A 114183-nucleotide genomic window follows, 5' to 3' on the forward strand; every position below is an offset into this window, starting at 1 on the left:
CGAAGCTGACCGCGGCCGACGTGAACGCGGCGATCCGCAAGCACCTGTCGGCGAAGAATTTGTCGGTGGTGGTGATCACCAAGGACGCGGCCGGGCTGAAGCAGGCGCTGGTGTCGGATGCCTTCTCGCCGATCAAGTACGATGCGGCCAAGCCGCAGGCCGTACTGGACGAAGACCAGGTGATCGGCAACATGAAGCTGGGGATTTCCACGGACAAGGTGAAGATCACGCCGGCGGCGCAGGCGTTTGCCGAGTGAACGTAAGCGCAGCTTAACCAACCCTGGTTGGATTAGCTGCGCTTAAGCGGGCAGGTTCCGGAAAAAAGAAGGGCGCCATGGGCGCCCTTCGTGCTTAACGCCGGGCCGACGGCATGGCCGCCGGCCGCTGCGCAGGGTATTACGAGGTCATGCGGTCCCAGCCGTGGCGGACGGCGGCCTTCATCTTGTCCCAGGTCGACACGCCGTTGTTCGGGTAGCGTGCGTCCCAGCTGCTGCGCAGGTCGGGCTCGACTTCGTCCCATGGACGGTTGCGGTACATGTCGCTCTTGCGCATTTCCGAACCGTAGCTGTAGGCCGGCTTGTAGCTGTCGAAGTCGTCACCGGTGCCGGCGCTGCTGTAGGTGGCGTTGTAGTGGTTGCGGTAGTAGGAATCGTCGTCGTCGTTCGTCATGCGATCCCAGCCATGCTTGACGGCGTTCTTCATCTTGGCCCAGGTCGAACCGGCCTTGTTGCCGGCACGGGTCGACCAGTCGCTCGACAGGTCGGTCTCGACGTCGTCCCACTGGCGGCCGCTGTACTTCTGGTTGCGCGCCATTTCCGAGCCATAGCTGTAGGCCGGGGCGTAGTCGTCGTACGAATCGCCGGTGCTGCCGTAGTTGCTGGTGAAGTGGTTGCGGTAGTAATCGTCGTCGCTCATCATGCTCGAGCGGGCCGAACCGGCGCCCAGTTGCTCGACCTCGACTTCGGTGTGGCGCACCGTGTCGTTGATCTGCTGTTCGCGCTGGGTGACTTCCTTGTTGATCGTCACTTCCTCGACCACGCGCGCCGATTTCTCGACCACGGCTTCCTCGGCCGTTTCGCGCATCTCGATCGACTGCTCCTTGAAGGCCGAGCTGTCGGCGGTGCTGATCGGCTCGTCGACGGCGCGGCGCTGCACGTTCACGTGCTCTTCGCGCAGGCCGATCGATTCGTTGACCGGGGTTTCGACGACACGCGAGAACACGCGCACGCCGCCGCGCTGGACTTCACGCTTGCCGACCTTCAGCTGCTCCTGCACCACGGGAATCGCGGCGGTGCTGGTGTCGCGCTGCTGCGAACCGGTCAGCGAGGAGCCGCTCAAGGACGACGACGAAGAGCCGCTCAGCGAGGAGCCGGTCAGCGAGGAATCCTGCATGCTGCCGGTCGACTTGGCCGAGCCTTCCAGCGAGGAGCCTTGCAGCGACGAGGACGAACCCGACAGCGACGCGCCTTTCAGTGCGTCGGAACCGGTCGACGGATTGCTCGAACCCATGCTGGTCTGCAGGTTGCCGCTGCCGGTGCCGTAGGTGCCGGCGCTCAGCTGGTCATGCGAGGACATCGGTTCCTGGTAGGTGGTGCCCATCGGGTTCGGGTCGTTCAGCGATTGCTGGTTCAGCGGCAGGCGGTCGTTATCCGACTGCAGCGACATCGACTGCGACTGCTGCAGGCCACCCGCGCCCACGCCCATCACGCCGGCGCCCGGCGAGTTCATGCTGCCGCCCATGCCGGCGCCGCTGGCCCATTTCTCCGACTGTTCGTCGATGTCGACCGGGCCGTAGCGCTCGACGATGTCGGCGGCGCGCTCGACTTCCGGCTCGCTGTCGGTGTTCACGGTCAGCACGTGGTTGCCCTGGGCCACCGCGTTCGAGTACTTGGTATGGTGCTCGTCGTTATCGGCGCCAAAGATGTCGCTGAAGAAGTTCTTGATACTGGTACCGATGCCCGGCTCGTCGTCGGTGCGGGTGACGCTCGTGTCGGTCGTCGAGCCGGCCGGGGTCACGCCCGAGGAGGCCAGGGATGGGTCCTCGTTGCCGTGCGAGAGACGCACGTCGGCGCTCGAGAAGCCCGAGGACAGCAGTTCGTTCTTGGCGCTTACCGCGTCGTTGTGATTGTCGAAGACAGCAATCAGGGTATGTTGCATGATCATTCCTCCAGTAATATGGTCACTTCGTTGGCGGGGGCCCGGATTCGTCGAAGCGTTCGATGCTGACCTGTTCGGTCTTCAGCACGACTGCCTCGCGATGCGTTTCTTCACGCTGAATGCGGGTGATGTGGAGCTCTTCCTTGATGCGCACGCGGCGCTCGACCACCAGCACTTCCTCGAGAATCGGCACGATCATCGTGTCGCCTTCGTGGCGGGTGGTGGGCGCCTCTTCCAGCGCGACGATGCGGTCGACCGCGACGTGCTTGATCTCCACCTCATCGCGCACGAGGCGCTCGTCGATGGTGACCGGCTGCTCGATTACGGTCTTGTGAATGCGGACGCCGCGCCCGGTGTCAACCGTACGGGTGCCGACCGCGAGCTGTTCCGCGACGACCGGGATCGTCAACAGATCCTGTCCTGTTGGGTCTGACGTGTTACCTGCCATTGAATCGGCTCCGTTTGGTCGCTGACGCGAGACCAGATCAGGTTACTCCAAACTGTCGGGGCCTAGCGCACCATTGACCCCAGTAAATGGATGAGGTTTTTGGGCAGTAAAACGCGCGGGAGAAAAGCCGGTCAAAACGCAGGAAGCCTGTAGGTAAAGGCGTTCTGGAGAGTGCCGGCACTGGCCGGCAGGTGGGCGCCGGCAGCGAACGTGCCGGCGCGAAGGGAGCTGCGCGCGTGGGCGAAACTTAATAGAAGCTTAATTAAACGGATTCTCGACCTGCTGCACCGCCGGCGGCGGCAGTTGCGCCGGCAATTCCTGCGCCTCCATCTTGCCGACGATGTCGCCGAGCAGCGCATGCAGGCGCCGCGCCAGCGCCAGGCCGGCCTGGTCCAGCGTCAGGTCGACGTCGCCCGAGAGCGTGATGCGGTCCAGGCGGTTCTCGACCATCAAATCGCCGATGTGCAGCACATCGGCTTCGCTGGCGAAGGGAACGAAGGTGTTCGGGTCAGACTTTTTCTTTGCGTTCATGTTGGCTCCTTATCCTTTCAGGCCCGACCAGAAGTCGCGCTCCTTGGGCTGTTTCTTTTGCTTGATCTTGGGCAGGCGCAGCATGCGTTCCTTTTGCTGCTGGCTCAGCGACGGCAGGAATTCGATGCCGACGATGCGCTCGAGTTCGGCCACGGGAATCACCTGGATGTCGGCCTGCGCGCGGTTCTCGGTGAACCAGGCCGCCGCCATTTTCTGGCGCGGGCTGTACACCACCTTATACAGGTGGCTCGGCACCAGCACGTTGCCCACCTTGCGCAGGTTGTTGCCGAGGAAGGCTGGCCCGGTGATCACGTACAGCTGCCCTTCCTTCTTCGCCATCTTGCGCACCTCGCCCTCGATCGGCGCCCAGATGTGGCGGTTGTGGTCGCCGTCCTGCGGCACCATGTTTGCCAGCGTGAAGCTTTCGCGCTGGGTGCGCTTGTCGGGCATGTCGCCGTTCGGCGCCAGGTGGCCGCGGTCGAAGCCGCTGCGCGCATAGTCCGACAGTTCGGCGCGCTGCGAGCGCGGCAGGCGCGATTCGGCATGGAAGTCGTTGTCGCGCTTCATGCCCTGGGCGGCGGCGACGTTTTCGGCACGCAGGTTCTCCGCCGACCACAGCGGGGTGCGCGTGATCCCGGAGTGCATCACGCCAAACACGCCGTAGCAGAGTTCGCGGGTGGCATTCGCCAGCTTGGGGTTGCGGATCTCGGGCGCACGGCCGTCGACGTAGTGTGAAGGACAGCTGGTGCCGGCGGCGCCCGCCGCGCCGGGCGCGAGGAGTGCGGCGGACAGCGCCACCGCAGTGAAGATTCTGTAAAACATGTGCTCGGTTGAAAGAATGTAACGAGCCCGCATTGTAGCCGACACATCCGCCCTCATCCGCCCTGCATGGCACAGTTTCAGGACAAAGATCTTGAGATGGCGCACGATTGATTGTGCATTGTCTAAGGGAATCCTCTAGAATACGCGCTCTTTTGTTAACATTCCGTAACGGAAACAAACCACCGTCAATGGAAAAGGCCCCGATTCCGGAGGACCTACGGCGCTTTGTGCTGACCAGCATTCCGTCCGTACCCTTCCTCGAAGCGCTGCTGCTACTGCGCGCCGACCCGGCGCAAGAATGGCACAGCGACATGCTGGCCCAGCGCCTCTATGTACGCGAGCGTACCTCCCACACCCTGCTGGAAGACCTGTGCCGTGCCGGCATGGTGGCACCCTGCGTCGATAGCCCCGGCTGCTACCGGTACCGGCCCGGCTCGCCCCAGCTGGGCGAACGCATCGATGCGCTGGCCGAGCTGTATGCGAAGCACCTGGTGGAAGTCACCCACCTGATTCACTCTTCCCTCGACCGCAAGGCGCAACAATTCGCCGACGCCTTCAAACTGCGAAAGGATTCGTAAGTGGCGGAAACGATCTACATGCTGTGCATCCTGACCTCGCTCGCCTGCGCCTGGCTGTTGTTCGCGAGTTACCGGCGCACGCGCTATCGGCTGCTGTTCTGGAGTGGTTCCTGCTTTGCGGTGATGACGCTGAACAATCTGTTCCTCTTGCTCGACAAGATCGTCTTCCCTGATATTAATTTCCTGCCAGCGCGGCTGATCAGCGCCCTGGTCGCCATCGCCCTGCTGCTGTATGGCCTGATCTACGAAAAGGAATGAGATGACCGAACTGTTCACCGGCGCCATCACCATGGGCTCGCTCGTCATCGCGCTGTTCTTCCTGCGTTTCTGGCGCGATTCGGGCGACCGCTTCTTCCTCTACTTCGCCCTCTCCTTCTTCATCGAAGGGGTGCACCGCCTGTATTCGGCGCTGCACGATGCCGGCGGCGAGGATTCGCCCCTCCACTACCTGATCCGCCTGCTGGCCTATGGCCTGATCCTGTGGGCGATCCTGGAAAAGAACCTGCCGAAGACCAGGGCGCGCAAGTAGCGTGCGCCTGCGCCGGCTCCTCTGCGTGATAATCGCCTCATGATCTTCAACGCGAATACGGAGGACGCATGACGACACCAGACCAGCAAGCCAAACCGCAAGACAACCAGCAGACGGCGCAGCCGGGTACCGACGATCTGAACCGCTCGGAGAATCTGTTGCCGGGAGAAGAAGGCGCCGAGGATGGCCGCTTCGAGGTGGCCGAGGAAGTGAGCCTCGACATCCAGGGCGACGACACGCGCCGTGTCGGCCAGATGCCGGGCAGCGTTACCGAGTCGCTGCCGGACACGGTCAGCACCGAGCCGGACAGCGAGGACGCGGGCAAGCCCTGAGACCGGACTGACGTGTTACAACAGCAGGGGAAGCCTGCGCGGTGCAAGCCGCGCAGGCTTCTTCCTTTCTGCCCCTACATCGTCAGTCCCATGCGCAGTCCCTCGATGGTATGCGCCTGCACGATATTCTCCAGGTCGTCGACCACGCGGCAGGTGATGTGCTCGCGCAGCTGCGGCGCCAGGCTTTCGTAGTAGGCGCGGCTCAGCTGCAAATCGTGCTTGTCGGCGTTGCGCGCATCCGGGGCGTCGACGCCGAGCACGAACACTGGGCGCGAACGGTCCGAGCGGTTCGCCGTGCCGCGGTGGATGGTCAGCGCCGAGCGCGCCGAGATGTCGCCCATGCGCGGCAGCTTGCGCTGGGCGCGCGCCTCGTAGCGGCCCCACAGCTCGCGCGGCGGGAACATCGGGTCGCCCTCGCCCAGGTCGTCCCACTGGGTGCCGGGCGCGATCTCGAACGGGCCCATGTCCTCGTCCACGTCGACCGTGGTGATGTTGAAAGCGAGCGAATTCAGGCGCCGGCCCTTCAGGGTCGCCTCGGGCGAGGCGAAGTCGCGGTGCCAGGGCTGGTGCAGCGCGCCCGGCCCGGGAATGTCGAAGCCGGCCTCGACCACCCGGTAATCCGGTCCCAGCACCGCGCGGCAGACCGCCACCACCCAGGGATGGCCGATGATGTCGGCGAAGCCGGAAATGCGCTCGGGATGCGCCTCCACGTAATAGCGGTTCGGCCCGCGTTCGAGGGCGCCGCCCGGCCGCGCGCGCGCTTCCGCGAACAGCGTGGCGATATCCTGCCCCAGGCGCTCGACCCAGGCGCGCTCGAAGGCGCCCTTGCAGGCGATGATGCCGTCGCCATACAGTCCGCCCATGATGGTGGCGACGTCGTAGCCTTCGGTGCCGTGCTCGGGGGTATGTGCTGCGTCTTGCATTTTGCTGTCTCCTTGTCCGCGCCCTGTCGTCTGCTGCCAGGTCACTGGCCGGGCGTGCGCCCATGCTACGCCCAAACGCGACCGGGGCGAAGCGCAGGAAGGCTTTTCGGCTTCGCCTGTGGAAACAATGTCACAGGCAAGGCAATGCCGCCGCGCACGCGTACGGCCGTGCAAAGATTGACATTCTCGCGCGCCGCTTTTACATTCTGACGTCGAGGACAACAAGAACCGGACCCGCCCCGTGCCCCGGCCGCCCACCCATGAAACACAGTCAATCCGCATCCGCGCCCGCCGCGCCCCACCGTCATTTGCTGCCCGAGGCCGGGCGGTGAGCGCCGCCGGCCTGATCCTGTTCGTATGCGAATCGGATAAGCTCGATCCGGCGGTGGCCCAGGTCGGCGCCCAATTGGGCCAGGCGGTGGTGCGGGCCAGGTCCGCCGCCCACGCCCTGGCCCTGGCGGACACCACCGACTTCGCCCTGATCCTGGTCGGCCATGCCGGCGACGACGCCGCCCTGCTGCAAACCGTCGGCCTGGTGCGCGCCAACGGCCGTTCCAGCCACACCCCGGTGGTGGTGCTGGGCCTGCCGCCGTCTCCGCGCTCGGCACCGGCCCTGCTCGAGCAAGTCTACGAAGCCGGCGCCATCGCGGCCCTGAACGATCCGGTGTCGCCAACCATCCTGGCCGCCAAGGCCCGCTTCTACCTCGACGCCTTTCATACCGCCGCCGAACGGCGCCGCGCCGAACGGGCCCTGGGCCAGGCCAGCTCGCGCCTGGAAACCATCCTCGCCGCCGCCAACCTCGCGGTCTGGGAATGGGACATCGCCGCCGACCAGGTGCACGGCGACGCCCGCCTGGCCGCCATGTTCGGCGGCGTGCTGCCGCCCGGCGCCCCGATGGCCGCCTACCTGGCGGCGCTGCACCCCGACGACCTGGCCACCACCCGCGCACGCCTGCGCGCCTCGATCGAGAGCGGCGCCGGCTACGACGCCACCTTCCGCGTGCGCGCACCCGAAGGACGCTGGCGCTGGGTGATCGCGCGCGGCCAGGTCGACGCCGGCAGCGACGGCGCGCCGCGCGCGGTCAGCGGCGTGGTGATCGACGCCACCCGCCAGTTCGAGGCCGAAGCCCAGCTGCGCGCCAGCGAGGAACGCTACCGCACCCTGTTCGAGGCCATGGACGAGGCGATGTGCGTGATCGAGGTCCTGTTCGACGAGGCCGGCCTGCCCTGCGACTACCGTTTCGTGGAAACCAATCCGGCTTTCGACGGCCAGACCGGCCTGCAGGACGCCGTGGGCCGCCGCATGCGCGACATCGCGCCCGAGCACGAGCAGCACTGGTTCGATATCTTCGGGCGCGTGGTGGCGACCGGCGAGCCGGCGCGCTTCGTCAACGAGGCGCGCGCGCTGGGCCGCTGGTTCGATTTGTACGCCACCCCGATCGGCACGCCGGCCGAGCACCGGGTCGCGGTGCTGTTCATGGACATCACCGAACGCCGCCGCGGCGAGGAAGAACTGCGCCGCCTGGCGGCCGACCTGGCCGAGGCGAACCGCCTGAAGACCGAATTCCTGGCCACCCTGGCGCACGAACTGCGCAACCCGCTGGCGCCGATCCGCAGTGGCATCCAGCTGCTGCGCCACGGCGGCGCCGACCCGGCCGCCAGCGCGCGCGTGCATGCGATCATGGACCGCCAGCTCGACCAGCTGGTGCACCTGGTCGACGACCTGCTCGACGTCGCCCGCGTGACGCGCGGCCAGGTGGAATTACGGCGCGCATGGATCGACCTGGGCGAACTGCTGCGCGCCGCCGCCGACACCAGCGCGCCGCTGATCGAGGCCGCGCGCCACCGCTTCAGCCTGCGCCTGCCGCCGCAGCCCGTCACGCTGTACGCCGACCCGACGCGCCTGACCCAGGTGGTCAGCAACCTGCTGAACAACGCGGCGCGCTACACGCCGCCCGGCGGCGCGATCGAACTCGCCGCGCAAACTCAGGGGCAGGAACTGGCGATCAGCGTGCGCGACAACGGCATCGGCATCCCGGCCGATTCGCTCGAACGCGTGTTCCAGATGTTCACCCAGGTCGGGGGGAATGGCAGCCTGGGCGGCCTCGGGATCGGCCTGTCGCTGGTACGCAGCCTGGTCGAGCTGCACGGCGGCAGCGTCGCCGCCGCCAGCCCGGGCAGCGGCGCCGGCAGCGTCTTCACGGTGCGCCTGCCGCTGGCCGGCCCGCAGGCCGATGGCCCGGGAGGGAAAGCGGCGGACGATCCTGTCCGCTTGCCGGTATTTGCGGCGCTGCGCATCCTGGTGGTCGACGACAACCGCGATGCCGCCGACACCCTGGCCGCCCTGCTGGCTGCGATGGGGCACACGACGGCCACCGCCCATGACGGCGACACGGCGCTGCGCACGCTGGCGGCGTTTGCGCCGGCCGTGGTCTTCCTCGACCTCGGCATGCCGGGCATGTCGGGCTACGATGTGGCGGCGGAAATCCGCAAGGACCCGCGCAACGACGGCCTGCGCCTGGTGGCGCTGACCGGCTGGGGCGGCCCGGCCGACCGCGAACGCAGCGCGCGCGCCGGCTTCGACCTGCACCTGACCAAACCGGCGACCCTGGACACGATCGCGACGGCGCTGGCCCCGCCGCTGCCGGCTGCCGCCCGCGGGCCGGCGGGCCTCACCAGTCCAGCGTCAGCAGCAGGTTCGCCATCCTCGGCCAGCACAGCTGGCTGATGTCGGCGCGGCCGGCCCAGCGGAAACCGTCCATTTCCAGGGTCGGCTTGCCGGTCCTGTGGTGCGGGAACCAGCTGGTGCACACCAGTTGCGACAAATCGCCCAGCTCGGCGCCGGCCTCGACCCGGTACAGGTGCAGGCGCTTGTCGCGCCGGTAGGCGAATTCGCCGAGGTCGGCGAAGCGCTCCGGCGCGAACGCGGCCCCGCTTTCCTCGCGCAGCTCGCGCATTGCCGCTTCCAGGGTCGTTTCGCCGGGGTCCTGCATGCCCTTCGGGATGTCCCAATGGGCGGTGCCGGTGACGTGGCCGAGCAGCAGGCGCCCCGCGCTGTCCAGCACCAGGGTGCCGCAAGAAACTGTCCAGGTCCGCGTGTCCTTGCGCATGCCGTGCCATCCTCGCTTGCAAAGATGGCAATGTAGGATGCTTCCTGCCGTGTGTCAATTGTGCGCGCTCCGCCCGCGGTGCACAGCACACTAGGCGATGACAAGCTTGGCCGGAGCCCGGATGCACCTTACCTTCCTCAACAACAACCTCGAAAGCTGGGCGCTGGCCGTCGCCATTACCCTCGGCGTGATGCTCGCCCTGTACTGGGTGCGCCGTTTCGTCCTGCACCGCCTGCAGGCCGCGCCGCGGCGCACCGATGCGCTGGCCGAGATCAGCGTCAACGAGCTGCTCGCCCAGATGCTGCGCAAGACCTACATCCTCATCATGCTGGCGATGGCGGCCTATCTCGGCTCCCTGGCCCTGGAGCTAAGCGACAAGCAGCACCTGATCGTCTCGCGGGTGGCGGTCGCGGCCCTGATCCTGCAGCTGGCGATATGGGGCGACACCCTGCTGCGTGCCTGGCGCGACCACTACATCGCCAGTGACGGCCGCAAGGCCTCGCGCACCATCATTGTCTTCCTGTCGCGCCTGGCGCTGTGGGTGGTCGCCTTCCTGATGGTGCTCGACAACTTCGGCTTCAACATCACGGCCCTGGTGGCCAGCCTGGGCGTGGGCGGCATCGCAGTCGCGCTGGCGGTGCAGAACATCCTGGGCGACTTGTTCGCCTCGCTCTCCATCATGCTCGACAAGCCCTTCGAGATCGGCGACTTCATCATCGTCGGCGACGTGCTGGGCTCGGTCGAGCACATCGGCCTGAAGACCACGCGCCTGCGCGGGCTGGGCGGCGAACAGGTGATCTTCTCGAACGGCGACCTGCTCAAGAGCCGCATCCACAACCACAAGCGCATGGAAACCCGGCGCGTGGCTTTTGTGCTGCGCGTGGCCTACGGCAGCAGCGAGCAGCAGCTGGCGCGCATTCCAGAGCTGATCCGGGAAGTGGTGGCGGCCGCCCCGAAGGCCGCCTTCGAGCGGGCGCACTTCTTCAACTACGGCGAGTGGTCGCTCAATTTCGAGGTGGTGTACCACTTCCAGAGCCCGGACTACATCGCGCACATGGATACCCAGCAGGCGATTTTGCTCGAGATCTACCGCAGCTTCGAGCGCGAAGGGATACGGTTTGCGCATCCCTTGTCGATCGTGCGGCTGGCGGACCAGGAGGGTATCGCGTTGCAGCCTGCGACGGTACCGCCGTCGAATCCGTCTTTTCGACATTGAGGGCGCGAGGGGTTGTACGGTGGGCACTCCGTGCCCACGCGGGTACGCACGGCTCCGGAGTCCGTTACGGTGACAGGTCGCTCGAAACGGATGAGATGAAGGCAAACCGAGGATGCGGCGTGGCCTCGCTCGGCGATACGAGCGACATCTTCCCGCAGCGGGTGCAAGGTCGCGCACGTATCCGCGTGGGCACGGAGTGCCCACCGTACGTTCACGTTCGCAGGTAAGGCAAGCCGTCAGCCGCTCCACTGCACGTAAAAAAACCCGCCAGGCTGTCGCCGGGCGGGCTTCTCATACAACCTGAATCGCTTACGCAGCCTGCACCGGCAGCGGCTCGACGCGCTTCTCGATCACGGCCTCGGTAACCACCGGCGCCGGACGGGCCTTGTTGCCTGGGACGGCGTTGCTGATCAGCTCATGCATGCGGGCGGCGGTCTTGTCCCACGAGGTGTTGGCGACGACTTCGCGCATGCGCTTGGCCATGGCCGCATTCTCTTCGGCCGACTGGGCCAGCATGCGTTCGCAGGCGGCGATGTACTCGGCCGGGGTTTCGGCAATCGCGACCACGTCGCCGTAGGGCACCTTGACATCGGTGATCGGGGTGCTGACGCTCGGCTTTTCGGCCGCCATGTACTCCAGCACCTTGGTCGGGCTGATGAACTTGGTCGATTCGTTCATGGCGAACGGCAGCAGGCAGACGTCCCAGCCGGCCAGGAACTTCGGCAGTTCCTGGTAGCCGCGCTGGCCCATGTAGTGCACGTTCTCGGCGCGCGGCAGCTCGGCCGGGTCGATCTTCACGACCGGGCCGACCAGCACGATCTGCCATTCCGGGTGGGCGGCGGCCATCTCGCGCACCAGGCCGGTGTCGAAGCGCTCGTCGATCACGCCATAGAAGCCCAGGCGCGGACCGGCAACGTGGGCCTGCTCGGGGTGCGAGATGGCGGCGTCCAGGGCCTGGCGGAAGTGGGCGGCGTCGACGCTGCTCGAGAAGCAGTGCGCGTTCGGATGACGGTTCTTCTTGGCTTCGTACAGGCTCGGGCCGCCGGTGAAGACCAGGTCGGCGATGTTCAGCAGGGCCGATTCGCGCTGCAGCAGCTGCTTCGGCGGGTTCTTGAAGGCGGACAGTTCGTCCATGCAGTCGTACACGACCAGCGCCGGGTCCAGGCCCTGCAGCAGCGGCAGCGCCATCGGGGTGTAGAACCACACGACCGGACGCTCGCCTTCAGGGACCAGGTCGGACAGCAGGCCTTGCAGGACCGGGATCTGGTCGTCGTGGAAGCCGTAGTGCGGGACATTGGTATGCGGCTGGCACACCGTGATGTTCGGCGCGACGGCCGTTTCCTTCAGGTGTGCGGGCCCTTCGGTTTGCACCGGCTCCTCGACGAAGAGGATGTTGTAGTGTTCCGCCAGACGCGTCATCAGGTGCTGGGGACGCTGAAACACGAAATCCCAACGGAGGTGGCAAAACACGATAAGGGTCTGCATGTTGATTTCCTTTCGCCTTGGTGGCGCTTTAGTTGATCTTGGAGCCGGGTAGACCGGGCGCCTGGAGGGCTGGCGCATGGCGCAGCGGCCTTCGTTTCGGGCTGGGTTGTTACACCGGACCGAGCAATCGTAACATGCAAATTTGCCATTATTTTCAGTTATGCATGGCAAGCTTCGGCTGAGGAAACGATCTTGGCTCAGCAGTAACCGCGTTCTCATAGGAGAGCCTGGTGTTGCGCTGCCTCATCTGTAGGGATCATCCTACTTCGATACAAGAAAAACAACTACGAAAACTCGTCCATATTGCTGAGCTGAGCAATCGTGCGCGGCCCAGAAATACACTGTGGACGCGTTGTCTGCGCCATATTTCGCATGGCGGCAGGCCGGACCAGGTTGTAGGCGAAGCGGAAAGGAACGACCGTGCGAAATGCACGGCCGCCGGGGTCAATACAGTCCAGAATGCTGCATTGCAGCAGATAGAGGCCCCATCAACATGCCGGCGGAGGGCCGGCCGGGTGCCGGACTAGCCCTGCTCGTTCGGATACGGCTGGGCGCCTTCCGGATGGCCGTCCTCGCTGAAGCCGTCGGCGGTCGACACGTCGTCGATGCCGATCGTGGCGAGCGCATCGCACAGCTCGTCGACCTCGGCGCCGAGATCGGCCGCCAGGTCCACCGGCTTGCTGACGCCGCCCCAGGGCGGGCCGCCGTCGAGCGCGTACAGGTTCACGCGCAGGGTGGCGTGGTCGCCGCCGTCGAGCGGCGCCACCACGGCGCGCACCGCATCCGGCGCCAGCTCCTTTTCATGCAGCAGGCCGTTGATTTCCGCCAGCAGCCCGAGCATCGCCAGCTCGGCCACGCCCTGCTCCTTGGCGCCGTAGAACAGGTCCTGGTACAGGAAGCTGATCGACAGGCGCTCGGGGTCGGCCGCCAGGCAGCGCGCCACGAGCGGCGTCACGCGTTCGGTCCAGGCACGGTAGCGGCGCATGCGCTCGGCGAAGTACACGTCGGCGCCGATCTCGTCCTTCGGCACCTCGTAGAACGGGTCGCCCACGCGCTTCATCGAGAAACCGAGCAGGAAGCGCAGTTCCATTGCGTCTTCGTCGGGGGCGAAACGCTCGCCGGTCCAGCCGCGGATGCTCGCTTCCAGCAGCGGCGCCGCCACCGGCTTCTTGCTGCCGAGGCTGGCAGCCGCCTCGCGCAGCAGTTCCTGCAGGGCGCTGTAGGGAATGTGGTCGATCTCGGCCAGGTCGTAGGCATGGCGCACCAGCGCCACCCTGGCGTCCTTGCTGTCGAGGTCGGCAGCGACGAAGCTGGCCGCGAGTTCCTCGTAGGCGGCATCGTCGGCAAAGGTTTCTTCGGCCACCAGGCCGCCGCCGCTGCGCACGAACAGCGGAATCAAAAAGGCGTCGATCTCGCGTTCCGGTTCGCCTTCCTTGCGCAGGTGCAGGGTCGCGGCCTGTTCGCCCACGTGGGCGCGCAGCAGGCGGCAGGCCTCGGGATCGGTGTAGCGGGCCAGCTCGATGGCGCCGTACAGCACTTCGTCGCGCTTGCGGCGCAGGGCCTTGCGCACCGCCACCACCAGTTCCTCCTCGCGCGCGGCGGCCAGTTCGGGGTCGTCCTCCTCGCCCTCGGCCACCTCGAGCGCGAGGTCGGCCAGGGCCTGGGCGATGGCGTCGAGGTCGGCTTCGTTCGCGGACTGGCTGGCGGATGCGGCGGCGCCTTTGCGCGGCACCGGCTTCTTATTTTTCGGCATGGGCATGGATCTCGAGTGATGAAGGCGCCATGTTAGCAAATCCAGGGTCCGGCTTACGCGTTCGTCGGCGCGCGCGCCGGATGTTCGGCGCCCGCCACGCGCACCCCGGCCAGCGCCGCCAGGATGGCTTCGGGTTCGGCCGGCTTGGCGATGTGCAGGTCGAAGCCGGCTTCGCGCGCCCGCACCTTGTCCTTCAGTTGGCCATAGCCGGTCAGCGCGATCAGCAGGGTGTCGGCAAATTCCGGCAGCGCGCGCAAGCGCCGCGCCAGTTCGTAGCCGTTCATGTCGGGCAGGCCGATGTCGAGGATAAAGGCGTCGGGCCGCTCGAAGGCCGCCCACTCGAGCGCGCTGGCGGCGTCGTAATAGGTCGACACCAGGTGGTCGCCGGCCGCTTCCAGCAGCAGCGACAGGCTGACGGCGGCGTCGATGTTGTCGTCGACCAGCATGATCCTCAGGCCGCCCTGGGGCGCACCCTGGAGTGCGGGCTGGAAGGCGTGCTGCGGCGCGCCCGCTCCGCCCTCGGCCGAGCGCGCCGGCAGCGGCGCCCGGCTCAGGGCCGGCAGCTCGACCTTCAGCGGCAGCTTCACGGTGAAGATGCTGCCGCCGCCGCGCCCGGGGCTGCTGGCGTCGACGCTGCCGCCGTGCAGCTGCACCAGGCTGCGCACCAGGGCCAGGCCCAGGCCCAGCCCCCCCTGGGGGCGGTCCGGCTTGCGTTCGCCCTGCGAGAACAGGTCGAACACGCGCGGCAGCAATTCCGGGGCGATGCCCTCGCCGTCGTCGGCCACGGTGAGCGTGGCCTCGTCGCCACCGCTGCCCAGGCTCAGCTGGACGTGGCCGCGCGGCGGCGTGTACTTGGCCGAGTTGGTCAGCAGGTTCGCCACCACCTGGGTCAGGCGGGTCTGGTCGGCGCGCACCAGCACCGGATGCTTCGGCAGGCGCAGTTCGAGCCGGTGCTGGCATTCCTCCATCAGGGGCCGGGTCTGCTCGACGGCGCGTTCGACCACGGCGCGCAGGTCGATGTCGTCCAGGTTCAGCGTGACCAGCCCGCGCGTCACGCGCGACACGTCCAGCATGTCGCTCAGCAGGCGGTTCATGTGCTCGATCTGGCGCCCGATCACGTCGGCGGCGTAGCGCGCGCGGTGCACGTCGAGCCCGGGCATCTTGAGCAGCTGGGCGGCGGTGCCGATCGGGGCCAGCGGATTGCGCAGTTCGTGGCCGAGCATGGCCAGGAACTGGTCCTTGGCGCGGTTTTCCTCTTCCGCCATCTGGCGCGCATGCTGCTCGCGCTCGAGCAGCAGCTGGCGTTCGTTGCCGGCGTGTTCGCGGAAGGACTGGGCGCGGCGCAGTTCGGCGCCGGCCTGGCGCAGGGCGTCGAGCAGGCGGTCGATCTCGACGATGCGCGAGCCCCTGGCGTCGGGCAGCACGCCGTGCCCTAAGGCCACGGCGGCATCGACCGCCACGCCGATCGAACGCGCATGCATGCGCGCGAACCAAGTGGCCAGCAGCGCCGCGCAGGCCAGCGCGGCCAGCAGCACGGCGCCGGCCAGCTGGCGCGGGCGTCCGGCCTGCGCCAGCCCGGTCCCGGCGGATGGCGCGGCCACGGCCAGGGTCCAGCCCCAGGACCCCACCTGGACCCAGGCGGCGTGCGCGGGCTCGCCGCGGCGCAGGGCCAGTTCGAGGGTGCCCTGGGCGGCGCCGGCCGCCGCCTCGGCCAGCGCCGGCGCCGCCGGCTGCCCCACCAGTTCCACCGAACCCAGGTTCGAGGCGATCAGCTTGCCCTTGCGGTCGACCAGGTCGACCTGCCAATCGGCCGGCACGCCGTCCTGGCCCAGGTGCGGCCGGAAGTGTTCGTTGCTGAAGCCGGCGGCCAGCGCGTAGCGGCGCCCGCCGGCCTGCACCGGGATCGCGAGATAGGTCATCAGGCGTCCGCTCACCCGCCCCGCCATCAGGTCGGTGGCCAGAGCGCGCTGCCGGCTGAACAGGTTGGCGAAGTTCGGCGTCACCGGTTCCGGCGGCAGCGGCGTGCCGGCCGGGACCACGGTGTTGATCAGCTGGCGGCCCCCCTCGTCGAGCAGGACGATCCAGGTCGAGTTGCGGTGCGGCGTGGTCGCGGCTTCTTCGCGGAAGGCATCCAGGTCGCCCCTGGCCAGGGCCGGCGACGCGGCCAGCGCGCGCAGGTGGACTTCGGTATCGGCCAGCTCGTCCTGCACCAGCAGCGCCACGCGGCGCGCCGTGTGGGCGATGTCGGCCATGGCGGCGTCGGCCTCGGCCTGCTGCAGGAGGCGCAGGGCCAGGCCCGCGAACAGGACGACCGGTATCATGATTGCTGCGGCCATCAGGTACAGGTAGGCACGGATTCGCATCGCGGGCTCACAGATTGGCGGCCGTCGACATGACAGCCAGCAAGTCGATGATACCAATGCTGCAACATAAATCAAGGAAAGAATATTGACATGGAGCAGAGCGGCAACGGGCGGACGAACGGGCAAGCTGTATGGCTGTTCCGACAAGCTTGCTGACGGCGCGGTGCGCGGCAGTGTATGCTTCGCCCATCCAATCCCACTAACCATTCTGATATCGGAGCAGCGCTGCCCATGCTCGACAATTATTTCAAACTCAAGGAAAGCGGCACCGACGTGCGCACCGAGCTGCTCGCCGGCCTGACCACCTTCCTGACGATGGCCTACATCATCTTCGTCAATCCCTCGATCCTGGGCGACGCCGGCATGCCGAAGGAGGCGGTGTTCGTCGCCACCTGCATCGTCGCCGCCCTCGGCACGGCGGTGATGGGCCTGTACGCCAACTACCCGATCGGCATGGCCCCAGGCATGGGCCTGAACGCCTATTTCGCCTACGCCGTGGTGCTGGGCATGGGCGTGGCCTGGCCGGCGGCGCTGGGCGCCGTCTTCATCTCGGGCTGCCTGTTCATCCTGGTGTCGGTGTTCGGTTTGCGCGGCATGATCGTGAACGGCATCCCGCATTCGCTGCGGGTGGCCATCACCGTCGGCCTGGGCATGTTCCTGGCCCTGATCGCGCTGAAGAACGCCGGCATCGTGGTCGGCAGCGAGCCGACCCTGGTCAAGGCCGGCGACCTGCACGCCCCGCCGGCGGTGATGGCCATCGTCGGCTTCATCCTGATCGTCACCCTCGACCGCCTGAAGGTGCGCGGCGCGATCCTGATCGGCATCATCGTGGTGACCGTGCTGAGCTTCTTCTTCGGCGGGAACACCTTCAAGGGCATTTTCTCGATGCCGCCGTCGATCGACCCGACCCTGTTCAAGCTGGACATCCCGGGCGCCCTGTCGGTCGGCATCCTGAACGTGGTACTGGTGTTCTTCCTGGTCGAGCTGTTCGACGCCACCGGCACCCTGATGGGCGTGGCCAGCCGCGCCGGCCTGCTGGTCGAGGGCAAGATGGAACGCCTGAACAAGGCCCTGCTGGCTGACAGCGGCGCCATCGTGGCCGGCTCCGTGCTGGGCACCTCCAGCACCACCGCCTACATCGAAAGCGCGGCCGGCGTGCAGGCCGGCGGACGCACCGGCCTCACGGCCCTGGCCGTGGCGGCGCTGTTCCTGGCCTGCCTGTTCATCGCACCGCTGGCCGGCGTGGTGCCGGCCTACGCCACCGCCCCTGCCCTGCTGTTCGTGGCCTGCCTCATGCTGCGCGACCTCGGCGACATCGAATGGGGCGACACCACCGAGAGCATCCCGGCGGCGATCACGGCGCTGGTGATCCCGTTCACCTACTCCATCGCGGAAGGCATCGCCTTCGGCTTCATCACGTATGCGGCCCTGAAGCTGACCACCGGGCGCGCACGCGAGGTCAAGCCGGTGGTCTGGATCATCGCCGCGCTGTTCATCTTCAAGATCGTCTATATCGGAACATGAACATGCCACGGCCGAGGCTAAGGCTGAGTCGCTTATGCGCCGCAGATGGGATTTCTGTTTGGCCGGAAAGGCGTGTGCGTGCTGCTTCTGGGATACAATGTCGGCCGAGCCCCATTGCCGCAGAACGTGCACCGGCGCTCCTTCCTCTGAACGAATGAACGACCGGCAGGCGCCTCCCCGGCCCGGCCCTGATGCAACGATGCTTATGAAATCACTTCCCCTGTACGCGCTGGCCCTGCTGGCATCCGCACACGGCGTCGCAGCTGCCGCCGGCGGCGCTGCCGACGAGCTCCCGACCATCGGCAACATCCACAACGGCCTGACCGTCGCCCGTCCCGACACGATTCCCGAAGGCGGCTGGTTCACCTCGGCCGAGCTGGGCGCGATCACCACCACCGGCAACACCACCGGCACCTCGGTGACCGGCAAGATCGACGCCCGCCACGAGACCGCCGACTGGAGCAACGAGTACATCCTGAGCGGCTACTTCAAGGAAGACGAGATCACCGACGACGACGGCGAACGCTACCGCCAGCGTTCGGCCGAGCGCTGGGCCTTGTCGGCCAAGGCCGCCTACAAGCTGATGAAGGAAGGCTCGCGCGCCTTTGTGCTGGGCTCGCACGTGAACGACAAGTTCGGCGCCTACACGCGCTACACCTCGTTCGCGGTCGGTCACGGCTCGCAGCTGTTCAACACCGACACCAAGGCGCTCGACGTGGAAATCGGTCCGGGTTATTTCACCGGCCAGCGCGAGAGCGGCGACACCGAGAACGGCTTCACCGTGCGCGGCGCGGCGCGCTTTCGCTGGCAGGTCAGCCCTTCGGCGGCCTTCGTGCAGACCGTGAGCGTGGAGCGCGGCACCTCGAACGTGCACTCGATCGCCGAATCGGCATTGAGCACCAAGATCAACGACACCATGCAGATGAAGGCCGCCTTCAGCGCGCGCAACGACACGAATGTTCCCGAGGACAAGAAGAACACCGATACGCAGACGTCGCTGACGCTGGTGTATTCGTTCTGACGTGTTTCCTGTGGCTCGGTTCCGGGCCGCGTGACGACTGGCGTGGATCGAACGCGTGGGCGGCATTCACGCCGTGTCATCATCCTGTTCTCGATATGGCCGACCACCCTACGTAGGGTGGTCGGCTACACCCTTGCCTGTGCATTGCCGCGGCGTGTGCGCCGCCCACGCGTCCAACCCACGGTCGAACCGACGCGGCGGCGCACACTGCCTTACTCCGCCACCGCCTTCTCGCGCACGTGCTCGCGCGCCTTGCCGCTGGTAAGGATCAGCGCCACCAGGCTCAGCAGCGCCGCGCCCGACAGGTACCAGCCCACCGACGCGATCCCGTATTCGGTCGCCAGCTTGGTGGCAATGTAGGGCGCCAGCGAGGCGCCCAGGATGCCGGCCAGGTTGAAGGTCAGCGAGGCGCCGGTGTAGCGCACCGCCGGCGGGAACAGCTCGGCCAGCAGCGTACCCAGCGGCCCGTAGGTCAGCCCCATCAGGCCCAGGCCGATGATCATGAACAGCATCACGGTGCCCGTGTGGCCGGACACGAACAGCTGGCCGAAGGTGAGGCCGAAGAGGATGATCCCCAGCGTCACCGCGATCATCGCGGCGCGCCGGCCGAAGCGGTCGGCGATCAGCGCAGACGGCGGGATCGTCAGTCCGAAGAACACCACCGCGCCCAGCTGCATGAACAGGAAGTCGGTGCGCGAGAAGCCCAGGCTGGTGGTGCCCCAGCTCAGCGCGAACACCGTCATCAGGTAGAACAGCACGAAGGTCGACAGCGCCATCAGCGTGCCCAGCACCAGCGGGCCGCCGTGGTCGCGCAGCACGGCCACGACCGGCACCTTTACGCGCTCGCCGCGGTCGAGCACTTTCTGGAAGTCGGGCGTCTCGGTGATCTTCAGGCGCACATACAGGCCAACGGCCACCAGGATCGCGCTGGCCCAGAAGGGCACGCGCCAGCCCCAGGCAAAGAACTGGTCCTCGCTCAGGGTTTGGGTGAGCAGCAGGAAGGTACCGCCCGAGAGGAAGAAGCCGATCGGCGCGCCCAGCTGCGGGAACATGCCGTACCAGGCGCGCTTGCCCGGCGGCGCGTTCTCGGTGGCGAGCAGCACCGCCCCGCCCCATTCGCCGCCCAGGCCCAGGCCCTGGCCGAAGCGGCACAGGGCGAGCAGCAGCGGCGCCAGCGTGCCGATGGCGGCGTAGGTCGGCAGCAGGCCGATCACGATGGTCGAGATACCCATGGTCAGCAGGGCCGCCACCAGTGTGGCTTTACGGCCGATGCGGTCGCCGTAGTGGCCGAACACGGCCGAGCCGATCGGGCGCGCGAAGAAGGCGATCGCAAAGGTGGCAAAGGACTGCAGCATGGCGGCCGTGGGGTCCGAGCCCGGGAAGAACAGCTTCGGAAACACCAGCACCGCTGCCGTGGCGTAGATGTAGAAGTCGAAGAATTCGATGGTGGTGCCGATCAGGCTTGCGAACAACACCGTGCGCGCGCGGTTCTTCGGTGCGGTCATGGATTGCCCGCCTTGGCCAGGGCTGCACGCACTTCGTCGGCGTCAACCGGGCGGGTGACGCGCGCCACTTCCACGCCATCCTTCATGACCACCACGGTCGGCCACAGCTTAATGCGGAACGAGCGGCCCAGCGGGCGGCCAGGGCCATCCTCGACCTTGATGTGCTTCGCCTGCGGGTAGTCCTGCAATGCCTGCTCGATCAGCGGTTCGCCGGCGCGGCAATAGCCGCACCAGTTGGTGCCGAAGTCGAGGGCGGTGATGCCGGAGGCCGCATCTATCGCGCTGCGCTCCGGCTGGGTTGTTTCATAGGTCATACGTTGGCTCCTCCATGGTGTTTTATGTAATAAGCCTACCTCAAAACGCCATGGAAGAGTTAGTACTGCAACCTTTCATTCAATGCGCATGGCCACGCGAACAACCTGCAGCGCCATAAGAAATGCAAGCAGAAGGTGAAGTGCTTAACGGACTATGCCCGGGACCGCTGGCATATTGGATTCAAACTCGTCAATAGGAGGCCATCATGTCCGACAACAAACAAGACCGCGGCCAGCAGGACCGTTCCCGTATCAACGTGCACGAGGACTACGAAGTGCGCCACTGGACCGAAGCCCTCGGCGTGTCGAAGGAAGAGCTCGAAAAAGCCGTGAAAGCGGTCGGCCCTTCGGTCAGCGCCGTGCGCGAACACCTCGGTAAAAAGTAAGAAGCAGCTTCCCCCGGACGCCCCGTGCGTCCATCCCCTGCCGCGCCTGGCCCGGCTTCCGGCCCGCCAGCCGCGGCAGCATGCCCGGCGGCCCGCGCCGCCGGCGCCTGCCGCCATGCATCCGCGCGCCCTTGCGCCACCTCTTCAATGAAAGGAGCCCAATGTGGATATCCGCGCCTTTATCGCATCCCTCGACATCTCGCTGACGAACGCACTGTTCGCCGCCGGCCTGGCGGTCGCCGCGTTCCTCGCCATCCATACCGCACTGGTCCTGTTCCGGCGCCGCCTCGACCAGCTGAGCGACGAAGCCGCCCACCGTCCGGTGGCCGAAGTGCTGCGCCGCACCCTGGCCCGCACCAGCAACCTGGTGGTGCTGGCCACCGCTATCCTGATCGGCCTGTCCGCCCTCGACCTGCCGCCGCCCTGGAATGCGCGCGTCGGCCACCTGTGGTTCCTGACCCTCGGCCTGCAACTGGCGATCTACCTGCACAATGCGGTCAAGGTCACGGCCAGCCGCTACTTCCGCACCCACTCGCACCACGGCAACGACGGCCAGGTGACGATCGCCCACACCCTGATCATCTGGGTGCTGCAAACGGCCGTCTGGGTGATCTTCGCCCTGGCCCTGCTGTCGAACCTGGGGATCGACGTCAGCACGTTCGTCGCCAGCCTCGGTATCGGCGGTATCGCCATCGCGCTGGCGGTGCAGAACGTGCTGGGCGATCTGTTCGCCTCGCTGTCGATCGCGCTCGACAAGCCCTTCGAGGTGGGCGACTTCATCTCCACCGGCAGCATCTCGGGCACGGTGGAAAAGGTCGGCCTGAAGACCACCCGCATTCGCGCCTCGAGCGGCGAGCAGATCGTGATCTCGAACGCCTCGCTGCTGAAGGACACGGTATCGAACTTCAAGCGCATGCAAACGCGCCGCGTGGTGTTCAACCTGCGTGCCCATCCCGACACGCCGGCCGCACTGGCTGCGAAGGTGCCGGAGGCGGTCAAGGCCATCATCGAGGCACAGGACCAGGTCAGCTTCGGCCGCGCCCACCTGAGCAAGTACGACCAGAACTTCATCGAGTACGAAGTCGTCTACACCATGCAGACCGCGGACTACGATCTGTTCATGAATACCCAGCAGGCGATCCTGCTGGCGGCGATGCAGATGTTCGCCGAGCTGAACATCTCGACCGCGCCGCGCGCCCAGCAACTGCTGTTGCAGGAAGCGCCCGTCGACGCCGCACCCGAACTCCCGGTCGAAGGCCGGGTCCGACCGCCGGCAACCCTGCGCAGCCTGCCGCAAGGCGCCTGAGGTTCCGGTCCACCAACCGATTGACGCAAGGAGGAATGTTTCGATGAACCAGCCCACGCAACAACAGCAGCCACCCGGTACGGAATCGCAACTGACACCGCAGGCCGACCACGGCGAGACCAGCTACCAGGGTTCCGGCAAGCTCCAGGACAAAGCCACCATCATCACCGGCGGCGACAGCGGCATTGGCCGCGCCGTCGCCCTCGCCTTTGCGCGCGAAGGCGCCGACGTGCTGATCGCCTACCTGAACGAGCACGACGACGCGAAAGAAACCGCGCGCCTGGTCGAGGAAGCCGGCCGCAAGGCCGTGCTGGTGCCGGGCGACATCGCCGACCCGGCCCACTGCCGCGCCATCGTCGACAAGGCGGTGCAGGAATTCGGCCGCATCGACGTCCTGGTGAACAACGCCGCCTTCCAGATGACGCGCGAATCGCTGGAAGAGATTCCCGACGAAGAGTGGGACTACACCTTCCAGGTCAACATCACGGCCATGTTCCACATCTGCAAAGCCGCGGTGAAGCACATGAAGCCGGGTTCGTCGATCATCAATACCAGCTCGATCAATTCCGACAAGCCGAAGCCGACCCTGCTCGCCTATGCCACGACCAAGGGCGCAATCGCCAACTTCACGGCCGGCCTGGCCCAGCTGCTGGCGGACAAGGGCATCCGCGCGAATTCGGTGGCGCCGGGGCCGATCTGGACGCCGCTGATTCCGTCGACCATGCCGCCGGAGGAAGTGGAAAGCTTCGGCGATCAGGTGCCGATGAAGCGTCCGGGGCAGCCGGCGGAAGTGGCGCCGGTGTATGTGATGCTGGCGTCGGACCAGGCGAGCTATGTGTCGGGGGCGCGGATCGCGGTGACGGGCGGGACGCCAATTTTATAGGAACGTAGAATAGCCAAGGCGTCGTTTCGGCCGATGGCACCGACCGTACGGTGGGCACTCCGTGCCCACGCGGAAGCTGGCGCCGTGTTGGCGTTTGAGCTGATCGAAAAACAAGCGCCGCGTTGACGCATCCAGAAGCGTCAACGCGGCTTTGGCATTTCGACGGGTGATTCGTCAACATGATGCGACGTTCCGCGTGGGCACGGAGTGCCCACCGTACGGTTCAAGCCACCGGCTTCGGCGGCGGATCGACCCTCGCCATTCCGTTGAAGCCCGGCGGCGTCGATGGACGGATCAATATTCCGGCGCAGGAACCGGCGTCGGCGGTGGCGGTGGCGGCGGCGGAATCTCCTCTTCCGGCACCGTCTCCACTTCCACCGCCTCGTCTTCCACCGGCGCCGCCTCGACCGCCTCGTCCGCCGGCACGCCCTCGTTCAGTTCCTCTTCATCGATGAACTCTTCCTCGGGCTCCGCACGCCGGTGCACCGGTTCCGGCTTGCGCCCGCCCGGGAACAGCGCGTCCTTGTCGATCTTGCCTTCGTCCAGCGCGGTCTTGAAGAAGTCGCCCACCAGCAGGATCGCGTTGTGCCCGCCCTGCCCCCAGTAATTGCTGCGCATGGTCACGCGGTTGTCGTTGAAGCCGACCCAGGCCCCGGCCACCAGGTTCGGATGCATCAGGATGAACCAGCCGTCGGCGTTGTTCTGGGTGGTGCCGGTCTTGCCCGCCACGTCGCCGGTCACGCCGAAGCGGTAGCGCACCGCCGTGCCGGTGCCGCGGCTGACCACCCCGCGCAGGATGTCGATCAGGGTCACGCTTGCTTCCTGCGACATGGCGCGTTCCGGCGCCACGCTGGCGAAATCGGCCACCACCTTGCCGTCGCGGTCGAGGATGCGGCGCACGAACACCGGCTTGCGGTATTCGCCCTGGGCGGCGATGGTCGAATAGGTGTTCACCATTTCCAGCAGCGTCACCGGGCTGGTGCCCAGGGCCAGCGAGGGCACGGATTCCAGCTTGCTCTGGCGGATGCCCATGTTTTTCGCCAGCTTGATCACTGACGGCAGGCCGACATCCTGCATCACCTGCGCCGTGATCGTGTTCTTCGAGTGCACCAGGCCTTCGCGCATCGAGATCTGGCGCCCGCTGGTGCCCGACATGTCGGTCGGGCGCCAGACCTTGCCGTTGCCCATGTCGAATTCCATGACCGTGTCGACATAGGTCTGCTCCGGCGGGATGCCGTTTTCCAGTGCGGCGCCGTACACGATGGGCTTGAAGGTCGATCCCGGCTGGCGCGCGGCCTGGGCCACGTGGTCGTACTGGTCGCGCGCGAAGTCGCGGCTGCCGACCCAGGCCTTCACTTCGCCGGTGGCCGGGTCCATCGCCACGAAACCGGCTTCCAGGCGCGACTTGCTCTCTTTCAGCTCGCGCATGAACGTGCGGTCGCCCTTCAGCCGCTTCAGCGCCGCGGCCGGCGCCTCGCCGCCTTCCACCGCACGGCGGTACTCGCCGCTTTCGCGGACAAAAGCGTCCAGTTGCGCGGCATGCGACAGCCAGTAGTAGTCGAAGGGCTTGATGTTCGGGCGGATCGCCGCGTAGGTGCCGGTGGAGCTCGAATTGGGCAGGCCGGGATTGGCCCATTCGACGTCGGCCACCGCCTGCAGCGCGCCGGCCTGGCGCTCGACCGCGCGCAATGCCGCCTGCTGCAGCTCGGCGTCGAGCGTGGTTTCGACGCGCAGGCCGTCCAGTTGCAGGTCGTAGTCGTTCTCGTCGGCCCATTCGAGCAGCCACTTGCGCACGTGGGCGGTGAAGTGGTTGTCGCGGCCGCTGCGGTCCAGCTGGCGTTCGAAGCGCAGGCGCAGCGGGAGTTTCGTCAAGGACTTGAAGCGCTTCTCGTCAAAGGCGCCGTGCTTGTACATCTGGCCTAGCACCACGTTGCGCCGGCCGAGCGAGCGCTCGGGATTGGTCACCGGGTTGTAGTAATAGGTCCCCTTCAGCATGCCAACCAGGGTCGCCGCTTCCAGCACGTCGAGCTTCAGGGCCGGCTTGCCGAAATAGGTGCGCGCTGCCATCTCGATGCCGCGCGCGTTGTACAGGAAGGGCACCGTGTTCAGGTAAGCCTCGAGGATCTCGGTCTTGCTGTAGGTGTTCTCGATCTTGATCGCGGTGATCAGTTCCTTGAGTTTGCGGTTGATGCTGCGCGCGCGGCCGATCTCTTCCGGGAACATGTTGCGCGCCAGCTGCTGGGTGATGGTCGAGCCGCCCTGGGCGTCGCCCTTCAGGCTGGCCACGAGCGCGCCGGCGATGCGCGTGAAGTCCACGCCGTGGTGGTCGTAGAAGCGGTGGTCTTCGGTGGAGATCAGGGCGGTGACCACGTGCGGCGATACCTGCGACAGCTTCACGCGCTCCTGCAGGCCCTGCTCGAAGGTACCCAGTTCCTTGCCGTCGCTGGACACCATCACGCTCGGGCGCGCACTGCTTACCTGCTTCAGGTCGGCTATGCCCGGAGTGAGCGGAATCAGGATCATCAGGTAGACCAGCAGCGCGATCAGCAGTGCTGCGAACGCCCATAGCCCGACCAGCACCGCCTGTTCCCAGCGCGGCCGCCCGCCGAGGATGCCAAGCGCATGCCGGAAACCCGACTGCGCCTTGTTGCCTGCGCCATGAATCCATGTTGTCGCCTGCCGGCGGATGCCGCGCTCTTGCTCGCGCTCTTGTTGTTCTTCCTGGTCCACTGGTGTCCTTGCCTGCTGTATTGCGTTCTGTCTTGCACTGAATGGCAAGTATAGCCGACCCCGGCCAAGTTCCTGGCTTGCAACGGCGCGCGTGCAGCGTTACCAAATTTAGAACGGTTTCCGCTATGATAACGGCATGTCCCAACAGAACAACCAAGGCGAGGCGGACGGGCTCGCTCCCGAGACCCGGGTATTGCGTCAGTTCCGCATCGTCTTCAATTCGGTGAAAAGCCATTTCCGCCAGGTCGAGCGCGACGCCGGCCTGGGCGGAGCCCAGCTCTGGGCTTTGTCCGTGATCGCCCAGTCGCCCGGCATCGGCGTGACCGAGCTGGCGCGCGCCCTCGACATCCACCAGTCCACCGCCAGCAACCTGGTGCGCGCACTGAGCAGCCGCGGGCTGATCGCCAGCGCGCGCGAAGGCCAGGACCGGCGCGGCGTTGCCCTGCGCACCCTGCCCGCCGCCGACGCCGTGCTGCAGCGCGCGCCCCAGCCCTTCGTGGGCGTGCTGCCCGACGCCCTGGCCAGCCTCGATGCGGCCACCCTGGCCCGCCTCGAGCACGACCTGGCCATGCTGATCGTGCGCCTGGCCGCCGACGAAGCCGACGCCCACGTCCCGCTCGGCCAGGCCTGAGGCCTGGCGCTAGCTCTTAGACCGGAAAATCCTCGCGGAAGCGGCGCAGCGCGGCATCGACGATGCCCTCGGTGCTGCCCGCTTCCTCGTGCGCCGCGCGCAGGAAAGAGGCGTCGCTACCGGTATGGGTTTCGTTGTACAGGTGCTCCAGCGCCGCTTCGCTGCCCAGCGCCTTGGCATGCGGTTCCAGGTGGCGCAGGGTCGTCAGGATGTCTTCGCGCAGCGAGATCGTCTCGTGGGTCTGCGGGTGCACCAGGGTGCCGTCCAGCCCGAAGCGGCAGGCCTGGAAGCGGTTGTAGTTGTAGACCAGGTAGTCGTCTTCCTGCGGCGGCGGCTCATTCCGCTCCAGCAGGTGCCGGCACAGCGCCTGCAGGTAGCAGGCCAGCGCCGCGGCGCGCTCCACCGTGAGCGGCGTGTCGCAGACGCGCAGCTCGATGGTGCCGTACTCGGGCTTCGGCCGCAGGTCCCAATAAAAATCCTTCATGCTGCGCACGATGCCGGTGTTTTCCATGCGCCTGAAGTAGTCGCGCTCGAAGGCTTCCCAGCTGAGCAGGAAAGGCGCGCGTCCCGACAGCGGGAACGCGAACACCGAATTCAGGCGCGCCGAATTGAAGCGCGTGTCGCTGCCTTGCAAGAAGGGCGAGGAGCTCGACAAGGCGATGAAGTGCGGGATATAGCGGTTCAGCGCATGCAGCAGGAACAGCGCCTCGTCGCCCGAGCCGCAGCCGATGTGCACGTGCTGGCCGAACACCGTGAACTGCTTGGCCAGGTAGCCGTACAGCGCCGACACTTCGCGAAAACGCGGCTTGGAAAAGATCCTGCGCTGCGACCACTGCTGGAACGGATGGGTGCCGCCGCCGCACACGCCCACGTTCAGGCGGTCGCCGGCGCGCAACAGGGTGTCGCGGATTTCGCGCAGTTCCTTCAGTAGTTCGCCGTGGTGGGTGTGCACGCTCGAATTAATCTCGATCATGCTCTCGGTGATCTCGGGCGTGACGTTGCCGGGGAAAGGCGCGCGCCCCAGCAGTTCCAGCATGTCGGGCGAAGCGGCCACCAGGTCGAAGTCCGACAGGCTGACCAGTTGCAGTTCCAGCTCCACGCCCATGGTGAGCGGCTGGGATTGGGCGAATTTTTCGAGTGCCATGTCAAGCCTCCTTTCCGGTGCGGGTTTCGTTGGCCCAGATGACGGCGCGTTGCGTGAGGATCGGGCCGGCGACGTCGAGCAGCAGCATCACCGCTGCCAGCGGCGCCAGGCTGTCGAACAAATCGACGCCGATCCAGCGGGTCTGCTCCATCAGCAAAATGGCGAACACCGCCATCGGCGTGAGCGCCAGGCCGGACAAGGCGCCCTTGCGCGCCGAAATGCCCGACACGCGCGCAAAGGCCGTGCAGATGCCGACCTTCACCACCGCGCGCACCGCCACCAGCAGCAGGCCCAGGGCCAGGCCGCCGCCGATCTGCTCGACCTCGACCTTGGTGGCGACAAAAAAGAACATCAGCACCGTGAGCAGGTCACCCAGCACGCCGAAGTTACGCTGGGCCGGGCTCAGGGCGATGCGGCGGTGGCGCGCCACCAGGCCAAAGGTGAGTGCCGCCAGCACCGGCGACAGCGGCAGCACCGAGGTGATCGCCACCAGCAGCACCACGGCCAGGGCAAACGCCAGGGTGCCGTCGCGCGAGGCGTCGATGATGCGCAGCCAGAGCGGCACCAGGGCGCCGAACAACGCGCCCAGGCCGCTCGAGGCCACCAGCACCAGCGCGCTGCTGCCGGCCGCGTGGGCCAGGTCGCCCGAGGTCTGGAACACGCCGATGCCGACCACGATGTTGAAGGTGAAGACCGCCATCACGCAGTTCAGGGCGGTGAGGTGCATGGCCCGTTCGGTTACCTGGCCGGACGCGCCCTGCTCGTTCAGCACGCGCAGCAGGCCGGCCGGGGAACTCGACATCGCCAGCGAGGCCGTCAGCGCGGCGGGCAGGCGCTCCATGCCGAACCAGGACGCGACCAGGTAGACGGCGCCGAAGGTGCAGATCGCTTCGAGCAGCGAGGTGAGGACGATCCAGGGATTGTTCTTCAGCCAGCGCAGGTTGATGCGGTAGCCGAGCTCGAACAGGATCAGGCCGAAACCGAGGTTGGCCAGCCACATGAAGTTCTTGGCTTCCGACGGCGGCAGGTAGCCGGCGGCCAGGTTGCCGAACACGAAGCCGGCCAGGCCGTAGACGGCGATGCGCGGCAGCGCGGTCCAGCGGTAGACCAGTTCACCGGCCATCCAGGCGAGCGTCATGGCCAGCGGCCAGGCGAGTTGGAGACCGAGGTCGGAATAGTCGAGCATGCGTCGTGATCCTCCGGGCAGGGGCGAGAGAACAACGAGCACCACCGGGCGGTGGGCCTCCCGCGAAAAACAGCCCCCGGGGTACCCGGGGGCCAAAAGAAACGTGTGTACGCCTCATCGCTGATCGCGAGCCCGCCATGGCGGCGGCTCCGATGTCGATATATTGCCTGATAAATATTCTACTGGCAATTATATTTGGGTAAATGTACTTACTACTATTTCACTTGTGCAACTTCACAGCGCGAGTGCCTGCCTTTCACGGTGCAGCTATTACGCTGCCTGCCGTCGCGGTCCATCACCAACACCCGCCAGGCATCCGGGCCGGTACGCTCCATCGTCATGAAGCCGAAGCCGTCGATCCACGAGCTCATCGTCTCCACGATGGCGCCCGGGGCCGGCGTCTGGCCCGGCGCTACGCTGGCGGGCAGCGGCACGATGTCCTCGGCGGTGCCGGAGAAGCCGGCCACGAACTGGGTTGGGTGCGGCGTCGAGAAGCTGGTCTGCTCCCACAGGTGCACGTGGCCCGACAGCAGCATGCTCACCGAACGCGGGAAGTAGCCCGGGTCGACGTCGCCAAAGGCGTCGAGCAGGCCCTTGTCGCCGCCGAACAGGGTGACTTCGCCGGTCCGGGCGTCGCGGTTGGCGCCGAAGGCGAACAGCGGATGGTGGTCGACGCCGATGTTGTATTGCGCGTTTTTCGCCAGCACCTCGACCTTGCGGTAAGTGTCGGCATAGCGCGCGCGCCGCACGTCGCTCTTCGGCAGGCCCTTGTAGCTGGTGTTGGCGGTGTCGAAGACGATCAGCTGCGCCCCGCCGCCGAGCGGCACGGCGTAGGGGTCGCTGTAGTCGCCGCTGGCGTCGTTTTCCGGCTTGTCGCAGTCGCGGCCGGTCTCGAACGGACGCGGATCGAGGTAGCGCCACCAGCCCTGGCCGCCGCGCGCGCAGTTCTCGTGGTTGCCGCGCGCGACCACCCAGGGCGCGGCCGCCAGCAGGGCTTTCGCCGGGGTGAAGAAGTCGGCGGCCCAGGCATCGAAGCCATAGCCATAGGGACTGCCTGCGCAGCCCGGACGGTCGCTCGGGCATGGGTCTTCGCGGTAGTGGTAGTCGCCGACGTGGATCACCAGGTCGGGCTTGAAGGCGGCGGCGCTGGCCGCGACCGTGGCGAACGGGAATGCTGTCGCATCGTTACAGTCCTGGAAGTCCTTGCCCTTCAGGCGGCAGCCGGTGTCGCCGATGACCACGATGCGCTTCGGCTCGGCTTTCGGAACCGGCAGCGGCGTGCCGGCCACCTGCGCCGTGAAGCTGCCGGCCGGGATCGGCGCCTCGCAGGTCAATACCGCGCTCGAGGGCGGCGTATGCGGCTGGCCGGCGCGCGCCGGGATCGGCGAATACGGTACGCGAACGCGCATCGGCATCAGGTGGCCGTCGACCTGAAGCGGCGGGCAGGCCTGCGCGGCCGTGATCACGCGCGCGATGGCCTGGCCGTTTTCGCCGATCAGCACAAAAGCCGATTCGGTATGCGATGGCGCGGGCGTATAGGCCGCGCAACCGGCCAGGGTGGCTGCGGCGGCCAGCGCCGCAAGTCGTGAAGAGGGGATCAAGGTCGGACTGCCTTTCCTGCAAAAGTGCCGAATGTAGCACAGCCGTATGACGGACCTGTGAAACGGCGCGTAGGGTGGTCGGCTATACCCGACAGCATGGATCGACGCTGCCCCGGCGCCGCCCACGCGTCCAACAGGTGCCTGAGACGCGGGGGCAGGCAGGCTGCCGCTGGACGCGTGGGCGGCGTCATCGCCGCGAGCCCGCACACGCTCGGGTATAGCCGACCACCCTACAGCAGAACGCCGCCCCTACCGGGCGCCGTAGTACCATTTCAACAAACACAACAATGGAGACCCGTTTGAGCATTCCCGTCTGGTTGCAAGCAGGCTTGTGGGGCCTGGTCGCCGGCGGCGCTCTGCTGCTTGGCGCATTCGCCGGCTACAGGTTCGCTGTTCCGCCGCGCCTGATTGCCGCCATCATGGCCTTCGGCAGCGGCGTACTGATTTCCGCCCTCTCGTTCGAGTTGATGGAAGAAGCCTTCCACACCGGCGGCTTCACGGCCACCGCGCTCGGCTTTCTCGGCGGCGCGGCAGTCTATACCCTGGCCAACTGGTGGCTCTCGCACCGCGGCGCGCGCCACCGCAAGCGCTCGGGCGACCAGCAGCCCACGGCCGACGAAGGCGGCAGCGGCGCGGCGATTGCCGTCGGCGCCCTGCTCGACGGCATCCCGGAATCCATCGTCATTGGCTTGTCGATGCTCGGCGGCGGCAAGGTCAGCATGGTGGCGGTGGCCGCGATCTTCCTGTCCAACGTGCCTGAAGGCTTGTCGAGCGCGGCCGGCATGAAGAAGGCCGGGCGCTCGGCAGGCTACATCTTCGGCATCTGGGGCGGGATCGCCCTGGCCTCGGGCGTGGCGGCGCTGGTTGGCTACACGGTGTTCGAAGGCTTTTCGAACGAGGTGGTGGCGGCGACCACCGCGGTGGCGGCTGGGGCGATCCTGGCGATGCTGGCCGATACCATGATCCCGGAAGCCTTCGAGGAAGCACACGATTTCGCGGGGTTGATTACGGTCGCTGGATTCCTGTCGGCTTTCGCGCTGAGCAAGTTGGGCGGGTGAAGGAGCGGATTCCTGGCGTTCGCGGTGACGCGGGCGCCTGTTGGACGCGTGGACGGCGTAGCCGTCCACCCTACCGCGCCGTGCACGCGTTCATCGCTACCCTGAGTGTCGCTTACACCCTGGGCGGGTCCGTCTCGCGCTCGTATACCCGGTGCCGCACGATCGCCGCCTTGAAGGCCGCGAACGCCGCCGCCGGCTCGCCTGCTCCCAGGATCAGCCCCCAGTCCTCACCGCCGTCCGGCAGCCGGGGCGGAATCCCGGCCGCCTGCAGCAGCCCGGCGCCATTGCCGAGCGCCAGGATGGGCTTCAGGTGCCGGTACTGCTCGCGTACGAATTCGAGGGCGCGGCCGTCGCGGCTCAGGGCCAGCATGGCGGCGTCGCCGGGCGGCAGGACCAGGGCGTCGTACATCACCGCCGGGCTGGTTTCCAGCGTGATCTCGATGTCGAGCGGGTGCCCGCCCGTCGACTCGGCCTTGCCCAGGCGCTGGCCGACCAGGCGCGGCTGGGCGCCCTCCTTCAGCAGCGCCGCGTACAGCTCGCGCACGGTGTCGCCGTCGACGCCGGCCGCCACCAGGATCGCGATGCGGCGCGTGCGGATGCCGGTCTTGCCGGGCCGCGCCAGCAGCGACAGCGGCGGCGAGGGCTGGTAGTCCGGGATCGGCAGTTCGGTGGCGCGCGGCAGCGGCGCCGGCACGGCGATCCCCAGCTGGCTCGCCACCGCATTCGCCAGTCCCGCGTCGATGTTCGCCAGCCCGGCGACGATCCGCTCGCGCACGGCCGGCGTCTGCACCCGCGTCAGTTCGAAGCGGTAGGCGTTGACGATGTGTGCCTGCTCGACCGGGGTCTGGCTTTGCCAGAACAGGCGCGCCTGGCCATAGTGTTCGGCGAACAGCTCGGGCTTGCCGCGCACTTTGCTCCCCTCCACCGGCTCCGGATAGCTGTTGAAGCCGCGCGCTCCGGCCTGGAAGGGGCAGCCGCCGGCCAGCGAATTCGGCTCGTAGTTGACGCGGCCGCGGTTGATGGCCTGGCGGTGGAAGCCGTCGCGCCCGTTGTTGTGCACCTGGGCGATGGGCGCGTTGATCGGAATCTCGTGGAAATTCGGGCCGCCCAGGCGCGTGAGCTGGGTGTCGACGTAGGAGTGGATGCGCCCCTGCAGCAACGGGTCGTTGGTGAAATCGATGCCGGGAATGATGTGGGCCGTGCAGAAGGCCACCTGCTCGGTCTCGGCGAAGAAGTTATCGGGATTGCGGTCCAGCACCAGGCGCCCGACGGTACGCACGGGCACCAGTTCCTCGGGCACCAGCTTGGTGGCGTCGAGCACGTCGAACACGCCGAAGCTTGCCGCTTCCTGCTCGGTGAACACCTGCAGGCCGAGTTCCCATTCCGGGAAGTGGCCGGCCTCGATCGCTTCCCACAGGTCGCGCCGGTGGAAGTCGGGGTCGGCGCCGGCCAGCTTCACGGCTTCGTCCCACACCAGCGAATGGGTGCCGGCGAGCGGCGTCCAGTGGAATTTCACGAAGCGCGATTCGCCGGCGGCGTTGATCAGGCGGAAGGTGTGCACGCCGAAGCCCTGCATCATGCGGTAGCTGCGCGGGATCGCGCGGTCGGACTCGACCCACATCTGCATGTGGAAGGTTTCCGGCGAGAGGCCGGCAAAATCATAGAAGGTGTCGTGGGCGCTGGACGCCTGCGGCATCTCGTGGTGCGGCTCGGGCTTCACCGAGTGGATCACGTCCGGAAATTTCATCGCATCCTGGATGAAGAAGACCGGAATGTTGTTGCCCACCAGGTCCCAGATGCCCTCCTCCGTATAGAACTTGGTGGCGAAGCCGCGCACGTCGCGCACCGTGTCGGCGGACCCGCGCGAGCCGGCCACGGTGGAGAAGCGCACGAACACCGGCGTCTTCTTGCCGGCCCTGGAGAACGGCGCGGCGCGCGTGATCGGCGACAGGTCCTGGTAGCTCTCGAAATAGCCATGCGCGCCCGAGCCGCGCGCATGCACCACCCGCTCGGGAATCCGTTCGTGGTCGAAATGGGTGATCTTTTCGCGGAAGATGAAGTCCTCCATCGCGGTCGGGCCGCGCAGGCCGATCTTCAGCGAATCCTGGTTGTCGCCCACCTTCACGCCCTGGTTGGTGGTGAGCGCACGGCCGCTGTCGTCCACGCGCACGCGGTCGAGCGGGCCATTGAGTGGGTTCTGGCCGATTGCCGGCGTGCCGTCGCCTACCTTCGGCGAGGCGATATCTTCCGTGGTGGTGCTGGCCGTGGCCAGCGGCGTCGAAGGGGTGTGGCGCGCGCCTTCGTGCGGTGGAATCGCGTCCTCGCCGTATTCGCGCGACTCCGTCGGGTTGAACGGCATCTCGGCGGCGAGGGCCATGTCGGACACGACCTTTTCCAGCAGGCGCTCGCTTTCCGGGGTCTTCGCGCCCAGGCTGGCCGGCGGCTTCGCGTCCGCAGGTCCTGCAATGGTGCTGAGGATGGAGCCGGCGCCGTCGAGCGCCCCGTTCTTCTTGCGTGTGGCCATGGGTTACCTCATCAATTGATTGTCGGATAGACGGCGCACAAACCCCGCATCGGCCGATGTGTGACTTGCGGCAAGATGCGCTGAAACGGTGGCGCTCAATTGACGAGTCTGCTTTTGGTGTTCGCCCTACTCCTTGATATCAATCAAGCGGAGTGATCGTGCAGACGGAACTGATAGGTAGGGTATAGGTCAGCCCGGCTGTGCAGTAGCGGGGTCGGCCAACGGCAGCGTCACGGTGAAGGTGCTGCCGCGCCCGGCTCCGGCGCTGTCGGCGCGCACGCTGCCGCCCTGCATCTCGGTGAGGCGCTTGACCAGGGCCAGGCCCATGCCCAGGCCGCCTTCCGCGCGCTCCGGCGTCAGCGCGGCCTGGGTGAACATCTCGAACACGCGCGGCAGCAGCGCCGGCGCAATGCCGGCGCCGTTATCCTGCACCGCGATGCTGGCCTGGCGCGCGTCCGCACGCAGGGTCACGCGCAGTTCGCCGCCCGGCGGCGTGTACTTGGCCGCGTTGTTCATCAGGTTGGCCAGCACCTGCACCAGGCGCTTGGCGTCGCCCAGCACCCAGACCGGCTGGGCATCGGCGTCGATGCGGCAGGCGTGGTTGCGGCGTTCGACCAGGGGCCGCACCTGCTCGTGGGCGGCGGCGATCACCGCCTGCAGGTCGACCGGCGCGCGCTCCAGCGCGATCTGGCCGCTGCGCACGCGCGACACGTCCATCAAGTCCTCGACCAGGGTCACCATGTGGTCGACCTGGCGCTCGATGATGCCGCTCATGCGTCGCAATTGCTCGTCGTCGCCCGCGCCCACCCGGCCCAGCAGCTGGGCGGTGGCCTTGATCGGCGCCAGCGGGTTGCGCAGCTCATGCGCCAGCGTGGCGAGGAAAACGTCCTTGCGCCCGTCGGCTTCGTGCAGCTCCTGCATGGTGCGGCGCAGCTCGGTCTCGGCGCGCTGGCGCGCCAGTTCGACCTCGTGCAGTTGCAGGCAGAGGCGCCAGATGATCACCGTGAACGCGACGATCGTGCCCCACACCAGCAGCGGCAATGCGGTGCCGGCGTCGTACAGGCCGGCGTCCAGGGCCAGCGTGACGGCGATCCCGAGCAGCAGCGGCACGCCGATGGCCGCCAGCAGCAGGCGGCGCGCGATGCGGACCGCCGGCATGCCGTCGGTGACGGCGGCCATGATGCCCAGGCGCGGACGCAGGAACAGGATGCCCGCGGACAGCGCCATGGCAGCGACCGTGGTCAGGATGCCGACGCCCTGGCCGGGCAGCACCTGGTACAGGAAGGTATCGCGGAAAAAGTAGCCGCTGGCGTTGAGCAGCGAGACCAGGAACGCGCCCATCGCCAGCGCCTGCGCGGCGACCGTCCAGCGGCGCAGCACCATCAGCACCAACGCCATGCCGAGCGCCACGAACATTGTCGAAGTGAAGGTCGACGACAGGCTGCCCGCGCCCTGGGAGCCGAAGGCGCCGGCCAGCAGCGGCCCCACCGGCAGGCCGGTCAGGTGACCAAGCAGCATCACCGCGGCCCACAGCGCAACGGTCGCGCCGCTGGCAAGCGCCGCGAAGCGCAGCGGACGCCGGCGTGCCTGGCAGGCCAGGCTGACGGCGGCAAGGAAGACCAGCGCCGCGCTCGCCGGCACCATCTTCGGCAGCGAAGGCCGGATCGAGATCAGGAGAGGCAGGTCAAACAACCAGCCGCCCGCATTCGCCAACGCGATCGCGGCGCACAGCAGGGCGGCGGATTTGGGCACTACGGAACTGGAGATAATTCGGTCCACTTTTGGAGGTTGTCGTTATGTGCCTGTCGGCGTGCCTGGGTGAAGCGCGTGCGCTGGGAGTCGGCTCGGCAGTAATCCGTGCAATGTTATCAGCTTACTATTAAGCGATGCTGAAGGGGGCACGCCTTGGCTGCGGCTTTCCCGTATTGATGGGTTCTTTATTCTGTGCAGCGGCCTTTTTAGACCATCTTGATGGACGCGCCGATAAGCTGGCCGGGCTGTTTTTACTACGCCCGCCGGACCCTTCCGCCGGGTTTTACCGTCCGAAAGAGACCCATGAAGATCATTCTCCTGGCAGCTGCCTTGTCCACTGTTATGGCCGGCCTTGCCGGCGCCGCCCGTGCGGCCGATTCCAGCGACGCCACCCTGAGCGCGAATGCCGCCCTCGTCTCCGACTACCGCTACCGCGGCATTTCTCAAACCCGCTTGCAGCCCGCCGTCCAGCTTGGCGCCGACTACGCCGCGGCGTCCGGCTGGTATGCCGGCGCCTGGGCCTCGTCGATCACCTGGACCCGCGACGCCGGCGGCTCGGGCAGCATCGAGGTCGACCTGTACGGCGGCAAACGCGGCGAGCTGGGCGGCGGGGTCAGCTACGACGCCGGCCTGCTCGGCTACCTCTACCCGTCGAACGGCTTGTCCAGGGTGAGCGGCTTCGACAACGCGAATACCGCCGAAGCCTATGCCCAGCTCGGTTACGGCGTCGCCACCCTGAAGTACTCGCACAGCCTGACGAACCTGTTCGGCATCCCGGATTCGCACGGCAGCGGCTACCTCGACCTGAACCTGAACCTGGCCGCCGGCGAGAAAACCACGATCAACCTGCACGCCGGGCGCCAGCGCGTGCGCCACGTGAGCGCCTCCAGCTACAGCGACTGGAAGGCCGCCGTGGTCCACGACTTCGGCATCGCCAGCGTGACCCTGGCCGCCGTCGGCACGAATGCCGGCCGCAGCGCTTACGCCTCGCCGGCCGATGGCCGGTTCCTCGGCAAGCGCGCTGTGGTCCTGAGCATCGGCCGCAGCTTCTGAGCCGTTTTTACATTTCCTTTACAGCGACGGGCCGGGTCTTTACCCCATCTTGAGGCGGCCCGCCCTACGCTTGAAGAACAAGAACAACGTGAGGGTTTTCCATGGATGTGATCTTTATTGCCGCCCTTGGCGGATTTGCGGCGCTGTGCTGCGCCCTGGTTGCGCTGTGCAGGCGCCTGGAGGCGAAATGAGCGGCCTGTATCTCGGGGCCGGCCTGCTGGCCGGCGCCCTGCTCGTCTACCTCGTCTACGCATTGCTGAAAGCGGAGGACCTGTGATGACGGCCCAGTCCCTCCTGCTGCTCGCAGCCTTCCTCCTCGTGCTGCTGGCCCTGGCCTGGCCGATGGGCCTGTACCTGGCCCACGTGGCCGGCCGCGGCGCCGTGCCCGGCATGCAGTGGCTCGGCCTTGTCGAGCGCCTGCTCTACCGCGCCGCCGGCCCCGCCGCCGCCCAGGACCAGGGCTGGCGCGCCTATGCCTTCGCCCTCCTGCTGTTCAATGCGGTGGGCGCCCTGTTCGTGTATGCCGTCCAGCGCCTGCAAGGCGCGCTGCCGCTGAACCCGCAAGCGCTGCCTGCCGTGTCGGCCGATTCCTCCTTCAACACGGCGGTGAGCTTCGTCGCGAACACCAACTGGCAGGGCTACGGCGGCGAGCAGACCATGAGCTACCTGACCCAGATGCTGGCCCTGGCCGGGCAGAACTTCTTCTCCGCCGCCACCGGCATCGCAGTCGCGTTCGCGCTGATCCGTGCCTTCGGCGCCCGTTCGGCCTCGTCGATCGGGAATTTCTGGGCCGACCTCACCCGTTCGACCCTGTATCTGCTGCTGCCGCTGTCGCTGCTGTTCGCGCTGTTCCTGGTGAGCCAGGGCGTGATCCAGAACTTCGAAGCCTACCGGGAGTTGGCGCCCCTCGACGCCAAGGGTGGCGCCGCGAGCCAGCTGCTGGCCATGGGCCCGGTCGCCTCGCAGGAAGCGATCAAGCTGCTCGGCACCAACGGCGGCGGCTTCTTCAACGCCAACTCGGCCCACCCCTTCGAAAACCCGACCGCGCTGGCCAACTTCGTGCAGATGCTGTCCATCTTCCTGATCCAGGCGGCGCTGTGCTTCACCTTCGGCCGCGTGGTGGGCGAGCGCCGCCAGGGCTGGGCCGTGCTGGCTGCGATGACCCTGATGTTCGTGGTGGCCGCGGTGGCCGTCGCCGCCTTCGAGCAGCAGGCCAACCCCGTACTGCAGGCGCTCGGCGTCGACGGGGCGGCCAGTAGCCTGCAGGCCGGCGGCAACATGGAGGGCAAGGAGGTGCGCTTCGGCATCGCCGCCAGCAGCCTGTTCGCGGCCGTCACCACGGCGGCGTCGTGCGGCGCGGTGAACGCCATGCACGACTCCTTCATGCCCCTGGGCGGCATGGTGCCGCTGGTGCTGATGCAGCTGGGCGAAGTCGTGTTCGGCGGCGTCGGCTCGGGGCTGTACGGCATGCTGGTGTTCGCCATCCTGGCCGTGTTCGTGGCCGGCCTGATGATCGGGCGCACCCCGGAATACCTGGGCAAGAAGATCGGCGCCTATGAAATGAAGATGGCCGCCATCGTGATCCTGGCGGTGCCGACCCTGGTGCTGGCCGGGACCGCGGTGGCCGTGGTGCTTGATGCCGGCAAGGCCGGCCTGGCGAATCCCGGCGCGCACGGCTTCAGCGAAGTGCTGTACGCCTTCACCTCGGCTGCCAACAACAACGGCAGCGCCTTTGCCGGGCTGTCGGCGAACACGCCCTTCTACAACACCATGCTGGCAATCGCCATGTGGTTCGGACGTTTTGCCGTGATCGTGCCGGTGCTGGCGATCGCCGGTTCGCTGGCCGCCAAGCAGAAGCTGAACGCCACTTCCGGCACCCTGCCGACACACGGCCCGATGTTCGTGTTCCTGCTGGTGGCCATCGTGGTGCTGGTCGGGGTGCTGAACTACGTGCCCGCGCTCGCCCTCGGCCCTGTCGCTGAGCATATGCAGCTGTTCGCCCGCTGAATCCATCTGGAGTAATCGATGTCCGCAATTCTGTCCCCAAGCCCCGCGGCCAAGCGCAGCCTGCGCCTGTTCGAATCGCGCCTGATCCTGCAGGCCGTAAAAGCCGCATTCGCCAAACTCGACCCGCGCGTGCAGCTGCGCAGCCCCGTCATGTTCGTGGTCTACGCCGGCAGCATCCTCACGACCCTGCTGTTCATTCAATCCCTGGGCGGCGCCGGCGACGCGCCGTCCGGCTACATCCTGGCGATCGCCGTCTGGCTCTGGTTCACGGTGCTGTTCGCGAACTTCGCCGAAGCCCTGGCCGAAGGCCGCAGCAAGGCGCAGGCCGCCTCGCTGCGCGGCCTGAAGGTCGCCACCATGGCCAAGAAGCTGGACCAACCGCGCCACGGCAGCAGCTGGCTGCCCCTGAGCGCGGCCGATCTCCGCAAGGGCAATGTGATCCTGGTCGAAGCCGGCGACGTGATCCCGATCGACGGCGAAGCCGTCGAAGGCATCGCCTCGGTCGACGAAAGCGCCATCACCGGCGAGTCCGCCCCGGTGATCCGCGAAGCCGGCGGCGACTTCTGCGCCGTCACAGGCGGCACCCGCGTGCTGTCGGACTGGCTGGTGGTGCGCGTCAGCGCCAACCCCGGCGAGACCTTCCTCGACCGCATGATCGCCATGGTCGAAGGCGCCCAGCGCCGCAAGACGCCGAACGAGATCGCGCTCACCATCCTGCTGGTGGCGCTGACCATCGTGTTCCTGGTGGTGACGGTGAGCCTGCTGCCGTTCTCGATCTTCGCCGTGGACGCCGCCGGCAGCGGCGCACCGGTCTCGGTGACGACCCTGGTTGCGCTGCTGGTGTGCCTGATCCCGACCACCATCGGCGGCCTGCTGTCCGCCATCGGCGTGGCCGGCATGAGCCGCATGATGGGCGCGAACGTGATCGCCACCTCGGGCCGCGCGGTGGAAGCGGCCGGCGACGTCGACGTGCTGCTGCTCGATAAGACCGGCACCATCACCCTCGGCAACCGCCAGGCCAGCGATTTTCTCCCCGCGCCGGGCGTGACCGAGCCGCAGCTGGCCGATGTGGCGCAACTGGCCTCGCTGGCCGACGAAACGCCGGAAGGCCGCAGCATCGTGGTGCTGGCCAAGACCCGCTTCGCCATGCGCGAACGCGAGCTGGCGTCGTTCGGCGCCCATTTCGTGCCCTTCACTGCCCAGACCCGCATGAGCGGTGTCGACATCGCGGCCGACGGAACCACGCGCGTGATCCGCAAGGGCGCCGCCAGCGCCGTACGCAAGCACGTCGAGGCGCTCGGCGGCACGTGGCCGGAGGCCGTGGCGCGCGCCGTGGACGATGCGGCGCGGCGCGGCAGCACGCCGCTGGCCGTGTCCGACGGCGCCCGCGTGCTGGGCGTGGTCGAACTGAAGGACGTGGTGAAAGGCGGCATCCGCGAGCGCTTCGGTTCGCTGCGCCGCATGGGCATCGAGACCGTGATGATCACCGGCGACAACCGGCTGACTGCGGCGGCGATTGCGGCCGAAGCCGGCGTCGACGACTTCCTGGCCGACGCCACGCCCGAGGACAAGCTGGCCCTGATCCGCCGCTACCAAGGCGAAGGCCGCCTGGTGGCGATGACCGGCGACGGCACCAACGACGCCCCGGCGCTGGCCCAGGCCGACGTGGCGGTAGCCATGAACTCGGGCACCCAGGCGGCCAAGGAAGCCGGCAACATGGTCGACCTCGATTCGAACCCGACCAAGCTGCTCGAGATCGTCGAGATCGGCAAGCAGATGCTGATGACGCGCGGCTCGCTCACCACCTTCTCGATCGCCAACGACATCGCCAAGTACTTCGCCATCATCCCGGCAGCCTTTGTCGGCGTGTATCCGCAACTGGGGGCGCTCGACATCATGGGCCTGCACAGTGCTTCGTCCGCGATCCTGTCTGCGGTGATCTTCAACGCCCTGATCATCGTGTTCCTGATTCCGCTGGCCCTGAAAGGCGTTGCCTACCGCCCGATCGGCGCCACCGCCCTCCTGCGCCGCAACCTGCTGGTGTACGGCGTGGGCGGCCTGCTGCTGCCGTTTGCCGGCATCAAGGCCATCGACATGCTGCTCGTTCTCTTCAACCTCGCCTGATCCGGAAACATCATGAAGAATGCCATTCGTCCCGCCCTCGCCGTATTCGCGGTCCTCACCCTGCTGTGCGGCCTGGCCTACCCGCTGGCCGTGACAGGCCTGGCGCAGCTGATCATGCCGCGGCAGGCCAACGGCAGCCTGGTCGAACACGACGGCAAGGTCGTCGGTTCGCAGCTGATCGGCCAGTCGTTTACCTCGCCGCGCTACTTCTGGGGCCGGCCATCGGCCACGGCGCCCGCGCCGAACAATGCCGCCGGTTCTTCGGGCGCCAACCAGGGCCCGAGCAATCCTGCCCTGAAGGAGGCGGTGGCAGGCCGCATCGCCGCCCTGCGTGCAGCCGATCCGAATAATCGCGACGCCATTCCGGTCGACCTGGTCACCGCCTCGGCCAGCGGCCTCGACCCGCACATCAGCCCCGCCGCGGCGCTGTATCAGGTCAACCGGGTAGCCGCCGCGCGCGGTTTCCCGCGCGAGCGCGTGCTGGGCCTGGTCGAAGCGCATACCGAACGGCCCTGGCTGGGGGTGTTCGGCGAGGCGTGGGTCCATGTACTGGCCCTGAACCTGGCACTCGATATGGCAAGTGAGGACCAGATGCCGCATACTCGCTGACATGATCGCAGACATGATGAGCCGACCCGACCCCGACGCCGTGCTGGCCCAGGTGCGCGCGCAGGAAAAACGCGACGCGCGCGGCAGCCTGCGCATCTACGTCGGGGCGTCGGCGGGCGTCGGCAAGACCTGTGCGATGCTGCTCGAGGCGCGCAAGCTGGCGGCAAACGGCGCGGACGTGCTGGCAGGCGTGGTCGAGACCCACGGGCGCCAGGATACCGCCGCCCTGCTCGCCGGCCTCGACCTGCTGCCGGCGCGCAGCCTGCCCTACCGCGGCCGCGACCTCCCCGAGTTCGACCTCGACGCCGCCCTGGCGCGCCGGCCGGCGCTGGTCCTGGTCGACGAACTGGCCCACTCGAACGTGCCCGGCTCGCGCCACCCGAAGCGCTGGCAGGACGTCGAGGAGCTGCTGGCGGCCGGCATCGACGTCTTCACCACCCTGAACGTGCAGCACCTGGAGAGCCTGAACGACGTCGTTGCCGGCATCGCCGGCGTCAAAGTGGCCGAGACCGTGCCCGACAGCGTGTTCGACGGGGCCGACGAAGTCGTGCTGGTCGACGTGCCGGCCGACGAACTGCTGGCGCGCCTGAAGGCCGGCAAGGTCTACCAGGGCGCCCAGGCCGAGCGGGCGTCGAACAACTTCTTCCGCAAGGGGAACCTGATCGCGCTGCGCGAGCTGGCCCTGCGCCGCACGGCCGAGCGCATCGGCGACGACGTGCGCGCCTACCGCGTCGAGCAGGCCATCGCGCCGGTGTGGAAGACCGACGGCGCCCTGCTGGCCTGCGTCGGGCCAAGGGATGGCGCTGAACACGTGGTGCGCAACTGCGCGCGCCTGGCCGGCCAGCTCGATTGCGCCTGGCACGCGGTGTACGTCGAAACGCCTGCATTGCAGCGCTTGCCGGATGCACGGCGCGAAGCCACGCTGGGCGTCCTGAAACTGGCCCAGGAACTGGGCGCGACCACGGCGGTGCTGCCGGACGCCGAGCCGGCCCAGGCGCTGCTGGCCTATGCGCGCGCGCACAACCTGCAACGCCTGGTGCTGGGCCGCCGGCATGGGCAGCGGCTGCGCCTGTCCCGGCCGCTGCACGCCAGGCTGTCGCGGCTCGCGCCCGACATCGACCTGCTCGAAGTCGGCGCCGGCGCGGCCTCCCGGCCGCGCGCCGCACAGGAATCCCCGGGCGCGGCGTCGGCAAACCCGAACCGGCTGCGCTACCTGTGGGCGGGACTCATCGGCCTGGGCGCCGCGCTGCTGTTCTCGCCGCTATCGAACTGGCTGGACCTGGCCAACATCGCCATGCTGTTCCTGCTGGTCGTGCTGCTGGTGGCGGTGCGCTTCGGGCGTGGCCCCTCGGTGCTGGCCACCTGCGTCTGCGTGGCCGGCTTCGACTTTTTCTTCGTCCCGCCGCGCTACAACTTCGCGGTGAGCGACGTGCAGTACCTGATCACCTTCGGCGTGATGCTGGCCGTGGGCCTGATCACCGGCCAGCTGACGGCCGGCCTGCGCTTCCAGGCCCAGGTGGCGCGCCGGCGCGAGGCGCGCGCCCATTCGCTCTACGAATTCGCGCGCGAACTCTCTGGCGCGCTGCAGAACGAGCAGGTGCTGGAGTCGACCCGCGCCACCATCGCCGGCGCCTTCGGTGCGCGCGCCGTGCTGCTGCTGCCGGATGCGGATGGCAAGCTGGTGTCCGGCAACGACGACCTTGCCGGCCTGGACGCCGGCGTCGCCCAATGGGCCTTCGACCACGCCAGCCCGGCCGGCCACGGCACCCACACCTTACCGGGCAGCCCGCTGTTCTATTTGCCACTCAGGGCGCCGATGCGCACCCGCGGCGTGCTGGCCATCGCGCCCGATGGCGGGCGCTGGCTGCCGCTGCCGGAACAGCGCCAGCAGCTCGACACCTATGCGGCACTGGCCGCGATTGCGCTGGAACGCGTGCACTACATCGAGGTGGCCCAGGCCGCGCTGGTGAGCATGGAGTCCGAGCGCCTGCGCAATTCGCTGCTGGCGGCGCTGTCGCACGACTTGCGTACGCCGCTCACCAGCCTGGTCGGTTTGTCCGAATCGCTGCTGCGCACCGAGCCGCCGCTGGCCGCGAACGAACGCGAGACGGCCGCCGCCCTGCACGAGGAAGCACGGCGGCTGGCGACGATGGTCGCCAATTTGCTCGACATGGCACGCATCGAAAGCGGCGCCGTGCGCCTGAACCGGCAATGGCAGGCACTGGAAGAAACCGTGGGCAGCGCGCTGCGTCCGCTGCGCCAGGCGCTGGGCGCGCGCAGCATCCGCACCCGCATTCCGGCGGATTTGCCGTTGCTGCACTTCGACGCCGTGCTGCTGGAACGGGTGCTGTCGAACCTGCTGGAGAATGCGGCAAAATACACGCCCCCTGGCAGCACCATCACGATTGCGGCAAGCGTGCGCGAAGACCGGGTCGAGGTTGGCGTCAGCGACGATGGCCCTGGCCTGCCGCCGGGCCGCGAGGAAGCGCTGTTCGAGAAGTTCGCGCGCGGCCAGCAGGAGTCCGCCATGCCGGGCGTGGGCCTGGGCCTGGCGATCTGCCGCGCCATCGTCGAGGCGCACGGCGGCAGGATCACGGCGGGCCAGGCGCCCGAGGGCGGCGCCATGATCACCTTCTCGCTGCCGCGCGGCACGCCGCCGGCCCTGCCCGACATGCATCAACTGGAGAACGAAGTCCATGAGTGAACCACGCCCCACCGCCCTGCTGGTGGAAGACGAACCGCAGATCCGCCGTTTCGTGCGCGCCGCCCTCGAGCAGGAAGGCTGGCAGGTGCACGAGGCGGGCGAGCTGAAACGCGCCCTGATCGACGCCGGCACGCGCCGCCCGGACCTGGTCGTGCTCGACCTCGGCCTGCCCGACGGCGACGGCGTCGATTTCATCCAGGACGTGCGCAAGTGGTCGGGCATGCCGATCATCGTGCTGTCGGCGCGCGATGCCGAGCAGGCCAAGATCCGCGCACTCGACGCCGGGGCCGACGACTATCTGACCAAGCCCTTCGGCACCGGCGAGCTGCTGGCGCGTATCCGGGCGACCTTGCGCCGCCAGCGCCAGCCGGAAACGGCGGACGCCACCGTGCGCTTCGGCGAGATCGCGGTCGACCTGGTCGAACGTATCGTCACGAAGAACGGCAGCCGCGTGCACCTGACGCCGACGGAGTTCAAACTGCTGTCGACCCTGGTGGCGAATGCGGGCAAGGTGATGACCAATCCGCAATTGCTGCGTGCGGTGTGGGGACCGTCGAACGGAGAGAACGGACACTACCTGCGCGTGTACATGGGCCACCTGCGCCACAAGCTGGAGGACGAGCCGGCCCAGCCGCGGCACCTGATTACCGAGACGGCGGTCGGCTACCGGCTGGTGCTGGTCCCCTGATGCGGCCTGGCGGTTTACAATACGGCCGCAATCAGAACACGAGGCCGTAATGAAAGTATTGAAGGTTCCGTACGCGGAAAAAGACGAAGCCAAGGCGCTGGGCGCGCGCTGGAATCCCACCCGCAAGAGCTGGTATGTGCCGGACGGCGTGGCGGTGGAGCCGTTTGCGAAGTGGCTGGCGGGTGGCGGCGACGCTGGCGGCGAGCCGTCGTCGCGCGATGCACGCGCGGCCAAGCCGGTGGTCGGTTCGAAGTACGTCGAGCTGGCCCACGCCTGCAACCCGTTCGAGGAATGCGCCGAGTGCAGGCCGAAACTGATCGACAGTGGCTGGCTCGAAGCGCATCAAACCTTCCGCAAGATGCTGCAGTCGCTGTAGGGTGGACGGCTATGCCGTCCACGCGTCGATAGTTTGCCGCAAGATCACCCGGCACGAAAAAGCAATCGATAACGATCAACGCGTGGACGGGACACCCGTCCACCCTACTTGACGCGCTGCTTTTCCAGCTTGCGCGCGAGCGTCCTGCGGTGCATCCCGAGCCGCCGCGCCGCCTCGGAGATATTGAAATCCGTCTCCGCCAGCACCGCGTGGATATGCTCCCACTCCAGCGTCTTGATCGACGTCGAGCGGTTCGTTACCTCGACATCCGTGCTCCCCGCCACGTGCCCAAAGGCGGCCTCGATATCGTCGGTATTCGACGGCTTGGCCAGGTACTGGCAGGCCCCCAGCTTGATCGCCTCCACCGCCGTGCCGATGCTGGCAAACCCGGTCAGCACCACGATCAGCATTTCCGGATCGTGCGCATGCAGCATCTGCACGCAAGACAGGCCCGAGGCATTTCCCTTCAATTTGAGGTCGACCACCGCATAGCCCGGGTCGTGCTCGCGCAGGATCACGGCGGCTTCTTCATACCCGGGCGCGTGCAGCACCTTGTAGCCGCGCCGCTCGAACGAGCGCCCGAGCGTGCGCGCAAAGGCTTCGTCGTCCTCGACGATCAACAAGACTGGCGTCTCAGGCATGCTCGCCCTCCCCGGCCAGGCGAATCGCTTCCAGTGGAATCGTCAACTTCACCTCCGCACCACCCTCTTCTCTATTTCTCGCCACCACCGCGCCACCCAGGGTGCGCGCCACGTTCACCACCAGGAACAGGCCCAGGCCGCCCCCCGGGCGCCCCTTGGTGCTCTGGTAGGGCTTGCCGAACTGGGCCAGCACGGACGGAGCGAAGCCCGGCCCGCGGTCGGTGACCACCACGCACAGGTGATCGTCTTCGACGCTCGCACTCATGCCCACCCAGCCGGTCGGCGAGGCTTCCAGCGCATTGTCGAGCAGGTTGTCGACGGTCTGCTTCAGGGCCGAGTCAAAGGCGACCGGCATGTCGTCGACGATGGAGTTCTCGTACACGAACTCCTTCACGGGCCGGCTGTCTTCCCATTCCTCGGCCAGGCCGTCGAGGAAGGTATGGATGGTCGTGCGCACCGCCGACTCGCCGCGCGCCTTGCCGGCCGAGAGCAGGATGCCGCTGACGATCGATTTGCAGCGCTGGAGCTGGGTCTGCATCTCGCCGATTTCTTCCAGCAGGTCCGGGCTGTTGCGGAATTCCGGCATGCGCTTCCAGTCGCCCAGGATCACCGACAGCGTGGCCAGCGGCGTGCCGAGTTCGTGCGCGGCGCCCGAGGCCAGCAGCCCCATGCGCACGATATGGTCTTCTTCGGCCGCGCGCTGGCGCAGTTCCGCCAGCTGGGCCGCCTTGGCCTTCACCGTGCCGCTGATGCGCGACACGAAAATGACCAGCAGCGCCGCGTTCAGCGCAAAGCAGATCAGCATGCCCTGCACGTACAGGCTGGCGATGCCGCGCGCATGGTCGAACGGCAGCGCCAGCGGCTGGGCGTACACGGCCAGCGCGCCGAGGCAGGCGATGGTGATGGCGACGATGGTCCAGGTCGACCAGGCTTCGAGCAGTACGGCCGAGATGATGATCTGCAGCAGGTAGAGGAAGGCGAAGGGATTGGTGGTGCCGCCCGACAGATACAGCTGGACGGTGAGCGTGGCCACGTCCACCAGCAGCGCCATGAACAGTTCGCTGTTGGCCACCGGGCGCCGCTCGTGCCAGCGCAGGTGGCTGGCGATGTTAAAGGCGATCAGGCAGGCCAGCACCTGCAGCATGTGCACCAGCGGCAGGTTGATGTCGAAGACGAGGATCGCGCCGGCGATGGTCGTGACTTGGCCGATGACCGCAATCCAGCGCAGCTCGATGAGCTGCAGCATGTTCTTGTGGCCGGCGGCGTATTCGACGTGGGCTTCTTCGGCAGAAGCGATCGAAGGCGTTATTCTTGTTAGTAGATCAAACTTTACTGCCATTGTTGCGCGACCGAGCGGTCTCTCCTTTACCTAAGCGCGCAATATACCACCACGCGCCGGCAACCATCAAAGCCAATGCATACCAGGTGCCGGCATACACGAGATGGTTGTTCGGGAAGGAGATGACGGTCAGGCCGCCAACGGGCTGGTCGGGCGCGCCAGCGGGCTCTTGCCCCTTGGCCGCGTCGACGAAGTACGGTGCAACATTGGTCAGGCCGCGCGCGGCGGCGATGCCGGCCACGTCGCGCGAGAACCAGCGGTTGCGCGCCGGATCGTTTTCGCGCAGGAAGCCGCCGCCGGGTTCGGCGATGCGCAGCAAACCGGTGAGCGTATGCGGCGCACCGGAAGCGGCGGCGCAGGCATCAGCGGAAGCACGGCGCCCCGGGAAGCGCGCAGCGGTATTGCCGGTGGACGCGATGAAGCCGCGGTTCACCAGAACGATGGAGCCGTCGGTCGTGCAGAAAGGCGTGAGCAGCCAGAAGCCGGCGCCGAGGTCGGACACCGCCTGGACAGGCGTCGTGAATTCGTAGAGGAAGTGCCCGGCCAGACGTACATGCCGGTATTCGTCGTTTTCTTTGGAGACTTGCGCCCAGCGGGAAGCGGCGGGCGGTGGAACGGGAGCCGCGTGCACACGCGACTCCACCCGTTCGATCAGGGCCAGTTTCCATTGCAGGCGTACCACCTGCCAGGTTCCCAGCCCTGCGAACAGCACGATCAGGAGCAGCCCGAGGATCGCGAGGATCGCCCGCGCGGTCTTGCGTGGCGGGGTGGCCGCTACCGGATCGTGCCTCGACATTATTGCATGTCGTGGTTGCCGTGGCCGGTCACGGCCGCGGCGTCGCCCATGCCGGGCATCATGTTGGCGTTCATGTGGTGCATGACCCAGATCGAGCCCGAGAGCACGATCACCAGCAGGACGATGGTGAGGATCAGCGCCATCATGTTCCAGCCGCCTTCCGACTTCGAGTTCATGTGCAGGAAGTAAACCATGTGCACGATGAGCTGGACGCCGGCGAAGCCGAGGATGACGAACTTGGTGGTCGACGGATCGAGCACGTTGCCCATCACCAGCCAGAACGGGATGACGGTCAGGATCACGGCCAGCACGAAGCCGGTCGTGTAGTCCTTCAGGCTGTAATGCACGCCAGGCGCGTCGCCGTGGGTGTGGCCGTGCAGCGCGTCATGGCCATGGTCGTGGTGTTGGTTGCTCATGGCAGCACTCCCATCAGGTAGACAAAGGTGAAGACGAAGATCCAGACGACGTCCAGGAAGTGCCAGAACAGCGACAGGCACGACAGGCGGCGCATGTTCTCGACGTTCAGGCCGTGCTTGGCCAGCTGGAACATCAGGACGACCAGCCACACGATACCGAACAGCACGTGCAGGCCGTGGGTGCCGACCAGCGAGAAGAACGCGGTCAGGAAGCCGCTGCGCGACGGGCCGGCGCCCTGGTGGATCAGGTGGTAGAACTCATAGATCTCCAGCGCCAGGAAGCAGGCGCCCAGGATGCCGGTGATGCCCAGCCAGAGCTGCGCCTTGGCCAGCTTTTTCGCCTGGGCTGAGATCATCGCGAAGCCGAAGGTGATCGACGACACCAGCAGGAAGCCGGTATTGATCGCCACCAGCGGCAGGTCGAACAGCTCGGCGCCCGACGGGCCGCCCGCGAAGTTACGGCCCAGCACTGCATAGGCCGCGAAGAGCGATGCGAACAGCAGGCAGTCGCTCATCAGGTAGATCCAGAAACCGAGCAAAGTGCCCTGTTCCGGGTGATGCTCGCGCACGTGGTATTCGCGCACGGCATTGGCGCCGCCAGCGGCGCCTGGGAAGGTTGCGTTGGTGTTAGACATGGGCTTCCAGCAGTTTAGTACGCTCATTCTCGGTACGGGTCACTTCTTCGGCCGAGATGTAGTAGTCACGCTTGTAGTTGAAGGTATGGACGACGATCGCCACCATCATCGCGATGAACGCGAGGCCGGTCAGCAGCCACATGTGCCAGATGATGGCGAAGCCGATCACCATGGCGATGGCCGAGATCACGAAGCCAGCCCAGGTGTTCTTCGGCATGTGGATCGCCACGTAGTCCTTCAGCGGACGCTTCCAGCCGGCTTTCTTCATGTCGGCGAAGGTGTCGTTGTCGTACACCACCGGGGTGAAGGCGAAGTTGTAGTCTGGCGGTGGCGACGAGGTCGACCATTCCAGGGTACGGCCATCCCATGGGTCGCCGGTGACGTCACGCAGCTTCTTGCGGTTTTTCCAGGTCATGAAGAACTGCATCAGCAGCGCGCCGATACCGCCGGCAATCATCAGGGTACCCACGAACGAGATCTGGAACAGCCATTGCAGTTCAGGATCTTCGAAGTGGCTCATGCGGCGGGTGACGCCCATGAAGCCCAGGATGTACGGTGGCGTGAACGCAACCCAGAAACCGATCGACCAGAGCCAGAACGAGATCTTGCCCCAGAATTCGTCGAGCTTGTAGCCGAAGGCTTTCGGGAACCAGTAGTTGATACCTGCGAACAGACCGAACACCACGCCGCCGATGATGACGTTGTGGAAGTGGGCGATCAGGAACAGCGAGTTGTGCAGCACGAAGTCGGCCGCAGGGATCGCCAGCATCACGCCGGTCATGCCGCCGATGGTGAAGGTCAGCATGAACGAAATCGTCCACATCATCGGCAGTTCGAAGCGGATACGGCCGCGGTACATCGTGAACAGCCAGTTGAAGATCTTCGCGCCCGTCGGGATCGAGATGATCATCGTCGTGATACCGAAGAACGAGTTGACGCTCGCGCCGCTACCCATGGTGAAGAAGTGGTGCAGCCAGACCAGGTAGGACAGGACCATGATGACGCAGGTCGCGTACACCATCGAGGTGTAGCCGAACAGGCGCTTGCCCGAGAAGGTCGAGACGACTTCCGAGAAGATACCAAAGGCCGGCAGGATCAGGATGTAGACCTCAGGGTGGCCCCAGATCCAGATCAGGTTCACGTACAGCATGGCGTTGCCGCCGCGGTCGTTCGTGAAGAAGGCGGTGTCGAACAGGCGGTCCATGCCCAGCATGGCCAGGGTCGCGGTCAGGATCGGGAAGGTGACCACGATCAGGATGTTGGTGCACAGCGAAGTCCAGGTGAAGACTGGCATCTTCATCATGTCCATGCCTGGCGCGCGCATCTTGACGATGGTGACGATCAGGTTAACGCCGGACAGCAAGGTACCTACCCCGGCCACCTGCAGCGCCCAGATATAGTAGTCGACCCCGACGCCCGGACTGGCCAGGATGCCCGACAGCGGCGGATAGGCCAGCCAGCCGGTACGCGCGAATTCGCCGACGAACAGCGAAGCCATCACCAGCACCGCGCCCATGGCCGTCATCCAGAACGAGAAGTTGTTCAGGAACGGGAAGGCCACGTCGCGCGCGCCGATCTGCAGCGGCACCACGTAGTTCATCAGGCCCGTCACCAGCGGCATCGCCACGAAGAAGATCATGATCACGCCGTGGGCGGTGAAGACCTGGTCGTAGTGGTGCGGTGGCAGGAAGCCGGCGTTCTCGCCAAAGGACATGGCTTGTTGTGCGCGCATCATGAGTGCGTCGGCGAAGCCGCGCAGCAGCATGACGAGGCCGAGCACCATGTACATGATGCCGATTTTCTTGTGGTCGATGCTGGTGAACCAGTCGTTCCACAGTTTGCCCCACAGGCGGAAGTAGGTGATCAGGCCGAGAAGGGCCGCACCACCGACGAGCACGCCTGCGAAGGTAGCGATCAGGATCGGCTCATGGAAGGGAATCGCATCCCAGCTGAGCCGTCCGAAGATAAGCTTCGTCAAGTCAAAAGAGTCTTGCATGGTTACTTCTTCACAGAATTGGTAGGGGTTTCGCAGACTTCCGTCGTCGCACCCAGCGCCGCATTCGCGGCGACCTGGCGGCGTGTTTCGGCCGGCAGGTTCTTCAGGGCGACGTCATTGCGCAGGCGGGTCATGTCGGAAGCCATCTGGTGGTTCGCGCAGACGGCGCCTTCGGCGACGCAGCGGTTCAGGATGGCGTTGAACAGGGCCGGCTGCACGCTGCCGTAGTGACGGACCGGCTCTTTTTCCGACGGTTTTTCCAGCGTCAGGTACTCGGCGCGGCCCAGGGTGTTGCCGCTGGCCTTGGCCTTGGCGACCCAGGCGTCGAAGTCGGTCGCCGACACGCCGCGGTAAGCGAAGTGCATGTGCGAGAAACCGTCGCCGCTGAAGTTGGCCGAGAGACCCTTGTAGTCGCCGGCCTTGTTGATCACCGCGTTCAGGGTGGTCTCCATGCCAGGCATCGTGTAGATCATGCCGGCCAAGGTCGGGATGTAGAAGGTATTCATCACGGTCGACGAGGTCATCTTGAAGCGGATCGGGGTGTCGATCGGCGTGACGAGCTCATTGACGGTGGCGATGCCCTGCTCCGGATAGATGAACAGCCATTTCCAGTCCAGCGACACGACCTGCACTTCGAGCACCTTGTGTTCGGCCGTGATCGGACGGTTGGCGTCGATGCGGTCGAGCGGACGATACGGGTCGAGCTTGTGGGTGCTGATCCAGGTGATCAGGCCCAGCGCGATGATGATGAGCAGGGGCGCGCCCCAGATCACCAGTTCGAGCTTGGTCGAGTGGTCCCAGTCGGGCTCGTAGCGTGCGTTGGCGCCCTTGCGATACTTCCAGGCGAAAACCACGGTCAGGATCATCACCGGAATGATGATGATCAACATGAGCAGAACCGATACGGTGATCAGGTCTGCCTGCTGCTTTGCAATGTCGCCGGCTGGATTCATCACCACCGTGTTGCAGCCGGACAGCACCGCAAGCAGGAGGAGTGAAAGTCCGGGACGGACTATTTTAGGAATCATGCTAGGTATCTAACGTTACATGGGAATGAGAACATGCTACTGTAATGCCATCGGCCTTCGTTGCACATTGGACGTTTTGTCCCACCCTTGCCCAGGCCAGGGGGATTCTTGAGGGCCATTGACTTACCTGGAGACCCATTTATGCAAAGCTCGCACAGCTCGACGACGTACGGCGGCGCAGGCGCCGCTCCCGTCACCGCGCCACACAGTGGCGCCCGTAACATCAATGCCCGGGATGCGCACATCTCGCCCGGTGAAATAGCTGTGGGTGTGGTCATTGGCCGCGCCTCCGAATATTTCGATTTCTTCGTGTATGCCATCGCCTCGGTGCTGGTTTTTCCAGCAGTTTTCTTCCCCTGGGCAGATCGGCTCGAAGGCACACTCTACTCGTTTACGATTTTTGCGTTCGCATTTATCGCGCGCCCCCTCGGCACCGTGATCTTCATGGCCATCCAGCAGCGCTTCAGTAGGGAAATAAAACTCACGATTGCCCTGTTCCTGCTCGGGACGGCAACCGTGACCATTTCTTTCCTGCCAACCTATGCCCAGATCGGCACAACGTCCATCGTGCTGCTGGCACTGATGCGCATCGCCCAGGGCGTGGCCCAGGGCGGCTCCTGGGACGGCCTGCCGTCGCTGCTCGCGCTGAACGCGCCCGAGCACAAGCGCGGCTGGTACGCCATGCTCGGCCAATTGGCCGCGCCGCTCGGCTTCCTGATCGCCGCCGGCCTGTTCGCCTACCTGCTCGATAACCTGCAGACCGACGACTTCCTGGTCTGGGGCTGGCGCTTCCCGTTCTTCGTGGCCTTTGCGATCAACGTGGTCGCCCTGTTCGCCCGTCTGCGCCTGGTATCGACCACCGAGTATTCGCACCTGCTCGACTCGCACGAACTCGACCCGGCCCCGGTCGGCGAACTCGTGTCGAAACAGGGTTCGAACATCGTCATCGGCGCCCTGGCCGCCCTGGCCAGCTACGCGCTGTTCCACCTGGTCACCGTGTTCCCGCTGTCCTGGATCCAGCTGTACGACACCCGCCCGGTCAGCGGCTTCCTCTACCTGCAGATGTGGGGCGCGGCGATTGCCGCCGTCTGCATCCTGATTTCCGGCCTGGTGGCCGACAAGGTCGGCCGCCGCACCACGCTCGGCACCATGGCGGCGCTGATCGCGATCTTCTCGGCCTTCGTGCCGATGCTGATCGACGGCGGCGAAGCCGGCCAGAACGCCTTTATCCTGATCGGCTTCGCCCTGCTCGGCCTCTCGTACGGCCAGGCTGCCGGCGCCGTGACCTCGAACCTGCAGAAGCGCTTCCGCTACACCGGCGCCGCGCTGACCTCGGACCTGGCCTGGCTGGTCGGCGCCGCGTTCGCACCGCTGGTCGCTCTGGGCCTGTCGGCGCACTTCGGCCTGGGCTATGTGAGCCTGTACCTGCTGTCTGGCGCCGTGGGTTCGCTGGCGGCGCTGTCGCTGAACCGCAAGCTCGAGATCAAGACCGACGGCGAATGATCGAACGAGAATGAAACGTCCGGCCCGGTGCAGGCGCATCGGGCTGTCGATTCCGGCGGGCTGCGGCTCGCCGGAATTTTTTTTGCCTGCCGTGGTCCAAGGCGTATTTGCCCAAGGCATGCACGATGACCCGCACGCTATCCGTGACCGTTCCTGCGGGAGCGGCCCAGCTGGAGGGCATACTCGCCCTGCCCGCCTCGCCCATCGGCGTGGTGCTGTTCGCGCACGGCAGCGGCAGCGGGCGCCTCAGTCCGCGCAACAACTACGTGGCGACCCAGCTGCATGCGGCGGGCATCGCCACCCTCCTCCTCGACTTGCTCACTGTGCAGGAAGATGCCGTTTACCAGAACCGTTTCGATATCGGGCTGCTGTGCCGGCGGCTGCATGCGGCGGCATCGTGGCTGGGCACCGAGCCCCTGAGTGCGCCGCTTGCGCTGGGCCTGTTCGGGGCGAGCACGGGTGCGGCGGCGGCCTTGCGGCTGGCCGCGGATGCCGGCAGCGGCGTGGCCGCGGTGGTCTCGCGCGGCGGCCGGCCGGACCTGGCCGGGCCTTGCCTGGCACACGTGGATGCGCCGACCTTGTTGATTGTCGGCGGCGAGGATGGGGCGGTGATCGGGATGAACCGGGAGGCGCTGGACCTGCTGCGCTGCGAGAAGGAACTGGCGATCGTGCCGGGGGCGGGGCACTTGTTCGAGCAGCCGGGGACGCTGGAGCAGGCCGCGACGCTGGCCTGCGCGTGGTTTGTGCGGCATTTTGAACCTGTGTGAGACGAGCTCCCTGACGCGGCGCCTTAGGTAGGGTGGGCACCCCGTGCCCACGCGGAATGCCGAACAGTGTTGGCTTTGTTTCAACGTGATAGCCTCGGCCGGTCGAACCGTATCAGATGATCATTTGGACGCGCCGATGGCTGGCCACTGGCTCGATCATGAATCTGCAATCACCATGCGGCGTTCCGCGTGGGCACGTCATTGATGCCCCCGGCATCAATGACCCCACCGTACGGTTACGCCATGAATATTGGTGCTGGCCGCGGAGCCATCACTTCACGCCAGCGCCGTATCCAGCACCGTCATTAATATGAAGCCGAAGATGAGCGCAATCGTCGCCGTGGTCCCGTTCCCGCTTTCGCGCATCTCGGGAATCACGTCGTTGACGATCACGAACAGCATCGCGCCACCCGCAGCGGCCAGGGCAAACGGCAGCAGGCCCGCCGAGATACCGATCAGGGCCACGCCCAGCGCGGCGGCGATCGGCTCGATCACGCCCGACAGCACGCCCAGGCCAACCGAGGTCAGCCGTCCATAGCCGACGGTGCGCAGGGCCAGTGCCACGACCAGGCCTTCCGGCACGTCCTGGATCGAGACGCCGGTGGTCAGCGAATTCGCCTTTTCCAGGTCGATGCCGGCGTAGGCCACGCCGATGGCCAGGCCTTCGGGCATGTTGTGCAGGGCGACGGCAGCGACGAACATCCAGGCGCGGCGCAGCGAGTTGCCGCGTACGTCGTCGCGTTCGAGCACGTGGCCCGGCTCGATGGCGCGGCCGAGCAGCAGGATGGCGCCCGCGCCGAACATGATGCCGGCGCCGGCCAGCAGGCTGGCTTCCCAGGCGCCGGCGCCGGCCGAGCGGGCGGCGGCGAGCGCGGGGATGACGAGGGAGAAAGCGGTCGCACCGAGCATCACCCCGGCGCCGAAGCCGAGGAAGCTGTCGTAGGTGCGTTTCGAGAAATTCTGCGAGAGCAGCACGGGCAAGGTGCCCAGCGCCGTGGCCGCGGCGGCCGTTCCGCCGCCCAGCAGGGCCGCGTGCATCTTCGGATTGGCGTTCATGATTTGCTCGGCCAGGCTGCCGAGCAGGAGCAGGCAGCCTACCGAGCAGATCAGCAAGCCGACGGCGCGCCGGACCGTGAACGCGCGCATCAGCGCGTCGGTCCAGCGCAACTTCTGTGAATCTGAGTCCATCAAGGATCCTTTCGCCAACGCCCGGCGCCCATCCACGACACCCCGCGCGGCGGGGTGTCATATAAAACAAGCCGTGGCGTCGATTCTACGCCAACGGCGGCGGAAACTCCGTCACCGTTGGTTGCAAGGCAAGCTTAGGCCTTGCTGACGGCCGACGCGCCCTTCGGCGTGGACGGGTCGAGGCCGAGTTCGGCGCCGGTCTGCGGATCCTTGGACGGATCGGACAGGGTGCGCGCCTGCATCTGCTTCAGCACTTCGATATCGTCGGCCGGCAGCTTGACTTCGGCTTCGCCCGAGCCGCCATCGACGCCCATCTGCTTCTCGCGGTCGGTGACGTAGTCCCACTTCTCGCCCTGGTTCCATGGGCCGCGCATCTCGCCAGGACCCTGGGACATGTTGAAGTAGACGCTGGCGAAGCGCGGATCGGCCGGCATTTTGCCCGGTGGGAAGTTCGATTCCATCGAGTACAGCGCCTTCTCGAACGACTTCTGGTGCGCCACTTCGCGCGTCATCAGGAAGCCGAGGGCTTCCTTCACGCCCGGGTCGTCGGTACAGGCGATCAGGCGCTCGTACACGATCTTGGCGCGCGCTTCGGCGGCGATGTTCGAGCGCAGGTCGGCGGTCGGTTCGGTGATGGAGTCGATGTAGGCAGCGGTCCAGGGCACGCCGGCCGAGTTGACCAGGGGAGTCCCGGCGCCGTACAGCACCTGGGTGATGTGGCTGTCGTTGCCGGCGCCGGTGATCTGCTTGTACATTTCGGCTTCGGTATCGACGGCCTCGGCCAGGCGGCCCTTGGCGCCCTTGTTCAGCATCGCGATGATGTGGCCGATGATCTCGAGGTGGCTCAGTTCCTCGGTGGCGATGTCGAACAGCATGTCTTTACGGCCTGGATCGTCTTCCGATACGGCCTGGGTGAAGTAACGCATGGCGGCAGCGAGCTCGCCCTGTGGACCACCGAACTGTTCCAGCATCAGGTTGGCCAGACCAGGGTTCGGTCCCGCGACGCGGACCGTATATTGCAGGCGCTTGTTATGTGCAAACATTCCGACTCCTTTGATAGATGAAAACTAAGCGTCCACGCGACAGCGTGCGACGCCATCCAATCACGGCTGCACGGTGCTGCACCGTGAGTCGAACGTGTCGTCATCTTGGCAGGGATCAACGGTGAAGTAATCAGAAGCACTGCCGTATCTGTGTAGGACTAGGGTGACAAACTGTTAAGAGTGAAAAGAAACCTTTCCGCAACTCATCTTTCCAGACGTTAAGCGGAGATGAAAGAAGATGCCAACATGAAATGTCGAGCCGCCGATCGCAAGTGCCAGTGAAAACCCTACTCCCGGCGCGGCTTATGCCGACGAGGATATACGGCGGTGTCCTACGTAGTGCACGATTTTGCAGAGCTAGGATGTTAGCCAATCACTAACACAGGAGAGCAGTCATGTTTTCACTGAAACAACTCAGCCCGACCATCACCGACATGATCCGCTTCGATCACTCCCACGTGATGGTCACCTTCCACCAGTACACCAGGGACAAGGCCCCGAGCGTCAAGAAGGCGCTGGCCGAAACCATCTGCACGGCGCTGGAAATCCACGCCACGCTGGAAGAAGAAGTGTTTTATCCGGTGATGCGCCAGCTCGACAAGGGCGAGCCCTTCGTGCACAAGGCCGAGCCCGAGCACAATGACATGCGCCGCATCATCAGCGAGCTGCGCCGCACCAGCGGCTCCGACCCGCGCCACGACAAGCTGATCCTGGAACTGATGCGCGACGTGATCCACCACGTGGCCGACGAGGAAACCACCCTGCTGCCCCAGGCCGAAACCCTGATGAGCAAGCAGCGCTTGTCGGAACTGGGCGCGCAGATGACCAAGCGCCGCATGGAACTGGTGGCGCCGAAAGCCGGCAAGCTGGCCAAGAGCCACGCGGTCGGCTTCTCGGGCAGCACCGCGGCGATGGTGGTGGGTGCGGCGAGTGCGCTGATCGCGCTGCGTACGCTGGTGAAGAAACCGTCGATGCCGGGGGCGAACCGCACCTGGAAGCATGCGAATTCGACGCCAGGGCAGTAATAATCTGATTGGTCGAAGCAAGGTTTCGACTTGCTTCGGTCCTCTACAGCGTGGACTCGGGTGTCCACCCTACCGGATTTCGTAGGGTGGACCGGTCCGCGCCAGGCACCTGTGTCCACGCTGTACCACGTTTCCGAAATCGAAAACCGCTTTACGCCACTTCCGCCTGCTTGAACGCCCCACGCTTGATCTGGTCGCGCTCGATCGACTCGAACAGCGCCTTGAAATTCCCCTCGCCAAAGCCTTCGTCGCCCTTGCGCTGGATGAACTCGAAGAACACCGGCCCCAGCTGCGCTTCACCGAAGATCTGCAACAGCAGACGCGGCTTGCCGTCGGTCACGGCGCCGTCGAGCAGCAAACCGCGCTTTTGCAGTTCGCCCGCGTTCTCGCCATGGCCCGGAATGCGGCCGTCGAGCATCTCGTAATAGGTTTCCGGCGGTGCGCTCATCAGCGGCACGCCGGCAGCGCGCAGGCCGTCCACGGTGCTGATCAGGTCGTCGCATAGCAGGGCGATGTGCTGGATGCCTTCACCGTTGAACTGCAGCAGGAATTCCTCGATCTGGCCGCCGCCGGCCTTGCCCTCTTCGTTCAGCGGAATGCGGATCTTGCCGTCCGGCGCGGTCATCGCCTTCGAGGTCAGGCCGGTGTACTCGCCCTTGATGTCGAAGTAGCGGATTTCGCGGAAATTGAACAGGCGCTCGTAGAACGCCGCCCAGAACGCCATGCGGCCACGGTAGACGTTGTGGGTCAGGTGGTCGATGATCTTCAGGCCGTGGCCGACCGGGCGGCGCTCGACGCCCTCGATGAATTCGAAGTCGATGTCATAGATCGACTTGCCGTCCTCGAAGCGGTCGATCAGGTACAGCGGCGCGCCGCCGATGCCCTTGATCGCCGGCAGGCGCAGCTCCATCGGGCCGGTCGGGATCTCGATCGGGTGGGCGCCCAGTTCCAGCGCGCGCTGGTAGGCGGCGTGCGAATCTTTCACGCGGAAGGCCATGCCGCAGGCCGACGGGCCGTGCTCGGCCGCGAAGTAGGCTGCGTGGCTCTTCGGCTCGTTGTTGATGATGAAGTTGATCTCGCCCTGGCGGTACAGCGCCACGTCCTTCGAGCGGTGCACCGCCACTTTGGTAAAGCCCAGCGCCTCGAAGATCGGTTCCAGCGTTCCCGGGGTCGGCGAAGCGAACTCGACGAATTCGAAGCCCATCAGGCCCATTGGATTCTCAAACAGGTCAGCCATGTTGTTTTCCTTCTTGATGCAATTGTTATCTCCTCCAGGCGGCGCGCTTGTCTCGTGAACGCGGCGCCGCACCGAACCGTGACCCGAATCATACGCCAGTGCGGCCGCGTTCATGTACGGTTTTTGATGTCGAATCGGCACGCCCGGGCGCTTCGGCAAAGGCGTCGGCAACCAGCTTGCGCAGCCAGGCATTGCCCGGGTCCTGGTTGTAGCGGCGGTGCCAGAACATGTTGGTCTGTAGCGTGGGCAGGGCCAACGGCGGCGTGATCCAGGCCAGGCCGAAGGGCGGCCCGGCGCGCTCGGCCAGCTTCTGCGGCACCGTCACCACCAGGTCGTGGCCGGCGACGATATACGGCACGGCCGTGAAATGCGGCACCCGGAAGCGGGTCGAGGCGCCGATGCCGGCCTTTTCCAGCAGGCCATTGACCCGGTCATAGGGGCTCTCGCTGGAGTCGACGAACAGGTGCTCGGCGGCGGCAAAGCGCGCCAGGTCGACCTTCCCTTCCAGCAGCGGATGGCCGCGCCGCAGCATCGACACATACGGCTGGCGGAACAGCAGGCGCTGGTACAGCGCTTCGGAGATATCCTCGAAGGGGCCGATGGCCAGGTCGACGCGCCCGCTCTCCATCTCTTCCTTGAGGGCGATGCTGCCCGCACGCACCGTGCTGAGCTGCAGATGCGGGGCCGCCACGCGGCAGCGCTCGATCAGCGCCGGCATGAAATGCAGCTCGCCGACGTCGGTCATGGCCAGGGTGAAGCGGCGGCTGCTGGTGAGCGGATCGAAGCCGCTGCGCCGGTTCAGGGCCAGCGTCACCTGGGCCAGCGCGCTGCCCACCGGCTCGGCCAGCCCCTCGGCGAACGGCGTCGGCTGCATGCCCTGCCCGGTACGCACGAACAGTTCGTCGCCGAACACGCGCCGCAGCCTTGCCAGGGCATTGCTGACCGCCGATTGCGTGAGGCCGAGACGCTTTGCCGCGCCCGAAATCTGGCGCTCACGGTAGACTTCCTGGAACACGGCGAGCAGGTTCAGGTCGATGCTGTGCGGCTCGATCATGGGTACTCCACTATTGATATCGTGAATAGTCTACATTCATCTATTCATGTCGTAAAATACCAACGGCTGGCTTAGAGTGCACGTAAACATCGCCCAACAAGAACCATTCGCGCCTTGCGAGGAGACACGCATGACCCAGCACATCGGTACGCAGACCGGTTATCAATCCGGCTTCGGCAACGAATTCGCCACCGCAGCCCTGCCCGGCGCCCTGCCCCGGCACCGTAATTCGCCGCAGAAGGTGGCCTACGGCCTGTATGCCGAACAGATTTCCGGCACCGCCTTCACCGCCCCGCGCAGCCACAACCGCCGCTCCTGGCTGTACCGCATCCGTCCTGCCGCCATGCACGGCGCCTTCCAGGAAATGGGCAACGGCCGCATCGTGGCCGGCTTCAACGGCGTGGCGCCGCCGCCGAACCAGCTGCGCTGGAGTCCGCTGCCGATGCCGGATGCACCGACCGACTTCGTCGACGGTCTGGTGACCATGGCCGGCAACGGCTCGCCGGAAAGCATGAGCGGCTGCGCCATCTATTTGTACGCCGCCAACCGTTCGATGACGGAGCGCTTCTTCTACAGTGCCGATGGCGAATTCCTGATCGTGCCGCAGCAGGGCCGCCTCGAACTGGCCACCGAACTCGGCACCATCGAACTCGAACCGCAGGAAATCGCCGTCATCCCGCGCGGCATCCGCTTCCAGGTGCGCCTGCCCGATGGCGAGGCGCGCGGCTACGTTTGCGAAAACTTCGGCGCCCTGCTGCGCCTGCCCGACCTGGGACCGATCGGCTCGAACGGCCTGGCCAATCCGCGCGACTTCCTCACGCCGGTGGCCCACTACGAAGACCGCGAAGGCGACTTCGAACTGGTAGCCAAGTTCTGCGGCAACCTGTGGCGCGCGCCGATTGCGCATTCGCCGCTCGACGTGGTCGCCTGGCACGGCAACTACGCGCCCTATAAATACGACCTGCGCCACTTCAACACCATCGGCTCGATCAGCTACGACCACCCGGACCCCTCGATCTTCCTGGTGCTGCAGTCGCTGAGCGACACCCCCGGCGTCGACACCCTCGACTTCGTGATCTTCCCGCCGCGCTGGCTGGCCGGCGAAGACACCTTCCGTCCGCCCTGGTTCCACCGGAATGTGGCCAGCGAGTTCATGGGCCTGGTGCACGGCGCCTACGATGCCAAGGCCGAGGGCTTCGTGCCCGGCGGCGCCAGCCTGCACAACTGCATGAGCGGGCATGGGCCGGATGCGGCGACCTTCGAGAAGGCCAGCAACGCCGACACCAGCGCGCCTTCCAAGGTAGCGAACACCATGGCCTTCATGTTCGAGACGCGCAACGTGCTGTGCCCGACCGCCCAGGCCCTGGCCTCGCCCCAGCTGCAAGGCAGCTACCAGGATTGCTGGGCCAGCATCCGCAAGAACTTCCGCACGACGCCGTAAGGAGAAGAAGCATGGCGCACCAGGCCATCCTCGAATTTGCCACGACCGGCCGCGGCACGCGCGACATCACCGGCGCGGTGGCGCAAGTGGTGGCGCAGTCCGGCATCGCGTGCGGGCTGGTGCAGGTGTTCGTCCAGCACACCAGCTGCTCGCTGACGATCACGGAGAACGCCAGTCCGGACGTGCGGCGCGACCTGGAAACCATCGTCCAGCGCCTGGCGCCGGATGGCGACCCGGCCTACCGTCACGACGAGGAAGGGCCGGACGACATGTCGGCCCACGCGCGCAGCGTGCTCACGGATACCGGGCTGACGGTGCCGGTGGGCGGCGGCCGGCTGCTGCTCGGCACCTGGCAAGGCATCTATCTGTGGGAACACCGCACGGCGCCGCACCGGCGCAAGGTGGTGGTGACGGTGCTGTAGCATTACCTCAGCGCCCGGCGCCCGCCTGCGGCATGAATTCCAGGTAACCCGGATAGCGCGCCGCGGGGCCGACCCGGAATGGCCAGCGCGGGTCGGCCTGAGCGCTTTCGAGCGCGACCGGGCGATCCCACCCGTCCCCAATCACCTGGATGCCCGGCGTATCCGGCAGGACCGCGCTCAGTTCCAGGTAATTGACCCAGTACGGTTCTTCCATCGTCGCGAAGAAATAGTGCAGCTTGTCGTGCGTGCGCTGCTGTTCAACCAGCGTGTTGTAGCGCTGTTGCGGGTTCAGTTGGTGCAAGGTCGCGGTCGTGTAGGCAGAGCCGGCCGGCATGAATTCGTGCGGCACGATGGCCAGCAGCGCCGGCCTGGCCGACACCAGGAAGAAGCGGCTGTTCGCAAAATACACTGGCCTCCCGCTTCCGTTGCCGGGCAGGCGCGCGGCTTCCATGTTGTCGAGTTTCGCCAGGAGCCGGTTGCCGATCGCGGCCAGCTCCTGCGTGGAATAGCTGGTGAACAGGCCGGCGCCCTTCAGGCGCACGTCGCGCATGCGCGCGCCGGGGCTGAAATCGATCAGGTGATAGCGGAACTGCGCCTGCAGCGGTGCGCCCTCGTGCAGAGGCGCCGAGGTGATCTCGGTGGCCGTTTCCCATCCGGCCCGGGCATGGCCCATGGCGGCGCTCACCACCAGGCACAGCAACATCAATAATCGTCTCGGCATCGCCTCGCTCTCCGGTTCGCGTCGTGTGAACTGAGCAGCGCAAGGCTGCGGGAGCAATGTATCCGCGCGAGGCTTGCCATGTCAACAACACGCACCGTGCGGGTGCTGGCGCTCCACGGTGTTTGCAGGCCGGGCCGGCGCCACCATCGGCTCGCCGAGGTGTTGCCTCGCCCCCGGCTTCGCTATACTGCCGGTTTTCCCGACCACCTTTTCCATGCACCCCATTTTCTCCCGTTGCGCGGCGCTCTGCGCCTGCACCCTGCTCGCCGCCTGCGCCATCAGCGCGCCCCGTTACCAGGCCACCGACAGCAATGTCGCGCTGCTGAAGGCCGCGCCCGGCGCCCGGGCCGGCGTCGGCACGTTCACGCCCAGCCCGGCGCTCGGCCGCTCGCGCATCGACCTGCATGCCATCGACATGAAGGCGCCCGAGGGCGATTACGCGGCCTACCTGAAGGCGGCGCTGGCGGCAGACCTGTCGGCGGCCGGCCTGTTGGATGCGGCGGCGCCGACCCAGGTGAGCGCGACCCTGCTGCGCAACGAAATCAGCGCCGTGCGCATGCACACCCATTCCGGCGCGGTGGAGGCGCGCTTCGTGGTCACGCGCGGCGGCCAGCCCGTCTACGACAAACTCAAGCGCGCCAGCCTGAGCTGGGAGACGCATATCGTGGGCGGCATGGATACGGTGACCGCCCGCAGCCAGTATCCGAAGCTGGTCGCCGTCCTGCTGGCGGAGCTGTACGGCGACCCGGATTTCGTGCAGGCGCTGCAGCGCTGACACAGGCGGGGGCCGGTCCCGGGCAAGCGCCGCCATCCGTGCGGAGCCTGCCGCCGCCCCCGTGAGATGATGTCTCCAGCGCCCCTGGCGCACTGGAGAGCGGCCCACTTGCCGCCTGGAGACACACTGCGCACCATGACCGACATCCTGATCATCCTGTTCCTGATCCTCCTGAATGGTGTTTTCGCGATGTCCGAACTGGCCCTGGTCTCGGCCAAGCGCACACGCCTGGAAAAGCAGGCGCTCGAAGGCAGCCGCGGCGCCCGCACCGCCCTGAAGCTGGCGGACAACCCCAGCCATTTCCTCTCCACGGTGCAGGTCGGCATTACCGTGATCGGCATCTTCAACGGCGCCTTCGGCGAAGCCTCGCTGGTGGCGCGCATGACGCCCTGGCTGGAATCGATGCCGGCGCTGGCGCCCTACGCCTACCAGCTCTCGCTCGGGATCGTGGTGGCCTGCATCACCTTCGCCTCGATCATCCTCGGCGAACTGGTGCCCAAGCGCATCGCCATGCGCTACCCGGAGGCGATGGCCACGCTGATTGCCCCGCCGCTGCGCGTGCTGTCGACCGTGATGTCGCCCTTCGTGAAAGTGCTGGCCCTCACCACCGAGGCGATCGCGCGCCTGATCGGCATCGGCAGTCACAAGACCGAGGCGCCGACCGAGGAAGACATCACCGGCATGATCAAGGAAAGCACCGATGCCGGCGTCTTCGAGAAAACCGAGTACGACATCGTCTCGCGCGCGCTGCGCCTGGACGACCGCCACCTGAAGGCGCTGATGACGCCGCGCATCGACGTCGCCTTTGTCGACCTGGAAGGCGAGCGCAGCGAGGTCTTGAGGCGCATCGCCGACAACAACTACAGCCGCTTTCCCGTGTGCCGCGGCGACCGCACCCAGGTGGTCGGCTTCATCCACACGCGCGACTTGTTCGCCCAGGCCGTGCGCGGCGGCTCGCTCGACGCGATCGACATCGACGCCGCCGTGCAGGAGATCCTGTACGTGCCGGAAACCGTGAGCGCCATGGCCCTGCTGGAACTGTTCAAGCAGCACGGTGCCGAGCTGGCCCTGATCGTCGACGAGTACGGCGACATCCAGGGCATGGTCACCCTCACCGACGTGATGAGCGCGCTGGTGGGCGACGTGACCGTGATCGGCGAGCACCACGATGCCGATGCCGTGCAGCGCGAGGACGGCAGCTGGCTGGTCGATGGCGGCGTGGCCCTGGACCGCTTCCGCGACCTGTTCGGCCCACACGTGCGCTTCCCGGGCGAGGAAGTGGCGGCCTACCACACCCTGGCCGGCTTCCTGCTGTACCAGCTCGGCTACATCCCGCGCGCGGCCGAGTGCGTGGAGTGGGACGAATTCAAGTTCGAGGTGCTGGACATGGATGGCAACCGCATCGACCGCATCCTGGTCGTCCACACGCCGCGTCCGCCGGCCCCGAGCGATGACGAGGATGGCGTGGTCCGCGAAGACAGCTGAACGCCGCCGCCATGGTCAAGCGCATCGCCGTGCCGGTCCTGCTGCTCTGCCTTGCCTCGGGCGCCCGGGCAGCGGACGCGCCGGGCCACCCGGTAGAACTGCGCAATTACACGGGAACGGCGCAAGAGCGCGCCGCATCGACACGCCTGCGCATCAGTATTGCCGGCGAGGCCGGGCAGGACAGGCGGGCGGTGCGCGTGGGAGACCTGCTCCTGTGTGCCGCTGCCGGATGCTACCGGGCGCGCACGGATGGCAAGGTGGATATCGCCGACACCTCTGCCGGCAAGGCGGCGCGCATCGCCGACGTGGCGATCCCGCCCGCCACGATCACCGACGTCCATTTCCCCGAGGTCCGCGGCACTGCGGTCATCACGGGGCACCTGAAACTGGATACGCCGCTCGCCCTCGGCCGCGATACGCCGGGAGTCGAATTGATGCTCACCGTGCGACAACGCCAGCAGGCTGGCCGGGCCGTCTACGTCCCGGTCGCATCGGCGCACGTGGGATTCGCCGACGACAGCGAACTCGTGCACTACCTGCCGTCGACCCGGACGCGCGCCAGGCTGTCGCTCGGCACGACATTGACGCTGCCGGCGCGTGCCCTGGACCGGGCGCAGATTTTCAATGTGGGCATCGCACGGACAGGAGAGCTGTTCCCGAGAGTCGACATCTTTCCTTACCTCGTCTTGAAGCAGCCGGGGATGCTCGAGGTGCGCGCCGTGGGTGGCGGGCAAGGTGGGCAAGGTGGGCAGGCCCTGGCCGCACCCGCCGGCCCGGCGGCGCACCGGCATGCGCGACCCGCGCCGGACCCAGGAGCCATGCAGCGCTCGGCCAGGGTGACCTTGTGGCGGACGGCGGTGATCGAACCCGCGGAGCTGGAAAAGTCCCAGCCCGCTCCTCGGCAGGATTGACAGCCTGCCTGCAGGCGGTTCAGGTTCGCTGCGTGACATGGGCTTCGCGCAGCGAGCGCCAGCCCAGGGTCGCGGCGATGGCGCGCCGGTAGCGGGTGTCGATGTGGGCGGGCGTGCGGCGGATGTAGTCTTCGGCCGCCTCGCGCTGCTCGCCGCTGCGGCTCGCCAGCCAGGCCACGACTTCGTCGCTGCTCGGCACGCGCCCGCTGACGCCGTCGAACTTGGGCGGCAGCGCGGTCCAGACGGCGGCATCGATCCCCTTCTCCTCCAACCAGGCCTGGACCCGGGCATCGACGCGGGCGCCGTCGGCCGGCGGGATGCTGCCGATGTAGTCGGGCCGGTCGGCGGCGATCTTTTCGCGTGCGCCGAGCATGGCGCGCGCCGTGTCGAGGTCCTGGGTGGCGAGATAGGCCCAATAGGTCGGCATCGGGCGCGCGCCTTCGCACAGCACCAGGGCCAGCTCCGGGCTGTCGTCGCTCTGGCGCGTGTATTCCAGCGGCAGCCGGGGCCCGCCCGGGTGCCAGCCGGAAGCAAGTTTCAGGGGCTGCGGTTTCCACAGCAGCGAGCCCCAGGCGATGCAGACGATGTTCATGAAGGTGTATATACCTGAAGTAGGAGAAGCAGAACGACAGTCTAGTACGCTAATCGAAAGCGCGGTGCGCGCCTGGGTTGTCGCCGTCGTGGCGCGTACCGGCGGCGATGGTTCGCTGCGTTCTGCGAGATAGCGAACGGAAGGCCGGCCCGCAAGCGCGCAGACTGGGTTCACCACGTACCGGAGTCCCGCCATGACACGCCGTTTCACCCTCGCCACCGCCGTTCCCGCCTCGCCCGACGAAGCCTGGTCCTGGTCCACCTCGATCAAGGGCATCAAGCAGGAAATGTGGCCGGTACTGAAGATGACGTTCCCGAAAGGGCTGACCCACATCGGCAAGGAAACGACGCTCGACAAGCCGCTGGGCCGCTGCCAGTTCCTGCTGCTTGGCCTGTTCCCGATCGATATGTCGAAGCTGACCTTCGTGGAAATCGAGCCCGGCCGGCGCTTCGTCGAACAGTCGCCGCTGCTGTCGATGCGGCTGTGGCGGCACGAGCGCATCGTCACGCCATCGGGCGACGGCGCCATTGTCACCGACAACGTCGAATTCACGCCGCGCTTCGCACCGCCAGTCGTCGGCTGGTTCGTCAAGCGTTTCTTCGAGCATCGCCACGCGGTGCTGTCGCGCTCGCTGCGCTAAGCCGCCTCAACTCGGCACCGCGCCCAGCGCCAGATTGTGGGCAGCAAGCGCTTCACCTCGGCCCGGCTCGATACCAAGGGCAAGGTGCAGCTGCAATACGGCATGATCGAAATCCGCATGAGCACCCTGCCCTGGGACACGGCGCGTCACTTCGCCAAGGATACGGCGCAGCAGCGCTACACAATGAAGTAAGGGGGTGATCGCGCGGTCCCGGTGCGGCTGGCAGGCCGGAATTGCTTCTTGTTCAGTCCATGCACGGGGGGGGCCGGGGGGAGCCGGATTCTACCCCTCTCCCAAACCGTCTCATTTGCCGTTCTCATTTTGTCTCATTCGTGCCTTTTTCATCCTTATCTCCCAGCAAGTACGAAAAGAGAAGAAAAGAGACAGGATGGAGGCGCCAAAAGAGACGTCTTGATCGAGGGCTGTGCGCGGGCCCCGCCCCTCCTCCCGGGCCCCTTTTCGCCAAGCAAGAGCGATGCGGAAACACCGCGGCTCGGCCGGGAGAAGCGACTTTTGGGAGCGCCGTTCAGCCGCGCAGCACGAGCACGGCCAGCACCAGCATTGTCAGGCCCGTGAATGCCTCGACCCCGCGCCACACGGCGGGCCGCCCCAACACGCCGGCGCAGCGCCGCGCCAGTAAACCAAGTCCGGTAAACCACAGCAGCGAGGCCGCCATCGCGCCGGCCGTGAACGAATGGCGGTGTTCCAGCGCCAGGCTGCTGCCCACCGCGCCGAGCAGCACAACGGTGTCGAGATAGACGTGGGGATTCAGGAGCGACATCGCCAGCACGGCGGCCAGCGCCTTGCGCGCGCCGCCCCTGCCCGCCTTGCCTTCTTCTCCTGCGGACAGTCCCGGCGCCCCGGCGCCGCGCCAGCTGCTGCGCAGGCAGCGCAGGCCGTACCACAGCAGGAAAGCGGCCCCGCCATAACGGCAGGCAGCCAGCAGGCCCCGCGAGGACTCGACCAGCGCGCCAAAGCCGGACATGCCGAGCGCGATCAGGCTGACGTCGACCAGCACGCAGGCCGCCACCGTCAGCGCCACGTGCCGGCCAAGGATGCCGGTGCGGATCACGTGCGCGTTCTGGGCGCCGATCGGCATGATCAGGCTGGCGCCCAGGCCCAGCCCCTGCATGAATACCTGTTGCGAAAACATCGTGCGCTCCCCTTGAAAGCCCACAGCTTGGAGGCGCCGCGCTGTCTCATCAATTATATTAATGTTTTCTAATACAGGATTAGCGGGGCTAATGTGATGAAGATCGATGCGCGCCGCAGCGAAGCGTTTATTGCCGCCGTCGACACGGGCAGCCTGGACGCGGCGGCGGCGCAGCTGCGCATTACGCCGTCGGCGGTGTCGCAGCGCATTACCGCGCTCGAGCAGGACATGGGCACGCCGCTGCTGGTGCGCACCCGCCCCTGCCGTCCGACCGTGCCCGGCGCCCGCCTGCTGCAGTTCCTGCGGCGCCAGGCCTTGATGGAAGCGGAATTCCTGGCGGACCTGGACAACGATGCCGGCCCGGTGCGGGTCGCGCTGGCGGTCAACAACGACACCCTGGCCACCTGGCTGCTGCCGGTGCTGGCGCCGGTCCTGATCGACGAACAATTGCTGGTCGAATTCGTGCTCGACAACCAGGGCCACACCTTCGCCCTGCTGGAACAGGGCCAGGCGCTGGCCTGCGTCTCCGGCGAAGACCAGCCGATGCGCGGCTGCACGGTCACCCCGCTCGGCCTGATGCGCTACCGGATGGTGGCCGCGCCCGCCGTTGCCGCGCGCTGGTTCCCGGAAGGGATCACGCGGGAGGCCGCACGGCGTGCACCGGTGATGGTGTTCGACCGCAAGGACAATCTGCAGACCGCTTTCCTGCTCCAGCACTTCGGCTTGCCCGAGGGCGCCTACCCCTTCCATTACGTGCCGCCAGCGACCCGTACGTGCAGTCCATCCGGCTCGGCCTCGGCTATGGCCTGCTGCCGTTGGAACAATGCGCGGGTCCACTCGAACGCGGTGAACTGGTCGACCTGACGCCGCACCTGCACGTCGACGTGCCACTGCACTGGCATGCCTGGCGCATCCAGCCGCCGCGCCTGGAGAGGATGGGGGCCGCGCTGGTGGCAGCCGCACGGAAAGTCCTGCTCCCGTTCCCGCTCATGGTGCGGCGCGACGCATGATGCCGGAGCACGAGCGCGAGCACGAGCACGAGCAAAACCGCGATGCTGCCGGGTGAAGATTACTGCAGGGCTGCTTTCCAGGGGCTGTTGAATAGCTGGCCGTCCGGGTCGGTGACCGGCACTGCATTGTCGGACTGGACGTCGAGCCACACCGCGCTCAGTAGCCCGTCTGGCATAGCGTGTTTTATCCGCGTTACGCGCTTGAGCACCCACTGGTTCTTCTGGAACGCAAAGTCGAGCCGCACCGGATCGACGTAATCCGCAGCCGTCTGAAGCGGGAAGCATTCTTCCTTGTCTTGGAAGGCGAGCGCTTCCGTACTGGTCGCCCAGCCGGCAACGATGCTCGAGATGCGCATCTTGCCACAGGGGTCGTTACTGGTCGTGGCCGTCTGGTCGAGCATGATGTAGGCGGTGTAGGGCGACACCAGCGAATCGGTCTTCACGACATCATAGCCGGCGGTTTTGATGCGCATGCGCTTGATTTTGTAGCTGGCGCCGGTCGGGCTGTAGTCCTGGTTGACGAATTTGTAGAGCAGCTTGGGTTTGGTGGCAAAGAAAGCGTCGAGCCTGGCGACCTTCTCCTCCATCGACGCCACGGGGTCGACGGTTTGCGCGTGGGCCGCAGCCATGTGGCCGGCCACCAGCGCCGCGGACAACAACATACTGTTCTGGATTTTCATGTTCTGGATGTCTGATAGTCGAACGGTGACGGTCGCCCGGACGCTACTGCACATCACGGCGCGCAGGCATCCGAGCAGCGGGGAAAACGCGTTTTCGCATTCGGCGCCGCTGTCGCGCATAACACCGACATTGCCGTAAAGCTACTAAAATTCTTTCCAAATTGGCATCCCCGACGACGGCGGGCGGCCACCTTGAATGCTTTCCCATCCGAACATATAATGAGAAGCATTCTCATCCAGATCGATGTCATGCCACCTGCCGCTTTGCTCCCTGTTTCCCTACGCCGCCGCCTGTTTGGCGCGTCGGCGCTCGCCGCGGTCGGCGCCTTTACCATGCCACTGGCCCGCGCTGGCGACGGCTGGCAGCCGGCGGTCCTGCCGCAGGGCGTACAACGCGACATCGACTCGGCCATCACCGGCCAGCGCTACCGCATCCACCTCCATATCCCAGCGACGCCGGCGCCCGTTGGCGGGCACTCCGTGCTCTACGCCCTCGACGGCAACGCCACCTTTCCGGCCCTGGCGCTCATGGCGCGCAGCACAGCCAGCCGCAGCGCCAGGACCGGGCAGGTGGCGCCGGTGATCGTCGGCATCGGCTACCCGAGCGGCCAGGACTTCGGCGGCGGCCGCGCGCGCGACTATACACCCCGCATCACAGCAAGCGGCAAGGCGCAGCCGGCTGGCGAAGGCGGCGCCGACTGCTTCCTCGGCTTCATCGAACGCGAGCTCAAGCCATTGATCGCCAACCTGGCCCCGCTCGACCCGGCGCGCCAGGCCCTGTTCGGCCACTCCTACGGCGGTTTGTGCACGCTGCACGCGCTGTTCACGCGGCCGGGCATGTTCCAGACCTACCTGGCGTCAAGCATGTCGATCTGGTACGGCGAGCGCGTCGTGCTATCGGACATGGCGGGCCTGGCAAAACGGACCGCGGCATTACCGAGCAAGCCCACGCTGATGCTGTCCGCGGGCGAACTGGAACAGTTCAGGACGCGCGGACCGGCGCCCCGGGACACGAGGCCGTCGCCGCCGAACGGCGCATGGTGGGCGAAGCGCAGGACCTGGCCGACAGGCTGGCCCGCTCGGACAGCCTGTCACGCGTCCAGTTCCACTTGCTGGCCGGGGAAAACCATGGCAGCGCGATGTTCCCGGCCATGGCGCGCGGCATGGAATTCTTCCTCGGCTAGCGTCCGCGGATTTGCTTCTTATTTGCTTATCAATAATGGTATAGGATAATAAGCAGTAAGCCTCCCTACATTCCCAAGACCCCATGTACAAAGCCGCCTCGCTGTTCACCCTCGCCCTGCTGGCCGCCAGCCCGGTCCTGGCAGCCGACATCTGCAAGGGCGACGTCCCGGACGAAGTCGTGCTCGCCGAGCGCTACCAGTACAAGGTGGCCGGCACCGGCCGCCTGCACCTGCATACCGGGCCCAGCGAAAAATGCATCAACAAGAAGGTGTTCGTGATTCCCGGCGACGACCTGGTCGCGTTCACCGAAGCCGGCGAGAACGGCGAATGGACCAGCGTGATGTACATGGCGAAGAACGGCGACGATTACAGCGGCTGGGTGCGCACCGAGCGGCTGCGCTTCATGGGCGCGATGGGCGGTAACATGTCGCCTGAAACGATCAGGTTCTACCAGAAGGCAGCCAAGGCGGCGGCGGACGGCAAGCTCGGTTCGCCGACGGCCGCGGCGCACTGAGCTCGATGTTGCTCCGCCCGACGGATTCGGCCGCGCGCCGTCCCTGGACCCGGCAGCGGGGACTCACATGGATGCCGTGACCATCGGCCCCCTGGCCATGCCGGTGCGGGTGCTGGCGGCGCTGGCGGCCATCGTCGCGGCCAACCTGGCCGTGTTGTGGTGGCGGCGCCGGCGCGGGGTCGACGCCGACCCGGCCCTGTGGCGCATGATCGTCTGGGGCCTGCTGGCGGCGCGCGCCGCCTTCGTGCTGAAGCACTTCGACAGCTACCGCACCGCCCCCCTGGGCATGCTCGACATCCGCGACGGCGGCTTCGTCGCCTTTGCCGGCCTGCTGGTGGCCTTTGCCATCGGCTTCGAGCAGGTGCGCCGCCAGCCCGCGCTGCGCCGGCCCCTGCTGGGCGCTTCGCTGCTGGGTGTGCTGGTCTGGGGCGGCGCATCGTTTGCCGCCTTTGCCACCGGCCCCGCTGCCGCTCCCCTGCCGCAGGTGACGCTGGAGCGCCTGGACGGCGGCGCCGCCGCCCTGCATGCATTCGCCGGCAAACCGATGGTGGTGAACCTGTGGGCGACCTGGTGCCCGCCCTGCCGGCGCGAGATGCCGGCCCTGGGCGCGGCGCAGGCGGCCCATCCCGACGTCGCCTTCGTGTTCGTGAACCAGGCCGAGGATGCCGCGGTCATCGCGCGCTACCTCGAGGGCGAAGGCCTGCGGCTGGACAACCTGCTGATCGATCCCGCCCGCGCCCTGGCCCGCGCCACCGAGGTCAAGGGCTACCCGACCACGCTGTTCTACGACAGGCACGGCAAGCTGGTGGCGCGCCACATGGGCGAACTGTCGCCGGCCCAGCTGCGCGAGCGGATGGAAGCGCTGCGCTAGCCTCCGCGCAGCGCGGCGCGATCGGCCAAAGCGGCGTATCCTCGCAGCGTATGCCCGCAACTTCGCAGGAGAACCGGCATGACGATCGCCTGGGCGCACTTCACGCCATGGACCGCGCTGGCCGGCGGCATGCTGATCGGCCTGGCCGCCTCCCTGTTCATCCTGCTGGGCGGGCGCATCGCCGGCATCAGCGGCATCCTCGGCGGCCTGCTGCGCCCCGCGCGCGGCGACGTCGCCTGGCGCCTGCTGTTCCTGGCCGGGATCGTCCTCGTTCCCTTCGGCTGGTCCCTGGTCGCGGCCCTGCCCGCGGCCCGCATCGACGCCGACGGCGCCACCCTGCTCGTGGCCGGCCTGCTGGTCGGCATCGGCACCCGCTACGGCGGCGGCTGCACCAGCGGCCATGGCGTGTGCGGCGTGGCGCGCCTGTCGCCGCGTTCGCTGGCGGCCACCGCCACGTTCGTCGCGGCCGGCTTCGTCACGGTCTGGCTGCTGCGCCACGTTTTCAGCTGAGGAGCACCGCATGCAACTGCTCATCGCCTTCGTCAGCGGCCTGGTGTTCGGCCTCGGCCTGCTGCTCTCCGGCCTGATGAACCCGGCCAAGGTGCTGGCCTTCCTCGACCTGGCCGGCGCCTGGGACCCCTCGCTGCTGTGCACGATGGGCGGCGCCACGCTGGTGGCGGCCGTCCCCTTCCGCATCGCCAGGCGGCGCGGGCGCACCCTGTTCGGCGCGGCGCTGCACCTGCCATCGGCCACCGCGATCGACCGCCGCCTGGTGCTGGGCAGCACCGCGTTCGGCATCGGCTGGGGCCTGGCCGGCTTCTGCCCCGGCCCGGCCATCGCCTCGCTCGGCGCCGGTTCGCCGAAGGCGCTCCTCTTCACGCTGGCGATGGTGGCCGGCATGGGCCTGTTCGAGCTGGCCGAATGGCTGCGCCGCCGGCAGCAGCGGCCGGAATCGGCCTGAGCCTGCCCGCCCTGCCGTACAATGCCGGCTTCGCCAGGAGACCGCCATGCACGTCAACCCGATCCAGCTGTTCGACGCCGAGTCGTCGACCTTCACCTACATCCTCGCCGCCCAGGACGGCAATGAGGCCGTCATCATCGACCCGGTCGACCGCCACTGCGAGCGCGACCTGGCGCACCTGGCGCGTCTCGGCCTGAAGCTCGCCTACGTGCTGGAAACCCATGCCCACGCCGACCACGTCACCTCGGCCGGCCGCCTGCGCGAGCTGACCGGTGCGCGCGCCGCCGTGCCCAGCGGCTGCGGCATCGCCCCGGCCGAAGTGCAGCTCGACGATGGCGACACCGTGCGCTTCGGCGCCGGCGAAGCGATCCGCGTGCTGCACACCCCGGGCCACACGGCCGGCAGCGTCAGTTTCCTGTGGCGCGGCAACGTGTTCAGCGGCGACACCCTGCTGATCGACGGCTGCGGACGCACCGACTTCCAGGGCGGCAGCGCCGCCGCCCTCTACGACAGCGTCACGCTGAAGCTGTTCGCGCTGCCGGACGCCACCCGCGTCTGGCCGGCGCACGACTACAAGGGCCAGAGCGTCTCGACGATCGGCTGGGAGCGCCGCCACAACGCGCGCCTGGCCGGACGCTCGCGCGAGGACTTCATCGCCTTGATGGACAAGCTCGACCTGCCGCGCCCGAAACTGATCGACATCGCCGTGCCCGCCAACCGCCAGCTCGGCCTGGCGCATGCCGCCTAGACGCACCGCTTGAAGGGCGTCGCCCGCCGATCGTGACATGATTGCACGCCGGCATCGCCAACATGCATTAGAATCATCGACTTTGCATACTGGCGCAGGCGGCAATGTCAGAACCGACGCAACAACTCAAACGCGGCCTCAAGGGCCGCCACATCCAGCTGATCGCCCTCGGCGGCGCAATCGGCACCGGCCTTTTCCTCGGCATCGCCCAGACCATCCAGATGGCCGGCCCTTCGGTGCTGCTCGGCTACGCGGTGGCCGGCCTGTTCGCCTTCTTGATCATGCGCCAGCTCGGCGAAATGGTGGTGGCCGAACCGGTGGCCGGCTCGGTCAGCTACTTCGCCGACAAATACGGCGGCCACATGGCCGGCTTCGTCACCGGCTGGAACTACTGGATGATGTACATCCTCGTCAGCATGGCCGAGCTGTCGGCGGTCGGCGTCTACGTCCAGTACTGGTGGCCCGAGATCCCGACCTGGGTCTCGGCCCTGGCCTGCTTCGCCGTCATCAATTCCTTCAGCCTGCTCAACGTGCGCGCCTTTGGCGAACTCGAATTCTGGTTCGCTGTCATCAAGGTGGTGGCCGTGATCGGCATGATCCTGCTCGGCGGCTACCTGCTGGTGAGCGGCACGGCCGGCCCCGAAGCCGGCGTGGCCAACCTGTGGCGCCACGGCGGCTTCTTCCCGAACGGCGTGGGCGGCCTGGTGATGGCAATGGCCGTCATCATGTTCTCCTTCGGCGGCCTGGAACTGATCGGCATCACCGCGGCCGAAGCGGCCAACCCGGAAAAGACCATCCCGCGCGCCACCAACCAGGCCCTGTACCGGGTGCTGATCTTCTACGTCGGCGCCCTGTTCATCCTGCTGTCGCTGTTCCCGTGGCAAAAGGTGGTCAGCGGCGGCAGCCCCTTCGTGCTGATCTTCGCGGCCCTGGAGAGCAATGCGGTGGCCACCATCCTGAACGTGGTCGTGCTCACCGCCGCGCTGTCGGTCTACAACAGCGGCGTGTACGCGAATACCCGCATGCTGTACGGCCTGGCGGTGCAGGGCAATGCCCCTGGCGTGCTGAAGAAGCTCACGGCAAGCGGCGTGCCGCTGGCGGCGCTGGGCGTGTCGGCTGCCGCCACCCTGGTCTGCGTGGTCGTGAACTACCTGATGCCGGCCGAAGCCTTCGGCCTCATGATGGGCCTGTCGGTGTCGGGCCTGATCATCAACTGGGCCACGATCTCGCTGGTGCACCTGCGCTTTCGCCGTACGCGCGCCGAAAACGGCCAGGGCGCCACTGTGTTCCCGAGCCCGGTGCATCCGCTCTCGAACTGGCTGTGCCTGGTCTTCCTGGCCGGCGTGCTGGTGGTGATGTACCTGACGCCCGGCCTGCGCACCTCGGTCTACATGATCCCGGCCTGGCTGCTGCTGCTGTGCGCCGGCTACGCCATCCGCCGCCGCAGGGCAGCCTGACAGGATGACAAGATGACAGCAGAGGCGCGGCGGGCCCGCGCCTCTGTTGCGCCGCCAATTTTGCTTTAAGGTTACTATTCCCGGCTAACTACAGCGTGGCCGAGGCATGAGAACACATCACGAACCAGCAGGGCCGGGGGGGAAGTCCCTGCCGCCGCAGGGCCTTCCGGCCCTGCCGCTCGATACCGCAGCGGCGCCGGGCGTCGACGCCCTGCTCGATATAGTGCCGGCCGGCGTCGTGGTGCACGGCCCGGATTCGCGCGCCTTCTACGCCAACCGCTACGCCCTGGCCCTGCTCGGCCCGGCCCTCGACCTCATGCGCAGCGCGCCCGTGGCCTCGGGGACCTGGCCGCTGCTGCGCGCCGACGGCAGCCCCCTGCCCCTGCACGAGAATCCCTTGCAGCGCGCACTTGTCAGCCGCAGCGCCGTGGTCGATGTCGTGATCGGCCTGCGCGGCGCGGCGCCCCGCTGGCTGATCTGGAGCGCGCATCCGGCACTCGGCGCCGACGGCGAGGTGGCCGAGGTGGTGGTCTGCTTCACCGACTGCACCGAACTGAAACGCATGGAGCAGACCCTGCGCGACTCGAAGGAGCGCCTGCGCCTGATGCTGCAGGGCTCGACCGACGCGCCCTGGGACTGGAACCTGGCCGAGCCGCAGCCCTATCTGTCGCCGCGCTGGTGGGAGATGCTCGGCTACGCCAAGGGCGAGCCCGGCACCGACGACGGCGCCTGGCCGGCCCACGTCCACCCCGACGACCTGGCGCGCGTGAACGACTACGTGGCAAGCCTGCTGGCCTCGAACGATTCGGTCTACCGCATCGAGTTCCGCCTGCGCCACCGCGCCGGCCACGAGGTGCCGGTGCTGGCGCGCGGCCTGGTACAGCGCGACGCCGGCGGCCAGCCGCAACGCATCTCGGGCACGAATACCGACCTCACCGACGCCAAGCACGCCGAGCAACGCATCTACGAGCTGGCCTACTTCGATGTCCTGACCGGTTTGCCGAACCGCCGCCTGCTGCACGAGCAGATGGCCAAGATCCTGACCCGCAGCGCGCGCTCGCGCCAGTACGGCGCCCTGCTGTTCATCGACCTCGACAACTTCAAGCTGCTCAACGACACCCTCGGCCACGACGTCGGCGACCAGCTGCTGCGCCTGGTGGCCGGGCGCCTGCGCGACACGGTGCGCGAAAGCGACCACCTGGCGCGCCTGGGCGGCGACGAATTCGTGGTGGTGCTCGAGAACCTGGGCGACACCGAGGACGTGGCGGTGCACGAGACCCAGGCCATCGGCGCCAAGCTGCTGGCGGCGCTCGGCGAGCCGTATCAACTGGCGGCGCGCGTGCACCGCAGCACGCCGAGCATCGGCGTGGCCCTGTTCGGCGCCGAGGCCACCAGCGCCGACCTGCTGCTGCGCCAGGCCGACCTGGCCATGTACCGCGCCAAGGGCGACGGCCGCAACACGGTGCGCTTCTTCGCGGCCGGCATGCAGGCCGCGGCCGACCGCCAGATCGACCTGCAGAACGACCTGCGCGACAGCATCCACCACGAGCACTTCGAACTGCATTGCCAGCCCCAGTTCGGTGCCGACGGCCGCCTGCTCGGCGGCGAGGTGCTGGTACGCTGGCGCCACGACGCGCGCGGCCTGGTCGCGCCGGGCGAATTCATTTCGCTGGCCGAGTCGTCCGGCCTGATCGTGCCGCTCGGCGCGCTGGTGTTGTCCGAGGCCTGCCGCGTGCTGGCGCGCTGGGCCCTGCACCCGCGCCTGCAGGGTCTGACGCTGGCGGTGAACGTCAGCGCCTACCAGTTGCGCGAGCCCGACTTCGTCGAGCGCGTGCTCGATACCCTGATGCGCAGCGGCGCCAACCCGCGCCGCCTGTGCCTGGAGCTGACCGAAAGCGTGTTCGCCGAAAACGTCGACGCCGTCAGCGCCAGGATGAACGCCCTGCGCGCCCACGGCGTGCGCTTCTCGCTCGACGACTTCGGCACCGGCTACTCCTCGCTGAGCTACCTGAAGCGCTTTCCGCTGAACGAGCTGAAGATCGACCGCAGTTTTGTTGCGGACCTGCCCGGCGACGCCCACGCCGGCGCCATCGTCGACGCGGTGCTGGCCCTGGCCCACAACCTCGATTTGCAGGTGGTGGCCGAAGGCGTCGAAACGCGCGCCCAGCGCGACTTCCTCGAGGCCCATGGCTGCCGCGTGTTCCAGGGCTTCCTGCTGGGCGAACCGCTGCCGATCGCCGGTTTCGAGGCCGGGTTCGGCAGTCCCTGAGGAATCCGCCGTCTATCGGAAAAGGATTACAATCGCGCATCGACAGCGAGGCAGGCAGGCAGGCAGGCAGGCAGGCATGATGGGATCTGAACGTTCCGATGGGCAAACGTTCGTGCCACCCGGCTGGAGTTCACGTGATTTCAAGGTGCTGCTCGACCATATTCCTGCCGACGTGGTGATCCACGGCCCCGATTTGCGCGCCGTCTACGCCAACCGCTGCGCGCAGCGCCTGCTCGGCGCCAACATCGAGCTGTTGCGCACCTATCCGATCAATTCCGGCGCCATGCAGCTGCTGCGCCCCGACGGCAGCCCGATGCCGGCCGACGCCAACCCCGTGTCCTGCGTCCTGCGCACCGGCAGGACCGTGTACGACGCCGTCGTCGGCCTGCCCGGCGACAGCCTGCGCTGGCTGATCTGCAACGCCTACCCCCTGCACGACGCCGACGGGCGGATCCACGAAGTGGCGGTCTGCTTCACCGAATGCACCGCCCTGAAGCGCGCCGAGGAAACCCTGCTGCGCTCGGAAGAGCGCCTGCGCCTGGCCATGCAGGGCAGCACCGACGCGCCCTGGGACTGGAACGTCGGCAGCGGCCTGGTGCACTATTCCGAGCGCTGGTGGGACATGCTGGGCTTTCCGCATTCGCACGGCGAGCGCGACCCGGTTGCCTGGCGCACCCAGATGCATCCCGAGGACATGCCGCGCGTGGACGCCTTTGTCGCGTCCCTGCTGGCATCGAACGAGAGCACCTACAGCCTGGAATTTCGCCTGCGCCACCGCGACGGCCACTACGTGCCGGTGCTCTCGCGCGGCTTCGTCCAGCGCAACGGCGACGGCAAGGCCGTGCGCATCGCCGGCACCAATACCGACCTGACCGCCGCCAAGGAAGCCGAGCGGCACATCCACGAGCTGGCCTATTTCGACTACCTCACCGGCCTGCCGAACCGGCGCCTGCTGATCGACGAACTGTCGCGCATCCTGTCGCGCAGCGACCGTAACGGCCAGTTCGGCGCCCTGATGTTCATCGACCTCGACAACTTCAAGCTGCTCAACGATACCCTCGGCCACGACGCCGGCGACGCCCTGCTGCGCGAGGTGGCGACGCGCCTGCGCCGCACCGTGCGCGCCAGCGACCACCTGGCCCGCCTCGGCGGCGACGAATTCGTGGTCGTGCTCGACGACCTCGGCACGGGCGAGCGCGACGCGGTCCACGAGGCGCGCCAGGTCGGCGCCAAGCTGCTCGAGGCCCTGGCCCAGCCGCACGCGCTGGGCGCCCGGCCCAGGATCAGCACGCCCAGTATCGGCGTGGCCATGTTCGGCGCCGGCGCCGACAGCGTCGACCAGCTGCTGCGCCAGGCCGACCTGGCCATGTACCGCGCCAAAGCCGAGGGCCGCAACACCCTGCGCTTCTTCGATCCCGACATGCAGGCGGCGGCCGAGCGCCAGGCCGAGCTCGAAGGCGACCTGCACGACGCCATCGGCCAGCACCGCTTCGAGCTGTTCTGCCAGCCGCAGGTGGGCGTCGACGGCAGGCTGGCCGGCGCCGAGGTGCTGCTGCGCTGGCGCCACGCCACGCGCGGCCTGGTGCCGCCCGACGAATTCATCGGCCTGGCCGAAACGAGTGGCCTGATCGTGCCGCTGGGCGCGATGGTGCTCACCGAGAGCTGCCGCGCCCTGGCGCGCTGGGCCGGCACGCCGCTGCTGCGCGAACTGACCCTGGCCGTGAACGTCAGCGCCCAGCAATTGCGCGACCCCGGCTTCGTCGACGCCGTGCTCGCCACCCTGGCCGCCACCGGCGCGCCGCCCCAGCAACTGTTCCTCGAACTGACCGAAAGCGTGTTCGCCGAAGACCTGGACGCCGCCTGCGCCAAGATGCATGCGCTGCGCCTGCACGGCGTGTGCTTCTCGCTCGACGACTTCGGCACCGGTTATTCCTCGCTCGCCTACCTGAAGCGCTTTCCGCTCACCGAACTGAAGATCGACCGCAGCTTCGTCAAGGATCTGCCGGGCGAAGCCCACGCCGGCGCCATCGTCGACGCCATCCTGGCCCTGGCCCGCACGCTCGACCTCGACGTGGTGGCCGAAGGCATCGAGACCGGCGAACAGCGCGACTTCCTGGTCGCGCGCGGCTGCCGCCTGCTGCAGGGCTACCTGCTGGGCAAGCCGCGTCCCATCGCCGAATTCGAGGCCGGTTTCGGCCTTGCCGGCGCCTGTACCGGCCGCACCCGCGCGGCTGCCAACCCGTTCTGTCAGGCCAGCCTGCGCACGTGCCGGAAGCGCGCATAGCGGTTCAGCAAGTCATTGATCAGCTGGTCGCGCGTGTAACCCGTGACGTCGTGCTGCTGGTCGGTTTCGGACCCATGGGCCATCGCGCGGAAGTGCCTGCTGTCCGGCGCGGCATTGCCGGATTCCGCCCAGGCAAAGCTCGGCGAGCGGAAACTGCGTGCCCGGACCGCGTAGCGGAACATGCCGCGGTCGCCGTGCGGCACGGTGAGTTCGACCTGGTCTTCGCGCTGCACCATTTCCGGCGCCAGCCCGCTTTCCTTGAATTGCACGGCAACCGCTTCCAGGGCAGGCAGCGCCGTCTCGCCGAGGAAGGACGTGATTTCCTTCCGGTCGTAGAAACCGGTGATGCTGGCAAGGCGCTGCTGCCAGCTGAGGTGGGTAGGCGACTCCGGTGCGTCGTCGACGGTCGACAAATCCATGGCGGAACCCTGCTTTTCGGTCTGGAGTGCACGCAGCAGGCCGTAGCAGATGAACAGCATCACCACCGCGAAGGGCAATGCGCTGGCCAGCGCCGCCGTCTGCAGCGCCTGCAGGCCGCCCGCCAGCAGCAGCACGGCGGCGACGATGCCGGCGCAGACGGCCCAGAAGATGCGCTGCCAGACGGGCGGGTTCGGCGCCGCCCCGGAGGTAATCATGTCGATCACCAGCGCGCCGGAATCGGCCGAGGTGACGAAGAAGGTAATCACCAGTAGCGTTGCGAGGCCCGAGGCAACGACCGAGAACGGCAGCTGCTCCAGTACTTCGAACAGCGCCACGGGCAGGTTGTCGGCCACGGTCTGCACGATGGGGGCGGCGCCGCCCAGGTCGATCGCAATGGCGGTGTTCCCGAAGACGGTCATCCACAGGAAGGTAAACAGCACCGGCACCAGCAGGACGCCCGTCACGAATTCGCGGATGGTGCGCCCGCGCGAGATCCGCGCGATGAACATGCCGACGAAAGGGGACCAGGAGATCCACCAGCCCCAGTAGAACAGGGTCCAGTCGCCCAGCCAGGCATTCGGCTCGTAGGCGTACATGCGGAAGGTCCTCTGCACCACCGCGCCCAGGTAGGCGCCGATGTTCTGGACATAGGCCTGGAGCAGGAATACGGTCGACCCTGCGAAGAGGACGAAGACCAGCAGTGCGATCGCCAGGATGATGTTGAGTTCGGAGAGTCGCTTGACGCCCTTGTCGAGCCCGGTACCGGCGGACAGGGTTGCCATGCCGGTGATGACGACGATCAGGATGACCTGGACGGTCGTATTGACCGGCAAGCCGAACAGGTGGGCGAAACCGGCATTCACCTGCAGGACGCCGAAACCCAGGGAGGTGGCGACGCCGAACATCGTGCCCAGGACGGCGAAGATGTCGATGGCATGGCCGATCGGGCCATGGATGCGTTTGCCGATCAGGGGAAACAGGCTCGAGCGCAGGGTGAGCGGCAGGCCGCGCCGGAACGCGAAATACGCCAGCGCCAGGCCGACGACGATATAGATGGCCCAGGCATGCACACCCCAGTGAAAGAATGTCAGGACCATGGCCTGGCGCGCCGACTCGATCGTGCTGCCCTCTCCCACCGGCGGCTTGGCGTAATGCTGGATCGGCTCGGCCACGCCGAAGAACAGCAGGCCGATGCCCATGCCGGCGCTGAACAGCATCGCGAACCACGACAGGTAGCTGTATTCAGGCTCGCTGTCGTCCGGGCCGAGCTTCACATCGCCATACCGGCTCATCATGAGGAACAGCACGAAGATCAGGAACAAGGCGACGGCGAGGATATAGAACCAGCCGAAATCGTGGACGATCCGCTTTTGCATGGCATCGAATACGCTCCCGGCCTGGTCGGGGAAGACCGCACCGAACAGGACAAACGCCAGGATCAGGGCGGCGGAGATGAAGAATACCGGCGGATTGACCTGGATACGCGGACGGGACGCCTGCGGCTGCGCCGCTCCCGGTTTCATGTCTGGCATTGGTCTGTTTTCCCTTCGCATCTGGATGGTGGATCGTACCGGCATTCTGGCGCGATACCCGCTTCCCGACTGTGCGCCAGCTATCGCCCGCCCTTCTTTTCGCCCCGGGCGAACTCCTCGATCTTCCTGGTCGGCCCGGAGACGATCAGCAGGTCCGCGGGCAGGACGCGGGTCTCCGGCTGGGCATGCTGGAAGTCCTCGTTGGCGCGCTTGACGCCGACCACGGTGACGCCGAAGCGCGAGCGCACGTGCGATTCGGCCAGCGACTGGTTGTGCGTGTAGGGCGGCGCGTGGATCTTGGCGATGCCGAAGCCGTCGTCGAACTCGATGAAGTCCATCATGCGCCCGGTGATCAGGTGGGCCACGCGCTCGCCCATGTCGGCTTCCGGGTAGATGATGTGGTGGGCGCCGATGCGCTGCGCGATCTGGCCGTGCTCCGGGCTCATGGCTTTCACCCAGATATCCTTGATGCCGAGCTCGGTCAGCACCATCAGCGTCATCAGGCTGGCCGCCAGGTCGGAGCCGATGGCGACGATCGCATGGGAAAAATCGGCCACGCCCAGCTGCAGCATGACGTTCTCGTTGGTCGAATCGGCCTGCACGGCGTGCGTCAGGCGGTCACCCCAGACCTGCACCAGGTCTTCCTTGCGGTCGATGCCCATCACGTCGTGGCCGAGCCGCACCAGCGACTGGGCCACGGCGCCGCCGAAGCGGCCCAGGCCAATGACGACCACGCTGTCGCTCGCCGAAAAGGCAAACTGCTCTGTGAAAATCCTACCCAACAATTGGATGCTCCTCGGGATAACGGTAAGGCATGCGGCGTTCGCCCAGCACCAGCGAGGTCGCCAGCGTGATGGTCCCTACCCTGCCAACAAACATCAGCACCAGCAGCACGGCCTGGCCGGACACCGGCAACTGCGCCGTGATCCCGGTCGACAGGCCGGCCGTGCTGAAGGCGGCGATGACTTCAAAAATGACCTCGTCGGTCGGAAAATCCGTCAGGCGCAGCAGCAACAGGGTGCCTGCCACCACCATCACGCTGCCCAGCACCAGCACCGTGATGGCCTGGCGCTGGGCCGAGGCGCCGACGCGGCGGCCGTACGCCTCGGTATCGGTGTGCCCGCGCGCCTCGGCCAGCACCAGCAGGAACAGCACCACGACGGTGGCCACCTTCACGCCGCCAGCCGTGCTGGCGCTGCCGCCGCCGATGAACATCAAAAAATAGTGCAGGGCCCAGGTCTCGTGGCGCAGCGCGGCGATGTCGACCGTGTTGAAGCCGGAGGTGCGCGCCGCCGCCGACATGAACAGGCTGTTGAGCATCTTGTCGGCCACGCCCAGCGGCCCCAGGGTCCGGGCATTGTCCCACTCGAAGAGCAGCACGGCAAGGAAGCCGCCCGCCAGCAGCACCGCGGTGCCGGCCAGGGTGAGCTTGGTGTGCAGCGACCAGTGGCGCGGGTCGCGCAGGCGCTGGCGCAAGTCGTGCAGCACCGGGAAGCCGATGCCGCCCACGATAAAGCCCAGCATGATCGGCAGCAGCACCAGGGCGTCGCCGGCGTAGCGCATCAAACCGTCGGCGTGGATCGAGAAGCCGGCGTTGTTAAAGGCCGACACCGCATGGAACAGGCCCGACCAGGCGGCCTCCTGCCAGGCCAGGCCATGCCCGAAATGCAGCCTGAGCATGAGCACGGCGGCGATCAGCGTCTGCGCGGCGAGCGTCACCACCAGCACCACGCGCGCGATGCCGGTCACGTCGCCCAGGGCCAGCGTACGGGTTTCGGTTTGCGTCATCATGCGCGCACGCAGGCGCGGCGAGCGGTTGACCATCAGGCCGAGCAGGGTTGCGGCCGTCATCATGCCGAAGCCGCCCATCTGGAACAGCAGCATGATCGCCGCCTGCCCGAAGGTCGACCAGTAGGTGCCGGTATCAACCGTGACCATGCCCGTCACGCACACCGCCGACACCGAGGTGAAGAAGGCCGTGAACAGGGGCGCGGGCGTGCCGTCGGCGCGCGCCACCGGCAGCGCCAGCAGCACGGTGCCGAACAGGATCGCCAGCAGGAAGGCCAGGGCCACCGCCCTGGCCGGGTGAAGAATCGTCTTCATGCCGCGTTTGCCGCCTCCGTCAGCGCGCCGGTTCGCTCTCGAAGTCCATGGTATCCGGATCGGGGTCGGATGCCAGCGGCGCACCCATGAATTTCAGCCAGGCGAAGCCGATCACCCCGGCACCGAACGAGGCCAGCAGGATCGCCATCTTCGAGGCATTGATCGTCTCGGCCTGGCCGGCAAAGGCGAGATTGGTAATGAAGATCGACATCGTGAAGCCGATGCCGCCCAGCAGGCCGGCGCCCAGGATGTGGCGCCAGGCCAGGTCGAGCGGCAGGCGGCACACGCCGAGCGCCACCGCAACGAAGGTGACGAGCACGATGCCGACTGGCTTGCCGACGCCCAGGCCGAGCAGGATGCCGAGGCTGTTCGCCGACAGCAGTTCCTGTGCCCAGCCGGCGCCGACCACGATGCCGGTATTCGCCAGCGCAAAGACCGGCAGGATCAGGAAGGCGACCGGCTTGTGCAGTACGTGCTCGAGGCGGTGCGAAGGCGAATCGGCATCGTCCTCGACGGCCGAATATGGAATCGCAAAGGCGAGCAGCACGCCGGCGATGGTCGCGTGCACGCCGGACTGCAGCATGCAGTACCACATCAGCGCGCCGCCCAGCAGGTAAGGCAGCAGCACCATCACGCGCAGGACGCGCTGCATCAGGAACAGGGCCGCGAACACGCCCAGCGCCGCGAACAGCCAGGCAAACGACAGCTGGGTCGTGTAGAACACGGCAATGACGATGATGGCGCCGAGGTCGTCCATCACGGCGAGCGCCGCCAGGAAGACCTTGAGCGAGGCCGGCACCCGGTTGCCGAGCAGGCTCAGCACGCCGAGGGCAAAGGCGATGTCGGTTGCCATCGGGATGCCGATGCCGGCCTGGGTGGCGCTGCCGCCGTTGAACAGGAAATGGATCAGTGCGGGTACGGCAATGCCGCCAACCGCGCCCAGGATGGGCAGCATGGCGTTGCGCAGGTCGGACAATTCGCCGTTGTACAGTTCGCGCTTGAGCTCGAGGCCGATCAGCAGGAAGAAGACGGCCATCAGGGCGTCGTTGACCCAGTGCTCGATGCTCAGGCCGGCGACGTAGCCGTGCCAGAAACCGAGGTAGGCTGGTCCCAGCGCGGAATTGGCCAGGGCCAGCGAAACGAGGGTGCAGAGGATCAGGACGATGCCGCCGGCTTTGCCCGACTGCATGAATTCATGGAAGGTTTTGGAGAGCTTTTTTTCGATACGCATGGGGTTTGGACGCAAGTAGTCGGCGCGGCGGCCCGACCAACGCATGTCCTGCCATACGTTGCCGTATGAACACCCTGGCCCATTATAGCGCACTGCCTTGCCGCTCGTCCGGCGTGCCGGCATCCGTGGCGTGCGCTGGGCCGCGCATGAATCGCAGTATTCTAGTAACAAATAGACAATGAGAAACAGCGCGTCGGCGGCAAGCTGCGCCGCGCCTGTCGCCCCCATCAACCGGACAAAGGTGTCCCACTTGACGACCACGCTACGATCCGACGCCGCCCTGCGGCGCGACCAGATCCTCGACGCAGCCGATGCCGTATTTTCGCGCCATGGCGTGACCGCGCCGCTCGAACTGGTGGTGGCGCAGGCCGGCGTCGGCCGGGCGACCCTGTACCGCAACTTCCCCGACCGCGCGGCCCTGATGGACGCCCTGCTGGAGCGTTCGCTGGCCGGCCTCGAACGCCAGGCCGACGGCGCCGATTTGTTCGCCCTGCTGGAACAGGTGGCGCACTGCATCGTCGCCTCGCCCGCCGTGACCGATTACTGGCGCGCGGTCGACGCCGGCCATCCGGTGGCCAAGGGCGGGCGCGAACGCCTGGCCAGGCTGTTCCGCGCCCCGCTCGCCGCCGCCGTGAAGCGCGGCGCCTGCCGGCCCGACCTGAAGCCGGCCGACATCGTGCTGGTCTGCGGCATGCTCGGCGCCGCCCTGCGCGGCAGCACCCCGGCCCAGCAGCGCAGCCTGGCGCGGCGCGCGCTCGACCTCCTCGGCTCAGGCATCGCCACGCCTGTCCGGAAACGTTAGCATGGCGGTTTTGCTGAAACCGACGCCGGACTGGGAAGAGCACGAAAAGCCGACCCTGCCCGGCTCGGCCTCGATGCCCTACCATACGCCCGCGGTGCGCGTGGCCTATGCCTGCGTTGCGCTGCTGGTCGGGATCACGGGCGGCCTCGGGAACGCCCTGGTGACGGCCAACCTGGCCACGATCCAGGGCCAGCTCGGGCTGACGCCGTCGGAAGGCGCCTGGCTGCCGGCGGCCTACGTGATGGTCAACATCACGGTGAACATGCTGGTCTTCAAATTCCGCCAGCAGTACGGGCTGCGCCTGTTCGCCGAGATCGGCCTCGGCCTGTACGCCGCCGTCACCCTGCTGCACCTGGTGGTGGGCGGCTTCGCGATGGCGGTGGTGGTGCGCGCCGCCAGCGGCTTTGCCGCCGGCACCGCCACCACGCTGTCGATGCTGTACATGCTGCAGGCCGCACCGCGCGCCTATACCGGCAAGATGGTGGTGCTCGGCGTCGGCATCCCGCAGCTGGCCACGCCGCTGGCCTGGCTGCTGTCGCCGACCCTGCTGGTGTATGGCCAGTGGCACAACCTGTACCTGTTCGAGGCGGGGCTGGCCCTGTGTTCGCTGGCGGCGGTGGTGGTGCTGAAACTCCCGCCCGGCATCCACATCAAGGTCTTCGAGAAAAAGGACTTCATCAGCTTCGCCCTCATGGCGCCGGGCGCGGCGATGCTGGTGGCGGTGCTGGCCCAGGGCTATTCGCACTGGTGGTTCGACGAAGCCTGGCTGGCCTGGCTGCTGATGGGCGCCCTGGTGCTGATCCTGGCAGCCCTGTACGTCGAGCACCACCGCGAGAATCCGCTGCTGCAGACGCGCTGGCTGGTCACGCCGAACATCCTGCGCTTCATCATCGGCGCTTTCCTGATCCGCTTTCTCACCTCCGAGCAGACCTTCGGCGCGGTGGGCCTGCTGCGCACCCTCGGCATGGGCCCGGACCAGATGCAGCCGCTGTTCGTGGTGATCCTTGCCGGGACGGTCGCCGGCATGCTGGCCAGCGCCCTGACCTTCAGTCCAAAGACCCTGATCGCCCAGCTGATCGCCGCCATCGTCCTGTTCGGCGTGGCGGCGCTGCTCGACTACGGCCGCACCAGCCTCGACCGTCCGCAGGACTTTTACCTCAGCCAGTTCCTGGTGGCCCTGGGCAGCGGCATGTTCATGGGGCCGCTGGTCCTGCTCGGCATCACCCAGGCGCTGAAGTTCGGGCCGAACTACGTGGTGACGTTTACCGTGGTGCTGTCGATGACCCAGTCCCTCGGCGCCATGACCGGCTCGGCCCTGCTCTCCACTTACCAGCTGCACCGCGAGCAGGTGTATTCGAGCGAACTGACGGCCGACATCAATCCGGCCGACCCGCAGGTGGCCACGCGCCTGCAACAGCAGCAGGGCGTGTACCGCGCCCTGGTCACCGACCCGGTGCTGCGCGCGGCCCAGGGCACGGCCCTGCTGGCCCAGATCGCGCGCCGCGAAGCCAACGTGCGCGCCTTTAACGACGTGTTCGCGCTGTCGGGCATCCTGGCCATGGCCTTCCTGTTCTGGTCGCTGTTCGTGGCGATCCGCGCCGCGCTGCGCAACCGCCGCGCAGCCGCGGCAAGCGCTTCCCCCAATCCGGCGCCGCAAGGCGCCTCCAAGGCCTGAGTCAGGCATGAGTCTTGCGCATGAATACTCCGATCCATCCGACCCGCGAAGAAACCGAAGAAGCCGCAGCCAATCCACCGCCGCCCGGCGACGCCAACGACGCCCAGCCGCCAGCCGCCACCACGCCGGCCGCCGACCCGCCGCCCAGTCCGTACGCGGCAGGCGCGGCGCCGGCGGCTCCCGCTTCTCCAGCGGCAGCACCGGCATCGGCGCCGCCGCCAGCCCCTGAGCTGCCGCCGAAGAAGATCCGCGCCACCCCGGCCGCGATCGGCATCATGATCACGGTGGCCGCGGTCGGCATCGCCCTCATCATGTGGGCCTGGCACATCGGCCCCTTCAACAGTACCCGCATGAGCACCGACAACGCCTACGTGCGCGGCGCCGTCACCGTGCTCTCGCCCCAGGTCAATGGCTACGTCACCGAGGTGCTGGTCAAGGACTTCCAGTACGTCAAGGCGGGCCAGGAACTGCTGCGCATCGACGACCGCATCTACGCCGAGCGCGTGCGCCAGGCCGAGGGCCAGCTGGCCAACGCCGTGGCCCAGCTGAACAATGCCGAGCAGACCCAGGCCCAGAACACGGCCTCGGTGGGCGCGGCGCGCGCCAATTTGGCGGCGGTGGAGGCCGAGCGCGCCCGTGCCCAGGCCGAGCAGGGCCGGGTCGACGAGCTGGCCGAGCGCGGCTCGGTGTCGCTCAACGAACGCGACCGCGTGCGCACCACGGCGCGCCTGGCCGCCGCCAACGTGCTCAAGGCGCAGGCCGACATCGACATCGCCCAGCAGCGCGTGAAGTCCACGCTTGTGGCGCGCGGCGGCCTGGAAGCGCAAGTGAGCATGGCCGAGGCGCAGCTGGCCCTGGCGAAGATCGACCTCGCCAACACCGTGGTCACGGCGCCGCGCGACGGCCAGGTGAGCGAGGCGACCGTACGGCGCGGGCAGTACGTGACGGCCGGCTCGCAGCTGCTGTTCCTGGTGCCGGACCAGCTGTGGGTGGTGGCCAACTTCAAGGAAGGGCAAACCTGGCGCATGCGCATCGGCCAGCCGGCGCGCTTCACGGTCGACGCCTTCGAGGGCGCGGCGCTCACCGGCCACGTGGAACAGATCGCGCCGGCCACCGGCTCGGAGTTCAGCGTGCTGCGCCCTGACAATGCTTCCGGCAACTTCACGAAAGTGGTGCAGCGCCTGCCCATCCGCATTGCCATCGACCCCGGCCAGGAGCTGGCCAGGCGCCTGCGCCCCGGCATGTCGGTGACGGCCGAAGTCGATACCGGCGCCCAGCCGCGCGAAGCCGGCCGCCCGGCCGGCCCGGCTGCCGCCCGGCCCGCCGCCCAGCCTGCAGCGGGGACGGCGCGATGAAGCGGCGTACCTTCAATACCGCGCTGGCGATCGTTGGCGTCGGCATCCTGGCCGGCTGCGCGCCGGCCTGGCGTCCGGCGCCGCCGCTGGCCAGCGTCGCGCCGCCGGAGGACTGGCGCGAACCGATCGATGGCAGCGGGAACGTCGATCCGCAATGGTGGATTGCCTTCGGCGATCCGGAACTCAACCGCCTGGTCGGCGCGGCCCTGGTGCGCAACAGCGACGTGCTGATCGCCGTGGCCCGGGTGGACGAAGCGCGCGCCCAGGCCGAACTGGCCGAGGCGGCCCGCCTGCCGGCGCTGAACGGCGCCATCGGGCTGCAAGCGGGGCGCGCACTGCAGGCGACCGGCATCAGCACGGCGCGCTCGGTCCAGCCTTCGCTGCAGGCCAACTGGGAGCCCGATCTGTTCGGACGCATCCGCACCCAGATCCGCGCCAGCGCGCTGCAGTTCCGCGCGACCCAGGCCGAGCGCGACGCGGCTGCCCTGACGGTGGCGGCGACCACCGCGCAGAACTACATCGCCCTGCTGGCGATCGACGCCCAGTTGCGCATCACGCGCGAGACGGTGGCCTCGCGCGCCGAGGCGCTGCGCCTGGCGAGCGACCAGGCGCGCGTGGGCTATATCTCGCAGCTGCAGCTGACCCAGGCCCAATCCGAGTACGAGGCGGTGCAGCAATCGATTCCCGAACTCGAACTGGCCATGCGGCGCCAGGAAAACGCGGTGCGCCTGCTGGCCGGCGAACTGCCCGGCACGGTGGAGCGCGGCAAGGCCTTCGAGGACCTGACCCTGCCCACGGTGCCGGCCGCCCTGCCCTCGCAGCTGCTGGCGCGCCGGCCCGACGTGGCCCAGCGCGCCCTGCTGCTGGCGGCCGCCGACGAAGGCCTGGCCCTGCGCCGCCAGGCCTTCCTGCCGCAGGTGAGCCTGAGCGCGCAGCTGGGCAGCATTCTCACCAGTTCGCTCGACTACGACCCGGTGAGCGTCTGGAGCATCGGCGGCAGCGTGCTGGCGCCGCTGTTCTCGGGCGGACGGCTGCAGGCGCAGTACGCGGCCTCGGCCTCGGTGCGCGACCAGGCCGCGTTTGCTTACCGGCGCACGGTGCTGACCGCGTTTTCCGAAGTCGAGAATGCACTCGCCGGGGTGCCGCGTTTGCAGGAGCAGGTGGGGCATGCGATGCGGCGGCGCGAGATCCTGACGCGCTCGCTGGGGTATGCGCGCGACCGTTTCCAGGCCGGATATGCCTCGTATCTCGAGGAATTGGATGCGCAGCGCAATTTGTACCAGGTGGAGCTGGCGATGGTTACGCTGCGGCGCACACAAATCGAAAACCTGATCGGCTTGTATCGGGCGCTGGGTGGCGGGTGGTCGTCGGGTTGACGGCCTGATGCGGACACCCCGGAGGCGGAGCCTGGTCGCTTTTCGGGGTTGTAGGGTGGGCACCTGTGCCCACGCTGTCGTGCTTAAAGGCACCAATAGAAGCCATCCTGGCCGGGTTGCCGGGCGTTCCGGTAACGTAGCGTGAGCGCACCAGCCGTACCGCGTGGGCACAGGTGCCCACCCTTGTATCTTGACCGAGTTGGTGGTTAGCTACTGCCAGCAGAGGTGAAGACCAGCTTGGGCCCACCCTTAAGGCTCGACCTTGGAAGGTAGATCAAGCCCTTCACCTCGTTCCCACACCATGCCAAACACTGGACGGTAGCCAAGGGCAATGACCCTGTATGCACAAGGAGAGTGGGTGTGTTGATCGAGGACGCAAGGAGAATTTATGTTTTATCTAGGTGTAGACGTTGCCAAGAAAAACCTTGACTGCATGCTGCTCGATAGCGAGACCGGCAAGCTCAAGTCGAAGAGTAATATTCCAAATACAGCTGCTGGCTTTGTGGAGTTGCTTGACTGGCTGAACGAAAAGAAGGCGTCCAATCCACACGTGGTGATGGAGCCGACAGGGATGTATCACGAAGCCGCTGCATTGGCCCTGGCCGATGCTGGACTGGTCGTATCGCTGGTTAATCCAGCTCAGCTGCGCGCTTTCGCGCAAGGACTGGGGGTGAAGAACAAGACCGATAAGCAAGACAGTGCGGTGCTGGCTCGCTTCGGCATGGCCCAAAATCCTGCACCATGGCAGCCACCATCGCCGTCAGCACGTCACCTCAAAGCCCTGCTGGCGCGCCGTGATGCAGTCGCCGACGATCTACAGCGCGAACGCAATCGCAAGGAAGCAAACGACTTTAGCTCGGTACCAGAAGCTGTAAGCGCCTCTATTGCAGAATCAATCGCTTTTCTGCAGGCCGAACTGAAGCGGTTGGAAAAGATGATTGCCAAGCACATCAATGACGACCCGGACCTGCGCAACAAGAAAGAACTACTCGAAACGATACCTGGTGTCGGTCCTCGTGTTTCGACCCATATGACGACGTTATTTGCTGGTCGAACGTTTGAGAGCGCCGAGCAGCTGGCAGCCTATCTGGGGCTCGTGCCAGTTGTATGGGAGTCAGGATCTTCGGTACGTGGCCGGCCGCATATGTCGAAAGCCGGCCCTGCTTACTTACGCAAAGTGCTGTACATGCCTGCCGTCGTGGCAACACGCTGTAATCCGCATATTAAGGCGCTGAATGAGCGACTGCTCGCCAAAGGTAAAACCGCGATGGCCGCAATTGGAGCCGCTATGCGCAAGCTGGCACACCTGTGTTTTGGTGTCATCCACTCCGGCAAGCCCTACGACCCAAAATTTGCATGTAGGGCTTGACGGGTAAGACGGTATCTACAAAAGCGAACAGCGGCACATTTGGCCGATGTCGCGTTGCCAGTTTCCACCGCGTAGTACGGTCCGGGTTGCGTCGACATGCGCAATGATCAGGCACGCACTCACGCCGTCCGCGCATTATTTCACTCAATAAATGCTGCAAAGCAGCACGAAAATACTTTCACGCAATGCTCGTGCGCGCTCTTGCAGGATTTATCATTCCCGCCTGCCGCACATCACCTTACAAAGGGAAAGCGTATTATGAGCCAGGGTAATCCTCTGTCGCTGCACGTCCCGGAGCCAACCGGCCGTCCGGGTTGCAAGACTGATTTTTCGTATCTCCAGTTGTCCAGGGCAGGCGAAGTCCGCCGTCCCGAAGTCGATACCGCGTTCGGCGACACCGCCGACCTCGTGTCGTCCCTCATCCGCGTCCTCGACGAAGACGGCAATGCCGTCGGCCCGTGGGCGCCCGACATCGGTGTCGACCAGCTGCGCTTCGGCCTGCGCACGATGATGAAGACCCGCATCTTCGATGCGCGCATGGTCATCGGCCAGCGCCAGAAGAAAATGTCCTTCTACATGACCTCGCTCGGCGAGGAAGCCATCGGCACCGCGCATTCGCTCGCCCTAAAGGACGGCGACATGTGCTTCCCGACCTACCGCCAGCAAAGCCTGCTGATGGCGCGCGAATACCCGATGGTCGACATGATCTGCCAGCTGCTCTCGAACGAGCGCGACCCGATGAAGGGCCGCCAGCTGCCGGTCATGTACTCGGTCAAGGACAAGGGTTTCTTCTCGATCTCCGGTAACCTGGCCACGCAGGTGCCGCAGGCGGTCGGCTGGGCCATGGCGTCCGCCATCAAGGGCGACACGAAAATCGCCTCGGCCTGGATCGGCGACGGCGCCACCGCCGAATCCGACTTCCACACCGCCCTGACCTTCGCCCACGTCTACCGGGCGCCGTGCATCATCAACGTCGTCAACAACCAGTGGGCGATCTCGACCTTCCAGGCGATCGCCGGCGGCGAAAGCGTGACCTTCGCCGCACGCGGCGTGGGCGCGGGTATCGCCAGCTTGCGCGTGGACGGCAACGACTTCCTGGCCGTGTACGCGGCTTCGTGCTGGGCCGCCGAACGCGCCCGCCGCAACCTCGGACCGACGCTGATCGAATGGGTCACCTACCGCGCCGGCCCGCACTCCACCTCCGACGATCCGTCGCGCTACCGCCCGGCAGACGACTGGACCCGCTTCCCGCTCGGCGACCCGATCGCCCGCCTGCGCCAGCACCTGACGAAAATCGGCGCCTGGTCGGATGAAGAGCACGAGCGCGTCCAGGCCGACCTCGAAGCCGAGGTGCTGGCCGCGCAAAAGCAGGCGGAGCAATACGGCACGCTGGCCGACGGCCGCGTCCCGAGCGCGGCTTCGATGTTCGAGGATGTCTACAAGGACATGCCGGAACACCTGCGCCGCCAACGTCAACAACTGGGGGTGTGAGATGGCACGCGATAGCGACAACAACACGGTCGAACAAGACCAGGCGAGCGACGGCGTAAAAAGCGCCACCTCGCAAATGACCATGATCCAGGCCCTGCGTTCGGCCATGGACGTGATGCTGGGCCGCGACGACAACGTGGTCGTCTACGGCCAGGACGTCGGCTACTTCGGCGGCGTGTTCCGCGTCACCGACGGTTTGCAGGTCAAGTACGGCAAGCAGCGCGTATTCGACGCGCCGATTTCCGAAGGCGGCATCGTCGGTACCGCGGTCGGCATGGGCGCCTACGGCCTGCGCCCGGTGGTCGAGATCCAGTTCGCCGATTACTTCTATCCGGCGTCGGACCAGATCGTCTCGGAAGCGGCGCGCCTGCGCTACCGCTCGGCCGGCGATTTCACCGCCCCGCTGACCATCCGCATGCCTTGCGGCGGCGGCATTTACGGCGGCCAGACCCACAGCCAGAGCCCGGAAGCGCTGTTCACCCACGTGTGCGGCCTGCGCACCGTGATGCCGTCGAACCCGTATGATGCGAAGGGCCTCTTGATCGCCGCCATCGAGAACGACGATCCGGTGATCTTCCTGGAACCCAAGCGCCTGTACAACGGCCCCTTCGATGGCCACCACGACCGTCCGGTCGTGTCCTGGGCCAAGCACCCGATGGGCGAAGTCCCCGAGGGTTACTACACCGTCCCGCTGGACAAGGCGGCGATCTTCAGGCCGGGCAACGATCTCACCGTGATCACCTACGGCACCATGGTCTGGGTGTCGGAGGCGGCGGCGCTGGAAAGCGGCGTCGACGCCGAGATCATCGACCTGCGCACCCTGTGGCCGCTGGACCTCGACACCATCGTCGAATCGGTGAAAAAGACCGGCCGCTGCGTGGTCGTGCATGAAGCCACCCGCACGTCCGGCTTCGGCGCCGAACTGGCGGCACTGGTACAAGAACACTGCTTCTATCACCTGGAAGCCCCGATCGAGCGCGTCACCGGATGGGATACCCCCTACCCGCACGCGCAGGAATGGGCGTACTTCCCCGGCCCCGACCGTGTCGGCGCCGCGTTCAAACGTGCGATGGAGGCGAAATAAATGGGTATTCACGTTATCAAGATGCCTGACCTCGGCGAAGGCATCGCCGAAGTCGAAGTCGTCGCCTGGCACGTCAAGCCGGGCGACACGGTCAAGGAAGACCAGGTGCTGGCCGACGTCATGACCGACAAGGCCACCGTCGAAATCCCGTCGCCGGTGAACGGCACCGTCACTTCGCTCGGCGGCAAGCTGGGCGAAGCGATGGCCGTCGGCGCGGAACTGATCCGCCTCGAAGTCGAAGGCGCGGGCAACCACAGCGGCGAATCCGCCTCGGCGAACACCGCCACGGCGGCGCGCCAGCATACGTCCACAAGCAAAGCATCGGGCGGCAGCAGCGACACGGTCGACGAATTCATCCCGATCACCGTCGCGCAACCGGAAACCGTGGTCACCACGGTCACCAGCGAAGCAACGGCGGCGCCGGCCCAGGCCGCGCCGCAGCGCCCAGCCACGCCGGCTTATACGCAGGCCGGTGGTCAAGCCTCGGCGCCATCGCACCACGGACGCGCCGCCGGCGAAAAGCCGCTGGCCGCACCGGCCGTGCGCCAGCGCGCCTGGGACATGGGCATCGAGCTGCAGTACGTGACCGGCACCGGCCCGGCCGGCCGTATCCAGCACGCCGACCTCGACGCCCACGTGGCGCGCGGCCAGCGCAAGGCGGCCGAAGGCGACCGCCGCTACGCCGTGCTCGAAGGCGAACAAGCCATGCCGGTGATTGGCATGCGCCGCAAGATCGCCGAGAAGATGGCCGAAGCGAAGCGCCGCATCCCGCACTTCACCTACGTGGAAGAAATCGACGTCACCGAACTCGAAGCCCTGCGCGTGCAGCTGAACACCCGCTACGCCGGCCAGCGCCCGAAACTGACCCTGCTGCCGCTGATCATGCGCGCCGTGGTGCTGGCGATCCGCCGCTACCCGTCGGTGAACGCCCGCTTCGACGACGACGCGAACATCGTCACCACCTACAACGCCGTCCACCTGGGCATCGCCGCCCAGACCGATGCCGGCTTGATGGTGCCGGTGGTGCGCAACGCCGAAGCGCGCGACCCATGGTCGGCGGCCGCCGAAGTGGCGCGCCTGGCCGAAGCAGCGCGCAGCGGCAAGGCCCTGCGCGAGGAGCTCTCCGGCTCGACCATCACCATCACCAGCCTCGGGGCCCTTGGCGGCATCGTCACCACGCCGGTCATCAACCGGCCGGAAGTGGCGATCGTCGGCGTCAACCGCATCATCGACAAGCCGGTCATCCTGAACGGCGCCATGGTGGCGCGCAAGACCATGAACCTGTCGTCCTCGTTCGACCACCGCGTGATCGACGGCATGGTGGCGGCGGAGTTCATCCAGACCATCCGCGGCTACCTCGAGTGCCCTGCAACCCTGTTCGTGGAGTAAAGCAGTGAACACTATCTCTACCAATCTGCTGGTGATCGGCGGCGGCCCCGGCGGCTATGTTGCCGCCATCCGCGCCGGCCAGCTCGGCATCAAGACCATCGTGGTCGAGGGCGCCCAGCTGGGCGGCACCTGCCTGAACATCGGCTGCATCCCCTCGAAAGCCCTGATCCACGCCGCCGAGGAATTCGACAAGGCCCAGCACTACGCCAGCGGCTCGGCCATCGGCATCTCGGCCAGCGCGCCCAGCATCGACCTGGGCCGCACCGTAGCCTGGAAAGACGGTATCGTGAAGCGCCTGACCGGCGGCGTCGGCGCCCTGCTCAAGAAAAACGACGTGCAGGTGATCAACGGCTTCGCACGCATCCTCGACGGCAAGACGGTCGAAGTGAAACAGGCCGATGGCGAGCTGGTGCGCATCCGCTGCGAGCACCTGCTGCTGGCAGCCGGCTCCGAGGCCGTCGAATTGCCCTTCATGCCCTATGGCGGCATGGTGGTCTCGTCGACCGAGGCGCTCTCGCCCGAGACCATCCCGCAGCAGCTGGTGGTGGTCGGCGCCGGTTACATCGGCCTGGAACTCGGCACGGCTTACCGTAAACTCGGCGCCGAAGTGACGGTGGTGGAAGCGGCCGACCGCCTCCTGCCGGCCTACGACGCCGAACTCACGAAACCGGTGGGCGCGGCGATCAAGCGCCTCGGCATCGACCTGCGCCTGGGCACCTCGGTGCTCGGCCTGAACGCCGGCGGCAACGGCGTGCGCGTGCGCGAAGCGAACGGCGAGGAAACCCTGCTGTCCTGCGACCGCGTGCTGGTGGCCGTGGGCCGCCGTCCGCGCACCGGCGGCTGGGGGCTGGAATCGCTGCAGCTCGACATGAACGGGCGCGCCGTGAAGATCGACGACCAGTGCCGCACCTCGATGCGCAACGTCTGGGCCATCGGCGACCTGGCCGGCGAACCGATGCTGGCGCACCGCGCCATGGCGCAGGGCGAAATGGTGGCCGAGATCATCGCGGGCAAGCGCCGCCACTTCACGCCGAACGCGATTCCGGCGGTGTGCTTCACCGACCCGGAAGTGGTGGTGGTGGGCTTGTCGCCGGGTGAAGCCGAGAAGGCGGGGCTGGACGTCATCAGCGCCAACTTCCCGTTCGCCGCGAACGGCCGCGCCATGACCATCGAGTCGACGGACGGTTTTGTCCGCGTGGTGGCACGGCGCGACAACCACCTGATCGTCGGCTGGCAGGCGGTGGGACGCGCTGTCTCGGAACTTTCCGCCGCGTTCGGGCAGTCGATCGAGCTGGGCGCCACGCTGGAAGACATCGCCGGCACCATCCACGCCCACCCTACCCTGGGTGAAGCGGTGCAGGAAGCGGCCTTACGCGCGCTGGGGCACGCCTTGCACATCTGATAGCAGGGCTGGAAGTCCGAACACGGACTGCGGGGACGGGGATTGCTATCCTTCGTCCCCTTTTTATTAGTATTCCAACCATAGTGTCGTTTTAGTACGACATTTCTTGCCGAATGTGTGGTCTGAGTGCACCAGAATGTGGCATAACGTCAATACCGTTTGTCCTGGTTTATCAAAACGCAAGACAAATGCGATAAACGCATGGCGGCACCGAGTGCCGCCTGATTTCCGATTTGTGAGAAAGCCATCATCATGTTCAAGAAAATCGCAGCCGCAGCAGCCCTCGTCGTCGCTTCCTCGTCCGTCTTCGCCCAGCAAATGCCGCAATGGTATGCCGGCGTCGACGCTTCCTCGACCAAGATCGAAGGCGCAGACCGCGAAGGCGGCGGCGGCGTCTTCATCGGCTACAACCTGAGCCCGAACTTCGCCATCGAAGCCGGCTGGCACCGCCTGGCCGAAGCCGACCTCTATTACTGGGACCTGGACGCGCGCGCCAAGGCCAAGTTCGACCAGACCGACGTGTCGCTGATCGGCACCCTGCCGCTGAGCAATGGCTTCGGCGTGTATGGCCGCCTGGGCTACAACCACCTGAAGATCAAGGCATCGGCCAGCGCCGGCAACGTCCGCGTGTCGGAATCGGATTCGGAAGACAAGGTCCTGTACGGCGCCGGTTTGTCGTACACCTTCAACCCGCAGATCGTCGGCCGCCTGGAAGTGCAGAAGCCGCATAGCGACATCACCAAGGTGGCGGTTGGCGTGGGCTTCAACTTCTGATCTTGCGGTTCCGGCCCGGCCGGATTCCCCTGAAAACCCGGACCTTCGACGGTCCGGGTTTTTTTATGCATGGTGATTGTCGGAAATCTTTACGATTGCATTCGCACAAGATTTCGTTAGGTTAATTTTCCGCTTAGAAATCAATGACATAAATAAATATTTACATATTGGCATGCTAATTGCTCACACGCAGGGCTCAACCTAACCGGAGATTCCCATGTCACTGCGTTCCCTGAAAGCCCTGTTCGTCAGCTTGTCCCTGCTTGCTTCCACCTCGGTCTTTGCTGTGCCGTTGGTCGTCAATCTGAACAACATCGACAGCGTCGGTGAAATCGGCGACCCGGGTAATACCGTCCTGACTTACGATATCGGGGCCAATTCGCTGGTCACCGGCATCAGCTACGACATCAACGTCACCGCTTACCGCCCAAGCTGGCTGGACGAACTCGGCCTGGCGTTCACTAACTCGAAAGGCACGGAAGGCGTCTTCTTCAACCCGGGAGTGGGCCTGCTCTTTTCCGGTACCGGCAGCTTTGCCGACTCGGCTGACCTGACGGAGTTCGGCCTGGCCTTCAATGTCGGCGTCGACGGCATCCTGCGCCTCGAATTCTTCGAAGACTTCGACGACTTCGGCGTGAACCCGGATGGCCGCTGGAACTTCGGCACCATCACCTTCGACTACACGCCGGCGGAAGTCGCAGGCGAAGTACCTGAGCCAGCGACTGCCCTGCTGCTGGGAGGCGGCGCCATGCTCATGGGCTTTGCCAACCGCCGCCGCCGCGCTGCCAAGGCGCTTGGCGCCGCAACTGCCTGATCTGTATCAAGTTTTCCCGCAATGGCGCCTTGGGCGCCTTTGTTCGTTTATGGCCAGCATTGCCCATCGATACGCTTGCTTCCGAGCGATTCGAAAACACAAAATTTAGCGTTGCCAGCAAGAAAAGCATGTTCGTGCGATAATCCGGCCCCGGCCGAAACATGGCGTTTCGGCCCTTTCCGTTTTACCGCAAGAAAAGGCATTACCATGTTCAAGAAAATCGCAGTCGCAGCAGCCCTCGTCGCCGCATCGTCCGTCTCCATCGCCGCACCACAGACCCCGTTCTACGCCGGTGTCGACGTGTCCTCGACCAAGGTCGAAGGCTTCGACGACAAGGGCGGCTACGGCGCCTTCGTCGGCTACAAGCTGAACGAAAACCTCGCGGTCGAAGGCGGCTACCACCGCCTGGCCGACACCGATGTCAACCTGGGCGGCTACCGCGCCGACACCACCCTCGACCAGATCGACGTGTCGCTGATCGGCAGCGTCCCGCTGTCGAACGGCTTCAGCCTGTACGGCCGCATCGGCTACAACCGCCTGAATGGCGAAGCCAAGTTCGACGGCGAAAAGCTCAAGGACCACTCGCAGAACGCCCTGTACGGCATGGGCCTGGGCTACTCCTTCACCCCGGTCGTCACCGGCCGCCTGGAAGTGCAAAAGCCTGACAGCGATGTCACCAAGCTGGTGGCCGGCGTCGCTTTCGCCTTCTAAATCACGCTTGTTCCGGCGCTAAGCCGGAAGCAACGACGAAACCGGGCTGCCTGTGCAGCCCGGTTTTTTTATGCCCGTATGGATGACCGGCGCGGCGGGCGGCCTGCTTGTACAATTCGTACAACATCACTACTCAGCCACCATGCCGAACCACCGCATCCTGGTGCTCTACGCCCATCCGGCGCCGCACCGCTCGCGCATCAACCGCCGCCTGGCCGACGCCGCGCGCGCCATCGACGGCGTGCTGCTGCACGACCTCTACGAAACCTACCCCGACTTCTTCATCGACGTGGCGCACGAGCAGGCGCTGGCCGAGCAGGCCGAGCTGGTCGTCTTCCTGCACCCGCTGCGCTGGTACAGCATGCCTTCGCTGCTGAAGGAATGGGTCGACGCCGTGTTGCAGCCGGGCTGGGCCTACGGCCCCGGCGCCACGGCGCTGCAGGGCAAAGGCTATTTGCTGGCCCTGACCACCGGCAGCGGGCCCGACGCCTATGCGGCCGGCGAACGCCACGGCCACCCCTTCGACGCTTTCCTGCCGCCTTTCCGCCAGACCGCCGCGCTGTGCGGCATGCACTGGCTGGCGCCGCACATCCTGCATGGCGCAAACAGCGCAAACGAGGAAGCGGTCGAGGTCCACGTGGCCGCCTTCCGGTCCCGTCTCGAAGCCTGGCTGCGGGGAGATCGTCATGGAGCATAGCCTGCTGACGAATGCCCTGATCTACCTGGCCGCCGCCGTGGTCGCGGTGCCGCTCGCCAAGCGCCTCGGCCTGGGCGCGGTGCTCGGCTATCTGCTGGCCGGGATGGCGATCGGGCCCTGGGGCCTGAAGCTGATCGGCGACGTCGAGACCATCCTGCATTTCTCGGAATTCGGCGTGGTGCTGCTGCTGTTCCTGATCGGCCTGGAGCTCGAACCGAGCCGCCTGTGGTCCTTGCGGCGCCAGATTTTCGGCTGGGGCACGGCCCAGGTGCTGCTGGTGGCCGCGGCCCTGTTCGGCGCGGCGCTGCTGGTCGGCGTCGACTGGCGCGTGGCCCTGATCGCCGCGCTCGGCCTGTCGCTGTCGTCGACCGCGATCGCGCTGGCCACGCTGGGCGAGCGCAACCTGATGGGCACCCCGGCCGGCCAGGCCGGCTTTGCCCTGCTGCTGTTCCAGGACATCGCCGCGATCCCGATGATCGCCCTGGTGCCGGTGCTGGGCGTGGCGGTGGCAGACAGTGCCCATGCCGGCGGCTGGCAGAACGCGGCGCGCCTGGCGGCGGTGATTGCCGGCGTGGTGATTGGCGGGCGCTACCTGGTGCGCCCCGCCCTGCGCATCATCGCCAGGGCCGGCATGCGCGAGATTTTCACCGCCTTTGCCCTGCTGCTGGTGATCGCCATTTCGCTCTTGATGCAATGGGTCGGCATGTCGATGGCCCTGGGCGCCTTCATGGCCGGCGTCCTGCTGGCCGACTCCGAATACCGGCACGCGCTGGAAACCGACCTCGAACCGTTCAAGGGCCTGCTGCTCGGGCTGTTCTTCATCGCGGTCGGCATGTCGGTCGACTTCGGCGTGTTCCTGGCGAAGCCAATGATCATCCTCGGCCTGGTGCTGGGCTTCCTGGCCATCAAGTTGACGGTGCTGTTCCTGCTCTCGTTCCGCTTCGGCATCGCACGCGGCCAGCGCTGGCTGTTCGCCATTTTGCTGTCGCAGGGCGGCGAGTTCGCCTTTGTCGTGTTCGGCGCGGCCGCCACGGCGCGCGTGTTCGCCCCCGAGACCGGCTCGCTGCTGGTGGCCGTGGTGGCGCTATCGATGGTCTCCACGCCGCTACTGCTGCTGTTCCACGACAAGGTGCTGGAACCGCGCTACCGCGGCCAGAACAAGCGCGAACCCGACGCCATCGACGACAACGAGGGCCACGTGATCATCGCCGGCTTCGGCCGCTTCGGCCAGATCATCGGCCGCCTGCTGAACGCCAACCGCGTCAAACTGACGATCCTCGATCACGACCCGGACCAGATCGAACTGCTGCGCCGCTTCGGCTTCAAGGTGTTCTATGGCGACGCGACCCGCATCGACCTGTTGACCGCCGCCGGCGCCGCCAAGGCACGCGCCCTGGTGCTGGCCATCGACGACATCGACGACAGCCTGGCCCTGGCCGACGCCGTGCGCGAGCACTTCCCCGATTTGCCGATCCTGGCGCGGGCCCGCAACGTGACCCACATGTACCAGCTGATGGACCGCGGCGTCACCATCGTCGAGCGCGAGACCTTCGAATCGGCCCTGCAGCTCGGGCGGCGCGCCCTGTCCCAGCTGGGCTTCGGCGCCTACCGCGCACGCGAAGCCATGCTCAAGTTCCGCGAGCACAACAAGAACAGCGTGGACGCCGTCTACCCTTACTACAAGGACCGCGAGCAGTATGTCTCGATGGCCAAGCGGGCGCGCGACGAACTGAACGCCATGTTCGCGCGCGACCTGAAGAATATCGACAACGAGACCGACCAGGGCTGGGACTGAAACAACTGGCGTCGCTGGGCTGCAGTTGGCGCCGTGGGTAGTCGTTCCGTCGCATGGGCAGGTGGCCGCGTCGGGATGCTGGCACAGTGGCTGCAACTTAACCCCTTCGCGGAGCCTGCCATGAACCACCTGCTGACCCATACCCCTGCCTACGTCTGGCTGATCCTGGCCCTGGTCGTCACGCGCGGCGTGATTGCCCTGCGCGAGCGCGAGACGACGCCCAGGAAGCTGTTCATCATTCCTGGCATCATGCTGCCGGTCGCCTTGCTCGATATCGCGCGCAAGTTCGGGCTCGACGGGTTGCCGCTGAGCGCCTGGGGCCTGGCCGTGGCGGCGACGATGTGGGTGATGTGGTCGCGTGGCGGCAGCCGGATTGCGATGGGCACGGCGCCAGGCCGGGTGCGCGTGGGTGGCAGCGTCATGCCGCTATTGCTGATGCTGCTGATCTTCATGGTCAAGTATGCGACCACGGTGATGCTGGTGACGGCGCCGGCGCTGTTGCACAGCGCTGCCGTTACTAGTGTGGCATGCGCGCTGATGGGCGCTGCGAATGGCTGGTTCTTCGGGCGCCTGCTGCGCGATGTGCTGGATGCCCGGGCAACCGGCGGCAGCATGACGAAAGGCGACATCGTTACCGCCTGAACCAGGGGGCCAGGGCGCACAGCCAGGCGCGTTCGCGCCCTCAACTATGTGTACAATGCAAGTTTTCATTCAAAGGCAGCCGTGAACAGCAACAGCCAGCATGCGTTCCTGGACAACGGCGGCGCCATGGGTGAACGTATCCGGGACATGGACTGGTCCGGGCATGCGCTCGGGCCGGTGTCCGGCTGGCCGCCCGTGTTGCGCACCGGCCTGTCCATCGTGCTCGGCTCGGCCTTCCCGACCTTCCTGGCCTGGGGCGAGGACCTGACCCTGTTCTTCAACGACGCCTACCTGCCGATGCTCGGCAACAAGGCGCCGACCGCGCTCGGCGCGCCCCACCCCGAAGTCTGGCACGAGGTCTGGCACGAACTGGAACCGACTATCCGGCGCGTGCTGGCCGGCGAATCCTTCTTTTTCGAGAACCGGGCGGTCATGCTGGAGCGCCACGGCTACTCCGAGCAGGCCTGGTTCACCTTTTCCTTCAGCCCCCTGCGCGACGAGCTGGGCGCGGTGCGCGGCCTGATCTGCACCGTGGTCGAGATGACCGACAAGATGCGTGCACTGGCGCGCCACAAGGATGCCGAGGAGCGTCTCGCGCTTTCGCTCGAGGCCTCGGGCAACATCGGCACCTGGAGCTACGAGCTCGACACCGGCGCCACCCACGTCGACGAGCGCTTCGCGCGCCTGTTCCAGGTCGAGGCCGCGCTGGCGCGCGAAGGCACGGAACTGAACCGCTTCACCGACATGATCCACCCCGAAGAACGCCCGCGCGTGCTGGCCGCGATCGCGCACGCCATCGAGACCCGCACCCTGTACGACGTCGAGTACCGCATCCCGCAGCGCTCTGGCCTGGACGTGTGGGTGAATGCGCGCGGCAAGGTGTTCACCGACCCGGCCGACGGCACGCGCCGCTTCGCCGGCATCGCGGTCGACATCAGCGAGCGCAAGGCGCAGGCCGAAGCGCTGCGCGCCAGCGAGGCGCAGGCCGAAAGCGACCGCCGCCGCCTCGACGTGCTGCTGGAATCGGCGCCGGTCGGCATCTTCTACGTCGACCCGAACGGCCGCCTGCTGGTGGCGAACGCCGCCAACCAGGCGATCTGGGGCCATTATCCCGACACCCGGTCGGTCGACGAATACGGCGTCTGGCGCGGCTGGCACATCGACGGCCCGCTGGCCGGGCAGCCGCTGGCCGCCGCCGACTGGCCGGTGGCGCGCGTGCTGGCCGGACGCGACACCGATGCCGGCGTGTTCGAGATCGAACCCTTTGGCATCCCGGGCCTGCGCCGCACGGTGCTGGTGCGCGCCGCCGCCCTGCGCGGCGCCGACGGCGCATTGCTTGGCGCGGTGGCCGCCCACATGGACATCACGCCCCAGGTGGCGGCCGAAAAGGCGCTCAAGGAAAGCGAACGCCGCTTCCGCGCCATCGCCAACGTGATCCCGCAAATGGTGTGGTCGACCCACGTCGACAGCGGCGTCTATTATTTCAACGAGCGCTGGCAGGAATTCACCGGCCTGGATGCCGCGGCGCTGCAGGAAGGCGCCTGGCGCGCCGCCATCCACCCCGAGGACCGCGAGGCCTTGCGCAGCGCATGGCAGCGCAGCATCGACGCCGGCGTGCCCTTCGAGTTCGAACACCGCCTGCGCCATGCCAGCGGCGACTACCGCTGGGTGCTGAGCCGCGCCCAGCCCTTCGCCGACCCCAGGGGCAAGGTGACCGACTGGATGGGCACCCTGACCGACATCCACGCGCAGAAGACCGGCGAAGCCGAGCTGCGCGCCCAGGCCCGGCGCAAGGACGAATTCCTGGCGATGCTGGCGCACGAACTGCGCAACCCGCTGGCGCCGATCAGCAACGCCGCCCAGCTGCTCGGCATGCCGGGGCTGGACGAACGGCGCCTGCGCCAGTCGAGCGAGATCATCGCGCGCCAGGTGCGCCACATGACCGAACTGGTCGACGACCTGCTCGACGTGTCGCGCGTTACGCGCGGCCTGGTACAGCTCGACCGAGCCCTGGTCGACATCGGCGCGGTGGTGGCCGGCGCCGCGGAACAGGCGCGTCCGCTGATCGAGGCGCGCCGCCACACGCTGGAACTGCAGCAGGATGCCGGCGGCTGGGTCGACGGTGACCGCACGCGCCTGGTGCAGGTGGTGTCGAATCTGCTGAACAACGCCGCCAAGTACACGCCGCAGGGCGGGCGCATCGCCCTGCAGGTGGCGCGCACGGATAGCCGGGTGACGGTCTCGGTGCGCGACAACGGCATCGGCATCGCACCCGACGTGCTGCCCCAGGTGTTCGATCTGTTCACCCAGGCCGAGCGCACGCCGGACCGTTCCCAGGGCGGCCTGGGCCTGGGCCTGGCGCTGGTGAAAAGCCTGGTGCAGCTGCATGGCGGCAGCGTGCACGCGGCCAGCGCAGGCCTCGGCCAGGGCAGCCGCTTCAGCGTGACGCTGCCGCTGGCGCAAGCCGGCGCCCCGGTCGCGGCGATGTCCGCGGCCCTGCCTGGCGCCGGCGCCACCGGCCAGGTCCGCATCCTGGTCGTCGACGACAACATCGATGCCGCCGAGTCGCTGACCGAGGTGCTGCGCGCCTGCGGCCACGAGGTGGCCAGCGCCGCCTCCTCGCGCGAGGCCCTGGACCTGGCCGGACGCGACTGGCCGCAGGTGTTCGTGCTCGACATTGGCCTGCCCGACATCGACGGCTACGAACTGGTGCGGCGCCTACGCGCCCTGCAGGACGGCCGCCCCGCCCTCTACCTGGCCCTGACCGGTTACGGCCAGGCCCACGACCGCGTGCTCTCGCGCAGCGCCGGTTTCGACCACCATTTCGTCAAGCCGGTGGACCTGCGCGCCCTGGTTGCCGTGATCGACGGCGTCAAGGCGGTTCCATGAATGCGCACCCTGATCTCGCCTTCCATAAATACACGCACCCCAGCCGGCGCCCAGACGGCCTCAAAACCGGCGCTGGTGTAGCATGATCCCCTTCGCGCCTGCGTCCGCGGGCCAGGCGCCGCACCCGGACCGCGCCCGCTGCCTTGACAGAAGCCCGTGCGGCCCCAAGAATTCATATCTATGTTGAAACCTGAAGAAGAAGCCCGCGGCCCGGCCTACAACGCCGCCGAGTTCTGCTCCACCAAAGATGCCGCCCGCTTGCTCGGCGTATCGCACCGCACGGTGCAGCTGTGGGTCGAGAACGGCGCCCTGCAAGCCTGGAAGACCGCCGGTGGCCACCGCCGCATCACGATGGCCTCGGTGAACAAGCTGGTCAACGAACGCCACGAGGCTACCGCGCCGGCGGCGCCCCCGGCCACGCCGGAACCGGGAAAGCCGGGCCGCAAGAAAGTCCTGCTGGTCGACGACGACCGCACCCTGCTGCGCCTGTACGAACTGGAGCTGTCGGGCTGGAACCTGCCGCTCGAGGTGGTCAAGGCCCACGACGGCTTCGAGGCCCTGATCCGCATCGGCGAACAGCGCCCCGACCTATTGGTGAGCGACTTGAGCATGCCGGGCATGGACGGCTTCCGCATGATCCGCACCCTGCGCGGCGAAGCCGGCTATGGCCAGATGGCGATCATCGTCGTCAGCGGCCTGGACCGCACGACCATCGCCTCGATGGGCCTGCCCGCCGACATCCCGGTGTTCCCGAAGCCGGTGCCCTTCGCCCAGCTGCGCGCAGCGGTCGAGAATGCGCTGGACATGCGCGCGGACGCTACCTGAGCGGGACACCACGCCCTTCAATGCCATGCTCCAGCCTTTACTGCCAGAAGACGAAGCCAGCCGCCTGCAGGCGCTGGTCGACCTGAAGCTGCTCGACACGGCGCCCGAGGAGCGCTTCGAACGCATCACGCGCCTGGCGACGCGCCTGTTCGGCGTGCCGATGGCGATGGTCGGCCTGCTCGACGCCGAACGCCTGTGGTTCAAGTCGCGCATCGGGGTGCAGGACCAGGAAATTCCGCGCGTGGCCACGTTCTGCGGCCATACCATCCTGCAGGACGACGTCTTCGTGATCGAGGATACGGCCGCCGACCCGCGTTTCGCCGACAATCCGGTCATCACCGGGCCGCTGCAACTGCGTTTCTATGCCGGCCTGCCGCTGGCCGCGCCCTGCGGCAGCCGCGTCGGCACCCTGTGCGTGCTCGACCATCGCCCGCGCAGCTTCAGCGACGCCGACCGCATGCTGCTGCGCGACCTGGCGGCGCTGGTGACGTCCGAATTCGCCAGCGACGCGCTGCAGCGCGCTCTGCGCCAGCAGCGCGACAGCGAAACCTGGCTGCGGACCCTGCTCGATCACCTGCCTGAAACCGTGCTGATGCTCGACGAGTCGGCGAATGTGCTGTCGGTGAACCCGGCGGCCGAGCGCATGTTCGGCGCGCCCGCGCAGCAACTGGTGGGCCGCAACCTGCAATGGCTGCTGGTCGAAGCCGTGCCCGACCTGGTGCGCTGCCTGCCCGAGGGCGCGGTCTGCGTGCGCGAAGCCACCGGCCGGCGCGCCGACGGTGGCACCTTCCCACTCGAGATCTCGACGGGCGTGATGCACCTGGGCGGCCACCGCCGCTACGCCGCCATCGTGCGCGACATGGCTGCGCGCCTGGAGGAAAGGCGGCGCCTGCGCGCGGCCGGCGAACAGCGCAGCCGCTTCTTCAAGATGGCCGCGCACGAGCTGCGCACGCCGCTGGCCAGCATCATCGGTTTTTCGGAACTGCTGCTGAAACGCGACTTCGACGCCGCCACCGCGCGCGAACTGCTCGACATCGTGCACCGCCAGGCCGGCCACCTGTCGGCCCTGGTGACCCAGGTGCTGGAACTGGCGCGCCTGAAGTCCGGCGGGCCGGCCGTGCTGCAGATCGGACCGCAGCGCATCGAGGCCATCCTCTGCGAAGCCCTGAACACGGTCGAACCGCTGGGCCAGAATGCGCGCATCGCGCTCGCGCTGGAGCCCGACCTGCCGCCGGTCGCGGCCGATCCGCACAAGCTGGGCGCCGCCCTGGCCCACGTGCTGAACAACAGCCTGGTGTATTCGGCGCCCGGCACGCCGGTGACGGTACGCGCCTGGCGCGGGCCGGACGCCGCGGTCGGCACCGTGCTGCTGCGCATCAGCGACAGCGGCATCGGCATGAGCGAAGAGCAGCAGGCTGCCATGTTCGACGCCTTTTACCGCGCCAAGCCCGACGCCCGCCCCGAAAGCACGGGGCTGGGCCTGGCCATCTTCCGCGAAACGCTGCAGCTGCACAATGCCGGCGTCGAGGTCGCCTCGACCCTGGGACGCGGAACCGACATCACCCTGACCTTGCCGGCCGCCGCCGCCCTGCCCCATGCCTGAATCCATCCTTGTCGTCGACGACCAGCCCGAACTGCGGCTCCTGATCCGCCTCACCCTGCAAACCCTGGGCAAGGTGGCGGTGGCCGGCTCGGGCGATGAAATGATGGCGCGCATCGCCGCCGAACGCCCGCGCGTGATCGTGCTCGACGTGTCGCTGGGCGAGGAAAACGGCCTGGAACTGTGCCGGGCGCTAAAAAGCGACCCGGCGACGGGCGACATCCGCATCCTGCTGCTGTCGGCCTTCGTGCAGGCAGCCGACGTGGCGGCCGGCAAGGCTGCCGGCGCCGACGACTACATGGCCAAGCCCTTCAGCCCGCGCGAGCTGCAGGATGCTGTCGGCGCGCTGCTGGCCTGAACCGGCGCCGGATGCCGACATCGCTCCAGAACCGGTGGAAGGGGATCGAAGCCGGCCATGGCGCATCGACGCCTTGCATGCGAGCGGCGGATGCCATGCCGGCGCACGCGCAACCTGCCCATCAGCGACGGTGACGGCGCCGTCAGACCGTGGCCGTGGGTTTGACGACGCTCGGCGCCACCTCGCGCGGCAGCGTCACGTGGAACACGGTGCCGCCGCCCGGCGCGTCGGTGATCGAGATCGTGCCGCCGTGTTCCTCGACGATGCGCTTGCAGATCGCCAGGCCGAGGCCGGTACCGCCGGTGCGCGGCTTGCCGCCGTCCTTCTGCCCGATCTGCACGAAGGGCTGGAACACGCGCTCGCGCAGCTCGGGACGGATGCCGGGGCCGCGGTCGGCCACCGACAGGCGCGCGCCGTGCGCCTGGGCGATCACGTGCAGGATCACGGCGCTGCCGCGCGGCGCCACCTTGATCGCATTCGACAGCAGGTTCGTCATCACCTGCGTCATGCGGTCGTAGTCGATCGCGGCCACGGCTTCGTCGGCGTCGGCCCCGGTGTCGAGCACCAGCGAGACGTCGTTCGCGGTGGCCATGCCCTGCATGGTGCGGATCGCCTCGCGCGCCAGCGGCAGCACCGGCTGGGTCACCGGCACGAAGGACATCATGCCGGCCTCGATCTTCTGGATGTCGAGCATGTCGTCGACCAGGCGGTTCAGGCGGATGCAGTTGTTGTAGCAGATGTCGATCAGCTCCTTCACGTCGGGCGTGAGTTCGCCCATGGCGCCGTCGGCCAGCAGCGACAGCGAGGCGCGGATCGAGGTCAGCGGCGTGCGCAACTCGTGCGACACGGTGCCGACGAACTCGTTCTTGGCGCGGTCGATGCGCTTGCGCTCGGTGATGTCGCGCAGGAAGATGCTGAGCATGGTGGTCTCGCCCTCGCCCGTGAGGCTGGTGCTCATCTCGACCGGGATCTCGGCCCCGTGGCGGTCGGTCACCACGCGTTCCACGCGGCGGTCGAGGGCGCCCTGGCGGTTCGAGGCCAGCAGCTGGGGCAAGGCATCGCTGTCGCTGGCGCGCAGCGGGTCGGCCAGGTCCAGGTCTTCGAGGCGCCGCCCCAGCGCCTCGGCGCGGCGCCAGCCCAGCATCTGCTCGGCCTGCGGGTTCCATTCGCTGATGCAGCCCTTGAGGTCGACGCCGATAAAGGCGTCCTGGGCGGTGTCGACGATGGCGCGGATGCGCGCTTCGCTGCCCTGCACGGTTTCCAGCGCGCGCCGCAGCTCCACGGTGCGCGACTCGACCAGCTGCTCCAGGGTGCCGTTCAGCTGCTGCAGCTGGCGCCGGCGCTCGTCCAGGTCCTGCACCAGCAGGTTCAGCGAGCTGCTCAGCGCCTTGACTTCCTCGTAGGGGCCGCCGCTGGCGATCTGCACGGCGCCGCCATCCCGCAATTCTCCGGCGGTCGCCGCCAGCTGCTTGAGCGGGTAGGTGATGCGGCGCGCCAGCGCCACGCCAACCAGCGAGAACAGCAGGGCCAGCAGCAGGCCGCTGAACAGCGCATGGCGGCGCATGTCGTGCAGCGGCAGCCAGGCGGTGTCGACCTGCTGGCGCACCAGCACCACCCAGCCCAGGCCGGGATAGCTGGCATAGCCGCTGCCCTTCTGGAAGCCGACTACGTAGTCCTTGCCGTCGGGCCAGCGCTCGACCGTGAAACTGCCGCGCTGGGTCGGGCTGGCGTTGCGGAAGCTGTCCAGGGCCAGCGTGGTGTCCATCAGTTCGCGCGGGCCGAGCAACACGCGCCCGGTGCTGCTCAGGATCAGGGTCTGGGTGTCGCTTTCGCGGTCGGCCGAGCCGACCACCGAACGCTCGACGTCGCGCGCCCAGTTCCACGACAGGTGGGCCCCGAGCACGCCACGCACCTTGCCGTTTGCGTCGGCGTACGGGAAGGCGACGTCGACGAAGCGGCGCGGCGCCTTGTCCGGCTGCGGGGGCAGCAGTTTATCGAGCAGCAGCGCCTCGTGCACGTCGCCGACGTAGCCGCCGCGCATGCCTTCGATGAACCAGGGCCGCGTCGAGACGTCGGCGCCTTCGAGCAGGCGGTTGCCCGCAACCAGCACCTTGCCCTCGGTGTCGGTGAGTCCGATCCATTCGTAATAGTCGTAGCTGCGCTGGACCCGCTCGAGCGCCTGGCGCCGTTGATCGGGCGTGTACTCGTCTGTGGTGAGCACTGGGCGCGCAGTGATCAGGGCCACTTCGCGGTAGCGCTCGAACATGCCGCGTTCGAGCTTGTCGGAAGTCTGGGCGGCCAGGTCGGCCAGGCCGCGGCCGATGCGGTCCTTGATCTGGTCGATGGCGCGCCGCTCCACCACGGCGATCAGGGCGATCGTGAGGACGATGGTCAGCAGCGAGAAGGCCAGCGCCAGCTGGGCGCCGAGGCCACGTGGAATGAAACTCGTGAATGTGCGTTGCAAGGCAGCCCTCTGGTTCGAACCGGTGACGCCGACGTGGTCAGCCTATCACAGGGCTCATTGCCGAGCGATTGGCTTGCCAGTCGTGCACGTTCATGCGTCGTGCATGAAGTGCTTGTCTGGCTGCCACGGAGGTCTCGCCGCCGCCGCGAACATAGCCGCAGGGGCGGTCGTGCACAGTATAGGGAGGGTTGCCTTGCTTGTTGAGAACGATGAATGCGTAACCAAGAGGAAGTGCAGGAAGCTGCGCGCCTGCCCGCCTCAGCCGGCCTTGCGGCGCGGCGCCGGCCCGATTAGCACCATGCCCAGGCGCAGTGCGGTTTCGACCACGCTGTCGAGCGGCGGCTGGTAGCCCTGGTCGATCCAGCGCAGGGCGATGTGCATGACGCCGCCGATGACGCCGGCGCGCAACAGTTCGTCGCCGGCGGCGCCGGGCGCGGCGTGGCGTGCGATTTCCTCGCCGATCGCCTGCAGCGAAGTGTCGAAGGCCTGGTCGACGGCCCGGCTCACGCCGCGGATCTCGACCAGGAACACGCGCGCCGACTGCGGGTCGCGCTGCAGCGCACCGAAGTAGGCGCGCAGCATGGCCCGCGCGCGCTCGCCGCGCGCGCGTCCCGCCGACTGGCCGGCGGCGGCGATCTCGCCGAATACCTTGTAGGTCACGGTCTGGTAGGACGTGATCAGCAGGTCTTCGCTGTTCTCGAAGGATTCGTAGAAATAGCGCTCGGTCAGCCCCGCTTCCTCGCACACGGCCTTGACGGTGGCCTGGCGGTAGCCACGCTTGCCGTACACGGCGATCGCGGCGGCGATCAGCTTCGCGCGCCGCTGGGCGCGGCGTTCTTCGATGGACACGCCGCGGTAGGCGCGCGCTGGTTGGAGTTCTGGCGTCATCCAGCTATTTTGACACAGGCCGGGTGCGGACCGGAAAGTTTCAGCTTGCCAGCGCAAAGTTGACAATGTAGAGTGTCAATTACGTTCTTAATACTAGATCAATCGCGAGACACCATGCTGAACCCACCCGAAGAGGACGGCTTGCTGGATGTGCTGATCGTCGGCGCCGGCCTCTCGGGCATCGGCGCGGCGGCCATCCTGCAGGCGCGCTGCCCCGGCAAGCGCTATGCGATCCTGGAAGCGCGCGAGGCCAGCGGCGGCACCTGGGACCTGTTCCGCTATCCCGGCATCCGCTCCGACTCCGACATGTACACGCTGGGCTACGCCTTCAAGCCCTGGCTCGACGCCAAGGCGATTGCCGACGGCCCGTCGATCCTGCGCTACATCCGCGAGACCGCGCGCGAGCACGGCATCGACGCCCACATCCGCTACGGCCACAAGGTGGTGCGCGCCGAGTGGTCGAGCGCGGCGGCCTGCTGGACCGTCCATGCCGATGGCCCCGATGGCCCCGATGGCGCCACCCGCACCGTGCGCGCCCGTTTCCTCTACATGTGCAGCGGCTACTACAGCTACGACCGGGCCTACCGTCCCGGGTTCGAGGGCGAGGACGGCTACCGCGGGCGCATCGTGCAGCCCCAGTTCTGGCCGCGCGACCTCGATTACGCTGGCCAACGCGTGGTGGTAATCGGCAGCGGCGCCACCGCCGTCACCCTGGTGCCGGCCATGGCGCGGCAGGCCGCCCACGTGACCATGCTGCAGCGCTCCCCGACCTACGTGGTGGCGCGCCCATCCGAATACCGCTTCGCGCGGCGCCTGCAGAAGCTGCTCCCGGCCAGGGCCGCCTACTGGGGCACGCGCTGGCGCGTGATCCTGGAATCGATGCTGCTCTACCGCCTGGCGCGCGCGAAACCCGACCTGGCGAAGCAGCGCATCGTCGAGATGGCGCGCCACCAGCTGGGGCCGGGCTTCGACGTCGCCACCCATTTCACGCCGAGCTACAAGGTGTGGGACCTGCGCGTCTGCGTGGTGCCCGACGGCGACATGTTCCGCGCCATCCGCAAGGGCCAGGCCTCGGTAGTCACCGATCACATCGCCCGTTTCACGGAACGCGGCCTGCTGCTGAAGTCCGGCCAGGAACTCGAGGCCGACGTGGTCGTCATGGCCACCGGCCTGAGCCTGTGCATCCTGGGCGGCGCGGCGATCACGGTCGACGGCCAGCCCTTCGCGCCGAACGAGGCGATGTCGTACAAGGGCATGATGCTGTCCGATCTGCCGAACTGCGTGATGAGCTTCGGTTATACCAACGCCTCGTGGACGCTGAAGGCCGACCTCACCGCCGAGTGGGTCTGCCGCCTGCTGAAACACATGGACCGGCGCGGCCAGCAGGTCGCCGTGGTGCGGCGCGAGCCGGGCGTGACGCCCGCGCCCTTCCTCAGCTTTACCTCAGGCTACGTGCAGCGCGCCGCCGCCCTGCTGCCGCAGCAGGGCTCGCGCCGGCCGTGGCAGGTCTATCAAAACTATCTGCAGGACATGATGACGATCCGCTTCGGCCGCATCGCCGACGGCGTCATCCGCTTTGGAAGAGAAGGAAGCATGCCTTGAAGGTCTCGAACCGTGTCGCCCTGATCACCGGCGCCGGCAGCGGCATCGGCCGCGCCACTGCCCTCGCCCTGGCGCGCCGCAGCTGCCACCTGGCGCTGGCCGACATCAGCGCCGAAGGCCTGCGCGAATCGGCCCGCCTGCTTGCCCACATGGGCGTGCGCGTCACCACCCACCTGCTCGACGTCGCCGACCGCGAGGCCGTGCAATCCCTGCCGGCCGAGGTGCAGGCCGCGCACGGACGCATCGACATCCTGATGAACAACGCCGGTGTGGCCCTGGGCGGCAGCTTCGAGCAGGTGTCCGAGGACGACTTCGAGTGGCTGATGGACATCAATTTCAACGGCGTGGTGCGCATGACGCGCGCCTTCCTGCCCATGCTCCGCCGCAGCGACGACGCGCGCGTGGTGAATGTATCGAGCATCTACGGCATCGTGTCGCCGCCGGGCCAGTCGGCATACTCGGCCAGCAAGTTCGCGGTGCGCGGCTTTTCCATGGCCCTGCGCCACGAGCTCGAAGGCAGCACGGTCGGCGTGAGCGTGGTCCATCCGGGCGGCGTGGCCACCTCGATCGCGCGCAATGCCCGCATCCCGGCCGGCGCCCCGCCTGAGGAAATCGAGCGCGGCCGCAAGGTGGCCGAACGCCTGCTGCGCCTGGCGCCCGAGGAAGCGGGCGAAATCATCGCGCGCGGCATCGAACGGCGCGACGCACGTATCCTGGTCGGCAGCGATGCCAAGG

Annotated in this window: 100 protein-coding genes and 1 pseudogene (2 of these 101 cut by a window edge); 63 read left to right on the forward strand and 38 right to left on the reverse strand. The window is 67.0% G+C overall.

Going from position 1 to position 114183, the window contains the following annotated elements:
• Positions 1–257 carry the end of a M16 family metallopeptidase gene (locus tag ACWYRN_RS21900; protein WP_488689826.1) on the forward strand. Its footprint begins 2605 nt before the window's first position, so 257 of the gene's 2862 nt are visible here — the last part of the coding sequence; its start codon lies beyond the left edge, outside the window; its stop codon occupies positions 255–257.
• A gap of 139 nt (positions 258–396) precedes the next feature.
• On the opposite strand, the gene ACWYRN_RS21905 is transcribed toward ACWYRN_RS21900, so the two are convergent.
• The 4 genes from ACWYRN_RS21905 to ACWYRN_RS21920 form a co-directional block, all read right to left on the reverse strand.
• Positions 397–2157: a YsnF/AvaK domain-containing protein gene (locus ACWYRN_RS21905; RefSeq protein WP_488689827.1), complete on the reverse strand. Its 1761-nt coding sequence runs from the start codon at positions 2155–2157 to the stop codon at positions 397–399.
• A 22-nt stretch (positions 2158–2179) separates the two neighbouring features.
• Positions 2180–2566, reverse strand: a complete 387-nt coding sequence (locus tag ACWYRN_RS21910) for a YsnF/AvaK domain-containing protein (RefSeq protein WP_488689829.1) — start codon at positions 2564–2566, stop codon at positions 2180–2182.
• 297 nt (positions 2567–2863) lie between these two features.
• A complete protein-coding gene (locus tag ACWYRN_RS21915) occupies positions 2864–3136 on the reverse strand; it encodes a hypothetical protein (RefSeq protein ID WP_229435659.1) in 273 nt (90 codons plus the stop codon).
• Between the two features lie 9 nt (positions 3137–3145).
• Positions 3146–3958, reverse strand: coding sequence for a DNA/RNA non-specific endonuclease (locus ACWYRN_RS21920; protein ID WP_488689830.1), 813 nt, complete (start codon positions 3956–3958; stop codon positions 3146–3148).
• Between the two features lie 188 nt (positions 3959–4146).
• Here ACWYRN_RS21920 and ACWYRN_RS21925 point away from each other — a divergent pair, with 188 nt between their 5' ends.
• The 4 genes from ACWYRN_RS21925 (at position 4147) to ACWYRN_RS21940 (ending at position 5397) form a co-directional block, all read left to right on the forward strand.
• On the forward strand, positions 4147–4536 hold the full coding sequence (locus ACWYRN_RS21925; protein WP_488689831.1) for a hypothetical protein: 390 nt from the start codon (positions 4147–4149) through the stop codon (positions 4534–4536).
• Entirely contained in the window at positions 4537–4794 is a 258-nt protein-coding gene (locus ACWYRN_RS21930; RefSeq protein WP_488689832.1) for a DUF5985 family protein, read from the forward strand.
• Between the two features lies 1 nt (position 4795).
• Entirely contained in the window at positions 4796–5065 is a 270-nt protein-coding gene (locus tag ACWYRN_RS21935) for a DUF5985 family protein (RefSeq protein ID WP_488689834.1), read from the forward strand.
• A 68-nt stretch (positions 5066–5133) separates the two neighbouring features.
• Complete coding sequence (locus tag ACWYRN_RS21940; RefSeq protein WP_488689835.1) at positions 5134–5397, forward strand: hypothetical protein; 264 nt, start codon at positions 5134–5136, stop codon at positions 5395–5397.
• A gap of 74 nt (positions 5398–5471) precedes the next feature.
• On the opposite strand, the gene ACWYRN_RS21945 is transcribed toward ACWYRN_RS21940, so the two are convergent.
• A complete protein-coding gene (locus tag ACWYRN_RS21945; RefSeq protein WP_488689836.1) occupies positions 5472–6320 on the reverse strand; it encodes a phytanoyl-CoA dioxygenase family protein in 849 nt (282 codons plus the stop codon).
• Between the two features lie 328 nt (positions 6321–6648).
• Here ACWYRN_RS21945 and ACWYRN_RS21950 point away from each other — a divergent pair, with 328 nt between their 5' ends.
• Positions 6649–9048, forward strand: a complete 2400-nt coding sequence (locus ACWYRN_RS21950; RefSeq protein ID WP_488689837.1) for an ATP-binding protein — start codon at positions 6649–6651, stop codon at positions 9046–9048.
• On the opposite strand, the gene ACWYRN_RS21955 is transcribed toward ACWYRN_RS21950, so the two are convergent.
• Positions 8993–9430 carry an NUDIX hydrolase gene (locus tag ACWYRN_RS21955; protein WP_488689838.1) on the reverse strand — a complete coding sequence of 146 codons (438 nt, stop codon included), beginning with the start codon at positions 9428–9430 and terminating at the stop codon, positions 8993–8995. The two genes, ACWYRN_RS21950 and ACWYRN_RS21955, sit on opposite strands and share 56 nt — an antisense overlap.
• A 121-nt stretch (positions 9431–9551) precedes the next feature.
• Here ACWYRN_RS21955 and ACWYRN_RS21960 point away from each other — a divergent pair, with 121 nt between their 5' ends.
• Positions 9552–10646, forward strand: a complete 1095-nt coding sequence (locus ACWYRN_RS21960; RefSeq protein ID WP_488689839.1) for a mechanosensitive ion channel family protein — start codon at positions 9552–9554, stop codon at positions 10644–10646.
• 309 nt (positions 10647–10955) lie between these two features.
• On the opposite strand, the gene ACWYRN_RS21965 is transcribed toward ACWYRN_RS21960, so the two are convergent.
• The 3 genes from ACWYRN_RS21965 to ACWYRN_RS21975 all read right to left on the reverse strand — a co-directional run bounded on the left by ACWYRN_RS21965 (position 10956) and on the right by ACWYRN_RS21975 (position 16247).
• Positions 10956–12131 carry a glycosyltransferase gene (locus ACWYRN_RS21965; protein ID WP_488689840.1) on the reverse strand — a complete coding sequence of 392 codons (1176 nt, stop codon included), beginning with the start codon at positions 12129–12131 and terminating at the stop codon, positions 10956–10958.
• A gap of 523 nt (positions 12132–12654) precedes the next feature.
• Positions 12655–13884 (reverse strand): hypothetical protein, encoded by a 1230-nt coding sequence (locus ACWYRN_RS21970; RefSeq protein ID WP_488689841.1) that lies wholly within the window; start codon positions 13882–13884, stop codon positions 12655–12657.
• Between the two features lie 53 nt (positions 13885–13937).
• Entirely contained in the window at positions 13938–16247 is a 2310-nt protein-coding gene (locus tag ACWYRN_RS21975) for a hybrid sensor histidine kinase/response regulator (protein WP_488689843.1), read from the reverse strand.
• Between the two features lie 231 nt (positions 16248–16478).
• Between ACWYRN_RS21975 and ACWYRN_RS21980 the strand changes: the two genes are divergently transcribed.
• Together ACWYRN_RS21980 and ACWYRN_RS21985 are read left to right on the forward strand one after the other, a co-directional pair.
• Positions 16479–17771, forward strand: a complete 1293-nt coding sequence (locus tag ACWYRN_RS21980) for an NCS2 family permease (RefSeq protein ID WP_229435672.1) — start codon at positions 16479–16481, stop codon at positions 17769–17771.
• 205 nt (positions 17772–17976) lie between these two features.
• The gene (locus ACWYRN_RS21985; RefSeq protein WP_488689844.1) at positions 17977–18792 is read left to right on the forward strand and encodes a DUF481 domain-containing protein; all 816 of its coding nucleotides are present in this window, start codon (positions 17977–17979) and stop codon (positions 18790–18792) included.
• Between the two features lie 212 nt (positions 18793–19004).
• Here ACWYRN_RS21985 and ACWYRN_RS21990 read toward each other — a convergent pair whose 3' ends face one another.
• Both ACWYRN_RS21990 and ACWYRN_RS21995 read right to left on the reverse strand, forming a co-directional pair.
• Complete coding sequence (locus tag ACWYRN_RS21990) at positions 19005–20297, reverse strand: MFS transporter (protein WP_488689845.1); 1293 nt, start codon at positions 20295–20297, stop codon at positions 19005–19007.
• The gene (locus ACWYRN_RS21995; protein ID WP_488689846.1) at positions 20294–20611 is read right to left on the reverse strand and encodes a thioredoxin family protein; all 318 of its coding nucleotides are present in this window, start codon (positions 20609–20611) and stop codon (positions 20294–20296) included. Before ACWYRN_RS21995 ends, ACWYRN_RS21990 begins: the two co-directional genes overlap by 4 nt.
• Positions 20612–20817: 206 nt before the next feature.
• Here ACWYRN_RS21995 and ACWYRN_RS22000 point away from each other — a divergent pair, with 206 nt between their 5' ends.
• The 3 genes from ACWYRN_RS22000 (at position 20818) to ACWYRN_RS22010 (ending at position 23186) form a co-directional block, all read left to right on the forward strand.
• Positions 20818–20997: a DUF3606 domain-containing protein gene (locus ACWYRN_RS22000; RefSeq protein ID WP_488689848.1), complete on the forward strand. Its 180-nt coding sequence runs from the start codon at positions 20818–20820 to the stop codon at positions 20995–20997.
• 163 nt (positions 20998–21160) lie between these two features.
• Positions 21161–22303: a mechanosensitive ion channel family protein gene (locus ACWYRN_RS22005; protein ID WP_488689850.1), complete on the forward strand. Its 1143-nt coding sequence runs from the start codon at positions 21161–21163 to the stop codon at positions 22301–22303.
• Positions 22304–22346: 43 nt separating this feature from the next.
• Positions 22347–23186: a glucose 1-dehydrogenase gene (locus ACWYRN_RS22010; protein WP_488689851.1), complete on the forward strand. Its 840-nt coding sequence runs from the start codon at positions 22347–22349 to the stop codon at positions 23184–23186.
• A 294-nt stretch (positions 23187–23480) separates the two neighbouring features.
• On the opposite strand, the gene ACWYRN_RS22015 is transcribed toward ACWYRN_RS22010, so the two are convergent.
• Positions 23481–25916: a penicillin-binding protein 1A gene (locus tag ACWYRN_RS22015; RefSeq protein WP_488689852.1), complete on the reverse strand. Its 2436-nt coding sequence runs from the start codon at positions 25914–25916 to the stop codon at positions 23481–23483.
• A 136-nt stretch (positions 25917–26052) separates the two neighbouring features.
• On the opposite strand from ACWYRN_RS22015, the gene ACWYRN_RS22020 reads away from it, so the two are divergent.
• The gene (locus tag ACWYRN_RS22020) at positions 26053–26547 is read left to right on the forward strand and encodes a MarR family winged helix-turn-helix transcriptional regulator (RefSeq protein WP_488689853.1); all 495 of its coding nucleotides are present in this window, start codon (positions 26053–26055) and stop codon (positions 26545–26547) included.
• 16 nt (positions 26548–26563) lie between these two features.
• Here the strand turns inward: ACWYRN_RS22020 and ACWYRN_RS22025 are convergent, their stop codons facing one another.
• The 3 genes from ACWYRN_RS22025 to ACWYRN_RS22035 all read right to left on the reverse strand — a co-directional run bounded on the left by ACWYRN_RS22025 (position 26564) and on the right by ACWYRN_RS22035 (position 30478).
• On the reverse strand, positions 26564–27691 hold the full coding sequence (locus ACWYRN_RS22025) for a YbdK family carboxylate-amine ligase (protein WP_488689854.1): 1128 nt from the start codon (positions 27689–27691) through the stop codon (positions 26564–26566).
• A 1-nt stretch (position 27692) separates the two neighbouring features.
• Positions 27693–28877: a cation:proton antiporter gene (locus ACWYRN_RS22030; protein WP_488689855.1), complete on the reverse strand. Its 1185-nt coding sequence runs from the start codon at positions 28875–28877 to the stop codon at positions 27693–27695.
• Between the two features lie 215 nt (positions 28878–29092).
• Positions 29093–30478, reverse strand: coding sequence for a metallophosphoesterase (locus ACWYRN_RS22035; RefSeq protein ID WP_488689856.1), 1386 nt, complete (start codon positions 30476–30478; stop codon positions 29093–29095).
• Between the two features lie 299 nt (positions 30479–30777).
• Here ACWYRN_RS22035 and ACWYRN_RS22040 point away from each other — a divergent pair, with 299 nt between their 5' ends.
• Entirely contained in the window at positions 30778–31536 is a 759-nt protein-coding gene (locus ACWYRN_RS22040) for a ZIP family metal transporter (protein ID WP_488689857.1), read from the forward strand.
• A gap of 112 nt (positions 31537–31648) precedes the next feature.
• Here ACWYRN_RS22040 and ACWYRN_RS22045 read toward each other — a convergent pair whose 3' ends face one another.
• On the reverse strand, positions 31649–34060 hold the full coding sequence (locus tag ACWYRN_RS22045) for a catalase (protein WP_488689859.1): 2412 nt from the start codon (positions 34058–34060) through the stop codon (positions 31649–31651).
• Positions 34061–34249: 189 nt separating this feature from the next.
• On the reverse strand, positions 34250–35812 hold the full coding sequence (locus ACWYRN_RS22050) for a sensor histidine kinase (protein WP_488689860.1): 1563 nt from the start codon (positions 35810–35812) through the stop codon (positions 34250–34252).
• Positions 35813–36115: 303 nt separating this feature from the next.
• Between ACWYRN_RS22050 and ACWYRN_RS22055 the strand changes: the two genes are divergently transcribed.
• The 8 genes from ACWYRN_RS22055 to ACWYRN_RS22090 all read left to right on the forward strand — a co-directional run bounded on the left by ACWYRN_RS22055 (position 36116) and on the right by ACWYRN_RS22090 (position 45373).
• Positions 36116–36865: a TorF family putative porin gene (locus tag ACWYRN_RS22055; protein ID WP_488689862.1), complete on the forward strand. Its 750-nt coding sequence runs from the start codon at positions 36116–36118 to the stop codon at positions 36863–36865.
• A gap of 187 nt (positions 36866–37052) precedes the next feature.
• Positions 37053–37142, forward strand: a complete 90-nt coding sequence (locus ACWYRN_RS22060) for a potassium-transporting ATPase subunit F (RefSeq protein ID WP_229435693.1) — start codon at positions 37053–37055, stop codon at positions 37140–37142.
• The gene (gene kdpA, locus ACWYRN_RS22065) at positions 37142–38872 is read left to right on the forward strand and encodes a potassium-transporting ATPase subunit KdpA (RefSeq protein ID WP_488689864.1); all 1731 of its coding nucleotides are present in this window, start codon (positions 37142–37144) and stop codon (positions 38870–38872) included. Before ACWYRN_RS22060 ends, kdpA begins: the two co-directional genes overlap by 1 nt.
• 18 nt (positions 38873–38890) lie before the next feature.
• Complete coding sequence (gene kdpB / locus ACWYRN_RS22070; protein ID WP_488689866.1) at positions 38891–40996, forward strand: potassium-transporting ATPase subunit KdpB; 2106 nt, start codon at positions 38891–38893, stop codon at positions 40994–40996.
• A 12-nt stretch (positions 40997–41008) separates the two neighbouring features.
• Positions 41009–41605 carry a potassium-transporting ATPase subunit KdpC gene (kdpC, locus tag ACWYRN_RS22075; RefSeq protein WP_488689867.1) on the forward strand — a complete coding sequence of 199 codons (597 nt, stop codon included), beginning with the start codon at positions 41009–41011 and terminating at the stop codon, positions 41603–41605.
• Between the two features lies 1 nt (position 41606).
• The gene (locus ACWYRN_RS22080; RefSeq protein ID WP_488689869.1) at positions 41607–44309 is read left to right on the forward strand and encodes a DUF4118 domain-containing protein; all 2703 of its coding nucleotides are present in this window, start codon (positions 41607–41609) and stop codon (positions 44307–44309) included.
• The gene (gene kdpE, locus ACWYRN_RS22085) at positions 44302–44997 is read left to right on the forward strand and encodes a two-component system response regulator KdpE (protein ID WP_488689870.1); all 696 of its coding nucleotides are present in this window, start codon (positions 44302–44304) and stop codon (positions 44995–44997) included. The genes ACWYRN_RS22080 and kdpE overlap by 8 nt, the downstream gene beginning before the upstream one ends.
• Positions 44998–45046: 49 nt before the next feature.
• Complete coding sequence (locus ACWYRN_RS22090; protein ID WP_488689871.1) at positions 45047–45373, forward strand: DUF5710 domain-containing protein; 327 nt, start codon at positions 45047–45049, stop codon at positions 45371–45373.
• A 104-nt stretch (positions 45374–45477) separates the two neighbouring features.
• On the opposite strand, the gene ACWYRN_RS22095 is transcribed toward ACWYRN_RS22090, so the two are convergent.
• The 7 genes from ACWYRN_RS22095 to cyoA are packed head-to-tail and all read right to left on the reverse strand — an operon-like array spanning position 45478 to position 52224.
• Complete coding sequence (locus ACWYRN_RS22095) at positions 45478–46014, reverse strand: response regulator transcription factor (protein WP_488689872.1); 537 nt, start codon at positions 46012–46014, stop codon at positions 45478–45480.
• Complete coding sequence (locus ACWYRN_RS22100; RefSeq protein ID WP_488689873.1) at positions 46007–47353, reverse strand: ATP-binding protein; 1347 nt, start codon at positions 47351–47353, stop codon at positions 46007–46009. Before ACWYRN_RS22100 ends, ACWYRN_RS22095 begins: the two co-directional genes overlap by 8 nt.
• Positions 47337–48149, reverse strand: a complete 813-nt coding sequence (locus ACWYRN_RS22105; RefSeq protein WP_488689875.1) for an SURF1 family protein — start codon at positions 48147–48149, stop codon at positions 47337–47339. The genes ACWYRN_RS22100 and ACWYRN_RS22105 overlap by 17 nt, the downstream gene beginning before the upstream one ends.
• Entirely contained in the window at positions 48149–48565 is a 417-nt protein-coding gene (gene cyoD / locus ACWYRN_RS22110) for a cytochrome o ubiquinol oxidase subunit IV (protein ID WP_488689877.1), read from the reverse strand. The genes ACWYRN_RS22105 and cyoD overlap by 1 nt, the downstream gene beginning before the upstream one ends.
• Complete coding sequence (cyoC, locus tag ACWYRN_RS22115; protein ID WP_488689879.1) at positions 48562–49200, reverse strand: cytochrome o ubiquinol oxidase subunit III; 639 nt, start codon at positions 49198–49200, stop codon at positions 48562–48564. Before cyoC ends, cyoD begins: the two co-directional genes overlap by 4 nt.
• Positions 49193–51196, reverse strand: coding sequence for a cytochrome o ubiquinol oxidase subunit I (cyoB, locus tag ACWYRN_RS22120; protein WP_488689881.1), 2004 nt, complete (start codon positions 51194–51196; stop codon positions 49193–49195). Before cyoB ends, cyoC begins: the two co-directional genes overlap by 8 nt.
• A 2-nt stretch (positions 51197–51198) precedes the next feature.
• Positions 51199–52224, reverse strand: coding sequence for a ubiquinol oxidase subunit II (cyoA, locus tag ACWYRN_RS22125; RefSeq protein WP_488689883.1), 1026 nt, complete (start codon positions 52222–52224; stop codon positions 51199–51201).
• Positions 52225–52365: 141 nt separating this feature from the next.
• On the opposite strand from cyoA, the gene ACWYRN_RS22130 reads away from it, so the two are divergent.
• Together ACWYRN_RS22130 and ACWYRN_RS22135 are read left to right on the forward strand one after the other, a co-directional pair.
• Positions 52366–53727, forward strand: coding sequence for an MFS transporter (locus ACWYRN_RS22130; protein ID WP_488689885.1), 1362 nt, complete (start codon positions 52366–52368; stop codon positions 53725–53727).
• 125 nt (positions 53728–53852) lie between these two features.
• Positions 53853–54494 carry a dienelactone hydrolase family protein gene (locus ACWYRN_RS22135; protein ID WP_488689887.1) on the forward strand — a complete coding sequence of 214 codons (642 nt, stop codon included), beginning with the start codon at positions 53853–53855 and terminating at the stop codon, positions 54492–54494.
• 276 nt (positions 54495–54770) lie between these two features.
• On the opposite strand, the gene ACWYRN_RS22140 is transcribed toward ACWYRN_RS22135, so the two are convergent.
• Both ACWYRN_RS22140 and ACWYRN_RS22145 read right to left on the reverse strand, forming a co-directional pair.
• A complete protein-coding gene (locus ACWYRN_RS22140; RefSeq protein WP_488689888.1) occupies positions 54771–55682 on the reverse strand; it encodes a ZIP family metal transporter in 912 nt (303 codons plus the stop codon).
• Positions 55683–55816: 134 nt separating this feature from the next.
• A complete protein-coding gene (locus tag ACWYRN_RS22145; RefSeq protein WP_488689890.1) occupies positions 55817–56725 on the reverse strand; it encodes a manganese catalase family protein in 909 nt (302 codons plus the stop codon).
• Between the two features lie 395 nt (positions 56726–57120).
• On the opposite strand from ACWYRN_RS22145, the gene ACWYRN_RS22150 reads away from it, so the two are divergent.
• The gene (locus tag ACWYRN_RS22150; protein WP_488689891.1) at positions 57121–57750 is read left to right on the forward strand and encodes a hemerythrin domain-containing protein; all 630 of its coding nucleotides are present in this window, start codon (positions 57121–57123) and stop codon (positions 57748–57750) included.
• Positions 57751–57901: 151 nt separating this feature from the next.
• On the opposite strand, the gene hppD is transcribed toward ACWYRN_RS22150, so the two are convergent.
• Both hppD and ACWYRN_RS22160 read right to left on the reverse strand, forming a co-directional pair.
• Complete coding sequence (hppD, locus tag ACWYRN_RS22155) at positions 57902–58987, reverse strand: 4-hydroxyphenylpyruvate dioxygenase (protein ID WP_488689892.1); 1086 nt, start codon at positions 58985–58987, stop codon at positions 57902–57904.
• An 88-nt stretch (positions 58988–59075) separates the two neighbouring features.
• Entirely contained in the window at positions 59076–60041 is a 966-nt protein-coding gene (locus ACWYRN_RS22160) for a LysR family transcriptional regulator (protein ID WP_488689894.1), read from the reverse strand.
• Positions 60042–60171: 130 nt separating this feature from the next.
• On the opposite strand from ACWYRN_RS22160, the gene hmgA reads away from it, so the two are divergent.
• A complete protein-coding gene (gene hmgA, locus ACWYRN_RS22165; protein WP_488689895.1) occupies positions 60172–61482 on the forward strand; it encodes a homogentisate 1,2-dioxygenase in 1311 nt (436 codons plus the stop codon).
• 11 nt (positions 61483–61493) lie between these two features.
• Positions 61494–61904: a secondary thiamine-phosphate synthase enzyme YjbQ gene (locus ACWYRN_RS22170; RefSeq protein ID WP_488689896.1), complete on the forward strand. Its 411-nt coding sequence runs from the start codon at positions 61494–61496 to the stop codon at positions 61902–61904.
• A 7-nt stretch (positions 61905–61911) separates the two neighbouring features.
• Here ACWYRN_RS22170 and ACWYRN_RS22175 read toward each other — a convergent pair whose 3' ends face one another.
• The gene (locus ACWYRN_RS22175; RefSeq protein ID WP_488689897.1) at positions 61912–62625 is read right to left on the reverse strand and encodes a hypothetical protein; all 714 of its coding nucleotides are present in this window, start codon (positions 62623–62625) and stop codon (positions 61912–61914) included.
• 214 nt (positions 62626–62839) lie between these two features.
• Between ACWYRN_RS22175 and ACWYRN_RS22180 the strand changes: the two genes are divergently transcribed.
• From ACWYRN_RS22180 to ACWYRN_RS22190, 3 genes are all read left to right on the forward strand, one after another.
• Positions 62840–63400, forward strand: a complete 561-nt coding sequence (locus ACWYRN_RS22180) for a hypothetical protein (protein WP_488689898.1) — start codon at positions 62840–62842, stop codon at positions 63398–63400.
• A 135-nt stretch (positions 63401–63535) separates the two neighbouring features.
• Positions 63536–64885 carry a hemolysin family protein gene (locus tag ACWYRN_RS22185; RefSeq protein ID WP_488689899.1) on the forward strand — a complete coding sequence of 450 codons (1350 nt, stop codon included), beginning with the start codon at positions 63536–63538 and terminating at the stop codon, positions 64883–64885.
• A gap of 11 nt (positions 64886–64896) precedes the next feature.
• On the forward strand, positions 64897–65796 hold the full coding sequence (locus ACWYRN_RS22190) for a hypothetical protein (RefSeq protein ID WP_488689900.1): 900 nt from the start codon (positions 64897–64899) through the stop codon (positions 65794–65796).
• Between the two features lie 19 nt (positions 65797–65815).
• Here the strand turns inward: ACWYRN_RS22190 and ACWYRN_RS22195 are convergent, their stop codons facing one another.
• On the reverse strand, positions 65816–66388 hold the full coding sequence (locus ACWYRN_RS22195; RefSeq protein ID WP_488689902.1) for a hypothetical protein: 573 nt from the start codon (positions 66386–66388) through the stop codon (positions 65816–65818).
• A gap of 193 nt (positions 66389–66581) precedes the next feature.
• On the opposite strand from ACWYRN_RS22195, the gene ACWYRN_RS22200 reads away from it, so the two are divergent.
• Together ACWYRN_RS22200 and ACWYRN_RS22205 are read left to right on the forward strand one after the other, a co-directional pair.
• On the forward strand, positions 66582–67028 hold the full coding sequence (locus ACWYRN_RS22200) for a hypothetical protein (RefSeq protein ID WP_488689903.1): 447 nt from the start codon (positions 66582–66584) through the stop codon (positions 67026–67028).
• A 36-nt stretch (positions 67029–67064) separates the two neighbouring features.
• Positions 67065–67220: a hypothetical protein gene (locus ACWYRN_RS22205; protein WP_488689904.1), complete on the forward strand. Its 156-nt coding sequence runs from the start codon at positions 67065–67067 to the stop codon at positions 67218–67220.
• Positions 67221–67554: 334 nt separating this feature from the next.
• On the opposite strand, the gene ACWYRN_RS22210 is transcribed toward ACWYRN_RS22205, so the two are convergent.
• The gene (locus ACWYRN_RS22210) at positions 67555–68181 is read right to left on the reverse strand and encodes a LysE/ArgO family amino acid transporter (protein ID WP_488689905.1); all 627 of its coding nucleotides are present in this window, start codon (positions 68179–68181) and stop codon (positions 67555–67557) included.
• A gap of 96 nt (positions 68182–68277) precedes the next feature.
• On the opposite strand from ACWYRN_RS22210, the pseudogene ACWYRN_RS22215 reads away from it, so the two are divergent.
• A pseudogene (locus tag ACWYRN_RS22215) lies at positions 68278–69191 on the forward strand (LysR family transcriptional regulator ArgP).
• Positions 69192–69250: 59 nt separating this feature from the next.
• On the opposite strand, the gene ACWYRN_RS22220 reads toward ACWYRN_RS22215, so the two are convergent.
• Complete coding sequence (locus ACWYRN_RS22220; RefSeq protein WP_488689906.1) at positions 69251–69991, reverse strand: hypothetical protein; 741 nt, start codon at positions 69989–69991, stop codon at positions 69251–69253.
• 99 nt (positions 69992–70090) lie between these two features.
• On the opposite strand from ACWYRN_RS22220, the gene ACWYRN_RS22225 reads away from it, so the two are divergent.
• The 9 genes from ACWYRN_RS22225 to ACWYRN_RS22265 all read left to right on the forward strand — a co-directional run bounded on the left by ACWYRN_RS22225 (position 70091) and on the right by ACWYRN_RS22265 (position 80160).
• A complete protein-coding gene (locus ACWYRN_RS22225) occupies positions 70091–71104 on the forward strand; it encodes an alpha/beta hydrolase (RefSeq protein ID WP_488689907.1) in 1014 nt (337 codons plus the stop codon).
• A gap of 34 nt (positions 71105–71138) precedes the next feature.
• Entirely contained in the window at positions 71139–71570 is a 432-nt protein-coding gene (locus ACWYRN_RS22230; protein WP_488689908.1) for a hypothetical protein, read from the forward strand.
• Positions 71571–71637: 67 nt separating this feature from the next.
• Positions 71638–72441 carry a TlpA family protein disulfide reductase gene (locus tag ACWYRN_RS22235; protein ID WP_488689909.1) on the forward strand — a complete coding sequence of 268 codons (804 nt, stop codon included), beginning with the start codon at positions 71638–71640 and terminating at the stop codon, positions 72439–72441.
• A 78-nt stretch (positions 72442–72519) separates the two neighbouring features.
• A complete protein-coding gene (locus tag ACWYRN_RS22240; RefSeq protein WP_488689910.1) occupies positions 72520–72951 on the forward strand; it encodes a YeeE/YedE family protein in 432 nt (143 codons plus the stop codon).
• A 10-nt stretch (positions 72952–72961) separates the two neighbouring features.
• Positions 72962–73402 carry a DUF6691 family protein gene (locus ACWYRN_RS22245; protein ID WP_488689911.1) on the forward strand — a complete coding sequence of 147 codons (441 nt, stop codon included), beginning with the start codon at positions 72962–72964 and terminating at the stop codon, positions 73400–73402.
• Between the two features lie 46 nt (positions 73403–73448).
• Positions 73449–74150, forward strand: a complete 702-nt coding sequence (locus ACWYRN_RS22250; RefSeq protein ID WP_488689912.1) for an MBL fold metallo-hydrolase — start codon at positions 73449–73451, stop codon at positions 74148–74150.
• Between the two features lie 104 nt (positions 74151–74254).
• On the forward strand, positions 74255–75607 hold the full coding sequence (locus ACWYRN_RS22255) for an amino acid permease (RefSeq protein WP_488689913.1): 1353 nt from the start codon (positions 74255–74257) through the stop codon (positions 75605–75607).
• A gap of 106 nt (positions 75608–75713) precedes the next feature.
• Positions 75714–77876 (forward strand): putative bifunctional diguanylate cyclase/phosphodiesterase, encoded by a 2163-nt coding sequence (locus ACWYRN_RS22260; protein ID WP_488689914.1) that lies wholly within the window; start codon positions 75714–75716, stop codon positions 77874–77876.
• Between the two features lie 76 nt (positions 77877–77952).
• A complete protein-coding gene (locus tag ACWYRN_RS22265) occupies positions 77953–80160 on the forward strand; it encodes a putative bifunctional diguanylate cyclase/phosphodiesterase (RefSeq protein WP_488689916.1) in 2208 nt (735 codons plus the stop codon).
• Here the strand turns inward: ACWYRN_RS22265 and ACWYRN_RS22270 are convergent.
• The 4 genes from ACWYRN_RS22270 to nhaA form a co-directional block, all read right to left on the reverse strand.
• The gene (locus ACWYRN_RS22270) at positions 80124–82112 is read right to left on the reverse strand and encodes a BCCT family transporter (protein WP_488689918.1); all 1989 of its coding nucleotides are present in this window, start codon (positions 82110–82112) and stop codon (positions 80124–80126) included. The two genes, ACWYRN_RS22265 and ACWYRN_RS22270, sit on opposite strands and share 37 nt — an antisense overlap.
• Before the next feature lie 80 nt (positions 82113–82192).
• Positions 82193–82897, reverse strand: a complete 705-nt coding sequence (locus ACWYRN_RS22275; RefSeq protein ID WP_488689919.1) for a potassium channel family protein — start codon at positions 82895–82897, stop codon at positions 82193–82195.
• Positions 82887–84215 (reverse strand): TrkH family potassium uptake protein, encoded by a 1329-nt coding sequence (locus ACWYRN_RS22280; protein ID WP_488689920.1) that lies wholly within the window; start codon positions 84213–84215, stop codon positions 82887–82889. The genes ACWYRN_RS22275 and ACWYRN_RS22280 overlap by 11 nt, the downstream gene beginning before the upstream one ends.
• A 19-nt stretch (positions 84216–84234) precedes the next feature.
• The gene (nhaA, locus tag ACWYRN_RS22285; protein WP_488689922.1) at positions 84235–85446 is read right to left on the reverse strand and encodes a Na+/H+ antiporter NhaA; all 1212 of its coding nucleotides are present in this window, start codon (positions 85444–85446) and stop codon (positions 84235–84237) included.
• 250 nt (positions 85447–85696) lie between these two features.
• Between nhaA and ACWYRN_RS22290 the strand changes: the two genes are divergently transcribed.
• The 19 genes from ACWYRN_RS22290 (at position 85697) to ACWYRN_RS22380 (ending at position 108494) form a co-directional block, all read left to right on the forward strand.
• A complete protein-coding gene (locus ACWYRN_RS22290) occupies positions 85697–86248 on the forward strand; it encodes a TetR/AcrR family transcriptional regulator (RefSeq protein ID WP_488689924.1) in 552 nt (183 codons plus the stop codon).
• Between the two features lies 1 nt (position 86249).
• A complete protein-coding gene (locus tag ACWYRN_RS22295; protein ID WP_488689925.1) occupies positions 86250–87923 on the forward strand; it encodes an MFS transporter in 1674 nt (557 codons plus the stop codon).
• A gap of 20 nt (positions 87924–87943) precedes the next feature.
• Positions 87944–89278, forward strand: a complete 1335-nt coding sequence (locus ACWYRN_RS22300) for an HlyD family secretion protein (RefSeq protein ID WP_488689927.1) — start codon at positions 87944–87946, stop codon at positions 89276–89278.
• Entirely contained in the window at positions 89275–90654 is a 1380-nt protein-coding gene (locus tag ACWYRN_RS22305; RefSeq protein WP_488689929.1) for an efflux transporter outer membrane subunit, read from the forward strand. The genes ACWYRN_RS22300 and ACWYRN_RS22305 overlap by 4 nt, the downstream gene beginning before the upstream one ends.
• 388 nt (positions 90655–91042) lie before the next feature.
• On the forward strand, positions 91043–92023 hold the full coding sequence (locus tag ACWYRN_RS22310; RefSeq protein ID WP_488688451.1) for an IS110 family RNA-guided transposase: 981 nt from the start codon (positions 91043–91045) through the stop codon (positions 92021–92023).
• 258 nt (positions 92024–92281) lie between these two features.
• Complete coding sequence (locus ACWYRN_RS22315) at positions 92282–93514, forward strand: 3-methyl-2-oxobutanoate dehydrogenase (2-methylpropanoyl-transferring) subunit alpha (RefSeq protein WP_488689931.1); 1233 nt, start codon at positions 92282–92284, stop codon at positions 93512–93514.
• A gap of 76 nt (positions 93515–93590) precedes the next feature.
• Entirely contained in the window at positions 93591–94598 is a 1008-nt protein-coding gene (locus tag ACWYRN_RS22320) for an alpha-ketoacid dehydrogenase subunit beta (protein WP_488692866.1), read from the forward strand.
• Positions 94599–95987, forward strand: a complete 1389-nt coding sequence (locus tag ACWYRN_RS22325; protein WP_488689933.1) for a dihydrolipoamide acetyltransferase family protein — start codon at positions 94599–94601, stop codon at positions 95985–95987.
• 4 nt (positions 95988–95991) lie between these two features.
• The gene (lpdA, locus tag ACWYRN_RS22330) at positions 95992–97389 is read left to right on the forward strand and encodes a dihydrolipoyl dehydrogenase (RefSeq protein ID WP_488689935.1); all 1398 of its coding nucleotides are present in this window, start codon (positions 95992–95994) and stop codon (positions 97387–97389) included.
• A gap of 252 nt (positions 97390–97641) precedes the next feature.
• Entirely contained in the window at positions 97642–98163 is a 522-nt protein-coding gene (locus tag ACWYRN_RS22335; RefSeq protein WP_488689936.1) for a porin family protein, read from the forward strand.
• Between the two features lie 217 nt (positions 98164–98380).
• Positions 98381–98977 carry a PEP-CTERM sorting domain-containing protein gene (locus tag ACWYRN_RS22340; protein ID WP_488689938.1) on the forward strand — a complete coding sequence of 199 codons (597 nt, stop codon included), beginning with the start codon at positions 98381–98383 and terminating at the stop codon, positions 98975–98977.
• 207 nt (positions 98978–99184) lie between these two features.
• Positions 99185–99688 (forward strand): porin family protein, encoded by a 504-nt coding sequence (locus tag ACWYRN_RS22345; protein WP_488689940.1) that lies wholly within the window; start codon positions 99185–99187, stop codon positions 99686–99688.
• A gap of 142 nt (positions 99689–99830) precedes the next feature.
• The gene (gene kefF, locus ACWYRN_RS22350) at positions 99831–100385 is read left to right on the forward strand and encodes a glutathione-regulated potassium-efflux system oxidoreductase KefF (RefSeq protein WP_488689941.1); all 555 of its coding nucleotides are present in this window, start codon (positions 99831–99833) and stop codon (positions 100383–100385) included.
• Positions 100375–102180, forward strand: coding sequence for a glutathione-regulated potassium-efflux system protein KefC (gene kefC, locus ACWYRN_RS22355; RefSeq protein WP_488689942.1), 1806 nt, complete (start codon positions 100375–100377; stop codon positions 102178–102180). Before kefF ends, kefC begins: the two co-directional genes overlap by 11 nt.
• 120 nt (positions 102181–102300) lie before the next feature.
• A complete protein-coding gene (locus tag ACWYRN_RS22360; RefSeq protein WP_488689943.1) occupies positions 102301–102822 on the forward strand; it encodes a DUF6622 family protein in 522 nt (173 codons plus the stop codon).
• Positions 102823–102903: 81 nt separating this feature from the next.
• Positions 102904–105711 carry a hybrid sensor histidine kinase/response regulator gene (locus ACWYRN_RS22365; protein WP_488689944.1) on the forward strand — a complete coding sequence of 936 codons (2808 nt, stop codon included), beginning with the start codon at positions 102904–102906 and terminating at the stop codon, positions 105709–105711.
• A 180-nt stretch (positions 105712–105891) separates the two neighbouring features.
• Complete coding sequence (locus ACWYRN_RS22370; protein WP_488689945.1) at positions 105892–106536, forward strand: response regulator; 645 nt, start codon at positions 105892–105894, stop codon at positions 106534–106536.
• Positions 106537–106561: 25 nt separating this feature from the next.
• Positions 106562–108139, forward strand: coding sequence for a sensor histidine kinase (locus tag ACWYRN_RS22375; RefSeq protein WP_488689946.1), 1578 nt, complete (start codon positions 106562–106564; stop codon positions 108137–108139).
• Positions 108132–108494, forward strand: a complete 363-nt coding sequence (locus ACWYRN_RS22380; protein ID WP_488689948.1) for a response regulator — start codon at positions 108132–108134, stop codon at positions 108492–108494. The genes ACWYRN_RS22375 and ACWYRN_RS22380 overlap by 8 nt, the downstream gene beginning before the upstream one ends.
• A 142-nt stretch (positions 108495–108636) precedes the next feature.
• Here ACWYRN_RS22380 and ACWYRN_RS22385 read toward each other — a convergent pair whose 3' ends face one another.
• Both ACWYRN_RS22385 and ACWYRN_RS22390 read right to left on the reverse strand, forming a co-directional pair.
• The gene (locus ACWYRN_RS22385) at positions 108637–110958 is read right to left on the reverse strand and encodes a sensor histidine kinase (RefSeq protein WP_488689949.1); all 2322 of its coding nucleotides are present in this window, start codon (positions 110956–110958) and stop codon (positions 108637–108639) included.
• Positions 110959–111216: 258 nt separating this feature from the next.
• Positions 111217–111846 (reverse strand): TetR/AcrR family transcriptional regulator, encoded by a 630-nt coding sequence (locus ACWYRN_RS22390; protein WP_488689950.1) that lies wholly within the window; start codon positions 111844–111846, stop codon positions 111217–111219.
• A gap of 114 nt (positions 111847–111960) precedes the next feature.
• Here ACWYRN_RS22390 and ACWYRN_RS22395 point away from each other — a divergent pair, with 114 nt between their 5' ends.
• Both ACWYRN_RS22395 and ACWYRN_RS22400 read left to right on the forward strand, forming a co-directional pair.
• A complete protein-coding gene (locus ACWYRN_RS22395; protein ID WP_488689952.1) occupies positions 111961–113448 on the forward strand; it encodes a flavin-containing monooxygenase in 1488 nt (495 codons plus the stop codon).
• Positions 113445–114183, forward strand: partial view of an SDR family NAD(P)-dependent oxidoreductase gene (locus ACWYRN_RS22400; RefSeq protein ID WP_488689954.1) — the 5' portion only. 71 nt of this gene lie beyond the right edge of the window; the window shows 739 of its 810 coding nt (coding positions 1–739); its start codon is at positions 113445–113447; its stop codon lies beyond the right edge, outside the window. The genes ACWYRN_RS22395 and ACWYRN_RS22400 overlap by 4 nt, the downstream gene beginning before the upstream one ends.

The sequence above is a fragment of the Massilia sp. BAP21 genome, assembly GCF_057801335.1.

Excerpts from the sequence above, each read along its gene's own strand:
- ACWYRN_RS22180 (WP_488689898.1), top strand. The coding sequence starts at position 62,840 with ATGCACCCCATTTTCTCCCGTTGCGCGGCGCTCTGCGCCTGCACCCTG.
- ACWYRN_RS22395 (WP_488689952.1), top strand. The coding sequence starts at position 111,961 with ATGCTGAACCCACCCGAAGAGGACGGCTTGCTGGATGTGCTGATCGTC.
- ACWYRN_RS22190 (WP_488689900.1), top strand. The coding sequence starts at position 64,897 with ATGGTCAAGCGCATCGCCGTGCCGGTCCTGCTGCTCTGCCTTGCCTCG.
- ACWYRN_RS22030 (WP_488689855.1), bottom strand. The coding sequence starts at position 28,877 with ATGCTCGACTATTCCGACCTCGGTCTCCAACTCGCCTGGCCGCTGGCC.
- kefC (WP_488689942.1), top strand. The coding sequence starts at position 100,375 with ATGGAGCATAGCCTGCTGACGAATGCCCTGATCTACCTGGCCGCCGCC.
- ACWYRN_RS22090 (WP_488689871.1), top strand. The coding sequence starts at position 45,047 with ATGAAAGTATTGAAGGTTCCGTACGCGGAAAAAGACGAAGCCAAGGCG.
- ACWYRN_RS21940 (WP_488689835.1), top strand. The coding sequence starts at position 5,134 with ATGACGACACCAGACCAGCAAGCCAAACCGCAAGACAACCAGCAGACG.
- ACWYRN_RS22210 (WP_488689905.1), bottom strand. The coding sequence starts at position 68,181 with ATGTTTTCGCAACAGGTATTCATGCAGGGGCTGGGCCTGGGCGCCAGC.
- ACWYRN_RS21965 (WP_488689840.1), bottom strand. The coding sequence starts at position 12,131 with ATGCAGACCCTTATCGTGTTTTGCCACCTCCGTTGGGATTTCGTGTTT.
- ACWYRN_RS22200 (WP_488689903.1), top strand. The coding sequence starts at position 66,582 with ATGACACGCCGTTTCACCCTCGCCACCGCCGTTCCCGCCTCGCCCGAC.
- cyoA (WP_488689883.1), bottom strand. The coding sequence starts at position 52,224 with ATGATTCCTAAAATAGTCCGTCCCGGACTTTCACTCCTCCTGCTTGCG.
- kdpA (WP_488689864.1), top strand. The coding sequence starts at position 37,142 with ATGACGGCCCAGTCCCTCCTGCTGCTCGCAGCCTTCCTCCTCGTGCTG.
- ACWYRN_RS22280 (WP_488689920.1), bottom strand. The coding sequence starts at position 84,215 with ATGAAGACGATTCTTCACCCGGCCAGGGCGGTGGCCCTGGCCTTCCTG.
- ACWYRN_RS22020 (WP_488689853.1), top strand. The coding sequence starts at position 26,053 with ATGTCCCAACAGAACAACCAAGGCGAGGCGGACGGGCTCGCTCCCGAG.
- kefF (WP_488689941.1), top strand. The coding sequence starts at position 99,831 with ATGCCGAACCACCGCATCCTGGTGCTCTACGCCCATCCGGCGCCGCAC.
- ACWYRN_RS22145 (WP_488689890.1), bottom strand. The coding sequence starts at position 56,725 with ATGTTTGCACATAACAAGCGCCTGCAATATACGGTCCGCGTCGCGGGA.
- ACWYRN_RS22320 (WP_488692866.1), top strand. The coding sequence starts at position 93,591 with ATGACCATGATCCAGGCCCTGCGTTCGGCCATGGACGTGATGCTGGGC.
- ACWYRN_RS22265 (WP_488689916.1), top strand. The coding sequence starts at position 77,953 with ATGATGGGATCTGAACGTTCCGATGGGCAAACGTTCGTGCCACCCGGC.
- ACWYRN_RS22170 (WP_488689896.1), top strand. The coding sequence starts at position 61,494 with ATGGCGCACCAGGCCATCCTCGAATTTGCCACGACCGGCCGCGGCACG.
- ACWYRN_RS22360 (WP_488689943.1), top strand. The coding sequence starts at position 102,301 with ATGAACCACCTGCTGACCCATACCCCTGCCTACGTCTGGCTGATCCTG.
- ACWYRN_RS22255 (WP_488689913.1), top strand. The coding sequence starts at position 74,255 with ATGTCAGAACCGACGCAACAACTCAAACGCGGCCTCAAGGGCCGCCAC.
- ACWYRN_RS21975 (WP_488689843.1), bottom strand. The coding sequence starts at position 16,247 with ATGCGAATCCGTGCCTACCTGTACCTGATGGCCGCAGCAATCATGATA.
- ACWYRN_RS21915 (WP_229435659.1), bottom strand. The coding sequence starts at position 3,136 with ATGAACGCAAAGAAAAAGTCTGACCCGAACACCTTCGTTCCCTTCGCC.
- kdpB (WP_488689866.1), top strand. The coding sequence starts at position 38,891 with ATGTCCGCAATTCTGTCCCCAAGCCCCGCGGCCAAGCGCAGCCTGCGC.
- ACWYRN_RS22260 (WP_488689914.1), top strand. The coding sequence starts at position 75,714 with ATGAGAACACATCACGAACCAGCAGGGCCGGGGGGGAAGTCCCTGCCG.
- ACWYRN_RS22300 (WP_488689927.1), top strand. The coding sequence starts at position 87,944 with ATGAATACTCCGATCCATCCGACCCGCGAAGAAACCGAAGAAGCCGCA.
- ACWYRN_RS22195 (WP_488689902.1), bottom strand. The coding sequence starts at position 66,388 with ATGAACATCGTCTGCATCGCCTGGGGCTCGCTGCTGTGGAAACCGCAG.
- ACWYRN_RS21960 (WP_488689839.1), top strand. The coding sequence starts at position 9,552 with ATGCACCTTACCTTCCTCAACAACAACCTCGAAAGCTGGGCGCTGGCC.
- ACWYRN_RS21970 (WP_488689841.1), bottom strand. The coding sequence starts at position 13,884 with ATGCCGAAAAATAAGAAGCCGGTGCCGCGCAAAGGCGCCGCCGCATCC.
- ACWYRN_RS22140 (WP_488689888.1), bottom strand. The coding sequence starts at position 55,682 with ATGGACTCAGATTCACAGAAGTTGCGCTGGACCGACGCGCTGATGCGC.
- ACWYRN_RS22250 (WP_488689912.1), top strand. The coding sequence starts at position 73,449 with ATGCACGTCAACCCGATCCAGCTGTTCGACGCCGAGTCGTCGACCTTC.
- ACWYRN_RS22185 (WP_488689899.1), top strand. The coding sequence starts at position 63,536 with ATGACCGACATCCTGATCATCCTGTTCCTGATCCTCCTGAATGGTGTT.
- hmgA (WP_488689895.1), top strand. The coding sequence starts at position 60,172 with ATGACCCAGCACATCGGTACGCAGACCGGTTATCAATCCGGCTTCGGC.
- ACWYRN_RS21990 (WP_488689845.1), bottom strand. The coding sequence starts at position 20,297 with ATGACCGCACCGAAGAACCGCGCGCGCACGGTGTTGTTCGCAAGCCTG.
- ACWYRN_RS22220 (WP_488689906.1), bottom strand. The coding sequence starts at position 69,991 with ATGCGCGACAGCGGCGCCGAATGCGAAAACGCGTTTTCCCCGCTGCTC.
- ACWYRN_RS22235 (WP_488689909.1), top strand. The coding sequence starts at position 71,638 with ATGGATGCCGTGACCATCGGCCCCCTGGCCATGCCGGTGCGGGTGCTG.
- cyoC (WP_488689879.1), bottom strand. The coding sequence starts at position 49,200 with ATGTCTAACACCAACGCAACCTTCCCAGGCGCCGCTGGCGGCGCCAAT.
- ACWYRN_RS22150 (WP_488689891.1), top strand. The coding sequence starts at position 57,121 with ATGTTTTCACTGAAACAACTCAGCCCGACCATCACCGACATGATCCGC.
- ACWYRN_RS22305 (WP_488689929.1), top strand. The coding sequence starts at position 89,275 with ATGAAGCGGCGTACCTTCAATACCGCGCTGGCGATCGTTGGCGTCGGC.
- ACWYRN_RS22335 (WP_488689936.1), top strand. The coding sequence starts at position 97,642 with ATGTTCAAGAAAATCGCAGCCGCAGCAGCCCTCGTCGTCGCTTCCTCG.
- ACWYRN_RS22010 (WP_488689851.1), top strand. The coding sequence starts at position 22,347 with ATGAACCAGCCCACGCAACAACAGCAGCCACCCGGTACGGAATCGCAA.
- ACWYRN_RS22345 (WP_488689940.1), top strand. The coding sequence starts at position 99,185 with ATGTTCAAGAAAATCGCAGTCGCAGCAGCCCTCGTCGCCGCATCGTCC.
- ACWYRN_RS21905 (WP_488689827.1), bottom strand. The coding sequence starts at position 2,157 with ATGCAACATACCCTGATTGCTGTCTTCGACAATCACAACGACGCGGTA.
- nhaA (WP_488689922.1), bottom strand. The coding sequence starts at position 85,446 with ATGCGTATCGAAAAAAAGCTCTCCAAAACCTTCCATGAATTCATGCAG.
- ACWYRN_RS22325 (WP_488689933.1), top strand. The coding sequence starts at position 94,599 with ATGGGTATTCACGTTATCAAGATGCCTGACCTCGGCGAAGGCATCGCC.
- ACWYRN_RS22315 (WP_488689931.1), top strand. The coding sequence starts at position 92,282 with ATGAGCCAGGGTAATCCTCTGTCGCTGCACGTCCCGGAGCCAACCGGC.
- kdpE (WP_488689870.1), top strand. The coding sequence starts at position 44,302 with ATGAGTGAACCACGCCCCACCGCCCTGCTGGTGGAAGACGAACCGCAG.
- ACWYRN_RS22295 (WP_488689925.1), top strand. The coding sequence starts at position 86,250 with ATGGCGGTTTTGCTGAAACCGACGCCGGACTGGGAAGAGCACGAAAAG.
- ACWYRN_RS22340 (WP_488689938.1), top strand. The coding sequence starts at position 98,381 with ATGTCACTGCGTTCCCTGAAAGCCCTGTTCGTCAGCTTGTCCCTGCTT.
- kdpC (WP_488689867.1), top strand. The coding sequence starts at position 41,009 with ATGAAGAATGCCATTCGTCCCGCCCTCGCCGTATTCGCGGTCCTCACC.
- cyoD (WP_488689877.1), bottom strand. The coding sequence starts at position 48,565 with ATGAGCAACCAACACCACGACCATGGCCATGACGCGCTGCACGGCCAC.
- ACWYRN_RS22225 (WP_488689907.1), top strand. The coding sequence starts at position 70,091 with ATGAGAAGCATTCTCATCCAGATCGATGTCATGCCACCTGCCGCTTTG.
- ACWYRN_RS22310 (WP_488688451.1), top strand. The coding sequence starts at position 91,043 with ATGTTTTATCTAGGTGTAGACGTTGCCAAGAAAAACCTTGACTGCATG.
- ACWYRN_RS22245 (WP_488689911.1), top strand. The coding sequence starts at position 72,962 with ATGCAACTGCTCATCGCCTTCGTCAGCGGCCTGGTGTTCGGCCTCGGC.
- ACWYRN_RS22240 (WP_488689910.1), top strand. The coding sequence starts at position 72,520 with ATGACGATCGCCTGGGCGCACTTCACGCCATGGACCGCGCTGGCCGGC.
- ACWYRN_RS21945 (WP_488689836.1), bottom strand. The coding sequence starts at position 6,320 with ATGCAAGACGCAGCACATACCCCCGAGCACGGCACCGAAGGCTACGAC.
- ACWYRN_RS22060 (WP_229435693.1), top strand. The coding sequence starts at position 37,053 with ATGAGCGGCCTGTATCTCGGGGCCGGCCTGCTGGCCGGCGCCCTGCTC.
- ACWYRN_RS22095 (WP_488689872.1), bottom strand. The coding sequence starts at position 46,014 with ATGCCTGAGACGCCAGTCTTGTTGATCGTCGAGGACGACGAAGCCTTT.
- ACWYRN_RS22375 (WP_488689946.1), top strand. The coding sequence starts at position 106,562 with ATGCTCCAGCCTTTACTGCCAGAAGACGAAGCCAGCCGCCTGCAGGCG.
- ACWYRN_RS21980 (WP_229435672.1), top strand. The coding sequence starts at position 16,479 with ATGCTCGACAATTATTTCAAACTCAAGGAAAGCGGCACCGACGTGCGC.
- ACWYRN_RS22025 (WP_488689854.1), bottom strand. The coding sequence starts at position 27,691 with ATGGCACTCGAAAAATTCGCCCAATCCCAGCCGCTCACCATGGGCGTG.
- cyoB (WP_488689881.1), bottom strand. The coding sequence starts at position 51,196 with ATGCAAGACTCTTTTGACTTGACGAAGCTTATCTTCGGACGGCTCAGC.
- ACWYRN_RS22000 (WP_488689848.1), top strand. The coding sequence starts at position 20,818 with ATGTCCGACAACAAACAAGACCGCGGCCAGCAGGACCGTTCCCGTATC.
- ACWYRN_RS21920 (WP_488689830.1), bottom strand. The coding sequence starts at position 3,958 with ATGTTTTACAGAATCTTCACTGCGGTGGCGCTGTCCGCCGCACTCCTC.
- ACWYRN_RS21955 (WP_488689838.1), bottom strand. The coding sequence starts at position 9,430 with ATGCGCAAGGACACGCGGACCTGGACAGTTTCTTGCGGCACCCTGGTG.
- ACWYRN_RS22055 (WP_488689862.1), top strand. The coding sequence starts at position 36,116 with ATGAAGATCATTCTCCTGGCAGCTGCCTTGTCCACTGTTATGGCCGGC.
- ACWYRN_RS22105 (WP_488689875.1), bottom strand. The coding sequence starts at position 48,149 with ATGTCGAGGCACGATCCGGTAGCGGCCACCCCGCCACGCAAGACCGCG.
- ACWYRN_RS22380 (WP_488689948.1), top strand. The coding sequence starts at position 108,132 with ATGCCTGAATCCATCCTTGTCGTCGACGACCAGCCCGAACTGCGGCTC.
- ACWYRN_RS22080 (WP_488689869.1), top strand. The coding sequence starts at position 41,607 with ATGATCGCAGACATGATGAGCCGACCCGACCCCGACGCCGTGCTGGCC.
- ACWYRN_RS22130 (WP_488689885.1), top strand. The coding sequence starts at position 52,366 with ATGCAAAGCTCGCACAGCTCGACGACGTACGGCGGCGCAGGCGCCGCT.
- ACWYRN_RS22230 (WP_488689908.1), top strand. The coding sequence starts at position 71,139 with ATGTACAAAGCCGCCTCGCTGTTCACCCTCGCCCTGCTGGCCGCCAGC.
- ACWYRN_RS22390 (WP_488689950.1), bottom strand. The coding sequence starts at position 111,846 with ATGACGCCAGAACTCCAACCAGCGCGCGCCTACCGCGGCGTGTCCATC.
- ACWYRN_RS22160 (WP_488689894.1), bottom strand. The coding sequence starts at position 60,041 with ATGATCGAGCCGCACAGCATCGACCTGAACCTGCTCGCCGTGTTCCAG.
- ACWYRN_RS21995 (WP_488689846.1), bottom strand. The coding sequence starts at position 20,611 with ATGACCTATGAAACAACCCAGCCGGAGCGCAGCGCGATAGATGCGGCC.
- ACWYRN_RS21925 (WP_488689831.1), top strand. The coding sequence starts at position 4,147 with ATGGAAAAGGCCCCGATTCCGGAGGACCTACGGCGCTTTGTGCTGACC.
- ACWYRN_RS22135 (WP_488689887.1), top strand. The coding sequence starts at position 53,853 with ATGACCCGCACGCTATCCGTGACCGTTCCTGCGGGAGCGGCCCAGCTG.
- ACWYRN_RS22270 (WP_488689918.1), bottom strand. The coding sequence starts at position 82,112 with ATGCCAGACATGAAACCGGGAGCGGCGCAGCCGCAGGCGTCCCGTCCG.
- ACWYRN_RS21985 (WP_488689844.1), top strand. The coding sequence starts at position 17,977 with ATGAAATCACTTCCCCTGTACGCGCTGGCCCTGCTGGCATCCGCACAC.
- hppD (WP_488689892.1), bottom strand. The coding sequence starts at position 58,987 with ATGGCTGACCTGTTTGAGAATCCAATGGGCCTGATGGGCTTCGAATTC.
- ACWYRN_RS22100 (WP_488689873.1), bottom strand. The coding sequence starts at position 47,353 with ATGGCAGTAAAGTTTGATCTACTAACAAGAATAACGCCTTCGATCGCT.
- ACWYRN_RS21935 (WP_488689834.1), top strand. The coding sequence starts at position 4,796 with ATGACCGAACTGTTCACCGGCGCCATCACCATGGGCTCGCTCGTCATC.
- ACWYRN_RS22370 (WP_488689945.1), top strand. The coding sequence starts at position 105,892 with ATGTTGAAACCTGAAGAAGAAGCCCGCGGCCCGGCCTACAACGCCGCC.
- ACWYRN_RS22175 (WP_488689897.1), bottom strand. The coding sequence starts at position 62,625 with ATGCCGAGACGATTATTGATGTTGCTGTGCCTGGTGGTGAGCGCCGCC.
- ACWYRN_RS22045 (WP_488689859.1), bottom strand. The coding sequence starts at position 34,060 with ATGGCCACACGCAAGAAGAACGGGGCGCTCGACGGCGCCGGCTCCATC.